Source organism: Streptosporangium lutulentum (genome assembly GCF_030811455.1).
Taxonomy (GTDB): Bacteria; Actinomycetota; Actinomycetes; order Streptosporangiales; family Streptosporangiaceae; genus Streptosporangium; species Streptosporangium lutulentum.
On the sequence record NZ_JAUSQU010000001.1, the window covers coordinates 9,500,318 to 9,613,097 of the forward strand.

The 112,780-nt window shown below is 69.5% G+C and carries 109 protein-coding genes and 2 tRNA genes (2 of these 111 cut by a window edge); 60 read left to right on the forward strand and 51 right to left on the reverse strand.

Going from position 1 to position 112,780, the window contains the following annotated elements; translation table 11 throughout:
- The 4 genes from smc to ftsY all read left to right on the forward strand — a co-directional run.
- Positions 1–2,526 carry the 3' portion of a chromosome segregation protein SMC gene (gene smc / locus J2853_RS42815; RefSeq protein WP_307567390.1) on the forward strand. It extends 1,158 nt beyond the left edge of the window, so the window shows 2,526 of its 3,684 coding nt (coding positions 1,159–3,684); its start codon lies off the left edge, out of view; its stop codon occupies positions 2,524–2,526.
- A 121-nt stretch (positions 2,527–2,647) separates the two neighbouring features.
- Positions 2,648–3,925: an AAA family ATPase gene (locus J2853_RS42820; RefSeq protein ID WP_307567391.1), complete on the forward strand. Its 1,278-nt coding sequence runs from the start codon at positions 2,648–2,650 to the stop codon at positions 3,923–3,925.
- Positions 3,926–4,011: 86 nt separating this feature from the next.
- Positions 4,012–4,647: an RloB family protein gene (locus J2853_RS42825; protein WP_307567393.1), complete on the forward strand. Its 636-nt coding sequence runs from the start codon at positions 4,012–4,014 to the stop codon at positions 4,645–4,647.
- 128 nt (positions 4,648–4,775) lie between these two features.
- Entirely contained in the window at positions 4,776–5,951 is a 1,176-nt protein-coding gene (gene ftsY / locus J2853_RS42830; protein WP_307567395.1) for a signal recognition particle-docking protein FtsY, read from the forward strand.
- Positions 5,952–6,237: 286 nt separating this feature from the next.
- On the opposite strand, the gene J2853_RS42835 is transcribed toward ftsY, so the two are convergent.
- Genes J2853_RS42835 through J2853_RS42845 form a run of 3 tightly spaced genes read right to left on the reverse strand, consistent with a single transcriptional unit; the run spans position 6,238 to position 9,154 of the window.
- Positions 6,238–7,032 carry an ABC transporter ATP-binding protein gene (locus tag J2853_RS42835; RefSeq protein WP_307567397.1) on the reverse strand — a complete coding sequence of 265 codons (795 nt, stop codon included), beginning with the start codon at positions 7,030–7,032 and terminating at the stop codon, positions 6,238–6,240.
- Entirely contained in the window at positions 7,029–8,105 is a 1,077-nt protein-coding gene (locus tag J2853_RS42840; RefSeq protein WP_307567400.1) for a FecCD family ABC transporter permease, read from the reverse strand. Before J2853_RS42840 ends, J2853_RS42835 begins: the two co-directional genes overlap by 4 nt.
- Positions 8,102–9,154, reverse strand: a complete 1,053-nt coding sequence (locus J2853_RS42845; protein ID WP_307567402.1) for a FecCD family ABC transporter permease — start codon at positions 9,152–9,154, stop codon at positions 8,102–8,104. Before J2853_RS42845 ends, J2853_RS42840 begins: the two co-directional genes overlap by 4 nt.
- A 96-nt stretch (positions 9,155–9,250) precedes the next feature.
- Here J2853_RS42845 and J2853_RS42850 point away from each other — a divergent pair, with 96 nt between their 5' ends.
- Entirely contained in the window at positions 9,251–10,270 is a 1,020-nt protein-coding gene (locus J2853_RS42850; RefSeq protein ID WP_307567404.1) for an ABC transporter substrate-binding protein, read from the forward strand.
- A gap of 799 nt (positions 10,271–11,069) precedes the next feature.
- Here J2853_RS42850 and J2853_RS42855 read toward each other — a convergent pair.
- Positions 11,070–12,146: a PLP-dependent cysteine synthase family protein gene (locus J2853_RS42855; RefSeq protein WP_307567406.1), complete on the reverse strand. Its 1,077-nt coding sequence runs from the start codon at positions 12,144–12,146 to the stop codon at positions 11,070–11,072.
- A gap of 266 nt (positions 12,147–12,412) precedes the next feature.
- On the opposite strand from J2853_RS42855, the gene J2853_RS42860 reads away from it, so the two are divergent.
- A complete protein-coding gene (locus J2853_RS42860; RefSeq protein ID WP_307567408.1) occupies positions 12,413–13,009 on the forward strand; it encodes a sigma-70 family RNA polymerase sigma factor in 597 nt (198 codons plus the stop codon).
- Between the two features lie 216 nt (positions 13,010–13,225).
- On the opposite strand, the gene J2853_RS42865 is transcribed toward J2853_RS42860, so the two are convergent.
- Complete coding sequence (locus tag J2853_RS42865; protein ID WP_307567410.1) at positions 13,226–14,065, reverse strand: DMT family transporter; 840 nt, start codon at positions 14,063–14,065, stop codon at positions 13,226–13,228.
- A 94-nt stretch (positions 14,066–14,159) separates the two neighbouring features.
- Between J2853_RS42865 and J2853_RS42870 the strand changes: the two genes are divergently transcribed.
- Positions 14,160–14,735 (forward strand): helix-turn-helix domain-containing protein, encoded by a 576-nt coding sequence (locus J2853_RS42870; RefSeq protein ID WP_307567412.1) that lies wholly within the window; start codon positions 14,160–14,162, stop codon positions 14,733–14,735.
- Positions 14,736–14,920: 185 nt separating this feature from the next.
- Complete coding sequence (locus J2853_RS42875) at positions 14,921–15,901, forward strand: polysaccharide deacetylase family protein (RefSeq protein WP_307567414.1); 981 nt, start codon at positions 14,921–14,923, stop codon at positions 15,899–15,901.
- Between the two features lie 54 nt (positions 15,902–15,955).
- Here the strand turns inward: J2853_RS42875 and J2853_RS42880 are convergent, their stop codons facing one another.
- Positions 15,956–16,711, reverse strand: a complete 756-nt coding sequence (locus J2853_RS42880) for a class I SAM-dependent methyltransferase (RefSeq protein ID WP_307567416.1) — start codon at positions 16,709–16,711, stop codon at positions 15,956–15,958.
- Between the two features lie 72 nt (positions 16,712–16,783).
- Here J2853_RS42880 and J2853_RS42885 point away from each other — a divergent pair, with 72 nt between their 5' ends.
- The 3 genes from J2853_RS42885 (at position 16,784) to J2853_RS42895 (ending at position 18,412) form a co-directional block, all read left to right on the forward strand.
- Positions 16,784–17,353 carry a CGNR zinc finger domain-containing protein gene (locus J2853_RS42885; RefSeq protein ID WP_307567417.1) on the forward strand — a complete coding sequence of 190 codons (570 nt, stop codon included), beginning with the start codon at positions 16,784–16,786 and terminating at the stop codon, positions 17,351–17,353.
- Between the two features lie 88 nt (positions 17,354–17,441).
- Positions 17,442–17,963 (forward strand): RNA polymerase sigma factor, encoded by a 522-nt coding sequence (locus J2853_RS42890; RefSeq protein ID WP_307567419.1) that lies wholly within the window; start codon positions 17,442–17,444, stop codon positions 17,961–17,963.
- Entirely contained in the window at positions 17,960–18,412 is a 453-nt protein-coding gene (locus tag J2853_RS42895; RefSeq protein ID WP_307567420.1) for a hypothetical protein, read from the forward strand. Before J2853_RS42890 ends, J2853_RS42895 begins: the two co-directional genes overlap by 4 nt.
- A 12-nt stretch (positions 18,413–18,424) precedes the next feature.
- Here J2853_RS42895 and J2853_RS42900 read toward each other — a convergent pair whose 3' ends face one another.
- Positions 18,425–18,781, reverse strand: coding sequence for a winged helix-turn-helix transcriptional regulator (locus J2853_RS42900; RefSeq protein WP_307567422.1), 357 nt, complete (start codon positions 18,779–18,781; stop codon positions 18,425–18,427).
- Between the two features lie 92 nt (positions 18,782–18,873).
- Here J2853_RS42900 and J2853_RS42905 point away from each other — a divergent pair, with 92 nt between their 5' ends.
- Complete coding sequence (locus J2853_RS42905) at positions 18,874–20,001, forward strand: FAD-dependent oxidoreductase (RefSeq protein ID WP_307567424.1); 1,128 nt, start codon at positions 18,874–18,876, stop codon at positions 19,999–20,001.
- Positions 20,002–20,448: 447 nt separating this feature from the next.
- Here J2853_RS42905 and J2853_RS42910 read toward each other — a convergent pair whose 3' ends face one another.
- From J2853_RS42910 to typA, 3 genes are all read right to left on the reverse strand, one after another.
- A complete protein-coding gene (locus J2853_RS42910; protein WP_307567426.1) occupies positions 20,449–21,654 on the reverse strand; it encodes a WD40 repeat domain-containing protein in 1,206 nt (401 codons plus the stop codon).
- 454 nt (positions 21,655–22,108) lie between these two features.
- Positions 22,109–22,714 carry a superoxide dismutase family protein gene (locus J2853_RS42915; RefSeq protein ID WP_307567427.1) on the reverse strand — a complete coding sequence of 202 codons (606 nt, stop codon included), beginning with the start codon at positions 22,712–22,714 and terminating at the stop codon, positions 22,109–22,111.
- Positions 22,715–22,890: 176 nt separating this feature from the next.
- The gene (gene typA / locus J2853_RS42920) at positions 22,891–24,741 is read right to left on the reverse strand and encodes a translational GTPase TypA (RefSeq protein WP_307567429.1); all 1,851 of its coding nucleotides are present in this window, start codon (positions 24,739–24,741) and stop codon (positions 22,891–22,893) included.
- A gap of 297 nt (positions 24,742–25,038) precedes the next feature.
- Here typA and J2853_RS42925 point away from each other — a divergent pair, with 297 nt between their 5' ends.
- Together J2853_RS42925 and J2853_RS42930 are read left to right on the forward strand one after the other, a co-directional pair.
- Positions 25,039–25,791 (forward strand): alpha/beta hydrolase, encoded by a 753-nt coding sequence (locus J2853_RS42925; RefSeq protein WP_307567431.1) that lies wholly within the window; start codon positions 25,039–25,041, stop codon positions 25,789–25,791.
- Positions 25,770–26,978 carry an acetate/propionate family kinase gene (locus tag J2853_RS42930; RefSeq protein WP_307567433.1) on the forward strand — a complete coding sequence of 403 codons (1,209 nt, stop codon included), beginning with the start codon at positions 25,770–25,772 and terminating at the stop codon, positions 26,976–26,978. The genes J2853_RS42925 and J2853_RS42930 overlap by 22 nt, the downstream gene beginning before the upstream one ends.
- A 197-nt stretch (positions 26,979–27,175) precedes the next feature.
- Here J2853_RS42930 and J2853_RS42935 read toward each other — a convergent pair whose 3' ends face one another.
- Positions 27,176–28,609, reverse strand: coding sequence for an aldehyde dehydrogenase (locus J2853_RS42935; protein ID WP_307567435.1), 1,434 nt, complete (start codon positions 28,607–28,609; stop codon positions 27,176–27,178).
- Between the two features lie 373 nt (positions 28,610–28,982).
- On the opposite strand from J2853_RS42935, the gene J2853_RS42940 reads away from it, so the two are divergent.
- Positions 28,983–29,894, forward strand: a complete 912-nt coding sequence (locus J2853_RS42940) for a coiled-coil domain-containing protein (protein ID WP_307567437.1) — start codon at positions 28,983–28,985, stop codon at positions 29,892–29,894.
- Positions 29,895–29,938: 44 nt separating this feature from the next.
- On the opposite strand, the gene J2853_RS42945 is transcribed toward J2853_RS42940, so the two are convergent.
- From J2853_RS42945 to J2853_RS42955, 3 genes are all read right to left on the reverse strand, one after another.
- On the reverse strand, positions 29,939–30,094 hold the full coding sequence (locus tag J2853_RS42945) for a hypothetical protein (protein WP_307567439.1): 156 nt from the start codon (positions 30,092–30,094) through the stop codon (positions 29,939–29,941).
- 29 nt (positions 30,095–30,123) lie between these two features.
- On the reverse strand, positions 30,124–30,447 hold the full coding sequence (locus J2853_RS42950; RefSeq protein ID WP_307567441.1) for an integrase core domain-containing protein: 324 nt from the start codon (positions 30,445–30,447) through the stop codon (positions 30,124–30,126).
- Between the two features lie 482 nt (positions 30,448–30,929).
- Positions 30,930–31,820, reverse strand: a complete 891-nt coding sequence (locus J2853_RS42955; protein ID WP_307567442.1) for a LysR family transcriptional regulator — start codon at positions 31,818–31,820, stop codon at positions 30,930–30,932.
- Between the two features lie 132 nt (positions 31,821–31,952).
- Between J2853_RS42955 and J2853_RS42960 the strand changes: the two genes are divergently transcribed.
- The 6 genes from J2853_RS42960 to J2853_RS42985 all read left to right on the forward strand — a co-directional run bounded on the left by J2853_RS42960 (position 31,953) and on the right by J2853_RS42985 (position 35,469).
- The gene (locus tag J2853_RS42960; RefSeq protein ID WP_307567443.1) at positions 31,953–32,753 is read left to right on the forward strand and encodes a hemerythrin domain-containing protein; all 801 of its coding nucleotides are present in this window, start codon (positions 31,953–31,955) and stop codon (positions 32,751–32,753) included.
- 3 nt (positions 32,754–32,756) lie between these two features.
- Complete coding sequence (locus tag J2853_RS42965; protein WP_307567445.1) at positions 32,757–33,170, forward strand: VOC family protein; 414 nt, start codon at positions 32,757–32,759, stop codon at positions 33,168–33,170.
- A gap of 112 nt (positions 33,171–33,282) precedes the next feature.
- Positions 33,283–33,717, forward strand: coding sequence for a YdeI/OmpD-associated family protein (locus J2853_RS42970; protein ID WP_370879559.1), 435 nt, complete (start codon positions 33,283–33,285; stop codon positions 33,715–33,717).
- 370 nt (positions 33,718–34,087) lie between these two features.
- Entirely contained in the window at positions 34,088–34,531 is a 444-nt protein-coding gene (locus J2853_RS42975; RefSeq protein ID WP_307567447.1) for a pyridoxamine 5'-phosphate oxidase family protein, read from the forward strand.
- 94 nt (positions 34,532–34,625) lie between these two features.
- Positions 34,626–35,270 (forward strand): HAD family hydrolase, encoded by a 645-nt coding sequence (locus tag J2853_RS42980; RefSeq protein WP_307567448.1) that lies wholly within the window; start codon positions 34,626–34,628, stop codon positions 35,268–35,270.
- Positions 35,251–35,469 carry a hypothetical protein gene (locus tag J2853_RS42985; protein WP_307567450.1) on the forward strand — a complete coding sequence of 73 codons (219 nt, stop codon included), beginning with the start codon at positions 35,251–35,253 and terminating at the stop codon, positions 35,467–35,469. Before J2853_RS42980 ends, J2853_RS42985 begins: the two co-directional genes overlap by 20 nt.
- 181 nt (positions 35,470–35,650) lie before the next feature.
- Here J2853_RS42985 and J2853_RS42990 read toward each other — a convergent pair whose 3' ends face one another.
- The 3 genes from J2853_RS42990 to J2853_RS43000 form a co-directional block, all read right to left on the reverse strand.
- Positions 35,651–36,118 (reverse strand): hypothetical protein, encoded by a 468-nt coding sequence (locus J2853_RS42990; protein ID WP_307567452.1) that lies wholly within the window; start codon positions 36,116–36,118, stop codon positions 35,651–35,653.
- 444 nt (positions 36,119–36,562) lie between these two features.
- Positions 36,563–37,213, reverse strand: coding sequence for a cysteine hydrolase family protein (locus tag J2853_RS42995; RefSeq protein ID WP_307567454.1), 651 nt, complete (start codon positions 37,211–37,213; stop codon positions 36,563–36,565).
- Positions 37,214–37,552: 339 nt separating this feature from the next.
- Positions 37,553–39,027 (reverse strand): IS3 family transposase gene (locus tag J2853_RS43000; RefSeq protein WP_307567455.1). Its coding sequence is split into 2 segments (ribosomal slippage): positions 37,553–38,688 and positions 38,688–39,027, totalling 1,476 coding nucleotides; the frame shifts between segments, so codons are not numbered across the junction.
- A gap of 252 nt (positions 39,028–39,279) precedes the next feature.
- Here J2853_RS43000 and J2853_RS43005 point away from each other — a divergent pair.
- The 4 genes from J2853_RS43005 to J2853_RS43020 all read left to right on the forward strand — a co-directional run bounded on the left by J2853_RS43005 (position 39,280) and on the right by J2853_RS43020 (position 44,336).
- Positions 39,280–41,532, forward strand: a complete 2,253-nt coding sequence (locus tag J2853_RS43005; protein WP_307567457.1) for a helix-turn-helix domain-containing protein — start codon at positions 39,280–39,282, stop codon at positions 41,530–41,532.
- Positions 41,533–41,548: 16 nt separating this feature from the next.
- Positions 41,549–41,770 (forward strand): hypothetical protein, encoded by a 222-nt coding sequence (locus tag J2853_RS43010; RefSeq protein ID WP_307567459.1) that lies wholly within the window; start codon positions 41,549–41,551, stop codon positions 41,768–41,770.
- 513 nt (positions 41,771–42,283) lie between these two features.
- A complete protein-coding gene (locus J2853_RS43015; protein ID WP_307567461.1) occupies positions 42,284–42,586 on the forward strand; it encodes a hypothetical protein in 303 nt (100 codons plus the stop codon).
- Between the two features lie 547 nt (positions 42,587–43,133).
- Entirely contained in the window at positions 43,134–44,336 is a 1,203-nt protein-coding gene (locus J2853_RS43020) for a hypothetical protein (protein WP_307567463.1), read from the forward strand.
- Between the two features lie 144 nt (positions 44,337–44,480).
- On the opposite strand, the gene J2853_RS43025 is transcribed toward J2853_RS43020, so the two are convergent.
- Together J2853_RS43025 and J2853_RS48065 are read right to left on the reverse strand one after the other, a co-directional pair.
- Complete coding sequence (locus J2853_RS43025) at positions 44,481–45,065, reverse strand: hemerythrin domain-containing protein (protein ID WP_307567465.1); 585 nt, start codon at positions 45,063–45,065, stop codon at positions 44,481–44,483.
- Positions 45,062–45,259 (reverse strand): DUF2243 domain-containing protein, encoded by a 198-nt coding sequence (locus J2853_RS48065; RefSeq protein WP_370879495.1) that lies wholly within the window; start codon positions 45,257–45,259, stop codon positions 45,062–45,064. The genes J2853_RS43025 and J2853_RS48065 overlap by 4 nt, the downstream gene beginning before the upstream one ends.
- On the opposite strand from J2853_RS48065, the gene J2853_RS43030 reads away from it, so the two are divergent.
- From J2853_RS43030 to J2853_RS43050, 5 genes are all read left to right on the forward strand, one after another.
- Positions 45,197–45,322 (forward strand): hypothetical protein, encoded by a 126-nt coding sequence (locus J2853_RS43030; RefSeq protein ID WP_307567467.1) that lies wholly within the window; start codon positions 45,197–45,199, stop codon positions 45,320–45,322. The genes J2853_RS48065 and J2853_RS43030 overlap by 63 nt on opposite strands.
- 165 nt (positions 45,323–45,487) lie before the next feature.
- A complete protein-coding gene (locus tag J2853_RS43035; RefSeq protein ID WP_307567469.1) occupies positions 45,488–46,885 on the forward strand; it encodes a hypothetical protein in 1,398 nt (465 codons plus the stop codon).
- A 45-nt stretch (positions 46,886–46,930) separates the two neighbouring features.
- A tRNA-OTHER gene (locus tag J2853_RS43040) sits at positions 46,931–47,003 on the forward strand.
- A 20-nt stretch (positions 47,004–47,023) separates the two neighbouring features.
- Positions 47,024–47,095: transfer RNA gene (locus tag J2853_RS43045), tRNA-Pro, on the forward strand.
- Positions 47,096–47,327: 232 nt separating this feature from the next.
- Complete coding sequence (locus tag J2853_RS43050; RefSeq protein WP_307567471.1) at positions 47,328–47,483, forward strand: DUF6131 family protein; 156 nt, start codon at positions 47,328–47,330, stop codon at positions 47,481–47,483.
- Between the two features lie 171 nt (positions 47,484–47,654).
- Here J2853_RS43050 and J2853_RS43055 read toward each other — a convergent pair whose 3' ends face one another.
- Complete coding sequence (locus J2853_RS43055; RefSeq protein WP_307569013.1) at positions 47,655–47,975, reverse strand: alpha/beta hydrolase family protein; 321 nt, start codon at positions 47,973–47,975, stop codon at positions 47,655–47,657.
- On the opposite strand from J2853_RS43055, the gene J2853_RS43060 reads away from it, so the two are divergent.
- The 6 genes from J2853_RS43060 to J2853_RS43085 all read left to right on the forward strand — a co-directional run bounded on the left by J2853_RS43060 (position 47,884) and on the right by J2853_RS43085 (position 55,926).
- Entirely contained in the window at positions 47,884–48,111 is a 228-nt protein-coding gene (locus tag J2853_RS43060) for a hypothetical protein (RefSeq protein ID WP_307569063.1), read from the forward strand. The genes J2853_RS43055 and J2853_RS43060 overlap by 92 nt on opposite strands.
- 261 nt (positions 48,112–48,372) lie before the next feature.
- On the forward strand, positions 48,373–49,758 hold the full coding sequence (locus J2853_RS43065; RefSeq protein ID WP_307567473.1) for a hypothetical protein: 1,386 nt from the start codon (positions 48,373–48,375) through the stop codon (positions 49,756–49,758).
- 85 nt (positions 49,759–49,843) lie between these two features.
- On the forward strand, positions 49,844–51,115 hold the full coding sequence (locus J2853_RS43070) for an AAA family ATPase (protein ID WP_307567474.1): 1,272 nt from the start codon (positions 49,844–49,846) through the stop codon (positions 51,113–51,115).
- A complete protein-coding gene (locus J2853_RS43075; protein WP_307567476.1) occupies positions 51,112–52,353 on the forward strand; it encodes a vWA domain-containing protein in 1,242 nt (413 codons plus the stop codon). Before J2853_RS43070 ends, J2853_RS43075 begins: the two co-directional genes overlap by 4 nt.
- 191 nt (positions 52,354–52,544) lie before the next feature.
- A complete protein-coding gene (locus J2853_RS43080; protein ID WP_307567477.1) occupies positions 52,545–53,822 on the forward strand; it encodes an MFS transporter in 1,278 nt (425 codons plus the stop codon).
- An 88-nt stretch (positions 53,823–53,910) separates the two neighbouring features.
- Positions 53,911–55,926, forward strand: a complete 2,016-nt coding sequence (locus J2853_RS43085) for an SUKH-4 family immunity protein (RefSeq protein ID WP_307567478.1) — start codon at positions 53,911–53,913, stop codon at positions 55,924–55,926.
- A gap of 211 nt (positions 55,927–56,137) precedes the next feature.
- Here the strand turns inward: J2853_RS43085 and J2853_RS43090 are convergent, their stop codons facing one another.
- The 5 genes from J2853_RS43090 to J2853_RS43110 form a co-directional block, all read right to left on the reverse strand.
- Complete coding sequence (locus tag J2853_RS43090) at positions 56,138–56,614, reverse strand: lamin tail domain-containing protein (protein ID WP_307567480.1); 477 nt, start codon at positions 56,612–56,614, stop codon at positions 56,138–56,140.
- 269 nt (positions 56,615–56,883) lie between these two features.
- On the reverse strand, positions 56,884–57,246 hold the full coding sequence (locus tag J2853_RS43095; RefSeq protein ID WP_307567482.1) for a nuclear transport factor 2 family protein: 363 nt from the start codon (positions 57,244–57,246) through the stop codon (positions 56,884–56,886).
- A 225-nt stretch (positions 57,247–57,471) separates the two neighbouring features.
- Positions 57,472–58,149, reverse strand: a complete 678-nt coding sequence (locus J2853_RS43100) for a GNAT family N-acetyltransferase (RefSeq protein ID WP_307569015.1) — start codon at positions 58,147–58,149, stop codon at positions 57,472–57,474.
- Between the two features lie 125 nt (positions 58,150–58,274).
- A complete protein-coding gene (locus J2853_RS43105; RefSeq protein ID WP_307567483.1) occupies positions 58,275–59,207 on the reverse strand; it encodes a hypothetical protein in 933 nt (310 codons plus the stop codon).
- A gap of 87 nt (positions 59,208–59,294) precedes the next feature.
- Complete coding sequence (locus J2853_RS43110; RefSeq protein WP_307567485.1) at positions 59,295–60,449, reverse strand: methyltransferase; 1,155 nt, start codon at positions 60,447–60,449, stop codon at positions 59,295–59,297.
- Positions 60,450–60,730: 281 nt separating this feature from the next.
- On the opposite strand from J2853_RS43110, the gene J2853_RS43115 reads away from it, so the two are divergent.
- The gene (locus J2853_RS43115) at positions 60,731–61,921 is read left to right on the forward strand and encodes an RNA ligase RtcB family protein (protein WP_307567487.1); all 1,191 of its coding nucleotides are present in this window, start codon (positions 60,731–60,733) and stop codon (positions 61,919–61,921) included.
- 148 nt (positions 61,922–62,069) lie between these two features.
- Here the strand turns inward: J2853_RS43115 and J2853_RS43120 are convergent, their stop codons facing one another.
- The 3 genes from J2853_RS43120 to J2853_RS43130 all read right to left on the reverse strand — a co-directional run bounded on the left by J2853_RS43120 (position 62,070) and on the right by J2853_RS43130 (position 63,818).
- A complete protein-coding gene (locus tag J2853_RS43120; protein WP_307567489.1) occupies positions 62,070–62,225 on the reverse strand; it encodes a hypothetical protein in 156 nt (51 codons plus the stop codon).
- 70 nt (positions 62,226–62,295) lie between these two features.
- Entirely contained in the window at positions 62,296–63,108 is an 813-nt protein-coding gene (locus J2853_RS43125) for a hypothetical protein (RefSeq protein WP_307567490.1), read from the reverse strand.
- Positions 63,105–63,818 (reverse strand): ABC transporter ATP-binding protein, encoded by a 714-nt coding sequence (locus tag J2853_RS43130; protein WP_307567491.1) that lies wholly within the window; start codon positions 63,816–63,818, stop codon positions 63,105–63,107. The genes J2853_RS43125 and J2853_RS43130 overlap by 4 nt, the downstream gene beginning before the upstream one ends.
- 158 nt (positions 63,819–63,976) lie before the next feature.
- On the opposite strand from J2853_RS43130, the gene J2853_RS43135 reads away from it, so the two are divergent.
- From J2853_RS43135 to J2853_RS43165, 7 genes are all read left to right on the forward strand, one after another.
- Positions 63,977–65,101, forward strand: coding sequence for a sensor histidine kinase (locus tag J2853_RS43135; protein WP_307567493.1), 1,125 nt, complete (start codon positions 63,977–63,979; stop codon positions 65,099–65,101).
- A 4-nt stretch (positions 65,102–65,105) separates the two neighbouring features.
- A complete protein-coding gene (locus tag J2853_RS43140) occupies positions 65,106–65,753 on the forward strand; it encodes a response regulator (RefSeq protein ID WP_307567494.1) in 648 nt (215 codons plus the stop codon).
- A gap of 284 nt (positions 65,754–66,037) precedes the next feature.
- Entirely contained in the window at positions 66,038–67,072 is a 1,035-nt protein-coding gene (locus tag J2853_RS43145; protein WP_307567496.1) for a phage baseplate protein, read from the forward strand.
- A 356-nt stretch (positions 67,073–67,428) separates the two neighbouring features.
- Entirely contained in the window at positions 67,429–69,897 is a 2,469-nt protein-coding gene (locus J2853_RS43150; protein ID WP_307567498.1) for a 3-keto-alpha-glucoside-1,2-lyase-like domain-containing protein, read from the forward strand.
- 150 nt (positions 69,898–70,047) lie between these two features.
- Entirely contained in the window at positions 70,048–70,869 is an 822-nt protein-coding gene (locus J2853_RS43155; RefSeq protein ID WP_307567500.1) for an NmrA family NAD(P)-binding protein, read from the forward strand.
- Positions 70,870–71,085: 216 nt separating this feature from the next.
- Positions 71,086–72,270, forward strand: coding sequence for an acyltransferase family protein (locus tag J2853_RS43160; protein WP_307567501.1), 1,185 nt, complete (start codon positions 71,086–71,088; stop codon positions 72,268–72,270).
- A 45-nt stretch (positions 72,271–72,315) separates the two neighbouring features.
- Positions 72,316–73,062: an SDR family NAD(P)-dependent oxidoreductase gene (locus tag J2853_RS43165; RefSeq protein WP_307567502.1), complete on the forward strand. Its 747-nt coding sequence runs from the start codon at positions 72,316–72,318 to the stop codon at positions 73,060–73,062.
- Between the two features lie 48 nt (positions 73,063–73,110).
- Here the strand turns inward: J2853_RS43165 and J2853_RS43170 are convergent, their stop codons facing one another.
- The 8 genes from J2853_RS43170 to erm all read right to left on the reverse strand — a co-directional run bounded on the left by J2853_RS43170 (position 73,111) and on the right by erm (position 80,649).
- Positions 73,111–73,968: an Imm10 family immunity protein gene (locus J2853_RS43170; RefSeq protein ID WP_307567504.1), complete on the reverse strand. Its 858-nt coding sequence runs from the start codon at positions 73,966–73,968 to the stop codon at positions 73,111–73,113.
- Positions 73,969–73,971: 3 nt separating this feature from the next.
- Complete coding sequence (locus tag J2853_RS43175) at positions 73,972–76,590, reverse strand: DUF7824 domain-containing protein (RefSeq protein ID WP_307567506.1); 2,619 nt, start codon at positions 76,588–76,590, stop codon at positions 73,972–73,974.
- Between the two features lie 194 nt (positions 76,591–76,784).
- Positions 76,785–76,979, reverse strand: a complete 195-nt coding sequence (locus tag J2853_RS43180; protein WP_307567507.1) for a ferredoxin — start codon at positions 76,977–76,979, stop codon at positions 76,785–76,787.
- An 18-nt stretch (positions 76,980–76,997) separates the two neighbouring features.
- A complete protein-coding gene (locus tag J2853_RS43185) occupies positions 76,998–77,111 on the reverse strand; it encodes an SDR family oxidoreductase (protein WP_307569017.1) in 114 nt (37 codons plus the stop codon).
- 42 nt (positions 77,112–77,153) lie between these two features.
- The gene (locus J2853_RS43190; RefSeq protein ID WP_307567508.1) at positions 77,154–77,840 is read right to left on the reverse strand and encodes a TetR/AcrR family transcriptional regulator; all 687 of its coding nucleotides are present in this window, start codon (positions 77,838–77,840) and stop codon (positions 77,154–77,156) included.
- Positions 77,834–79,042 carry a cytochrome P450 gene (locus J2853_RS43195; RefSeq protein WP_307567510.1) on the reverse strand — a complete coding sequence of 403 codons (1,209 nt, stop codon included), beginning with the start codon at positions 79,040–79,042 and terminating at the stop codon, positions 77,834–77,836. The genes J2853_RS43190 and J2853_RS43195 overlap by 7 nt, the downstream gene beginning before the upstream one ends.
- Before the next feature lie 245 nt (positions 79,043–79,287).
- The gene (locus tag J2853_RS43200; protein WP_307567512.1) at positions 79,288–79,752 is read right to left on the reverse strand and encodes an SRPBCC family protein; all 465 of its coding nucleotides are present in this window, start codon (positions 79,750–79,752) and stop codon (positions 79,288–79,290) included.
- Between the two features lie 162 nt (positions 79,753–79,914).
- On the reverse strand, positions 79,915–80,649 hold the full coding sequence (gene erm, locus J2853_RS43205) for an ErmE/ErmH/ErmO/ErmR family 23S rRNA (adenine(2058)-N(6))-methyltransferase (protein WP_370879561.1): 735 nt from the start codon (positions 80,647–80,649) through the stop codon (positions 79,915–79,917).
- 484 nt (positions 80,650–81,133) lie between these two features.
- On the opposite strand from erm, the gene J2853_RS43210 reads away from it, so the two are divergent.
- Positions 81,134–81,946 carry an aldo/keto reductase gene (locus J2853_RS43210; RefSeq protein ID WP_307567516.1) on the forward strand — a complete coding sequence of 271 codons (813 nt, stop codon included), beginning with the start codon at positions 81,134–81,136 and terminating at the stop codon, positions 81,944–81,946.
- 127 nt (positions 81,947–82,073) lie between these two features.
- On the opposite strand, the gene J2853_RS43215 is transcribed toward J2853_RS43210, so the two are convergent.
- The gene (locus J2853_RS43215) at positions 82,074–83,375 is read right to left on the reverse strand and encodes a GH1 family beta-glucosidase (RefSeq protein ID WP_307567518.1); all 1,302 of its coding nucleotides are present in this window, start codon (positions 83,373–83,375) and stop codon (positions 82,074–82,076) included.
- Positions 83,376–83,445: 70 nt separating this feature from the next.
- Here J2853_RS43215 and J2853_RS43220 point away from each other — a divergent pair, with 70 nt between their 5' ends.
- The 3 genes from J2853_RS43220 to J2853_RS43230 all read left to right on the forward strand — a co-directional run bounded on the left by J2853_RS43220 (position 83,446) and on the right by J2853_RS43230 (position 86,146).
- Positions 83,446–84,102, forward strand: a complete 657-nt coding sequence (locus tag J2853_RS43220; RefSeq protein WP_307567520.1) for a TetR/AcrR family transcriptional regulator — start codon at positions 83,446–83,448, stop codon at positions 84,100–84,102.
- Positions 84,103–84,239: 137 nt separating this feature from the next.
- Entirely contained in the window at positions 84,240–84,602 is a 363-nt protein-coding gene (locus J2853_RS43225) for a MerR family transcriptional regulator (RefSeq protein WP_307567521.1), read from the forward strand.
- A gap of 77 nt (positions 84,603–84,679) precedes the next feature.
- A complete protein-coding gene (locus J2853_RS43230; RefSeq protein WP_307567523.1) occupies positions 84,680–86,146 on the forward strand; it encodes a peptidoglycan D,D-transpeptidase FtsI family protein in 1,467 nt (488 codons plus the stop codon).
- A 32-nt stretch (positions 86,147–86,178) separates the two neighbouring features.
- On the opposite strand, the gene J2853_RS43235 is transcribed toward J2853_RS43230, so the two are convergent.
- Positions 86,179–88,056 (reverse strand): ABC transporter ATP-binding protein, encoded by a 1,878-nt coding sequence (locus tag J2853_RS43235; RefSeq protein WP_307567525.1) that lies wholly within the window; start codon positions 88,054–88,056, stop codon positions 86,179–86,181.
- A 304-nt stretch (positions 88,057–88,360) separates the two neighbouring features.
- Here J2853_RS43235 and J2853_RS43240 point away from each other — a divergent pair, with 304 nt between their 5' ends.
- Both J2853_RS43240 and J2853_RS43245 read left to right on the forward strand, forming a co-directional pair.
- A complete protein-coding gene (locus tag J2853_RS43240; protein ID WP_307567527.1) occupies positions 88,361–90,835 on the forward strand; it encodes an ATP-binding protein in 2,475 nt (824 codons plus the stop codon).
- 723 nt (positions 90,836–91,558) lie between these two features.
- A complete protein-coding gene (locus J2853_RS43245) occupies positions 91,559–92,335 on the forward strand; it encodes an AMP-binding protein (protein WP_307567529.1) in 777 nt (258 codons plus the stop codon).
- 90 nt (positions 92,336–92,425) lie between these two features.
- On the opposite strand, the gene J2853_RS43250 is transcribed toward J2853_RS43245, so the two are convergent.
- On the reverse strand, positions 92,426–93,412 hold the full coding sequence (locus tag J2853_RS43250) for an ArsR/SmtB family transcription factor (RefSeq protein WP_307567531.1): 987 nt from the start codon (positions 93,410–93,412) through the stop codon (positions 92,426–92,428).
- 66 nt (positions 93,413–93,478) lie between these two features.
- On the opposite strand from J2853_RS43250, the gene J2853_RS43255 reads away from it, so the two are divergent.
- From J2853_RS43255 to J2853_RS43265, 3 genes are all read left to right on the forward strand, one after another.
- Positions 93,479–94,699: an MFS transporter gene (locus tag J2853_RS43255; protein ID WP_307567533.1), complete on the forward strand. Its 1,221-nt coding sequence runs from the start codon at positions 93,479–93,481 to the stop codon at positions 94,697–94,699.
- Positions 94,700–94,816: 117 nt separating this feature from the next.
- Positions 94,817–95,764, forward strand: a complete 948-nt coding sequence (locus J2853_RS43260; RefSeq protein WP_307567535.1) for a DUF4352 domain-containing protein — start codon at positions 94,817–94,819, stop codon at positions 95,762–95,764.
- The gene (locus J2853_RS43265; RefSeq protein WP_307567536.1) at positions 95,749–95,895 is read left to right on the forward strand and encodes a hypothetical protein; all 147 of its coding nucleotides are present in this window, start codon (positions 95,749–95,751) and stop codon (positions 95,893–95,895) included. The genes J2853_RS43260 and J2853_RS43265 overlap by 16 nt, the downstream gene beginning before the upstream one ends.
- On the opposite strand, the gene J2853_RS43270 is transcribed toward J2853_RS43265, so the two are convergent.
- The 11 genes from J2853_RS43270 to J2853_RS43320 all read right to left on the reverse strand — a co-directional run bounded on the left by J2853_RS43270 (position 95,882) and on the right by J2853_RS43320 (position 105,116).
- On the reverse strand, positions 95,882–96,490 hold the full coding sequence (locus J2853_RS43270; RefSeq protein WP_307567538.1) for an NADPH-dependent F420 reductase: 609 nt from the start codon (positions 96,488–96,490) through the stop codon (positions 95,882–95,884). The genes J2853_RS43265 and J2853_RS43270 overlap by 14 nt on opposite strands.
- A 141-nt stretch (positions 96,491–96,631) precedes the next feature.
- Complete coding sequence (locus tag J2853_RS43275; protein WP_307567540.1) at positions 96,632–97,309, reverse strand: methylated-DNA--[protein]-cysteine S-methyltransferase; 678 nt, start codon at positions 97,307–97,309, stop codon at positions 96,632–96,634.
- Complete coding sequence (locus J2853_RS43280) at positions 97,306–97,797, reverse strand: RNA polymerase sigma factor (protein WP_307567542.1); 492 nt, start codon at positions 97,795–97,797, stop codon at positions 97,306–97,308. The genes J2853_RS43275 and J2853_RS43280 overlap by 4 nt, the downstream gene beginning before the upstream one ends.
- Before the next feature lie 67 nt (positions 97,798–97,864).
- The gene (locus J2853_RS43285; RefSeq protein ID WP_307567544.1) at positions 97,865–98,365 is read right to left on the reverse strand and encodes a methylated-DNA--[protein]-cysteine S-methyltransferase; all 501 of its coding nucleotides are present in this window, start codon (positions 98,363–98,365) and stop codon (positions 97,865–97,867) included.
- Positions 98,366–98,466: 101 nt separating this feature from the next.
- Positions 98,467–99,468 carry a LacI family DNA-binding transcriptional regulator gene (locus J2853_RS43290; protein WP_370879496.1) on the reverse strand — a complete coding sequence of 334 codons (1,002 nt, stop codon included), beginning with the start codon at positions 99,466–99,468 and terminating at the stop codon, positions 98,467–98,469.
- Between the two features lie 55 nt (positions 99,469–99,523).
- Positions 99,524–100,330, reverse strand: coding sequence for an IclR family transcriptional regulator (locus tag J2853_RS43295; RefSeq protein ID WP_307567546.1), 807 nt, complete (start codon positions 100,328–100,330; stop codon positions 99,524–99,526).
- Entirely contained in the window at positions 100,314–100,712 is a 399-nt protein-coding gene (gene pcaC, locus J2853_RS43300) for a 4-carboxymuconolactone decarboxylase (protein WP_307567548.1), read from the reverse strand. Before pcaC ends, J2853_RS43295 begins: the two co-directional genes overlap by 17 nt.
- Positions 100,713–100,715: 3 nt before the next feature.
- A complete protein-coding gene (pcaB, locus tag J2853_RS43305; protein ID WP_307567549.1) occupies positions 100,716–102,050 on the reverse strand; it encodes a 3-carboxy-cis,cis-muconate cycloisomerase in 1,335 nt (444 codons plus the stop codon).
- A 246-nt stretch (positions 102,051–102,296) separates the two neighbouring features.
- The gene (locus J2853_RS43310) at positions 102,297–103,478 is read right to left on the reverse strand and encodes a thiolase family protein (RefSeq protein ID WP_307567550.1); all 1,182 of its coding nucleotides are present in this window, start codon (positions 103,476–103,478) and stop codon (positions 102,297–102,299) included.
- 73 nt (positions 103,479–103,551) lie between these two features.
- Entirely contained in the window at positions 103,552–104,280 is a 729-nt protein-coding gene (locus J2853_RS43315) for a CoA-transferase subunit beta (RefSeq protein ID WP_307569021.1), read from the reverse strand.
- Positions 104,281–104,315: 35 nt separating this feature from the next.
- Positions 104,316–105,116 carry a CoA transferase subunit A gene (locus J2853_RS43320; RefSeq protein ID WP_307567551.1) on the reverse strand — a complete coding sequence of 267 codons (801 nt, stop codon included), beginning with the start codon at positions 105,114–105,116 and terminating at the stop codon, positions 104,316–104,318.
- 146 nt (positions 105,117–105,262) lie between these two features.
- Between J2853_RS43320 and J2853_RS43325 the strand changes: the two genes are divergently transcribed.
- From J2853_RS43325 to J2853_RS43345, 5 genes are all read left to right on the forward strand, one after another.
- Positions 105,263–105,415 (forward strand): hypothetical protein, encoded by a 153-nt coding sequence (locus tag J2853_RS43325; protein ID WP_307567553.1) that lies wholly within the window; start codon positions 105,263–105,265, stop codon positions 105,413–105,415.
- Complete coding sequence (locus J2853_RS43330; protein ID WP_307567555.1) at positions 105,412–106,872, forward strand: benzaldehyde dehydrogenase; 1,461 nt, start codon at positions 105,412–105,414, stop codon at positions 106,870–106,872. Before J2853_RS43325 ends, J2853_RS43330 begins: the two co-directional genes overlap by 4 nt.
- A 52-nt stretch (positions 106,873–106,924) precedes the next feature.
- Positions 106,925–108,160, forward strand: coding sequence for a CynX/NimT family MFS transporter (locus J2853_RS43335; RefSeq protein ID WP_307567557.1), 1,236 nt, complete (start codon positions 106,925–106,927; stop codon positions 108,158–108,160).
- A gap of 161 nt (positions 108,161–108,321) precedes the next feature.
- Positions 108,322–108,597, forward strand: a complete 276-nt coding sequence (locus J2853_RS43340; protein ID WP_307567559.1) for a hypothetical protein — start codon at positions 108,322–108,324, stop codon at positions 108,595–108,597.
- A 420-nt stretch (positions 108,598–109,017) separates the two neighbouring features.
- On the forward strand, positions 109,018–110,115 hold the full coding sequence (locus tag J2853_RS43345; protein ID WP_307567561.1) for a glycerophosphodiester phosphodiesterase: 1,098 nt from the start codon (positions 109,018–109,020) through the stop codon (positions 110,113–110,115).
- 83 nt (positions 110,116–110,198) lie between these two features.
- On the opposite strand, the gene J2853_RS43350 is transcribed toward J2853_RS43345, so the two are convergent.
- On the reverse strand, positions 110,199–110,816 hold the full coding sequence (locus J2853_RS43350; protein WP_307567562.1) for a MerR family transcriptional regulator: 618 nt from the start codon (positions 110,814–110,816) through the stop codon (positions 110,199–110,201).
- 93 nt (positions 110,817–110,909) lie between these two features.
- On the opposite strand from J2853_RS43350, the gene J2853_RS43355 reads away from it, so the two are divergent.
- Both J2853_RS43355 and J2853_RS43360 read left to right on the forward strand, forming a co-directional pair.
- Complete coding sequence (locus tag J2853_RS43355) at positions 110,910–111,818, forward strand: hypothetical protein (protein ID WP_307567563.1); 909 nt, start codon at positions 110,910–110,912, stop codon at positions 111,816–111,818.
- 95 nt (positions 111,819–111,913) lie between these two features.
- A protein-coding gene (locus tag J2853_RS43360) for an IS982 family transposase (protein WP_307555729.1) crosses the window boundary here: on the forward strand, positions 111,914–112,780 show its 5' portion. It continues 27 nt past the right edge of the window; only the first 867 of its 894 coding nucleotides appear in the window; it begins with the start codon at positions 111,914–111,916; its stop codon lies beyond the right edge, outside the window.

Consider the following 112,780-nt stretch of genomic DNA (forward strand, 5'->3'; position numbering starts at 1 on the left):
GAGGGGCTGGCCAAGCTCAGGGGTCAGGTCGGCGCCGTGCGCAGCCGGGCGGGGGCTGCCGAGGAGGAGATCGGGCGGCTGCGGCGCTCGCTGGAGGAGGCCGAGCAGCGCGCCGAGCACGCCCAGGCCGAGCACGACGGACAGGAGCGGGCCGAGCCCGCCGCCGATCCCGCCCTCGCCGAGGAGCTGGAGATCGCCCTGGAGGTCGTGGAGCAGGCCAGGGAGTCCGTGGAACGGGCCAGAGCCGGGGTGGAGGAGGCCAAGGCGGCCGTCGCCGACCCGAACGCCGCCCTCGGAGCGGCCAAGGCCGCCCTCGGTGTGGCGCGCAAGGCCGACCAGGAGGCGCAGCGCCAGGTGGCCGCGCTGGAGGCGAGGTTCGAGGCCCTGGAGCTGGGTCTGGTCAGCGGTGCGGACGGCGGCGCGGTGCTGCTCGGCGCCGACCTGGCCGGCGTGCTCGGCCCGGTGGCGGCCATGCTGACGGTCAGGCCCGGCGCCGAGGTGGCCATCGCCACCGTGCTGGGCGCGGCGGCCGAGGCCGTGGCCGTGGAGTCCCTGCAGAGCGCGGCCGACGCCATCGAGTTCCTCAGGAGCGAGAACGGCGGTCAGGCGGCCCTGGTCATCGCCGCCGGCGGAGCGGAGATCCAGACGGGTTCCGTGCCGGTGGCCGGCGCCGAGTGGGCGATCGACCTGGTCACGGTCCCGGCCGAGCTGCGGGCCGCCGCCGCGCACCTGCTGGCGGGCGTGCTGGTCGTCGACGATCTGGTGATCGCCAGGAAGGCGGTCGAGCAGCGCCCCGAGTTGCGGGCCGTCACCCGTTCCGGCGACCTCCTGGGCGCCTACGCCGCCAGGGGCGGCTCGGCCGGAGGCACCTCCGCGCTTCAGGTGCGGGCCGCGCTGGACGAGGCGGGCGTCGACCTGGCCGCGGCCAGGGTCGCCGCCGAACAGGCCGGGACGGCGATGGAGGAGGCCGCCGAGGCCGAGGGCGAGGCGCAGTTCGCGGTCGAGACCGCCCAGGCGCGGGTGACCGAGACGCAGACGAGCGTGCAGACCGCTCAGGCCGGGGTCAACGCGGCGCAGGTCGCGCTGGACCAGGTCCGGGCCAGGCAGCGCGACGCCGACCAGCGCGTCGCCGCGGCGGCCAGGCGTCTGGCCCAGCTGGACGCCGCGGCCAGGGCCGCCCGCGGCGAGTGCGAGCGGCTGGCCGCGGGCGTGCGGGCGGCGCAGGAGGCCCGCGACCGGGAGGCGGCGGGCCTCACCGAGCTTGAGGAACGGCTCGCCGCCGCGAGCGAGGAGGGGGAGCTGGAGACGGAGCCCACCACCGAGATGCGCGACGAGCTCGCCGAGATCTGCGCTGTGGCCCGCCAGTCCGAGATGGAGGCCCGCCTCGCCGTACGGACGGCTGAGGAGCGCGCCAAGGGCATCGAGGGCAAGGCCGACGGGCTGATGCGCGCGGCGGAGCGGGAGCGCGAGGAGCGGGCCAGGGCCGCCGACCGGCGAGAGCGCCGGCGCAGGCAGGCGAGGGTGGCCGAGGCGGTCGTCCAGGGCATCGAGCGGGCGCTGCGGATGCTGGAGGCCTCGATCGCCGCCGCCACCGCGGAGCGCGACGAGGCCGAGCAGGCGCGCGGGCAGATCGACGCCTCGCTCAAGTCCGTCCGGCTCCGGGTCCGGGAGCTGTCGGGCGAGCTGGACAAGCTGGTCAACCGGGTCCACGGCAGCGAGGTGGCCAGGACCGAGCAGCGGATGCGCCTGGAGCAACTGGAGATGCGGGCGGTGGAGGAGTACGGCGTCGAGACCGACACCCTCATCGCCGAGTACGGCCCGGCCGAGCCGGTCCCCACGGCGGACGGCGACCCCGTGCCCTACGTCCGGGAGGAGCAGCAGAAGCGGGCCAGGGCGGCCGATCGCCAGATGGCCCAGCTCGGCAAGGTGAACCCGCTCGCGCTGGAGGAGTTCGCGGCGCTGGAGGAGCGGCACTCGTTCCTCACCTCGCAGCTGGAGGACCTGAAGAAGACCCGGCGTGACCTGCTGCTCGTGGTCAAGGAGGTCGACGAGCGGGTCGAGCAGGTGTTCAGCGCCGCCTTCGAGGACGTGGCCCGCGAGTTTGAGACGATCTTCACGAGGGTGTTCCCCGGGGGCGAGGGCAGGCTGCTGCTCACCGATCCCACCGACATGCTGACCACCGGTGTCGAGGTCGAGGCCCGGCCGCCCGGCAAGAAGGTCAAGCGGCTGTCGCTGCTGTCCGGCGGCGAGCGGTCGCTGACCGCGGTGGCCTTCCTCGTCTCGATCTTCAAGGCGCGGCCCTCGCCGTTCTACGTGATGGACGAGGTCGAGGCCGCGCTGGACGACACCAACACCCAGCGCCTGCTGACCCTGTTCGAGGAGCTCCGGCAGACCTCGCAGATCATCATCATCACCCACCAGAAGCGCACCATGGAGATCGCCGACGCGCTGTACGGCGTTTCGATGAGGGGCGACGGTGTGACCCAGGTCATCAGCCAGCGCCTGAGGGAGCACGAGTCCGCTTAATCTCCGCAACGTTGTTTCGGGAGTGGTAACCGGATTCGCTTGAGGATTATCATCGTTGTGATGCGGGATTCTCGCATGGGAGCCCGGAAGACGACCCTCCGGCAACGGTGAAGGAGACAGCATGCTCCTCAGGTTTCGGGTGGCCAATCATCGGTCCCTGCGGGAGGAAGCAGAGCTCTCCCTCGTCGCCACCGAGTTCAACGAGGGCACGGCCCGTTCGACCGGGGTGAAGTCGGAGGGGCGAGAGATCAGCGTTGTCCCACTGATCGGCATCTTCGGAGCCAATGGGTCGGGTAAGAGCAACACCCTGGCGGCGATCAGGGCGATGCGCTCGGCGGTCCGTGGGTCCGTCCTCGAATGGGCGCGAGAGACCGGCGTCCCCCGTGAGCCTTTCGCACTTGATCCGCGCGCTCGCGACGAGACCACACTCTTCGAAGTCGACCTGATCCTCGGCGAGAGTCCGGTCCGCTATACCTATGGCTTCGAGCTCTCCGATGAGCGGGTCGAAGCGGAGTGGTTGCACGCCTACCCTCACGGGCGCAAGCAGGTGTGGTTCGACAGGGAGGCGGATCGTGCCCCCGAGGAAGGCGGCGAGTTCAGGTTTCCCGGTGACGGGCTCAAGGGGGGCAAAGAACAGCTCACCGAGTTCACCCGGGCGAACGCGCTGTTCCTCACCGCCGCCGGGACGTTCAATCATCCTCAGCTCAGCGTTGTGTACCGATGGTTTCTCGACAACTTCTGGCTCGTCACGTCCGGAGACGACATCGTCGAACGGGGTTCTCACACTTGGGGGCTGCTGACGGACGAGAAGAGCGGTCCCAGATTCAGAGAGTGGGTCACAAAGCTGCTGCGAGCCGTGGACCTGGGGGTCACGGGGATGCTGATCGACGCCTCCCTGCCGAGGGATCAGCAGGTCAGGCTTCTCCACCGAGGGGTGGGAAGCACGTCGGTTCCGCTGGATTTCATTACGCAGGAGTCGCTCGGCACCCATGCCTGGTTCGCTTTCCTTGGCCCGGTCTTCGAAGGTCTCGAACGAGGATCGGTGCTGCTCGCCGACGAGCTGGATTCGAGCCTCCACCCCATGCTCGTGGCCGAGGTGATCCGCCTCTTCCAAGATCCTCTGTCCAACCCCCGTGGTGCTCAGCTGATCTTTACCACCCATGCCACGGCGATGCTCGGTACCACGTTGGTCGGCCGTCCCGTCGATCGTGATCAGGTATGGATCACCACCAAACGTAAGACCGGTGAAACGGAGCTTTATCCGTTGATCGACGCCAGGCCGAGAAAGGAAGAGAACCTCGAACGCGGGTATCTCCACGGCCGATACGGCGGGGTGCCCAGAGTGGCACCGGGCGAGGTGGCCCGTGAGGTAGCCCACATCCGGACGGGGACGGAGTGAGCGGACGGCGACGCAAGGGATCCGAGATCGGGCGGCCTCTTCACCGTGGCCCAAGCCCTGTTCGGCGAGGTAACCGGGTCTTCTATGTGGCTGTCGAGGGAGAGGTCACAGAACCCGACTACCTGGCGTACCTCAACAAGGAATTCGGTGAGGATCACGATTTCTTCATCCACACGCTTTCGGTGGGTAACGGGTTGAAGCCGCTGCCCTGCGTCGAGAAGGTGCTGGAGTACGAGAGTGAGGTGCGTGACCATGAGATCCGTTATCCCGAAGACGATGCCAGGAAACCACAGCTCTGGGCGGTTTTCGATCGTGATCAGCACCATGGCATTCCGGAGGCGATGAAGAGGGCTCGGAAGAGCGATGTGCGGATCGCCTTCTCACATCCCTCTTTTGATCTCTGGCTTCTCCTCCATTTTCAGGACTTTTCCGGGGCCCAGAATGGTTCCAGCGCCATCGTTCACGAGAAGCTTCGGTCCCAGCCTGCTTTCCGGCGCTTCGCCGCGACCAACGCGGCCGAGGACAAGGCGATCAAGGATGACCGAGTGGAGGCTCTGAAGGAGAGACATGGCGCCGCCAGGAGCCGAGCCAGGAAGATGGCAGACGACTGTTCCGCCTCATCCTGTTCCACGGCGACAGGTCATGCCCAACACTGTGATCCTCTTAATCGCGACCCGTCCACCGACGTGTGGAAGCTTCTCGCCGAACTTGGGATCTTGTAAACGGGCACTGTGAGTGCGGCCGGCGTATTCGTACGACCCGGGATCGACTGCCTCTCCGGTATGTTCACCGCTGGTTGATGAGGTATCGGGGTCGGAGCATTCCGGGGCGTCTGGAAAACTGTGGTCTTGTGGAAGCCTATCTCGGCATAATCGCGATCATCGTCGCCGTCGCCCTGCTCGCGGTGGGCGGCGTGTTCCTGCTGTTCAGATCGGGAGGCAGGCAGGCCCCGCCGGTCGAGCCTCCCAAGGCGCCGCCGCTCCCCGGGGAGCAGAGGCCGGCCGGGACCGTCACCAAGGATGACGACGCGGCGACGACCACCGTCCCGCCGCCGGCGAAGCCGGTCGAGCCCGTGGTCGTCACTCCCCAGATCGAGGTTCCGCCGCCGTCCGCAGGCCGGATGGTACGGCTCCGCACCCGGCTGGCCCGGTCACAGAGCACCCTCGGCAAGGGACTCCTGGAACTCCTGTCCCGCGACCGTCTCGACGACGACGCCTGGGACGAGATCGAGGAGACCTTGATCACCGCCGACGTCGGCGTCGCGCCCACCCGGACGATGGTCGAGGAGCTGCGGACACGCGTGAAGATCCTGGGCAGCCGGACGCCCGCGGAGGCGCGCGCCCTGCTCAAGGAGCAGTTGCTCGTCCAGATCGGCGCGGACATGGACCGCACCCTGCACGTCACGCCGCACGGTGAGCGTCCGGCCGTGGTCCTCGTGGTCGGCGTCAACGGCACGGGCAAGACCACCACCACCGGCAAGCTGGCCAGATCCCTCATCGGCGACGGCAACACGGTCGTGCTCGGCGCGGCCGACACCTTCCGCGCCGCCGCCGCCGACCAGCTCCAGACCTGGGGAGACCGGGTCGGCGCACAGGTCGTGCGCGGTCCGGAGGGAGGCGACCCCGCCTCGGTCGCCTTCGACGCCGTGGCCAAGGGAGTCCAGGACAAGGTCGACGTGGTGATCGTCGACACCGCCGGCCGGCTGCACACCAAGACCGGTCTGATGGACGAGCTCGGCAAGGTCAAGCGCGTCATCGAGAAGAAGGCCGCGGTCGACGAGGTCCTGCTCGTTCTCGACGCCACCACGGGCCAGAACGGCATGCGCCAGGCCCAGGTGTTCGCCGAGGTCGTCAACATCACCGGCATCGCCCTGACCAAGCTCGACGGCACCGCCAAGGGCGGCATCATCATCTCCGTCCAGCGCGAGCTGGGCGTTCCGGTCAAGCTCGTCGGCCTCGGAGAAGGGCCCGACGACCTGGCCCCGTTCGATCCCGAGGTCTTCGTCGAGGCCCTCCTCGGAGACTGAGCTCCGGGCCTCCGCGACGCCGTGGGGGCGGCGCGGGGGAACGGGGGAGCGGCCGTGAGGCGACGGCCGGACCGGCGGGGGCCTGAGACGGCTCGCGACCCGGTCCGGCGCCGGCTGGGGCCGGGTGGGGCCGTGGTTCGGTCCCGTGCGGAAACCGGCCGTGGCCCGGCATAAAAACGGGTCGTGGCCCGGTCTGAGACGGGTCGTGGTCCGGTCCGGCATGAGACGGGGCCCGGTACGAGACGGGTCGTAGCCCGGCCCGGCATGAGACGGGCCGTGGTCCAGGTCAGGGCCGGGGGTGGGCCAGGGTGCCGATGGGGATGACCAGCGGGGTGCCCGCCACCGGATCTTCGATGACCTTGGCGTTCAGCTCGAAGACCTCCGCCAGCAGTCCCTCGGTAAGGACGTCGGACGGGGTTCCCGAGGCGACGACCCTGCCGTCGCGCATGGCGACCAGGCGGTCGGCGTAGCGGGCGGCGAGGTTCAGGTCGTGCAGGACCATCACCACGGTCCGGCCGAGCTCGTGGTGGAGTCTGCGGACCAGCTCCAGGACCTCGATCTGATGGGCCAGGTCGAGGAAGGTCGTCGGCTCGTCGAGCAGCAGCAGGTCGGTGCCCTGGGCGAGGGCCATCGAGATCCACGCGCGCTGCCGCTGCCCGCCCGACAGCTCGTCCAGCGGCCTTTCGCCCAGGTCCAGCAGACCTGTCATGGACAGGGCCTCGCTGACCGCCGACTCGTCGTCGGACGACCACTGCCGGTACCAGGTCTGGTGCGGATGACGTCCCCTGGCCACGAGGTCGGCCACGGTCAGCCCCTCCGGTGCCGTCGGTGCCTGGGGCAGCACGCCCAGGATCCTGGCGACCTCCTTGGTGGGCATTCTGTCGATGCGCTTGCCGTCCAGCAGCACCTCGCCGCCCGACGGCTTGAGCAGCCGTCCCAGGGCGCGGAGCAGCGTGGACTTGCCGCATCCGTTCGGTCCGATGATCGTTGTCACCGTTCCGGCCTCGATGCCGAGGTCGAGGCCGTCGACGATGATCCGGTCGCCGTACCCGAGCTTGAGGTCAACGGCCTGCAGTCTCAAGATCGTGCCTCTCTGCGCACACGGATGAGGAGATAGATCAGATAGGGGGCGCCGAGGACCGCGGTGACCACGCCCACCGGCAGCTCGACGGGACTGAACAGGGTTCGCGAGACCAGGTCGGCGGCGGTGGTCAGGGTGGCTCCGACCAGGGCCGAGACGACCAGCGGGGGTTGTGCCACCCCCGCCAGGCGTAGCGCGATCTGCGGGGCGGCCAGGGCCACGAACGCGATGGGCCCGGCCGAGGCGGTCGCCGTCGCCGCGAGCAGGACGGCCGCGAGGATCATCAGGCCCCTGGCGAGGTTCATCCGCACGCCCAGACCGGTCACGGTGTCGTCGCCGAAGCGCAGCGCGCCGAGCGAGCGGGTGCCGAGCAGGGTCAGCGGGATGAGGACGGCGAGCGCCAGCGTGACCGGGACCACGTGTTCCCAGCCCCGGCCGTTCAGCGAGCCGGTGATCCAGACCATGGCCTTGCCGGTGTCGGTGACGTCCCCGACGGTCAGCAGCCAGTACTTGACGTTGGTGCAGACGGCGGAGACGCCGATGCCCACCAGCACCAGGCGGTAGCCGTCCATGCCCCGGCGCCAGGCCAGCAGGTAGACGGTCAGCGCCCCGATCAGCCCGCCGAGCAGGGCCGCCAGAGGTACGCCCACCCCGGCCAGGGCGCCGCTGACCCCGCCCCCGGTGCTTCCCGCCATCACGGTGATCGCGACCACGGTCACGCTGGCACCGGTGGTGACGCCGAGGATGTCGGGGCTGGCCAGCGGGTTGCGGGCGATGGCCTGGGTGATCGCTCCTGCCAGGGCGAGCGCCGCGCCGACGAGGGCGCCGGTCAGCGCGCGGGGAAGGCGGAGCTCCATGACGACGAAGTGGTTGGAGCCGCCACCGGTGATCGCCTGGAACACCTCGGGGACGCTCATCGGGATGTCGCCGATGCGCATGGTGAGCGCCATCAGCAGCACCACGGAGGCCAGCAGGATCAGGGCCACGACGGCGGAGCGCAGGCGGAGCAGCCAGGAGGCGGGGCCGATCCGCAGCGACCGCCCGTACACGAGCCTTTCCGGGGAGGACGTCACAGTCGGACCGGCTTTCTCCGTCGGACCAGGGTGATGAAGAACGGCGCGCCGACGAGGGCGAGCACGACGCCGACCTCAAGCTCGCCCGGGCGCGCCACCACCCGGCCGATCACGTCCGTGAGGAGGAGGGCGGCGGCGCCGATCAGGCCGGAGTACGGCAGCAGCCAGCGGTGGTCGGGGCCGGACAGCGGGCGGGCCAGGTGCGGGACGATCAGCCCGAGAAAGGACAGCGCGCCGCAGGCCGCCACGGAGGCCCCGCTGAGCAGCGTGATGGCGGCGATGCCGGTGACGCGGGTCAGGGTGACGTTCTGGCCGAGGGCGCGGGCGACGTCCTCGCCGAGGGAGAGCGCGTTGAGGCCGGGCGCGTTGATCAGAGCCAGGAGCAGGCCGGCGGCGATGAACGGAAGCACCTGCCAGGCGACGTCGGCGCCCCTGGTCGCGATCGAGCCCGACTGCCAGAACCGGAAGACGTCCATGGCCTGCTCGTCCATGAGGATCATGGCCGAGGTGAGCGCGTAGAGGAAGGCGCTGACCGCGGTGCCCGCGAGGGCCAGGGTCACCGGCGTGGGGCTGCTCCGGCCACCGGCCATGCCGAGGGCGAAGACCCCCGCGCTGGCGAGGAGGGCTCCGGCCATGCCGAACCAGATGTAGCCGTAAAGGCTGGTGACACCGAGCACCATGATGCTGAGGACCATCGCGAACCCCGCGCCCTGGGTGACGCCGAGCAGTCCCGGGTCCGCCAGCGGGTTGCGGGTGTGGCCCTGCATGAGGGCTCCCGCGACGCCGAGCGCGACTCCGGCCAGGACGCCGATGGCGGTCCTGGGGATGCGCAGCGACCGGACGATGATGTCGTTCTCGGTGCCGGTCGGGGTGGTCAGTGCGTGCCAGACCTCGGCCGGGGGGACGGATTTCGCGCCTATCGCGATGCTGAGCGCGACTGTCACGACGAGGGCCGCGAGCAGTCCCGACAGCACGAGCAGGCGATGCCGGCGAACCGCCCGGACGGCCCTGCCGGAAAACGACGTCCGCGTGGTTACCGCGGTACTCACCCGCGCTCCTCTCGGTTGCCGGATTCGGCATGAGTATGCCAGTTTAGGTATAGCTAAGCTAAATTAGGTTTGCCTAACATGGTGAGAGGTTGTCAGATGAGAGTGTTGCGTGCCCTGGCTGTCGGCATGGCGGGAGCCGTACTCTCCCTTGGCCTTACCGCCTGTTCCTCCAGCACCTCCGGCACGACCGCGGAGGTTTCCGGCCCGTCCGGGGCGTCCTCGGCTCCGGCGGCGAGCGACGCGGCGGCGTTTCCTCGCACGGTGAAGCATGCCATGGGGGAGACGGTGATCCCCACACGCCCCATGCGGGTCGTGGCTCTTGACCAGAGCTTCGTCGACGGGGTGCTGACGCTGGAGACGGACGTCGTCGGTTACACCACCTACCGGTCGATCGAGGAGAAGCTTCCCGACTATCTGAGCGCGGTCATCGACCACGCCAAGGACGCGAAATCGGTCGGGACCCTGGAGCAGCCGAGTCTGGAGCAGATCGTCGCGCTCAAGCCCGATCTGATCGTCTCCGCGAAGGTCCGTCACGAGGCGCTGTACGACAAGCTGTCGCAGATCGCGCCGACGGTGTTCAGCGAGACCACGGGCGCCATCTGGAAGGAGAACCTCAGACTCATGGGCCAGGCCCTGGGCAAGGAGGATCTCGCCGAGCAGAAGATCAAGGCCTATCAGGATCGGGCCGCCGCGATCGGCGCGTCCATCAAGGCCAAGGACGGCAAGATGCCCACGGTCTCCATCGTCCGCTTCGCCGGTGAGCCGACCGTCCGCCTCTACGTGGAGAACTCCTACTCCGGCCTGGTGCTGAAGGACGTCGGTTTCCCGCGTCCGGAGGACCAGCCGACCGTCACCGACTCCATCCTGGTGGAGGTCAGCCAGGAGAACATCTCCCAGCTCGACGCCGAGCACATCTTCGTCGCGGCCTACGACGATCCGACGGTCGGGCCGATCAAGGAGAAGTTCGAGGCCAACCCGCTCTGGGGCAAGCTCAAGGGCGTCAAGCACGACGTCTCCGACGTCACCTGGATGACCGCCGTCGGCATCCAGGGCGCTCACTCCATCCTCGACGACCTCGCCAAGACGTTCGAGGTCGACCCGGCGAAGGCCGTCTGACGGACGACGTGGACGGCGGGCCCGGTGTTCTCACGAGGACGCCGGGCTTTTTGCCGCACCGGATTCCTTTCCGGCGACCCGGGTATCGGCGCCGACCGGCACCGATACCAAACCGAGTTTTCGGCTTCTGATGGAGAATCGGTCATAGCGGACTAAAGTCAGGGGCATGGTGACTCACCGCTCAGCGGTTCTGCCGACAGACCCGGAAGCCCCTGGTACGTGCCTGTGCGGGCATCCGGCTGATTTCATTATTCAGACCTCGTGGTTCTCCGGCCGACGCTCCCTCGACCCCGTTTGCGAACCCCATGTCTCCGCGGTGGTGGACGCCATCGCCAAGAAGAACGCGCAGAGGGACGGCCGGTCCTGAGGGGCCGGGGGCGCCTGCCGTACCGACCGAATCGCCGTCACCCGCCACCTCGGCCGAGTGGTCGCCGCTCGCCGTCCTGACCGGACCGCCTTCACCTGCCCGCGTCGTCACCCTTGGCCGCTTCCGGGAAGACCTCCCGTCGCGGCCGGGTCGCGGGCCGAGGCCGCCCTTCGGGCGAAACACGCGCCACCCGCGGATCACGCACGGTCCGCCGCGAAACCGTCCGCACCGATACGCGTTTTTAGTGATATGTCCTAATTTGCGTCGAACGCGATATTAATCGGTCGCTTCACATCCCGCTTAATATGGTCCGCATTCGGCCCTGGCGGCGCGGTCGACTATTTTGACCGACGGTGGACGTTTTGTCGTAAAAACGGCTCGCCGACCGACCGTCGTCTGCCCGATCGCGGAGGCCGCGATCGGGCGCGGACCTCAGTTGTGAGCGAGGAACGACCTCAGCTCTCGCAGGTGCGGGGCGATGTCGATCTCACGGTTCGCCAGCCAGGCGTCGTCGCCGTAGGTGCCGCGGTATCGCTCGCCGCCGTCGCAGATCAGGGTGACGACACTGCCCTGCTCGCCCGCCTCTCGCATCTCCCGCAGGATCTGTACGGCCGCCGCCACGTTGGTGCCGGTGGATCCGCCGACGTCGAGACCGGTGACCTCGCGGACCCAGCGCATGGCGGCGATGGACCGGGCGTCGGGGACCTGGATCATGCGGTCGATCACCGAGGGCATGAAGGACGGCTCGACGCGGGGGCGTCCGATGCCCTCGATGCCCGAGCCCGGGGCGGTGACGGTGTCGTCGCCGGAGCACCAGGAGGGGTAGAAGGCGGAGCCCTCGGGGTCGACCACGGCCAGGCGGGTGTCGTAACGGCGGTAGCGGATGTAGCGGCCGATGGTGGAGGAGGTGCCGCCGGTGCCGGCGCCGACCACGATCCAGGTGGGCTCGGGGTGGAGCTCCATCTCCATCTGGCTGAAGATGCTCTCGGCGATGTTGTTGTTGCCGCGCCAGTCGGTGGCCCGCTCGGCGTAGGTGAACTGGTCCATGAAGTGGCCGCCGGTCTCGTCGGCCAACCGGCGGGACTCCTCGTAGATCGCGCCGGGATCATCCACGAGGTGACATTTGCCACCGTAGAACTCGATCAGCGAGATCTTCTCGGGCGAGGTCGATGCGGGCATCACCGCGATGAACGGCAGGTCGAGCAGGCGTGCGAAGTAGGCCTCGCTCACCGCGGTGGAGCCGCTGGAGGCCTCCACGACCGTGGTGGTGGGGCCGATCCAGCCGTTGGCGAGGCCGTACAGGAAAAGAGAACGCGCGAGCCGGTGTTTGAGTGAACCGGTGGGATGGACTGACTCGTCTTTCAAGTAGAGGTTTACCCCCCAGCGCATGGGAAGCGGGAAGACGTGAAGATGGGTGTCGCAGCTCCGGTGGGCATCGGCTTCGACTCGGCGGATGGCCTCTGCCACCCAGAGACGGGTCTTGGGGTCGTGTCGGTCCACGTAGTCCATGACCTTAAAGGTATCTCCAAGCGGGGTTATGTGATAATAGACACATGTTCGTCCGAATTGCCAGGGCGATGTTACGATACTGAGACTTGTCCGGCTGTAGGGCGTGTCGCACCCGCTATCAGCGCAGCCACCGACGGATCCCCTGATCAGGCAGAGCTCTTAACGGCCCCTTTACCAGGTGCCTGCGAGCATGAGACCCGCCATCAGCAGGGGTACGTCGTACCTGTGTCGGACGGCAATGGGGGGAACAGCGCGAGGGGGATGACATGATCACGATGACCAAAGAGCAACGCCAGGATTGGTTCGAGCGTGACGTCGTGCCGGTCACCAACCAGCTCTATGCGTCCGCGATGCGTTTGACCCGTAACTCCGCCGATGCCGAGGACCTTGTCCAGGAGACCGTGGCCAAGGCGTTCACGTCCTACCACCAGTTCCGTGAGGGCACCAACCTCAAGGCGTGGCTGCACCGGATCCTCACCAACAACTTCATCAACGACTACCGCAAGAAACAGCGGTCGCCCAAGCTCTCGGCCACCGAGGAGATCGAGGACTGGCAGCTCGCCGCCGCCGAGTCCCACATGTCCACCGGCCTCAAGTCCGCGGAGACCGAGGCGCTTGAGCAACTGCCCGACAGCGCGGTGATGGACGCCCTGCGTGCCCTGCCGGAGGATTTCCGGGTGGCCGTCTACCTGGCCGACGTCGAGGGCTTCGCCTACAAGGAGATCGCCGAGCGGATGGGCACCCCCATCGGCACCGTCATGTCCCGCCTGCACCGGGGCCGCCGCCAGCTCCGGGGCATGCTGGAGAGCTACGCCCTGGAAGAGGGCGGGCTCCGTCTTACTCCCCAGCACCAGGCCGCCTGACCCTTTCCTTGGACAGGGCCGATCCCCAACCCCTTCTCCCCGTCATCTGATCTTCCAGACGGCTCGTGCCTGCCACAGGCACGGGCCGTCTGATCACGTGACCTCACGGAACCCGCGGGGCCGTGCTCGGCTGTGCGGGCCGGGGTCCGCCGTACGGAGCCGGGCCTGTCGCGCGGAGCCATGGGAGCCGGGCATCGGCTCGCGGCCGCCGGATCCTCAGCTCGCGGCTATCAGCGCGACCGCGGCGAGGGTGAAGCCGATGCCCACCACCTGGACCGTGTTGAGCCGTTCTCCGAGCACGTAACGGGCCAGCAGCAGGGTGCTCGCCGGATAGAGCGAGACCAGGACGGCGACGAGACTCAGCAGGCCGCGCTGCTGGGCGAACACGAAGAGCACATTGGCGATCATGTCGAGGGCTCCGGCCACGACGATGATGTGGCAGGCGCCGGGTCCCGGACGCAGGGTGCGGCCGGTGAACAGGGCCAGCAGGGCGATGAGGGTGATCGAGGCCAGGCGCGCGCCGAACAGCGGCCATATGCCACCGCCCTCGGGGGCCTGCGAGATCAGGATGAAGAAGCCGCCGAAACCGGCGCCCGCGGCGAGCGAGGTCAGGACCGAGCCGTAGCTCCGCCCGGCCGTCGCCGCGGGGGAGGAGCCGCGGCTCACCAGCAGCACCGCGAGCAGTGCGAGCACCACGCCGCCCAGCGCGACCGGCTCCGGCCGCTCCCCGGTGGCCAGTCCGAACAGCACCGGCAGAATGGCCGAGGCGGTCGCGGTGAGAGGGGCGACGACCGACATGACGCCGGTGGCGAGCGCCCGGTAGAACAGCACCAGCGCCACGGAGCCGGACACCCCCGCGGCCATGCCCCAGGCCAGGGTCTTGATCGTGGGGGTTCCGGGCAGGAACGGCAGCAGCGCGACGACCATGACCAGGCCGGCCGTCTGGGAGAGCACCACCACCGCGAGCACTCGTGATCGGCGGGTGGCCAGGCCTCCGAAGAAGTCGGCCGTGCCGTACACCACCGCGCATACCGTTGCCAGCACCACAGCCGTCATCGTTGCCTCGGTTCAATGAGTTGTACTTTCAGTGCAACCTATTACTACACAGAGAGTGCAATGCAATGCAAATCAAGTTCACTACACTGAACTCATGGACCCAGAGACGATCACCGCCGCGGTCGCCAACAACGTGCGGGCTCAGCGGGCGCACCGGCAGATGACGCTCGATGAGCTCGCCGCGCGTTCCGGGGTGAGCAGGGGCATGCTCGTCCAGGTCGAGCAGGGAAGGACCAATCCGAGCATCAACACGCTCACCCGCATCGCCGACGCGCTCGGGGTGACGGTCGCGCGGATGGTCGAGGTCTCCGACACCCCCGTGGTCCGGGTGGTCCACTCCACCGATGTGGTCGTCTTCCCGCACGGCAAGGCGAGCACGGCCCGGCTGCTGGTCGGCACGGACGCGCCCGCGATCCTGGAACTGTGGGACTGGCGGCTGGCCCCGGGCGATCACCACGACGGCGACGCCCACCCCCCGGGCACCCGCGAGATGCTGACCGTGCTGGAGGGGCGGCTCACCCTCTCGGTGTACGGCGGCAGCCACGTCCTGGAGGTGGACGACGCCGTCGTGTTCAGCGCGGACCGCCCGCACAAGTACGCCAATCACGGGGACGTCCCGCTGCGGTTCACGATGGTCGTGACCGAACCCCGGGAGACGCCCGACCGGTAGCGCCCCGCGCCGATCCGGCGAGGCCGGGAGGCATCGTCCTCCGGATGCGGATTTCATCGAATGCGCCGTTCGAATGGCGCGTCGGCACGCCCGTCCGCTGACCGATGTCCCATCCTGTTGGAATGCCAGGCCAAGATCTTGTGGGGGCAGGCGGCCGAGGACCGTCCCCCGCATCGCTTCCGGGGATGAGCGTGCGGCTGTGGATCGCCGCGGTGTCGCTGCTGTTCGCGGCCGGAGGATGCGCCCCTCCGGCCGGCCTGGTGACGAACACGGGCGGGCCGGCGGGCGCCGCCCCGACCGGGATCGTGCACGTCGCGACCGAGTCGGATGCGGACGGCTCCACCGCGCCCCGGCATGGGGCCGGGTCCGTCACGAGGGGGTCCACGGCGATCGACCCCGCCGAGCCCGGACCCGTCCCGCCCGCGGCGGGTGCTCCCCGGCCTGCCACGCCGGACGGGGGCCTGCCTGTCCCGTTCCCGCTGCGCCCGCTGGACTGCAGGCGGATCAGATGTGTGGCGCTGACCTTCGACGACGGGCCGGGCCCGTACACCGGGACGTTGCTCGACGTCCTCGCCAGATACCAGGCCAGGGCGACCTTCTTCGTGCTCGGCCGGATGGTGACGAAGGACCACGAGGGCAGCCTTCGCCGGATGGTGGCGGAGGGACACGAACTGGGCAACCACACCTGGGACCACCGCGATCTCGTCGGGCTGCCGGAAGCCGAGGTCAGCCGTCAGCTACGCCGTACCCAGGAGGTCGTCCGCCACGTGACCGGGGTCGAGATGACCCTCATGCGCCCGCCGTACGGTTCCACCGACACCCGGGTGACCGCCGTGAGCCGCCACGAGGGGCTCGCCCAGGTGCTGTGGAACGTCGACACCGCCGACTGGCGCGACCGCAAGGCCTCGATCGTCACGGAACGCGCGGTGGACATCGAACCGGGTTCCATCGTGCTCATGCATGACATCTACCCCTCGACGATCCTGGCCGTTCCCCGGCTGCTGAACGAGCTCGTCGCCAAGGGCTACACGTTCGTGACGCTCTCGGAGCTGTACGGCGGGCCGCTGACCGGGGGGCCGGTGAGAAGCCTGGACATCCCCGGCGAGGCGATGGCCCGGCTGAAGGCGCTCGACTCTCCGGCTCACGGCCATCGGGGGCACTCATGAGCCCGGGATCGCCGTCCGTGCGGAGCCCCGCTCCGTGACCGGTCGCGGGGCGGATCAGTGGCGGACGGCACAGAGGAGACGGTTGTCGCCGCGCTGCCAGAGAGTGCCGACCTCGGTGAAGCCGGCGGCGCGCAGGGCGTCGACGTGCGCGGAGAGCAGGGGAGACTCCGAGCCGTGGTGGTCGGCGCCCGCGGTGGTGCGCGCGGCGTGGAGTTCGGTGAAGGCGGGGTCGGCGGCGACGGCGTCCCACCACTGACGCCAGTTCTCGGGGCGGTCGCCGGCGAACGCGCGCTCGGTCTCCCGGTCGTGGACGGCGCGTTCGAGGTGGGCGATGGCCGGCGTGGTGTCGTCGGTCTCCATGTGGTCGCCGTTGAGCAGGAGCCCGCCCGGCCGCAGCACGGTCGCCAGCTCGGCGTACACCCGCTGAAGATCCGGTCCGGAGATCCAGTGCAGCGCGGTGGTGCTCACCGCGACGTCGGCCGGCCTGTCCAGCCCCAGGGACTCGGTCCATCCGGGGGTGCGCAGATCGAGCGGGACGAACCTGAGGTGAGGGTAGGCGGCCACGCCGAGGCCGAGCAGCAGCGGATCCGCGTCGACCGAGATCACCGTCGCCTTGGGCAGCCGCTCCAGGAGGCGGGCGGACAGCGAGCCCGGCCCGCAGCCGAGGTCGACGACCAGCGGATCGGGACGGCCCGACGCCTCGACGGCGTCGATCAACGCGGTGAAGCGCTCCTCGCGGTCGGGCAGGTAGCCCTCCTGCTGGCGGTCCCAGCGCGTGATCCACTCAAGTGCGGCATCGTGGGTGAGCACAATCGTCTCCTTGTAACTGTCGTTTAAGCTTGTGACGGTCACAAACTAAAACACGAGGATGTAACTGGTCAAGTGGATTTCAACAGTCACGCTGATGTGATCGTCCGGGTGGCGATGGGGTTGGTCAACGAACTGACCCCCGGAGAGAGGCGGGGCAAGGACTTCCCGCCGCCGCGCGATCTCACCGCCGCCGCCACGGAGGGGCTGCGTACCGGTTACCCGAATCACCGCGAGGTCACCGAGGCGGAGGCCGGGGAACTCAACGAGATCGCGGAGCGGCTGCGCGTGGTCTTCGCCGCCGTCGCGGCGGGAGACGTCGACGCCGCCGCCCAGCAGGTCAACGCCCTCCTTGAGGAGACCCGCGCCCGGCCGCTGCTCGACCGGCACGACGGAGAGCCGTGGCACCTGCACTTCCACGGCCCCGGCGGCACCATGGCCGGCGACTGGGCGGCGAGCTGCGCCACCGGGCTCGCGATCGTGCTGGGGAGCGAGTTCCACGATCGTCTCGGCGTGTGTACGGCGCCGCACTGCGATCGGGTCTACGTGGACGTCTCCCGCAACGGCACCCGCCGGTTCTGCGGCACCGCCTGCCAGAACCGCGTCAAGACCGCGGCCTTCCGCGCCAGGGGCAAGGCCGGGTGAGGGCCCGGAACGGGCGGCCGATGACCTGAATGGCTGAGGCCGTGAACCTTCCAGCCCTGTTCTCCGACTGTTCCGGTGAGGAGGCAGGGTGACTGACGAATTGCTGGTGGTCCGCTGCCAGCTCGGTGAGCGTGAGGCGTTCGCCGAGCTGGTGGGAGTCTGGAACGACCCGGTATGGGCCTACGTGCGGCGAATGATTGGACCCTCGCAGGCCGATGACGTGGCCCAGGAGGTGTGGCTGGCCGTGGTCCGCGGGCTGCCCCGGCTGAGGGAACCGGGCAGGTTCGCCCCGTGGCTGTTCACGATCGCCCGGCGCGCGGTGGCCAACCGGCTGCGTGAGGAGTACGGCAGGCCCGAGGTCCTGGTGGAGGAGGAGCGGGCGAGCGCCGATCCGGCCGACGGCCTCGTGGACCGCGCCGAACTGCTCACCGGGCTGTCGGAGTTGCCGGTCCGCGAGCGGGAGATCCTCGTGCTGTTCCACCTGGAGGATCTCTCCCTGGAGGACTGCGCGGAGGTCTGCGCCATCCCGGTCGGCACGGTCAAGTCACGCCTCTCCCGCGCACGGCGCATGCTGCGCGACCACCTCACCGAGAAGGGACACCCGAGATGAACCCCGACGACCTGATCGGCAAGCTGTCCGGGCCGCTGTCGCTGCGCAGCCGGATCGGCAACGTCGTGGCGCTGCTCGGAGGACTGGGGGGAGCGCTGTTCATCGGCCTGCTGTGGGCCACCGAACCCGCGCTGCCGGGCCGTACGCACCTGGCCTTCGGCGTGCTCGTCGCGCTCGGCCTGGCCTGGGCGGGTTACGGCGTCTGGGCGCTGACCCGCAGGACGCCGCTGTTCGCCCTCGACCGGGTGATCGCCGCCTGGCTGGCGGTGGTCGCGACGGGCCTGCTCACGGCCGGGACGATCGCGGTCGCGGTCGCCCGGGGAACCTGGGTGAGCACGGCGGGCGTCCTCGTCGCCGTGACACTGGCCGTCCTGGCCGTGGTGATCCTCATCAGGGCCCGCGCCGCCCGTGCCGCGCTGCTGCGCCGTAAAGGGGAACTCGGAGGCTGACGCCGGCGGGCTCTAGCTCGATTCCGGCGGCAGGTGCTCCTGTGCCCAGCGGGAGATCTGCTCAAGCGCCGGCATGAGAGCCCGGCCGCTCGCGGTGAGCTCGTAGGAGACCGACACCGGAGGCCCCTCGTCGACGGTGCGGGCGATGAGCCCCGCCTTGGTCAGTTCGGACAGGCGGTCCGAGAGGACCGAGTCGCTGACTCCTCCGGTCGCGCGTGCGAGCTCGCGGAACCCGGCCGGGCCGTTCCCGAGGTTTCCGAGCACGACGCCGCTCCACCGCTTGCCGAGGACGACGAAGGCTCGGGTCAGCGCGGCGTCGCCACGCGCGCAGTCACCCGCGTCGGTGTGCTGGGGGGGCTTCGGGGTCACGACAACGATGCTAGCAGAACCACTGTTGCTTTGATTTTCGAAGTGCCTAGTATTATCGTCGCGACAAGTAGATTGCGAGCGAAGGAAAACCAATGATCGAGAATTCCGGCACGCGCAAGAGCGTCGTGGTCCTGGGTGGCGGATACGGCGGATTCAAGGTCGCCAGAGCGCTCGACGACGTCGCCGACGTGACGCTCGTCGACCCCTCCGACGCGTTCATGCACAACGTCGCGGCATGGCGTGCCCTGGTCGATCCGGAGTGGCTGGACCGGATCTTCATGCCCTACGACCGTCTCCTGACCCACGGACGTTTCCTGCAGGATCGAGCCGTGGAGGTCGACGGCCTGAGGGTCACGCTCGCCTCGGGCCGGCGGCTTGAGCCCGACTACCTGATCCTGGCGACGGGCTCGTCGTATCCGTTCCCCGCCAAGGTCGACGAGCCCGGTGCCGAGACCGCGCGGGCCAGGTTCCGGGAGGCGCACAAGGATCTGCTCGACGCCCGGCGGGTGCTCCTGGTCGGCGCCGGCCCGTCGGGTCTCGAACTCGCCGGCGAGATCAAGGCGTTCTTCCCCGACAAGCACGTGACCATCGCCGACGCCGCGACCGACATCCTGCCCGGCCCGTTCGACCAGGCGCTGCGCGACGAGCTCCGCGGCCAGCTCGACAAGCTCGGCGTCGAACTCAAGCTTGGCAGCCCCCTGAGCGAACTGCCGAGCGCGGCTCCCGCCACCGCCGCCTCGATCGCGATCACCACCGAGGCGGGCGACAAGCTGACCGCCGACATCTGGTACCGCTGCTTCGGCGTCGGGCTCCAGACCGGCTACCTGCGCGGCGCACTCGCCGAGGCCCTCGACGACCGGGGTCACGTCCGCGTCGACGAGTACCTGCGTGTCAGCGGTCAGGACCGTGTCTTCGCGATCGGCGACATCTCCGACGCCGACAGGAACATGGCGGGCATGGCAGGTGCGCAGGCCCAGCTCCTCGCCGCGAACCTCGGCGTGCTGATCGGTGGCGAGGGCGAGCTCACCGGTTACAAGCGGTGGCCGACCGCCATCGTCGTGCCCCTCGGTCCCGAGGGCGGCGCCGGCCAGCTTCCCGGCCACGACGGCATCGTCGGCCCCGAGACGGCCGCCGAGCTCAAGGGCCGCGCCATGCTGGTCGACGCCCAAGCCGCGCTGTTCGACGCCCCCGCCCCCGTGGAGACCGAGACGACCCCGTGACTCCCGTCCTGGCCCGGTTGTCGACGCCCCCGCCCCCGCGGAGACCGATCACATGAGTCCTTCCGCGTAAGGAGAGAGCCCGGAACGAGCTTTTTAATGTCGATTCCAGAAAAGAGCGGCTTGAGGTGGACGAATCGCGGGAGTGTCCTCGTACGGCGCTTCGGGGGAATCATCGCATGGCTCACCGGCGACAACCGAACCATCAAGGCCGCGGCGGACACCAACGGATCACTCGGGTTCATCGAAGCCACCGTCTCACCCGGCGGCGGACCCGTCGCACACGCACGGTAATGAGGACGAGGCGTTCTATCTCCACTCAGAGGAGTTCGAATTCATCAACGGCGATGAAATGATGTGAAGCCTGATTCGGGCGATATGCCCGCGTCGGGGGAATCCGCTTTCACATGGTGAAACGCTTTGAGGGCCGACCAGGCCAGGTGCCGCCGGCTATTCGGACCGGAGGGTCTTGCCCAGGGAGACCCGCTCGCCGGGATTCAGGCCAAGGTCCCGAATGCGGTGTGTTTTTCCCGTTCGGATGTTGACCGCGTAGTAACCGAAAGATTCGAAGGTGTCCGTGGTCTCGGCCTTGACGATGTATTCGTCGTCGTCGAGCCAACCGTAGCCGATGATATGGCTGTCCTCGGACAGGGGTTTCAGGAGGCGCTTGCCGAGCACGCGGCCCGTCCGGGCGTCGTAGGTGACGAGCTGCTCGTCGACATTCTCCTCGCCGTAAGTGTCGGGCACATTCGCCAGCGTCTTCCCGTCCGGAGAAAGATCGCCCTCGCCTCCTGGCCAGGTGGCGAGGGTCTGGCCCCGGTGGTTCACGATCGTCACGATCTTGTCGCGGTCGGGTTCGTCACCTATGGGGTCGGGGCATGCCGACCTCAGCGCGATGGCCTCGGTGTCCTCGCTCAGGCCGAGGACACCGCAGAAGCCTGGCAGCTCCAGCGTCCTTCCGGTGGAGAAGTCGGTGAGGAGCACGCGTGGGCGGTCACCTGTGAACGCCACGGAGAAGAAACGGCCTCGGGGGGAGACCGCGACCCCGTTGAGGTCGTGGAGCCCTTTGACATCCAGCGCCGGAGAGATCTCGAGTATTTTCGCCGAGGGAAGGTCCCACCCGACGAACGCCATGCGCCCCTTGTCGAAATAGGCGACGCGGTGCCCGTCGAGACTTACCTGGAATGGAACGCCACGCTGTTCTCCCTCACCCGTTCTGGTCCTGCTCGCCGCAGCGGTGATGGTTATGTTGTTGGAGCAGTTCGCATTGATTCCACTGTCATCGCAGCTTTCGTATTCAAGGAGCCCGAGCTCCTGCCGGTCTTTTCCCTTCTTGTATTCGACGCGCATCGTCCAGTCGCTACATGTGACGATGCTGGAATCGAGCTCTTCCTGCCTGGGAGGGTTCTCGCAGCCGGATTCGTCGGATAAAAACGCGTACTGGACGGGTGGATCAAGCCGTTCTGGTTTCCACGCCGACGCCCGCTCCGGTTCACTGCCGCGAGTCGCATAGGCGTTGACGGCGAGCAGCGCGACGAGGAGAGCGGTGGCGGCGCCGATATACCGGACGAGGCTTCTCCTGGGTGAAGAACGGCGACTCCTTAAAGAGCGGATCGGTGAGAGAGGATCGTTCGGAGGCGTGTCGTTTGCCTCCACGGATTCAGCCAAGATCGCCCCGTCTCATGCGACTGGATGTCGATGATCACTGTAAACACAGGCGATCGCTTTTGTGCAACGAATTCCCTTATGCATTTCCGGGGGTTTCGGTGGAGCGTTCCGGGCGCCCCCCTCATTGAGGTCCCTGCTTCCGGTGCGCCTGGGGAAGGCTTCCCGGCCCTGATGCCTCGGCCGCGCGTGCGTCGTGGAGGCGATGAGAAACGCACCGGCCCGGGGCGGCCACGTGGCGCGATCGCCGCCTTCGTGTTCCGGCACCCCGATCACCCGGGGCACGACCGTCGGGACATCCGGCGGCGGAAGCGGCTGCCGGCCGAGGCGTTCAGCGGCCGGTCATGGCGGATACCCGAGCTTCTCGCACGGTGAAGGCCGCTCCTGGCCTCTCCTTCGGCTCGGTGAGCCAGATCAGGATGCCCCGGTGGTCGCAGGGACGTCCCTAGCGCTTAATGATCACGCCGCAGGCGATGCGGCCGCCGGAGTCACCGGTCTTGAGGGTGGTGGCGTCGGGGCCCTCGGCGCCCTGGTGGCTGTAGTGGTCGGGGATGTTGGCCTGGTTGTCCGGCAGGGCGTGGGCGATGACGGCGCTGCCGTCCTTGTCCAGGAGCTGGTCCACCGAGAAGCGGTCGGTCACCATGAAGGTGCTGCCCGTGCCGTCCTGGCCGACGAGGAGGTCGGGCAGGTCGCCGGAGTGGTCGGGGTGATCGCCCGGCTGGAGGGTGAAGTGGCTGCCCGCGCTGAAGAACGGGCTGCCGGTGGCCGGATCCTTCGACGCCGGGTCGCAGACGCCCACGGCGTGGACGTGGAAGCCGTGGTAACCGGGCGGCAGGCCCTTGGCCATGACGGCGAGCTTGGTCTTGCCCCCGCCCGCGTCGGCCACGACCATCACACCGACGTTCTTGCCGTTGACGTCCTTGATGTCGGCGTGAGCCGCCGGGACGGGCGCGCCGGACGGGCTCGGCGACGACGCCGCGGAGACCGGGCCCGCTGTGACCATCCCCATACCGAGTGCGGAGACCAGTGCCAGTTGGATCTTGTGATGCATGAGAACCCCCGAACGACAGTCGAGCTCCTCTGCGGTCTGGAGAAGCCCGTCCAGGTCTTCTACCTCAGAAGATACCGGGCGGCCCCGTAGCCACGCCGTGGCGACCACCACCGAACCGGACGACAGAAGGCGCCGGACCCTCGCGGGGTCCGGCGCCTTCTCGTACGGCGGGCGGGTTACGCGCGCTTGGCGCGGGCGGCGGAACGGCCGCGGGCGTTGGCGTCCAGGACGACCTTGCGGATGCGCACGGTCTCCGGGGTGATCTCCACGCACTCGTCCTCGCGGATGAACTCCAGAGCCTGCTCCAGCGAGAGCTGACGCGGCGGGATCAGGGTCTCCGTCGTGTCGCTGGTGGAGGAGCGCATGTTGGTGAGCTTCTTCTCCTTGGTGATGTTCACGTCCATGTCGTCGGCGCGTGAGTTCTCACCGATGATCATGCCCTCGTAGACCTCGGTCGTCGGAGTGACGAACAGGACGCCGCGCTCCTGCAGGTTCAGCATGGCGAACGCGGTCACCGGGCCGGACCGGTCGGCCACCAGTGAGCCGTTGTTGCGGGTGCGCAGCTCGCCGAACCACGGCTCGTAGCCCTCGAACACGTGGTTCACGATGCCGGTGCCGCGGGTCTCGGTGAGGAACTCGGTCCGGAAGCCGATCAGACCGCGGGCCGGGACCACGAACTCCATCCGGATCCAGCCGGTACCGTGGTTGGTCATGTGCTCCATGCGGCCCTTGCGGACCGCCAGGAGCTGGGTGATCGCCCCGAGGTACTCCTCCGGGCAGTCGATGGTCACGCGCTCGACCGGCTCGTGGAGCTTGCCGTCGACGGTCTTGGTGACCACCTGCGGCTTGCCGACGGTCAGCTCGTAGCCCTCGCGGCGCATCTGCTCGACCAGGATGGCCAGCGCCAGCTCACCACGACCCTGCACCTCCCAGGCGTCGGGACGCTCGGTCGGCAGGACGCGCAGCGACACGTTGCCGATGAGCTCCTTGTCGAGGCGATCCTTGACCATGCGGGCGGTGACCTTGGAACCCTTGACCCGGCCGACCATCGGCGAGGTGTTGGTGCCGATGGTCATGGAGATCGCGGGCTCGTCGACCGTGATCAGCGGCAGCGGGCGCGGGTCGTCGGGGTCGGCCAGCGTCTCACCGATCATGATGTCCGGGATGCCGGCGATCGCGATGATGTCGCCGGGGCCCGCCTCCTCGGCGGGCTTGCGCTCCAGCGCGTCGGTCATCAGCAGCTCGGTGATCTTCACCTTCTGGATGGTGCCGTCGGTGCGGCACCAGGCGACCTGCTGGCCCTTCTTGATGGTGCCCTGGTGGACGCGGCAGAGCGCGATCCGGCCCAGGTAGGACGAGGCGTCCAGGTTGGTGACGTGCGCCTGCAGCGGGGCGGTGGGGTCGTAGGTCGGGGCCGGGATCGTGTTCTTGATGACCTCGAACAGCGGCTCGAGGTCCTCGGAGTCCGGCATGCCGGCGTCCTCGGGACGGTTCAGCGAGGCGCGACCGGCCTTGGCCGAGGCGTAGACGATCGGGAAGTCGATCTGCTCCTCGGTGGCGTCGAGATCCATGAAGAGCTCGTAGACCTCGTCCACGACCTCCTTGATCCGGGAGTCGGGGCGGTCGACCTTGTTGATGCACAGGATGACCGGCATCTTCGCGGCGAACGCCTTGCGCAGCACGAACCGGGTCTGCGGCAGCGGACCCTCGGAGGCGTCCACCAGCAGCACGACGCCGTCCACCATCGACAGACCCCGCTCGACCTCGCCGCCGAAGTCGGCGTGACCGGGCGTGTCGATGATGTTGAGGGTCATACCGCCGTGTTTGACGGCCGTGTTCTTCGCGAGAATGGTGATGCCCTTCTCGCGCTCAAGGTCGTTGGAGTCCATGACGCGGTCGTCCACGTCCTGGTTGACGCGGAAGGCACCGGACTGCCAGAGCATGGCATCCACGAGAGTGGTCTTGCCGTGGTCGACGTGCGCGATGATCGCGATGTTCCGCAGGTCGTCGCGGCTGTTCAAAGGCATGATGGAGTCTCACTCTGTGATCGTGGAGGCTGGCCGCGGACCGTGCGGCCTTCCCATTTTAGTTGATCCGGCCAATCACTCTCACGTCTCTGCCATATGGAGTGCGCTAATTCACCCTTTGGACACCCTTTCGCCGTACGGATCGGAGCAGTTCTCCTGTAGGCGGAACTGGCATGATCCGCCTACTTGATCCGGTACGAGAATCTCCGTGAACTCCCGCCCAGGTCGCGTTCGCGATCTCCGTGACGGGCATGTCCGGTCGTGCCCGGACGTGGGGCGTTCCCTAAGCTCGAAACCATGCCTCTCGCGCCATCGTTCTCCGTGATGTTCAGGACCCGGGACAACGTGCGGATCGACGCCGCGCACACCCCGTCGCGCGGAGCGGATGACCTCGGGATCGTTCTGGCCCACGGTTTCACCGGATCGCTCAGGGAACGCTCCACGCGAAGGATCGCCCACGTGCTCAGCGGATTCGGCGGGGTGATCTCGTTCGACTTCCGGGGGCACGGCCGTTCCGGCGGCGAGTCGACCGTGGGAGACCTGGAGATCCTCGACATGGACGCGGCGGTACGGCACGCGCGGACGATCGGTTACGCCAGGGTCGCGGTCGTCGGGTTCTCGATGGGCGGGGCGGTGGCCGTACGGCACGCGGGGGTGCTGGGCGGGGTGGACGCGGTGACGGCGGTGAGCGCGCCCGCGCGGTGGTACTACCGGGGGACCCGGCCGATGAGGCAGGTGCACTGGGCGATCGAGCGGCCGCTGGGGCGGTGGGCCGCGAGGGTGGGGAAGCGGACGAGGATCATGAAGGGCGTGTGGGATCCGTTGCCGCTGGCCCCGTACGAAGCCGCCGCGAAGATCTCGCCGACGCCGCTGCTGGTCGTGCACGGTGACGCGGACGCCTTCTTCCCCCTCGATCACCCCCACCAGATCTACGAGGCCGCCCGGGAACCCAAGGAACTGTGGATCGAACCCGGGTACGGCCACGCGGAGTCGGCCGCCACGCCCGAGTTGATCCGCAGGATCGGGGAATGGACCAGCACCAGGTCCTGATCTTTCGAGGCGGGGACGAATCCGGTGCGGCACCGGGCAAGGGGGACATCGTGGGTCGCGTACTGGTGCTCAACGCCGGGTCCTCCTCGGTGAAATACCAGATTCGGTCCGGTGCCGAACGGCTGGCGTCGGGGACGGTGGAGCGGATCGGCGAGCCCGGATCGCCGGCGGCCGACCACGAGGCGGCCCTGGGGATCGTCGCGGGCGAGCTCGCGGAGCGGGACCTGGGGTTCGACTCCCCGGAGCTCACCGCGATCGGGCACCGGGTGGTGCACGGCGGCACGGTCTTCACCGAGCCGACACCGATCACCGACGAGGTGGTCAGGGGGATCGAGGCGCTCATCCCGCTCGCCCCCCTGCACAACCCGGCCAACCTGGCGTGCATCGAGGTCACCCGGAGGCTCCGTCCCGATCTGCCGCAGGTCGCCGTCTTCGACACCGCCTTCCACGCCACGATCCCCCCTGCCGCCTCGACCTACGCGATCGACCGTGAGACCGCCGTACGGCTGGGCATCCGCCGCTACGGCTTCCACGGCACCTCACACGCCTACGTCTCCCGCAAGGCGGCCCTCCTCGCCGCCGGGTCCCCGGCCAACGTGATCGTGCTGCACCTCGGCAACGGGGCCAGTGCCTCGGCGGTGTCGGCCGGGCGCTGCGTGGACACCTCGATGGGCATGACACCGCTGGAAGGTCTCGTCATGGGGACCCGCAGCGGCGACCTGGACCCAGAGGTGATCTTCCACCTGAGCCGGCGGGAAGGACTGTCCATCGACGAGATCGACAGGCTGCTCAACCGGCGCAGCGGCATGCTCGGCCTCTGCGGGGACAACGACATGCGCGCGGTGCAGGAGCGGGTGGCCGACGGAGATCCGGACGCGGAGCTGGCCCTGTCGGTCTACTGCCACCGGCTGCGCAAGTACATCGGCGCCTATTACGCCGTGCTCGGCGCGGTGGACGTCATCGCCTTCACCGGGGGCGTGGGGGAGAACTCGGCGCCGGTCAGGGAGAGGGCGCTGACCGGCCTGAGCGCGCTCGGCATCGCCGTGGACCCCGTACGCAACGGGCGCGGCGAGTCGCTGATCTCGCCCGACGGCGCGCTCGTGAAGGTCGCGGTGATCCCCACGGACGAGGAGTTCGAGATCGCCGAGCAAACTCTTGGCGTCGTGGAGCGAACCAATCTCGAATAAAGCACGTCTACTTACAGCGGATGGATGAAATCCGCCAGGAGAAGTCCGTGGGACACGAATTACTACTTAGTGGTGGTCGTGGGACATACTTCATGTAGTTGAGCGGTAGCCCAGCGTCGCGGGGGCGTGCTGGGCCGTCCATCGGCAGGTGTGCTTGTACGGCTCACACGTGTGAGCCGTACAAGCACACTCAGGTCTCAGCCCAGGCGGGCGATCGACTTGTACTCCAGGTAGGCCGAGAGTCCCTCGGGGCCGAGCTCGCGGCCGAGGCCGCTGCTCTTGAACCCGCCGAAGGGCGAGCTGGTCTCGATCATGAAGAGGTTGACGCCGTAGGTGCCGGCGCGCACCTGGCGGGCCACGTCCATGCCGTGCTCGGTGTCGGCGGTCCACACCGTGCCGGCCAGGCCGTAGTCGCTGTCGTTGGCGATCCTGATCGCGTCGGCCTCGTCCGTGTAGGGGATCACGGTCAGGACCGGACCGAAGATCTCCTCGCGGGCGATGCGCATCTCGTTGGTGGCTCCGGCGAAGACGGTCGGGGCCACGTACCAGCCGCGCTTGTGGGGACGGTCCAGGCCGCCGACGACCGGCTTGGCGCCCTCGTCGATGCCGATCCTGATGTAGTCCTCGACCCGTTGCTGCTGCCGCTGGGCGACCAGCGGGCCGATGCCGGTGGCGGGGTCGGAGGGGTCGCCGACCGGCATGGCGCTGACCATCGCGGAGACCGCGTCGACGACCTCGTCGTAGCGGTTGCGCGAAGCCAGGATGCGGGTCTGGGCGATACAGGCCTGACCGTTGTTCATCATCGAGGCGACCGACAGGAATCCCATCGCGGAGGGCAGGTCGCAGTCGTCCAGGATGATCGCGGCGGACTTGCCGCCGAGTTCCAGGGTGCACCGCTTGAGCTGCTCGCCGCAGATGGCGGCGATGCGGCGGCCGGCCGCGGTGGAGCCGGTGAAGGCGACCTTGTCCACGCCGGGGTGGGAGACGAGGTGCTCGCCGGCCTCGCGCCCGGCGGCGACGATGTTGACGACGCCGTCGGGGATGCCCGCCTCCTTGACCATCTCGGCCAGCAGGTAGGAGTCGAGCGGGGTCTCGGGCGCGGGCTTCACGACGATCGTGCAGCCCGCGACGAGGGCGGGGGCCAGTTTGATCATGATGACGAACTGCGGGACGTTCCACGGGACCACGGCGGCGACCACGCCGACCGGCTCGCGGCGGACGACCACCGGCCCGAAGATGCCGGGGCGCTCCTCCTCGACGGGGAACGTCTTGCCGAGTTCGGCGTAGTACTGCAACATGCCGAGCGGCTGCGGGGCCTGTGCCATCTGGGAGAAAGTGATCGGGGAGCCCATCTCCAGCGTGATGAGCTCGGCCATCTCCACCTGGCGGCTCGCGTAGATCTCGGCGAGCCTGCCGACGACGGCGGCGCGCTCGGCCATCGTCATCCGGGGCCACGGGCCGTGGTCGAACGCCTGGCGGGCGGCGGCCACCGCGCGATCCATGTCAGCGGGGGTCCCGTCGGGAACGCGGCCGATGACTTCCTCGGTGTGGGGTGAGATGACGTCGATGGTCCCGGTGCCCGCGGGAGCCACCCAGTCGCCCCCGATGAACAGCGTGTCGTGCTGGAGCATGATGTGTTGCCTCCTGGTGGGCGGGCCAGAGTCAAACTTGAGCGAATGCTTGCTTGGACAAGTGTCATCCGCGAGGAAGGGCGCCACAAGCCCCGCCGTTGGTTGAGACCGAATCATGTTCTGTCATCGATGGCAAGGGCCGGGGCGCCGGGCGGACGTGTGCTCCCCGGTGCTCAGGTGACCCGAGGGGTCGGTGTGCAAAGATTGCCTCTGGTTGCCCCGGTGACATGCCAGGCTGTATCTATTTAAACCACCCCAAAGTGGTAAATAGTTCGTCAATAGTGCATGAGTTCCACCATTCCGGTGGCAAGCCTCAAGATCGTCTTCTATAGTTTCGCTCCGTTCGTGAGGGGGCTCTGGAGGTGAGCGAAGCGTGAGATCGAGTCGCTCAGCCACGCTGGGTGCCGTGCTCGCCCTGCTGCTTCTGACCCCGGTCATGGCCGGGGCCACCGCGCAGCGCGTCGCCAAACCCAACCCCGAGGCCGAGCTCAAGAAGCTGACCGGCGAGGCCGCCCAGCTCAACAAGGACTACCGGGGTCAGGTGCAGAGCCTGGAGGAGACCCGGGTCCAGGCGGGCAAGGCCACCGCCAGCGCGAAGAGCCTCAAGAGAGCCCTGGCGAGCGCCGAGGCCGACATCGCGCGCTTCGCCCAGACCACCTACATGGGCGGCGTGCTGGACGACGGCAGCCTGATGAGCTTCGACGGCGACGCCAACCTCGTCCTCGGCCAGGCGGCCACCATGTCCTACCTCGCCAGCCAGCGCGCCACCCAGCTCAACCGGATCAAGGAACTGATCAAGGATGCCAAGGCCGCCGAGAAGGCGGCCGACTCCAAGATCGCAAAGCTCAAGAAAGACATCACCGATCTCAAGAACCAGCGGGTCAGGATCGAGAGGCTCCTGGCCAAGTACGGCTTCCAGACCCCCTCGGGCAGCGACGGCCTGACCGCCCGAACGGTCACCATGCGCAACACGGTGCTCCAGAACTTCCCGATGCCCTACGGCTACGGCTGCCTGCGCCCGGGCGACCCCGGCGACCACGGCACCGGCCGGGCCTGCGACTTCATGATGAGCAGCGGCGGCAGCCTCCCGACCCAGGACGCCTTGGAGCGCGGGAACCGCCTGGCCCAGTGGGCGATCACCAACGGCAACCGCTTCGGGGTCATGTACATCATCTGGCAGCAGAAGTACTACGACGTCCGTACCGGCGCGGGGTGGAAGCTGATGTCCAACCGGGGCGGCAACACCGCCAACCACATGGACCACGTCCACATCTCGATGTTCTGAGCTGCCGGGCTTCTGACCTGCGGTGATTTCGTTTGGTGGGGCCCTCAGGGCACATCCGGGGCATGTTGGCCCTTCGCCCGCGCGTCCTCGACGACCTGTCTCATGCGGTCCTCTCTGGAGGGCATCAGGTGCGTGTAGGTCCGCAGGGTGAACCCGGGGTCCGCGTGCCCGAGGAAGTCGGCCACGGCCTTGATGGACACTGCGGGTGCCGATTAATCATCCGGGCAGTTCAAGCCGCATGTTGGTACTCCCGGAGGACGCCGCTGAGTCGATCATGTTGGCGGATGTCGAGGCGGGTGTTCCCGGCTGGGACGGTGCTGGGATCGGGAAGCGATCGGAGCGGAGCGGCCTGTCCGAGAGTTCGGTGTGGCCGGTGTTCGTCGTAGGACGTCTCGAACTCGCGCAGCGCGTGTAGAAGGTGGTGCTGGTTCCAGATCAGGGTGCGGTCCAACAGCTCGCGTCGACAGGTCTGGATCCAACGTTCCATGATCGAGTTCATCCGGGGTATTCGGATACCGGTCTTGATGGCCTGTATGTCGGCATCGGCCAGCACGGCGTCGAAGGCCGCGGTGAACGTGGAGTCGCGGTCGCGGATGAGGAACCTGGCCTGGCTGCCTGCCGCCGGAGCTTGTCCATTGGCAGATGGTGGAGCAGCCCTGAGAGTAGAAACCGGTCATCGGGCGTGAACACGGGCTTGGTCACCTGCCGCTGCAAGACCATCAACTGATGCCGTAGCGCCAGGAGCTCAAGCTCCTTGTCACGCTCGCTCAACGGCAGCAGCCGCATGAATGAGAACGTGTTCGTCACAGCGAGGTAGGCCAAACGTAGCAGCGCGATAGATCATCATGCCGTTCTGGCGCAACCCTCGCGACTCCCACGACGGAGCACGTGATCACCTGTGGGCACTACGACCTGCACGGATGAATTTTCGGCACCCGCAGGGTTGTTCAGCCAAGTCGGCGACGTCAGCCATGTTGGGTGTGGTGCCGCAGGCGCGTTCTCGCGGGCAATTGACGATTTGTGCCGGGCCGTTGCTCAGCCGTGGGCGGGGCCGAGGTCGTGGATCGTCTGGGCGAGTGCTCGGATCAGGTCGGTTTCGGCCTCGGTCTGCCATATCAGGGCGTAGGTCAGGCGTGGCATGTCCGGCATGGGTAGCCACTGCAGGTGCGCCATCGCCCAATATCGGGTGACGTGGGCGGGGAAGTTGTGGACGATCTCGCCGGTGCTGACCAGGTTGATCAGCTCGTCGGGGTTGGTGATGGGTTCGATCCGTTCGATGGTCTGGCCACGCGGGGTGTGGAAGGGGAGGTAGCTGTTCTCCCAGTAGTCCGGCATGTGGGGGACGGCGGCGTGTGGAAAGCCGCCGAGCGCTTCCAGGGGTACGGAGGACCGGCCGGCCAATTCGTGCTCGGCGGAGACGGCGAGGACTCGTGGGTCGGTGAACAGGATCGGGCCCACGGTGAGATCGGGTTCTTCCACGGGTAGCCAGGCGATCAGTACGTCCATGTCGCCGTTGCGGAGCCCGGCGAACGGGTCGATGAAGGGGGTGCGGCGCAACTGCAGTTCCCATTGCGGGTGCCGGTCGCGGAATGCCCGCCAGTAGGGATGCAGGTCGTGGACGTTGAAGGGCAGCATGCCCACCCGCAGCCGCGCGTTGATGCCGCGGGATGCCATCCGGGCGCGTTCGAGGCTTTCGTGTAGGCCCGCGTAAACCGGGAGCAGGTCGTCGCGCAACTGTCGGCCGACCGGGGTCAGGCGGACCTGGCGGCGGTTGGAGCGGTCGAACAGCGAGGTCCCGATGCGGCGTTCCTGCTGGCTGATCGCCTGGCTGACCCGCGCCTGGGACACGTGGAGCCGGGCGGCCGTTCGGCCGAAGTGCAGCTCCTCGGCCAGGGTCAGAAAGATCTCGATGTCCCTAAGTTCCATGTTCTTCCTAGTCGCGTTATAAGCGCCAAGTTATCGGATCGCTCGGAATCTCACGTTGATGCTGGCACGCCGCCACTCCACAGTGGGAGACGTCCAAAACCGCAAGTGGTGGTCCCGTCGAAGGAGTTGGCCGTGAGCGACACGCTCGACACGACGGCGATGTATGCGATGCATGACGCGCTGCGCCGGGAAGCCGAGCACCTGGCCAGAGTCACCACCCGGGTCGGTGCCGACCCGGGCGCCGTCCTGCGCACAGCCGTCGGCTGGGAGCTGTTCAAGACCTCCCTGCACATCCACCACGCCGCCGAGGACGACGTGCTGTGGCCCATGCTGCGCCAGATCCTGTCCGACCGGCCAGCCGACCTGACGCTGCTGGAGGCGATGGAGGCAGAACACGCCGCCATCGACCGGGTCATCGAGGCGATCGATGAGGTACTGGCCGCGTCCGAGGACGGGTTGGACCGGCTCGGGGATCTCACCGATTCCCTGGTCACCGGCCTCACCGGACACCTCAGGCACGAGGAGGACCAGGCGCTTCCGCTGATTCAGGCGGCCGTCACCCAGGAGCAGTGGAATCGCTTCGGGCGGATCCACGCCCAGCGGATCGGTCCCGCCGTACCCAGAATCCTGCCGTGGCTCCTGGACGGCGCGGGCGACCAGACCGTCGCCGCGATGCTGGCGCAACTCACCGAACCGGCGCGCCAGGCCTACCAGCACCAGTGGCGACCCGCCTATGCGGCCCTCGACCGCTGGCATCAACGAAAGGAACGATCATCGCCGGCGGCATCGGTCAGGTTTGAAGAAGCATCGGTCGGGCCGCCGCTTCTACCGTTAAGTGACACACGCGCCGGGGTGGCGCCCGGGCCCTGCCTGGATGCCCGGCCGGGCACACGACCACCCATGCACCACATAACCATCTCTGTAAAGGAATAAGACATGAAGGCACACGTCAGCTCGATCCTTCTGGGCGTCCGGGACATGGATCGGGCCAAGCAGTTCTACACCGATGGGCTCGGCTGGAAGATCCAGAGCGACTTCGGTATCTCGGTGTTCTTCGAATCGGACGGCGCCTCGCCCGTCGGCTTCTACAGCCGTGAAGGCCTGGCCGCTCAGGTGGGTACGGACCAGGAGGGCAGCGGCTTCAGCGGACTGGTCCTGACCTACGTCGTCCGCAGCGAGACGCGGGTCGACGAGGTCATGGCGGAGGCTGAGAAGGCCGGCGCCACGATCCTCAAGCCCGCCGGCGCTCTGCCGTGGGGCGGGTACGGCGGCACCTTCGCCGACCCGGACGGCTACATCTGGAGCCTCGGCTACAGCCCCAAGGGCACCGACCAGCCCTACGCGGAGTAGCCGCGAACTTTGTCACACAGCCGTCCGGGATGGCGGGGCGCGCTGTCGCCGCCGTCCCGGACGGCTGTGACCCCGAGTGCCGGTGAACCGGCAGGACGAACAGGAGAAGATCATGAAGTTTCGGGCCCACGTTGAGCCACCTGAGCCCATGCGGGGCCTAGAAGTTCCGTCCGAGGTGATAGCAGCGCTCGGCGGGGGCCCGCGGCCGCCCGTGACGATCACAGTCAACGGGCACTCCTGGAAGAGCCGGGTCGCCCTCCTGCGCGGCCGCCACCTGCTCGGTCTCAGCAATGCCAACCGGCAGGCCGCAGGTGTTGCGATCGGCGACGAGGCCGAGGTCGAATTGGAGCTCGACACCGAGCCGCGCGTCGTCGTCGAGCCAGAGGACTTCGCACAGGCTCTGGACGCCGACCCCGTCACCCGCGCCGCGTACGACGATCTCGCGTACAGCCACAAACGTGAGCATGTACGCGCCATCGAGAGCGCGAAGAAGCCCGAGACGCGCCGGCGGCGTATCGAGAAGGCCATCACCACCCTGCGGGGCTGACTCCCGAAGGTAGGACTCCGGCGGCAACGCAATCACCGTGCGGAGGCATCACCCTGCCCGACTCTCCCCGAAACAACAGATATGTCGAAACGCCTTCCGGCCGGTCTGTACTTGTTTCTTGCCTTTGAGTTCGCGTTGGGCGCCGTGACCAAGTACTGGGCCGCGCCGACCTACCTCGTCATCATGGGCATCCTCGCGCCGGCCAACCGGCCCGCCGACTGGCGCGACCTCCTGCGGGCTCCTGCCGGCGAGGAGCGGATCCCCGTGCTGGTCAAGCAGGCAGCAAACTGGGTTCCGTGGCCCGACGGTGTCACCGCGAGCCACGGCCTCCAACCTTCCTCACCCGTATCCGGAACAGGAGACCCGACGCATGAAGGCCTCGCCTCGATCGCTCGCGCAGCGCATACAGGACACCCGGCGCCGCCTCGACGAAGACGTCGACGCCTGGGTGGCCACCGCCGACCGAGCGGGTACGCCGTATCTGGTGCCGCTGTCGTTCCTCTGGGACGGCGAGACGCTGTTGATCTCGACGGCGGCGGGCAATCCCACGGCCCGCAATCTCCGTGCCGGCAGCCGGGGCCGGCTCACGATCGGGCCGACCCGCGACGTGGTCCTGATCGAAGGATCCGCGGTCGTCGCCGACGGGATCACCGACGAGGTCGCCGACGCGTTCGCGGCCAAGACCGGGTTCGACCCCCGCCGGCAGCGCGACTACCCGTACTTCCACATCCTGCCGGAACTGATCCAGGCCTGGCGCGAGGTCAACGAGATCGCAGGACGGGATCTGATGGTCAACGGCACGTGGCAGACCTAGCGCGAGCCTGGGGTGGATGGGTCTTCTGGGAACCAGTCGTGGCCGTATGCACCACCAGCCCCTTCTTGCCGCCTGTCCAGTCCCACCAGCTCACATGTCCGTCGAGGCCATCGATTCTCCAGCCTCGGAGCCGGTCGACCTGGACAACACCCTCATCAACCTGGACGAGGCGTTCCAGGCGTGGGCGGGGGAGTTCGCCGACAAGCATGGCCTGGGGCGTGAGGCGGTTAAGTGGCTGATCGCTCTTGACCGTGCCGGCTACCCGCATCGTGAGGTCTTCTTCACCAAGGCGCGCGATCACTTCGCTTTGGCCGAGCCGGTCGACGAGCTGTGGAGTCGCTACCGCCGGCGCATGCCGCACCTCGTTCACTGCCGACCCCAGGTGATGGACGGCCTGTCTCGGCTACGCGCGTCGGGCCGGCGGGTGGCGATCGTCACCAACGGGACGGCGGACAACCAGCTTGGCAAGATCCAGCGCACGGGACTGGCCGAGGCCGTAGACGCCTACGCGCTGTCCGGAGTCGAGGGCATCCGCAAACCCGATGTCGGTCTGTTCGAGATCGCCGCCAAGCGCTGCGGTGCGACTCTCGCAGACGGAGGATGGATGATCGGCGGTCACCTCGTTGCGGACATCGGCGGAGGACGCGCAGCCGGTCTGCGGACGATCTGGATCGACCGAGGCACATGGCTGGGTGGTCCTCGCCGGTCTGACCGCCTCGGTGGTCGACGGTCCCGGTGAGTCCGGGATCTTCGTCGAATGCATCGTCCGTCCCGAGGAGGCCGAGGAGCGCTTCGCATGGCTGGAGGCCGTGGACCGTGCCGGTGGTGCGGTCGTGCTAGTCATCGACTCGCGCAGTGCGGTGGATGACTGGGTTGTCATGGCCGAAGGCGGGAAGGCCCTGGGCGGCTTCGTGTCCGCGGCTCAGCGGGACGGGTGACCGCCGGGAGGCAGAACCAGCAGCCGTCTCGGGACAGCCGAGGTCTGGTCGATCGTGCTAACGCTGTTGCTAACAACGTCCCTGGACGTCGGTGTACGCCTGTGGAACCCGATCAAGCTGGAAAGCTCGTTGAGCGGGCGCTTCTGACAGCGGTGGACGACTGTGGACGATCTCCAACTGGCTACGGATCAGAAGGCGCCTGGTTGGTGCCCGGCTTGTCTCGGCTCCAAATCTGAGTACATCGAGGGAGGTCTCTGATGCCGCTACCTTCCGGGATCATGCCCCAGAGAAAGGGGATCAGATACTGAGGCGGTTCGCCCAGGAGGGCGACCAGTTCGTCCTCGGAGACGGTGAGGGTGAATGCCGAGCCCGGTTTCCGCGAGTTCCATCCTTGTTCGACGGCCCGTCGGATGCATCTGCCGGCGAGGATGGGACGGAGCGCGATCGTTCGCTCTCCTCGCCAGTTGTCCGGCCGGGCACAGGGGAGTGACACCACAAGAACGCCTCCCGGCTCCTCGGCTCGCTCGACGGCGAAGCTGAGCGGGCTCCAACTGTTGCCCTGGTTGTAGGTCGGCTTGTGGCGGACACGCCAGCGGTAGACGATGCCATCGACGGTGATGAGCCGCGTGCCCTTCTTCGGCATTGCCACAATTGCCTCCAGCTCTGCTGTTGTTCCGTGGGAGCACCGGAATCAGCGAGAAGTGATGCAAGACGCTCGCAAGCGTAATCGCTACTCATCAGGGTGATCGAAAAGTTTTCGCTGATGCCCAGTTCGCAGGTCGGAGATCACCCAGATCTACGAGGGCAGGGCACACCCAGGGCACATGGGCACGAGAAGCAGCGCGAAACGATGAGAATCAGCGAACGCCAAAAGTGCGGCTCCCTCGCTGGAGGGCGTCAGGCGCGTACAGGTCGGCGTGTCCGAACTCGTGATCATCAAGGGAGGGGCGGCCTGTCCTGGCACGGAGAACGTCGGAAGGCCTGCCCGACCGTCCCGCTCCGCCTCGCCGGCGGCCGCCGAGCGATCCGCCGCCGGGATGGACCTGGCGTCCGGATCGTGCCGCCTGGCGTACTCCCCGAAGACGAGGAGGACTCACCGGAGCATTCGATCGACGACTTCCTTGGTCGAGGGCACCGCGTGAGCGAGGAATCGGTAATTGACGATCGCCGCTTCGTAGCCGTCGCCCCGGTCCGGATGCCGCGGTCCAGCGGTCGCGTCCCTGACAACCGCCACCTCGAAGCCCTGCTCGAGAAATTCGCGCAGATGGGATTCGACGCACATGTTTGCGATCATGCCGCCGAGAACAATCCTGTTGATTCCCCGCTTGCGCAGCTGCAGGACCAGATCGTTGGTCTGCGGCCCGAACACCTTGTGCGGACTGACAACGATCGTCCTGCCGTCTTCGATGTAGGGCTTGAAACGATCCAGCCAGTCCGCGCCGGAGTCGCGGAAACCGGTCAGATCCAGCGGACCGCTTCGCGCGAAGGTGCCGGTCCGCAGCTCATCGGCCTCCAGCGGCCCATTGAACGTCCAGCCGCTGTCGGCGGGATAGAAGTAGTGGGGCGATATGAAGACGTCATAGCCCCGCTCCTCGGCGGCCCTGAAGATACGCTCCATGTTCTCGACCGTGCCGTTTTCGGTGACACTCGCCCCGACCGCCGCCCAGCTCGTTCCGTTTTCGCTCAGTACGTCGTTCTGCGGGTCGATGAACACCACCGCGGTGTCGGACTGTTGGATTTCCATTGTCCCGGCCCCTTTGCCGTTCCTGATTCGCCCGGCTCGCCGTCAGCAAGACCGGCCCCATCCGGACGGCTAGACTGCGGGGCATACCCCTTCCGGTCGGCCGGCAATCGTCGTGTGCCCGCCGCGGCCGAGGTCGGTTGCCGGATTTGGGCAGCTCAGAGGGGTGGCCGAGGCCTGGTTCGCCGCCCTCGACGCCAGCCGACGCGGGCCGTTCCCGGCGAGCACGGACCGTTTGCCCGCGCGCTCCAGGCATTGAGCCCTCTCCGTGCACGGCTCCTCGTTCGGATCGATGGCCACGGTGGCGGAACCTGTCAATTTGATCAAGGCAGTTGAGCTGGGCTAATTCTGTGTCGGCTTCTCTGGTGTGTCCTTCTGCTCGTCCGTCTGGTCCTGTTTGGGTTTGTTGATCCACGTCGGGCCGGGCAGGTTGGGAGGGGTGGGGGCGCCGCCGCTGGCGAAGCGTTCGGGGTGGGCGGCTTGGGCGGTGGCCAGGACGTGGGCGCGGCGGTCTCGGACGGCGGCAGCGCGACCGTAATGCGCGTCAGCCGGGTGGTGGTAGCCGATCCCGGAGTGGTAATGCTCCTGGTTGTACCAGGTGTAAAAGTCCTGGCAGAAGGCGCGGGCGTCCTCGATCGAGCCGAACCGGCCTGGGAAGGCCGGACAGTACTTGAGCGTTTTGAAGCTCGCCTCGATGTGCGGGTTGTCGTTGGATGTCTTGGGGCGACTATGCGACTTGGCCACGCCCAGGTCGATGAGCAACTCGGCGACGGTCTTGGACTTCATCGAGCTGCCGCGGTCGGCATGCAGGGTCAGGGCGTCACGGTTGACCTTCTGCTTGATGATGGTCTGAGCGATCAGCCGCTTGGCCAGCGCGGCCGACTCGCGGGAGGCGACCATCCAGCCGACCACGCAACGGCTGTAGATGTCGATGATCGTGTACAAGTGGTACCAGATGCCCTTGTGCGGGCCGCGTAGCTTGGTGATATCCCAGGCCCACACCCGGTTCGGGGCGTCGGCGAATAGCTCGGGGATGGTCTTGGCCGGGTGGGTGGCCTGACGGCGCCGATCGCGGCCGACCTCGCCGTGTTCGCGCAGGATCCGGTACATGGTGGATTCGGATGCCAGGTAGGTGCCCTCGTCCAGCAGCGTGAAGTACGCCGTGGCCGGGGCCGCGTCAGCGAACCGCTCATTCAGCACGGTGCGGATGCGCTCGCGCTCACCGTGCGAGAGCGCGGCCGGGTGCGGCGTGCGCGGGATGCTCGGCCGGTCCGGGGCGGGGCTGGTGCGGTTCTTGCGATACCAGTTGGCCTGTGGCACTCCGGCCGCCGCGCACGCGTTGCGCCGCCCAAGCAACGGAGTCAGTTCCTCAATCGCCTCGGCTTGGGCGGTTTCGATGATCTCGGTCACTGCTCGCCCCGGCCCGTCGGTGCCTCGCTGCCGGTGGCGAACTGATCCAGCAGCGCGAAGAGCTTTCCCTGCACCTCGATCACTTGGCGGGTCTTGTCGAGTTCGGCGCGCAGCCGCTCAACCTCGCCCTCCAGCGTGTCGATCTTCTTATCGCGTGGATCGGCCTTGGGGCGGCCGACCGGCCGGGCCAGAGCCTCGCTCGCGCCATGGTCTCGGGCTGTCTTCCAACTGGAGATCAACGACGAGTACAGGCCTTCCCGGCGCATCAGCGCGCCCTTGCCGGCCTTGTCGAGCTGGTCGTACTCCGCCAGGATCCGGGCCTTGTAGGCCGCGGTGTATCGGCGGACCGCAGCCCGCTCACGCACCTGCGGGTCAGGGATTTGCGGATCCAGCTTGCTTGCTTCCACGAAGGGATGTCTCCTTCCCCGCCCTCGATACAGAGTTTTATGCCTACTTGCTACCTCTGTCCATTTTGGCAGGGAGGGTGGCGACCTGCCTGGCATGCCGGTGGTCGAGGATGACGATCTTCCGGGCGACCATAAGGTATGGGTGCTCGGTCGATTCACTCAGGCGCACGGGGCGGGTAAGGACTGAGCCGCCCGGTGGTCGGAGCGGACACAGTTTCGGGAGTGCGGATGGTCGGCTCATTCGGTGTGCGTTTGCGGAGTTTGCGGCAGGCGGCGCAGTTGACGATCGAGGAGCTGTCACACACCTCCGGCGTGAGTGTGCGGGCCATCGGGAACATGGAGCGCGGCGTCAGCCGCGGTCCGCAGCGGCGCACGGTGGAGGCGCTGGCCGAGGCGTTGCGGCTGGGTGAGGAGCAGCGGGCGGAGCTGGTGGAGGCCGCGCGGACGGGCCGACCGAGGCCGGCCGGGCCGGTGCCGGGTGCGTGTGAACTTCCGCGCGGGGCGGGTGACTTCACCGGCCGGGTGCGGGAACTGGAGCTGCTGCGCCGGCTCGCCGAGCAGGCCGAAGCGGGACAGGCCGCGGTGGTGGCCACGATCTCCGGCACCGGCGGGATCGGCAAGACAGCCTTGGCCGTGCACGCCGCCAGGCACCTGGCCGAGGCGTTCCCCGACGGCCGCTACTACGTGGACCTGCGCGGCATGGACAGCGTTCCGCTGGCCCCGGGAGCGGTGCTGTCGCGGCTGCTGAAGGCATTGGGCGTGAACGAGCAACGCATTCCGAGCGATGAGGAGGAACGGGCCGGGCTCTACCGGGCGCTGCTGGCTGATCGCGGCTGCTTGATCGTGCTGGACAACGCCATCGATGAGGCGCAGGTGCGTCCCCTCCTCCCGTCCGGCGGTCCGGGGATGACGATCGTCACCAGTCGGCGTTCGCTGGCCGGCCTGGAGGGAGTACGGCAGATCCCGCTGGACCAGCTCTCCAGCCGGGAGTCGGCAGGGCTGTTGCGAGCGATCGTCGGTGCGGACCGTACCGAGGCCGATCCGGACGGCGTGGCCGAGCTGGCCCGGCTGTGCGGGAATCTGCCGCTGGCGATGCGGATCGCCGGCAACCGGCTGCAGAGCCAACCAGGCTGGACGATCAGCCAGCTGGCGGGCCGCTTGAAGGATGAGGAGCGACGGCTGGAGGCGCTGGCAGTCGGAGACCTGGCGGTCGCCACCGCTTTCGCCTTGTCGTACCAGCAGCTGTCCGGGACGGCGCGGCTCGCTTTCCGGCGGCTGGCGCTGGCGGCCGCGCCGGACTTCGGGGTACCGGTGGCCGCCGTCCTTACCAAGGCGGACCTGTTCGAGACCGAGGACGCGCTGGAGACACTGGTCGAGCTGGGCCTGCTCACCTCGCCGTACACCGGCCGCTACGTCTTCCACGACCTGGTTCGACTGTTCGCACGCGCCCAACTCGAACAAGAAGAGTCGATCGAGGCGCAGCAGGAGGCGCGCCGGCGGATGGAGAGCTGGCTGCTGGAGGTCGCGGTGGTCGCCGGGCGTTGGTTCGACTCCGACTACGGAGCACCGCCGCCGGAGTGGCGTTCCCTGGTCACGCTCGACAGCGAACAGGAGGCGAGTGACTGGCTGCGGGCAGAGGAAACGGCGTGGCTGGAAGCACTACGCTCAGCGGCTCAGCGCGGAGAACACGCGGCGGTGGTCGAGGTGGCCGTGTCCCTGGGCTGGTTCGCCGACATCTGGAAGCGGTGGGAGCACTGGCGCGAGGTGTTCGAGCTGTCCTCCCATGCGGCGCGGGCCATGGGCGACCGGCTGCAGGAGGCGGTGCTTCTCAACCACCTGTCCGAGGTGCTGACCGTGTGCGAAGGTCGTAGGGAGGAAGGGGAGGCGACCGCGTTGCGGGCGCTGGAGCTGGCCTGTGAGGTCGGCGACCTACGCCAGCAAGGATGCGCGCTGCTGTATGCCAGCCGGGCCCTCGGGGGTGATCCGGCGAACATGGAGCGTGAGCTGGACTACGGACGGCGAGCCGCTGATCTCCTCCTGCAAGCCGGGGACCTGCAGAGATACCCCGCGGCCATGGCGCGCTACGTCGCCGCGCTGCGCGTGGCGGGCCGGTTCGAGGAGGCATTGAAGTGCAACCTTGCACTGGTGGCCACGCTGAGTGACCCGGCCTACGGCGCTTCCCCGGCCGTCATCAACTTGACTCTCGGAAGCGCCCTGGGACAACTCGGCACCACTTACCTCGCGCTCGAACGCTGGGAGGAGGCGATCGACGCTTACCAGCGGGCGCTGCCCCACCATGCTGCCTACGCCCTTACCTGGGCCTTGGGGCTTACCCAGCGCAGGCTGGGCACCGCGTTGCGGCGTCTGGACCGCATCGAGGAGGCCCGCCAGGCGTTGACGGAGGCGGCACGGCTGTACGAGGAAGACGGTGACACCGAGCAAGTCGCCGAGGTGGTCAAGGAACTCGAGGAGATCGCCGCACCCAGCGCAACAGCTGAACGTTGAGCGCGGAGGTGTCCTCGTGAACTGGAACACCCTGACACCCTTCGTGCTCGCAGGTTTCGGCTTCCTCACCCTCGTGCTCACTCAACTGAGGGAAGTCTTGGCCAAGCTCCCAGAGCTGATTCGGATGTTCCGCACAGTTCGCCGCGCGATCGACGAAAAGCGGAGTACAGCAGGTGAGTACCTGATTGTGCTGGTTTCTCCATGTTCTCGGAGGATCGTCGCGTCTGACGTTCCATAGTTCATTGGGGAGTGCCGCACGGCAGCGCCATACAGCAACACCGCCTCACACGATCACACGTCATCAACCCGCGTCTACCACCTGAGCAGGTCGAGATGTCGCTGACGAGGCGTCTGCCCTTGCCTACGGCATTGGCTCGCGGGCCGGCTCGACGGTGGTGAGCGGTCAGTGTTCCAAGGCGCCCTTGAAATTCGCCGCGGGCTGGCTGACGTTGCCCTCGACCTGGTCACCGCAGCTTTTGGCCCATAGACGCTGGTTGCCGTGGCGCGGCAGACGGGCTTCTTGGCGCGCCTTTCAGCCATTGATCAATGGCTAAAGGGCGCCGGGTTCGCACCCTTCCCCTAAATTAGAATCTTGCCCGCAAATGATGACAAATGTTCACCAAGGAATTTTTAAGCATTTGCGGCAGCTTAAATAGCGTGGGCGTTTTGACCGTCATGTGGAGGGTAGCGGAGTGCGAGGTGGGATAATTCTATTCTCGCTACCCCGAAAAGAGATAAGGCGAAAAATAATATGAATAACCCTCAGGCTGCAGCAAATCCCGGACTCGGCCGCTCGGCCGCGGTATCTCACGACAGGCAGAAGACAGAGACCCGGCCGGCCTTCAAAACAACCGAATTCATGGTCTACATCGCCGCAGTGGTCGCGGTTGTGATCACGGCTCTCGTGGTCGGTGACGACACGCGCGGTGCTGCCGGCGACCCCTTCGGTGCCGACCAGGCCATCCGATACATCGTCTTCCTGACCGTCGGTTACATGCTGGCTCGAGGCCTGGCGAAGGCCGGCAGCTGGGCGCGGCGCGACGACCACGGCTAAGGTTCATCGTCACGTCGGGGCCCGATAACACGATGATCGTGACGCATATCCAAGTCTCGCCACCGCGACGACGCCGACGAGGCCATCGTCGCCCTCTATCGAGCTGGTCTCACTTCGCATGATTTACCCGCATGAGGTAAAAGGCGGACTTCGGCTATTCGAAGTGGCGAGATGCTGTCGGTGATCACGATTGGGTGCCGCAGGGCAGGGCCGCCGTGAGCGCCATTCATCCGGTGTTCCTGCTCCGCTGTCCGCAAGCACGAGACATTCCACCAGTCTGAGCCGCGTCTGAACGGCCAATGGCGTGCACCAGTGATCAGATTCCCGACAGCACGGTGAATACCCATGGGAACGCGCCCAGGCTGCCTCTTGGTCTCGGTGCTGCCAGTGCCACGACGGGCATGCCGAACAATATGACTCAGCGAGATCCATCGGCAGTGGTGTAACCCGACCAAGGGTTTTGAGCGCGAAGATGGCGCCAGGTTGGATCGCATGGAAAGGGGTACGCGAGCCTATCCATGCAGGTCACAGCTTTGAGGAGAACGGTATGTCCTTCAACCCACTGCAGGAGCGGGGAATCCCGCTGGATCGGCAGCTGCGCAACTGGCGTGAGCTGAACGTCCTGCCGATCGATCCCGACCATGCCGATCCCTACACGCGGTGCCGGATCATCGCGATGAACGGCATCGAGGTCGAGGCGATCTTATTCAGCCATCAGTTCGCCCGGCACTGCCCGGACATGGAGGTCAAGCATCAGCTGGCCCAGGTCCGCTACATCGAGGCCCAGCAGCAAAAAGCGGTCAACTGGCTGCTGCCCGGTCTGGCGTCGGTGCTGGAGACCACCATCGCCTACGAGCAGGTCGCGGTCGACCTGACCGCCTGGGTGGCCCGGATGGAGCCCGACCCCTACCTCAAACAGGCCTACCACTTCGGGGTCCTGGAGGACTTCGATCACCTGTACCGCTACGCCAACCTGTACGAGATGATCGAGCACCGCAGGGCCGAGAAGATCGTCGACAATCTGACCGAGGTGATGCCGGGCCGGCCCACCTACCTGCACCACCGCCACCCGATCGACAACGTGCGCGAGCCCTACGACAAGAGTGTCGTCGATCCGATCTCCCGGCTGCACGCACTGACGATCATGGCGGCCGAGCAGCAGACCATGAACTTCTACATGAACGTCGGCCCGACCTACATGGAGCCGATCGCCCGCCAGCTGTACCAGGAGATCGGGCTGATCGAGGAAGAGCACGTCACGCACTACGAGTCGCTGGTCGACCCGGGCGAGACCTGGTGGGAGCAGCTGGTCACCCATGAATACAACGAGTGCTACCTGTACCACTCGTTCATGCAGACCGAGTCCGACCCGAAGGTCAAGGCGATCTGGGAACTGCACCTGAACATGGAGCTGGAGCATCTGCGCATCGCCGCCGATCTGATGCGCCGCCACGACGGCCGCGAGCCCGAGGAGGTCGTGGCCCCGCAGCTTCCGGCGCCGGTGACCTTCGAGCCGAACAAGGGCTACCTGCGAGAGCTGCTCGGCACCGAGATCGACGTCACCACGATCGGCACCGGCTACGTGAAGGACATGCACGAGCGGTTCCAGCAGTGGCAGGAGGCCATCCACGGCGGGGAGAAGGCGCCGAGCGAGCTGATCATCGATGAGAACCGCACCAAGTCCGGCGAGGAGTACCGGCTGGAGACCGAGGGTCCGCATCCGGTGCCGAGCCTGCGCGCCCACCGTTAGCCGAAAACACGCGGGCGCCGGTTGTCCGGAAGGTGCAGGCGACGGTGCCGCCGTCACGGGTGAACACCGACGCCGGGCGCTTCCAGGCGTGCGGCCCGCGCCGCCCGGCAGGGGCGCGGGCCGCAGGTGGGCAGGACCGGCCGGTCAACCGTTCTTGCCCATGGCCTGGCGGATCACGTCCCGAGCCCGGTCCATGATCGCCACGGGCGTGCCCATGAGCAGGTTCGCGGTCGCCGACTCCACTCCCGGATGCGGGTGGGTCGGCGCCATCGCCTCGGCCGCCTTCACTCCCACCGCCATGGCCCGGCGCTCGGCCTCGCTGGTGTGGGCACGCAGCTGGGTGAACTCGTAGCGCTCCTCGCTTCTGGCATGGGCCATCACCGCTGCCCGCAGCGCCGTCAGGTTCGTCAGGAATTGCGGATCACCGGCGCCGGCCTTGTCCATCTCCATGAGCAGTTGCTTGGCTTCGTGCTCCTCGGCCAGCCGATCGTCCACCACGTCCTTACCGCCGTCGATCTTGAGACGGGCGTAGGGATGGACGATCTCCTCTTCGGCCGTCTCATGTACGGCCAGCAGCCGCACCAGCCGCTGGAATGCCTCGGGCCGTTCCTGGGCCGAGGCCTTCTCCACCTCGTCGAACAGATCCCGAATCAGCGCGTGCTGCGCGATGAGCAGGTCCACGACATCGTCCTGTCTCATCAGCTCAGGTGCCGTTTGTCGATCACTCATGGTCTTCCCCCCTTGTTCTCGGCCTGCGTACCCCGTCGGGCGGAGGGAATTCGTGCCAGGACGAATCCAAACGCGATCAGTACCACACCGAGAGCTGGAAACCTCAGGTCGTAGAGAAGCCGACCGGGCCCGTGCCGGACATGGTGCACCCCGAGAACCTGGTGGTCGATCACTCCTTCGACCAGGTCGAACACCCCCAGTCGACGATCATCCAGACGATCTTCGTGGAACGCATGGTGGACGTCGTGCTGAGGTGATCCTCTGTCGCTCGGACGTTCACCCCTGATGGTCGCCTTTCGGGGTCAGCCGTCGTCTCCACCCCGGTTCTTTCTCGCGAGCCCTCATCCCGGTCTGGACGCTCTGCGGCCGGCGACCGGATAATCCAGTCGAAGTGGAGCATGGTCACCCGGAACGATGACCTTGTGAAGTTCCGCGATGACAGCATTCAACCGCCCCGCCGAGAGATCATGACCGAGTTGCACGCCTCGCTCGACCGCCGGTACCGGCCCGAGGACGTCGCCGATCTGGTGCTCCAGGTACTGGATGGGCGGTTGTCGCAGAGGGAACGTGTGGTGCTGGAGCGCGCGGCCAAGTACACCTTGCGCCGGCAGGGCGGGTTCTCCTCGATGTCCACCGACTACGCCCGTCCGGTCGGCGGAGCGCGGCAGGTCGCGGCGGCCACCCGGCTGTTCGAACGGTCGGTGGAGGTCGACCCCGACGATCCGGAATCGCTGCTGGAGTTCGCGGCGACCATGGGGCGCGAGATCGGCTGGACGCCCGAGCGCACCGACTTCCTGGCCGACCGGCTGAACCGGGACGCCCGGGAGGCGGCGGGTATGGACGTGTCCAAGCGGCAGTACAACCGCCGCTTCCGGCTGTTGCGCAGGCTCGCCGCCAAGGCGGACGTGCTCGGCGTCGAGCACGACAAGCGGCGCCTGCTCATGGTGGGCGTCACCGGATTCGGGGCGGACATCGCGCTGGAGCGGTTCGCCGCGGACGTCAACGCGGCGTGCTACACCGCGCGGCGCAAGCTGCGCAGGGAGTTCAGCCTGTCGGGACGGGAGAACCCGTTCGACGAGATCGCCTCCGTGCTGCTCGACCGGTGCACGGCTGACAGCGACTGGTGGATGATCGCGCAGGTGCGAACCACTTCCGACGTCCTGGAACGTCTGACCGAACAGGAACGGGGGCTGCTGCTGGGCCAGTGGTCGGCGGTCATGCGGCACAGCGCGGATCTGCTGCGCAGCCACTGGAACCCGAGCACCGAACGCACAACCATGATCGTCAGGCGTGGTGACGACTCCACCACCTGGAACAACCTGGCGGTCGCCTACAACGCGGCCCGCGCTGGCTGGCTGGCCTGCCTGGCCTCGCTGAACGCACTGGATCTGCTGGACGTCGCGTGCCCGGGTAAGGCGATGCGGCTGATGGCCGCCGACCTGGTCCGCTGGCACAGGGGCAGCGGCGGTGACGTCGATCCGAACACGGCGGTGTGGGCGGCGTTGCCGCTGCCGTGGGAGGTCCTGGACGGGAGCGCGGTCTGTGCTCGCGGCGATGTCGAGGCGGCGTGCCGTGCGGCGAAGCTGGACCCGGCGCGGTCGGGCTGGACCGTGCCCGCGCCCAGGCGCGAGGTGGCGGTGTTCCGGCCGACGCCCGAGCTGGTGCACGGAGTGAGCATCGCCGACCCGGTCTGGGCCGCCCTGCTCCGGCGGGCGGGGGCGTTCAGCGGCCAGCACGTCAAACGCGAGATGGTCGCCGATGTCCGCCACGGACTGGCCTCCGGGGTGGTCATCAGCGATCTGCCCATCCGGGATCATTAATTCTGTGGCGCTCACGGACGATGTCGAGGAGAATGAAGATCACGGCCTGTCGTAGTTCAGTGGTAGAACGCCTGGCTCTTTCTCCAGGTAGGCGCCGGTTCGAGCCCGGTCGGCAGTGCCGTACATCATGAGCGTGGCCTCGTTGTAGCTCAGTGGTAGAGCTCCCGGCTCGGGACCGGGTGGACGCCGGTTCGAGCCCGGTCGACGAGGCCGATGCTCGCCCCTCAGCGGCTCGCAGCCGGGACGGCGGCGCCGGTGCCGCGCGGTCGGCAGGAGCCGGCCGGGGCTTTTCTCTCGGCTCTCCCGGTGCCGATCCCCTGACGGTCTTGGGGCGGTAAGCGCCGTTTGCGTTCTTGACCTTCCCACGCTTGTTTATCGCGAGTACGCAGGGTAGGGCCAGGAGTACCCCCCTCTTCACCTTCTTCGAAAGCAGGCAGTCATCATGATTGTTATCGGAGCCATACTTCTGATCATCGGATTCCTGACCGGTATCTCCATCCTGTGGACCATCGGAATCATCGTTCTGGTCATCGGACTGGTGCTGATGCTGATGGGGCGCATGGGACGGCCCGTCGGAGGCCGCAGCCACTACTTCTGACCCGGCCACCGGCCATCCCCTGGAGAGGCGGCGAGAACGTCGCTGCCCCCAGGGAGTGTCCGGCCGTTCACCGGCACCGATGGCAGGTCACCAGCGCGCCCGGGGCGATCCGGCCGGTCCGCCACGGGCGCGTTCTGGACGCCTTCCGCTCCCCGGGGGGAGCCGGCCGGGTCAGATCCGGTTCTGATTTGATGCCGGGTCGCCGAGCCATCGGTCGAACCATGCGCGGGTACGCCGAAGTAGATCGATCCGGTGATTGCGTTCCCTGAACGAGTGTCCTTCTCGCGGGTAGACGACGAACTCGTGCTCGACGCCGAAGTGACGCAGCGCGCGGTGGAAGAACGTCGCCTGGCCGAGCGGCACGTTCGTGTCGTCCTCACCGTGCAGGATCAGCACCGGCGTGCGGATCTTCGAGGCGAACGAGATCGGGCTGAGCCGATCGTGGCGGTGGGGGCCGGGCACCTCCCAACCGGCGCTGCCGCCGAGCCCCACCTCCCAGGAGGACGGGCCACCCGCGGACGTCCGGATCTTGATGGGCCGCAAGCCCGGCATCGACAATGGGCTGTTCCAGGCAGATCTCGACGACCTCGCCCGCGACCAGGTGAAGCGGCTCGTTCCGCCGATCTGAAACCCGCTGAAGGCCGTGTTTCGAGCTTGCCGTACGCGAAACCGCTGCCGGTTCGTCGCGCGGTGGCCGGAGCGGGCACCCGGCCACCGCCCGCGGGGGTGAGGTCTGAGAAGGATCAGTCCGCGAAGGCTGAAGGCGGCAAACCAGCGGTGAAATCCGGCAGTTCGTGCATGGCGGATCCGGTGCGAGGAGTTATATGCTGATCACGATGAATACCTACTCCAGCAGATTGGGGGCCCCGTTCACGCAAGGTGAGTGCTGATGCGCTCCTGGACTGTGAACGAGGATTCCCGTCTTTCCCTCTGGCTGCGCGTGCGCAAGTTCGCCGTGCCGCCGTCCATGATCGAGTCTGCGACCGCCCGCCGCACCGCCGGAGACTGGGCAGGAGCGTGTGCCGCGGCACACGTCGACATCGATCTGAATCTGCGATCCGCTGCTCACTCCCACGGTCAAGAGCTCACGGCCCGCATCCGGGCCGATCTCCGTAATCTGGCTCCTGACCTGCTGCGCTGGCACATGCCGAGGATCGCACCGAACGGCCTGCTGCGCCCGGGCCTGACCGTCTCCCTGGCCCGATACCACCCGGCGTCGCATGGAGGCGGCAGCGCGGTGCACCTTGTGGCCCGGACTCCGCCGGCTTGGGCGGATGCAGGTCAGCGGATCAGCCTGGCTCTGTGGGCCGGGTCCCGGTCCGGGGCCGGTCCGCATCCGCATCCCCGTCCTCACCGGCGCTTCCGCCTCGACCTGCACCGTCACCTGTGGGACGTCCGCAGGGTCGACGAGCTGCGGGTCCGCTCCGGGGCGGACCGGCCACCCGCCGATGACCGTCCCGCTCCGACCCCGGATGTGCCGCTGGAGAGCGGCTGCGCCGTGGACCGGTGGGCGGACGAGGCGTGGATACTGCTCCGCGAGGAAGGGCGGGCCGGTGGTGCGGTCGCCGTCCGACTCGGGGGGCGGCGTCAACTGGTGCTGGAGCCGGCAGCGGACGAGGCCACCTCCGGACTTCCTGCGCTGCGGACGACGGCGGCCCCTCGCGGGGGTGGCGGGTCCGCGCTGCCGGTGCTGCCCGACGCGGCGACGTGGGTGCTACCCGACCTGGCGTTGCTTCGCACCGGGCTGATCGAGGCCGACCGGCTGCACCCGCTCGTCGCGTCGGCGCTTGTGCCGGGCCGTCTCCCGGCCGGCGTCCCGCGGATCCCTGAAGGCGGAGCCCGCCAACGCGTGGTCGAGTGCCGTGGCGCCCAGCACCGGATCGGTCTCGTGAATGATGTGCTCGTCCCGCTGGACCACGACCCGGCCGAGATCCGCCGCGAGAAGTTGCTGGCCGCGCTGACCGGCACGCCGCTGCCCTGCCTGCGGGTGATCGACGAGGCACACCGAGACCCGGAGTGCCTCGTCGACGTCCGCGCTCACCTGGACCACGGCGACGCCGCCGGTGCTCTGGTCGCCGTTGAAGATCTCCTCGGCCCCGGGGCGTCGCTGCCCAGGGGCGCCCTACGGGACGAACTGGAGATGGCGGCGCTGCGGCGAATCGCCCATGGGCTGTTCCGGGCCGGACTGACCGGGCTCGGACAGGGCCCGGCTACCCGGTCTGACCGCCGTCCGAGCGAGAATCGCGCGCATCCGCGCCACGTGATGTCCCGCTGATTTTCGGGCCTCATCCTCCTTGCCCTGCCTCATCGCGTTCCTGTCCCGGCCTGACCCGGCTCAACCAAACCTCAGAGGTGATCCAATGCCCGCATCCGTCCTGCCCGCATCTTCGTCCGCCTCCACCGCCACACCCTCCGGCCCGGCTCACTCCTCCCGGCTGGACGTCGCCGCCGACCTGCTCGCCCTGCTCCACGACACGGCCACGGAGCCACGCATCGATACGCAGTTGGAAGCGCTGACCCTGGCCGTGGCAGCAGACCTGCCGGTGCTGCTGTGGGGAGAGCCGGGGATCGGCAAGACCGCGGCCCTGGAGCAGCTCGCCGTAGCCCTTGACCTGCCGCTGACCACGGTGATCGCCAGCGTGCACGAACCGTCCGACTTCTCCGGCCTGCCCGTGGTCGGTGACGACCCCGCGGTGCAAGGCGTCCCGATGGCCCCGCCTGACTGGGCCGTACGCCTGGCTCGGGCGGGCCGAGGGCTGCTCTTCCTGGACGAGCTGTCCACGGCGCCGCCGGCCGTCCAGGCCGCTCTGCTCCGCCTCGTGCTGGAGCGGCGGGTCGGCGCCCTGCGACTACCCCCCGGAGTCCGGATCGTGGCGGCCGCCAATCCACGGTCCTCCGCGGCCGACGGCTGGGAGCTGAGCGCGCCCCTGGCCAACCGGTTCGTTCATCTGCAGTGGGTTCATGACCACGAGGTCGTGGTGCGGGGCCTCGGCGGGACCTGGCCGCGGGCGTCGCTGCCGCGGCTCGACCCGGATCGGTTGTCAGAGGCCGTGACGTTCGCCCGACGTGCGGTGTGCGGGCTCCTCGCCGCCCGCCCGGCCCTTGTGCATCGGCTGCCAGGCAACGACGTCCGCCGGGGCGGCCCATGGCCCTCACCCCGCAGCTGGGAGATGACACTGCGTCTGATCGCCTTCGCCACCGCGGCGAACACGTCCCGGGAGGTGCTGTCCATGCTGGTCCGGGGCACGGTGGGGGACGGTCCGGGGCTGGAACTGCTGGCCGGCCTGGACCGGATGGACCTCCCCGATCCGGAGGCGCTGCTGGCCGACCCGGCGGCGGCCGACCTGCCGGAGCGGGGCGACCTGCGCCAAGCCGTGCTCGACGGCGTGGTGGAGGCGGTCCGGAAGCGGCCGGAGAAGTCCCGTTGGGACGCGGCGTGGGCACTGCTGGTCCGGGCGTTGGAGACCGGAGCCCCGGACCTGGTGGCCGTACCCGCGACCACACTCGCCGCGCTGCGCCGCGCGGAGTGGGATGTTCCGGCGTCGATCGAGAAGCTCGCCGGGGTGGTGGCCCTGGGCAGGCAGGCGGACAAGGCCGCGGCGCGGGTCGCCGCCGGGGGGTCGAGCCGGTGACGCCCGGTGCGGCGGGGACCCTGGACCTCGAGAAGCTCTTCACCGCCCGGCTGCTCGCCGCACGGGCTCGGCCCTACCTGGCGACGGCGCTGTTCGCGCTGCACACGGTGGAGTCGCGACTCGTGCCGACGATGGCCGTGGACCGGAACTGGCGATGCTACGTTTCGCCGGCGTTCGTCGATCGGACCCCCGTGGAGGAGCTGGCAGGGGTGTGGGTGCACGAGGTCTCCCACCTGCTGCGCGACCATCACGGGCGTAGCGACCGGGTCGCCGTGGAGCGGGGACTGACCGGGCCGGGAGACCGGCTGCGGATGAACATCGCCGCGGACTGCGAAATCAACGACGACGTGTTCGGGGACGGGCTGGCCCGGCCCGAGGGCGCCGTCGAACCGGGGATCCTCGGGTTGCCCGAGGGGGAACTCATGGAGGACTACCTGCGCCAGTTCCGGCTTGGGCCGTACACGCAAAGTCTGGTCTGGCTGGACTGCGGCAGTGGCGCCGACGGGCTGGAACGGGAGTGGGACCTCGGACCGGACGGTGCGAACGGGCTCAGCCCACAGGAACGAGACGCGGTTCGGTTCCGGGTGGCGGAAGGCATCACCGCCCGCCCGGGGAACGTCCCGCATGGGTGGCGGCGGTGGGTGGAGGAGGCGTTTCACCCGCCACAGCCGTGGCGGGAACTGCTCGGCGCGGCGGTCCGCTCGGCGGCCTCCGGTCCGGGCGCGGGTGAGGACTACATCTACGGCCGGCCGTCACGGCGATCCGCAGGCCTCCCCGGCGTCGTCCTGCCGAGCCTGCGGCGCAGGCCGCCTCGGGTCTCCGTGGTCATAGACACCTCCGGGTCGGTCAGCGACGCCGAACTGGGTAGCGCGCTTCTCGAGGTCGCCGCGATCGTCCGCGTCCTGGGCGGTCGGCGCGACCTGGTCAGCGTGCTGTCGTGCGATGTGGCGGCCCGGGTCGTGCACCCGCTGTGCCGCGCCGAGGGAATCCCTCTGGTGGGCGGCGGTGGGACGGATCTCCGTACGGGCTTCGCCACGGCGCTGCGAGCAAGGCCGCGGCCAGACGTCATCGTGATGCTGACCGACGGTCAAACCCCCTGGCCGTCCGCGCGGCCACCGTGCCGGACGGTGGTGGGGCTGTTCCCTCGGGGGAGGGGACCCCGAACGTGGGACGAGGACGATCCCGATTACGTGCCGGACGCACCGCCCGAATGGGCACGGGTGGTCGTCATCGGCTAGCCGTTCCGGCCGGCCCCGTTCCGGCCGGCTGAAGAACGGCCGCTCTCCGGCGGGGCGGGATTCGTGCGATCGTCCGGACCGACGTGGCCGTCTCCGGGGCGGCGTCGTGCTCATCCGCCGGGAACCGGAGAAGCTCGGCGACGCCCGCCGACCGGGTTGCGGCTTTCGTTGATCATGTGAAGGATGCGGGGATGATCTCCCCCGGCCTGCGACGGCACCGCTTCCTGCTGTTTCTGACCGGAGGCGTGAGCCGGCAGGCCGGCATGCACGTCCAGGGCGCTGTGGTTCTACTGTCCGCTGTCACCTTGCTGGAGATGAGCTTCAACCAGATCGGCCTGGCGCAGATGGCCGGGACCATACTGGCATTGTCGCTGGCACTGCCACTGGGCGTGTTGATCGACCGGGCGCGGCGCAGGTCGGTGCTGGTGGCGACGGGTCTGCTGAGCGCCGGGCTGCTCGGCTCCGTCGCGCTCGCCGCCTGGCTGCAGGTGATCACCCTGCCGCACTTCGTGGTGATGGTGGTGGCTCTGACCGTCCTGCAGGCCGCAGGGGTGGGGGCACAGGAGGCATACCTGCCGGACGTCGTCGGACGGGACCGGCTGGTTCTGATGAACGCCGCGCTGGTCGGCGTGGCGTCGATCGGTTCTCTCGTCGTTCGGCTGCTGCTCGGCCGCTTTTCCGAAGAGGTGGTGTCGGTCGTCCTGTCCGTCGCGGCCGTGGCGTTCGCCGCCTCGGCGCTGTTGTTTCGCGGCATCGACGCACCCGAGGAGCCACCGGGACCACGGACGAGATGGTGGCGGGAGGCGGCCGAGGGGGTGCGCTTCACCCTGACCCACCCGGTGCTCAGGGCGATCACCGTGTATCTGACGGCATCGGTGCTGCTGGAGCCGATGATCGATGAGGCGACCGGAGTTCCGCTCCGTGAGGACGGATCCTACGACGGCCTCATCGAGCTGGTACAAACGGTGATCTACACGGCGCCCGTGGCCGGGGTGCTGGCGGCCGCACTGCTGTACCGGCGGCTCGGTACCTTCCGGTTGGCGTGGCTGGCCATCCTGGTGACCCAGCCGTTCACGCTCCTGCTCGCCCTGACCGACACGGCCTGGGGCCTGATCTGGTACCTGCTCGGCTCGTTCGTCCCCTGGGCCGGATGGGCGGCCACCGCGCTCGCCCTGCTCAGCCACCGCCAGGTGATCACGCCCGGCCGGTTGCTGGGCCGTACCGGCGGCACGCTGGCCCTGTTCGCCGGACTGGCGGGAGCCGCCGGAGGGGTTCTGGAACAGCTCCCCGCTTTCCTGACCGACCTCGGGCTCTTCGCCGAGGCCGGTTCCCTGGCCGTGCTGCCGGTCCTCGTGCTGGGCACGGCCGGTCTGCTCGCCGCGGCCGTACCGCTGCTGAGGGTCCGTCACCTCACCGAGCCCTCACATTCCCTGGCAGTAGCGCCGACGTCCGTTCCACGCGAGGACTGACCTCGATCGCCTGACTCCGTGGAACCGGCCACCCCCGGCGTCCGCCAAGATCGCATACCGATTGCCCTGCTATAGGCTCGTTGGCACTATGGAAACGCCCCGTGACCTCCCTTCCCCTCTCCGCGTCGCGTTCCAGACCGTCGGCCTGCCCTGGCCGGACACCCGGCTCGGCCACTTCGACGGGGTGCTGGCCGAATTCGGTGAGCGCTCCGGGGCGCAGGATTTGCGCGACCACGTCGGCCTGCTGCGGAAGATCCAGGACACGTTCTTCGAGCACCTGCGCGACCTCGCCGAAGAGCACGACGGCGACCCCATGTGCCTGATCCGGCACAAAGACCGGCCCTGCGTGACCGAGGTACGGGAGGAGTGGGCCGAGACCGCGGCGCGGATCCCCGAGTATCACGCGGCCACCGTGGCGTTCGCCCGGCAACTGCTCGGAGACCCGCCCGCGGTCCCCGGCTACCTGGCCGGCGTGCTGCCCGCCTGGGTGGAGGCGCGCCCCGAGCACGGTATCCGCGACGAGCCCACCGCCGGCCGCGCGCCCGCCGCGGATGCCCTGCTGCGCTGGAGGGAGGACCCCTACGGGCCGCGGATCTGCGTCGTCGCCGGCTCGCCCGCCTCGGGCAAGACCCGGCTGCTGGCCTGGTTCAGCGGCTCAAGCGTCTGGGGCTGGTCGGGCTACGGCCGCTCCGAGGCGGCCGTCTGGCTGCGGGGGATGGACGTCGAGGAGGCCGTGGGCGAGGTGGCCGAACAACTCAAGCTCGGCGGCGGCGACCTGGCCGCCCTCGACCGGCCCGTGCTCATCACGCTGGCCGACCTCCACACAAGTGCCGACCCCGGACGTATGCTCGCCGAGCTCGTCCTTCCCCTGGCCGCCGACCCGCACGTCCGGCTGCTCGTGGAGCGCCGTCACCCCACAGCCGTGGCCGACCTCGACGTGCCGGTGTTCGTCCTGGACCTGGACGATCCGCGTGCCACCGACCGCGACGCCTTCACCGCCTGGTACGCCGCCGAGCGGGTGGAGCGGTCCCCGTTCACCGCCGGCCAGGTCTACCCCTCGCCGGGTGTCGCCGCCCTCGCCGCCCGAGCGGAGGGCGCGGATCCGGGCCCGGATTCGCCGATGGACGTGCGGGTGGCGCGTGCCTGGCTGGACGGCCTGTCGCCGGACGCCCGCGCCGCCGCCGGCACGCTCGCCCTCACCTTCGCCCCGATCGGCCCGTACACCTGGCGGTTGCTGCACTGCGGCCGGCTCCGCGACGACCCGGAGGCCGCCGCCCGCGGTGTCGCGGAGGCCGCGGCCCGGCTGCCCCTGGCCGAGCCCGGCCTGCCCGCGTACGCCATCGGCCTGCCCTCCCTGGCCGAGGCCGTCGCCCTTCCCGCGGCGGCGCACGGCGAGCTGGCCGCCGTCATGCGCGGCTGGCCGGTCGCGGCCGAACTGTCCCCGCCCGGGTACGTCATCCGCCACCTGGCCCGCCACGAGCGCCTGGCCGGCGGCCATGAGGCGATCACCCCGCTCCCGCTCCGCCGCCCTCGGACCAGGGTCACGCGCGAGCTGCTGGAAGGCCTGTACGGTCCCGCCGGCGTCGTCCGGCCGCACGACGACGAGCTCCACCCCGCGCTCACGCACGGCCCCACCCGCCGTTTCCTGACCGAGGTGGGCCTGCCCGTGGACGGCGTGCACGTGGACGACTGGACCGGCGAGGACCGCCGCTTCGTCGTGTCCCTGGCCGAGTCGTCCGACGCCGTGGACGAGCTGCGTGCCTGCGAGGGTCTGCCCGGCCACCTCGACGCGCTGTTCAGGCTCGACTGGCTGCAGACCTGGCACCTTTTCCTCGACGGCCGGACCGGTCTGGTCTACGAGGTGGACGAAGGGCTGGAGACCGCCCGCGTCGCCCACCGCGGCGTCGAGTCGTACGCCTACTTCACGTACGTGATCCACCGGGAGCGCAGGCTGTGGTGCGACGACCAGGACGCGCACAGCGACGCGTCCTACTGGTGCGCCGAGGACCTCATCGTGGAGTTGCACACGTACGAGCCGGAGGCCATGGCGGGCCACGACGCCCTCTGGCCCACGACCCTGGAGGACTACACGCTCCTCACCTAGACAGGTCGCCGGCCCCGAGGCGGATCATCGTCCGCGGCGAGGTCACGCGGCGGACGAACCCGGCACGGCACTCCGGCCACGGGGTCCGGCGGTCGACCAGGGTGATCGGTCTGCCTGAGAAGCGGAGGGTCAGGGGTTCGGCCCTGACCCTGACCGCCGTCATCGACCGGCGGGAACGCCCCGAAGCGATCAGGGCGAATCCGAGGTACGGCTACGCGCAGTTGATCGACTCGACCCGGGAGCTGTTGTACGAGCAGGAGTCGATGAGCTTGCCGGACGCGTTCCTCACGTACGCCGTGTCCGAGGCCTGGTTCCAGATGTACGCGAAGGTCCCCCCGCTCCTGCCCCAGTAGCGGGTGGTGGCGGTGTCCTTGCCCTTGCCGGTCCGTACGGTGACCGTCTTCCCGGCCCCGAGGGTGAAGGCGCCGAAGGTGTAGACGTGGTCCGCGGCGCGGGTCTTGTCGCGGAGGGTCCAGCCCTTGAGACTGACCGCCTTCCGGGTGGTGTTCTTGATCTGCGCCCACTCGCCGTTCAGGCTGCCGTTCGCCCCGTTGTCCGGTGATCCGGGTGAGTTGTAGTAGATCTTCACGAGCTGGATCGCGGGGAGCGCGGCGGCCTGCGCCGGCGCAACGGGGACGAGCGCCACGGCCAACGCGGCAGCGGACAGGGCCAGGGGGAGAAAGCGCACCGGTGAATCCTTAGCATGTGTGACATATGGGGCGAATGTGAGACGGCTGGCCTGTGGTGCAGGTTGGCATGTGAATTCGGTTTTCTTGGTGCGCTTGGCCGTGATCGCGTCTCTCGTCGAGGAAGCCGTGAACCCGGGCTTCCTGGGCCGACCCGGGATCCCCGTATCGCCGGTTTCCACCTCGGCGGTGGCGGACGCTGACGGGCGGCTGTGCCTCCCGGATGAGAGAAGACAGGCGCCGTGCCCGTGGATGCGGTCTCGCCGGATCCCTAGACCAGGTAGACGGGTGCGAGGTCGACGAATATGCGGTAGTCCGAGATCAGGCCGTCGTCGCGGGTGCGCCAGATCGATACGGCCACGGCGCTGACATCCTTGCCGTCGAGCCGCCGGTAGGTCACCTCGGTCTCGGCGATGGTGTCGGCCTCCACCTGCCAGGTCCTGACGATCCGGTGCCGCAGGCCGCCGATGGTGGAGTAGAACGCCCGCAACCCGGCGGCGACGGCCTCACGTCCCGCCATCGGCTCGGCGTTGCCGAACACCAACGTGGCATCCTCGGCCAGCAGCCGCACGAACTCGTCGGGGTCGAACGAGTCGACCGTCTGGAAAACCCGTCGCGCCACCTCGTCGGCCATGCCGGTCCTTCCTTGCACGGTCGGGATCACTGGTGGGGACGCTACGGGACGAAAAACAATGCGCAACTATCGCAAAAGTAGGTATCTCGTGACCCGGCTGGACCCCTGCAAAACGGTGATCGCCGAGATGCCCCGGGCGGATCCGGACGCGTCCGGGAAGCGGCGGCGCGCCGCCAAACGGATCTTCAACGGGCTGATCCATGAGCACGCGGCGTTCCGCCCGCCTCAGGAACCGAAGCCGACGCCGATTCCGAGCACCGGCCGACACCCGGCCACGCCGATGAGCTCGATATCGTCACGGCGCGTCGCCGCCCAGCGCTCCCTGGTAAGCCTCCACCGATTCATGGCCGCGGCCTCACCTCGACGAGTATCCCAAGTGGCGCCGTTCGGCTCATAGCCCAGGGACTCCGAGACACGGTTCGAGGCGAGGTTGTCGTGGAACGCCTCACTGGAGGCCTCCCGTGCTTCGAAGCCCTCGAAGGCCAGGTGCAGCACGGCCTGGCGGATCTCCTTGCCCAGTCCGCGGCCACGCACCTCGGGATCCAGCCAGGAGAAGGTGCCCACCGTGCCGAACGTCGTGAATTTCAGGCCGATCAAATCCTGCATCCCGACGGGCTCCCCATCTACGACGACGACAAAGTACAGCCGCCAGAAGTCTTCGCTCACTCGTGCCCGACCGGCCCAGATCCCCCGCAGCCAAGCCCATTCTCGTTCGGGGCTCTCCCTGTAGAGGGACATCGGGTCGTCGAACGGCCAAGGCTCGGAGACGGCGACACCCTTGCGAACCACAGGGACAAGGCGTTCAAGCAGTTCGTCACTCGCCCCGGCCAACGTGAGGCGGGGAGTGTGAACCTGCAGGTTGAGCGGGGGATAGGAGGATGTGGCTGACGAAGGCACCGGCATGTCGCAGCACCCTAGACGGGAGCCTTGGGAGTACGCATCCGAATAAACCGGCCGCCAAGCCTCGTACCGGGATCCGGGAGATCCCGTCTCATGATCAAGAATCTGGTTCGGAAACGGACTGTCAGTCACAGAGGACGGACGCGTACATCCTTGAGCGCGCTCCGTACGAAGTCCTGGCTGCCCGACGCGGCCAGGTAGAAGCCGTCACGGCAACCGCTCCCCGAGATGGCGTGGCGCGGGTCGAGGACGACGCGCGCCACGCCCTGCCGTTCGCAGTCGGGGATCGGGGCCAGCACCAGCATCTGACGGCTCAGGCCGCCGAGCCATAGTTGCGGCCCGACGAGCACGCCCTCGCGGATCTCACCGGGTCGCGAGAGGCGCAGCGGGCCGTCGGCCGAAAAGGTGAGGAAACCGTCGGGGGTGAGCGTGCCGTGGAGGTTCTTCGCCCACGCCAGTCGCTGTTCGAAGGTCATCCGGGCATGCTCGTCCAGCAGGGAGATCCGCCAGTCGCCGAAGGTGAAGAGCAGGACCGAATCGGCGGTGTCCACCCCGAGCGGGCCGGGCCACAGCGTGACGTTGCCGGTGAGACGGCGAATCATCGGACGCCCGGCGGCGGTCTCGGCCTCGCCGTACAGCGGGGCGGTGAGGGAGCGGAACCCGTCCGCCTCCCCGTCGCCGGCGAGGGTGCCGCTCGCGTACGGCCGTGCCCCCAGCGAGGCCAGGTTCAGGTCGGCGGGGTAGGTGATCTCCGCCCGCGACCCGTCGGGGAACGTGACCCGCATCGCCTTGGTGCCGTCCGGCCCGTCCGCCGCCGGATAGACGGCGTTGGGCGTCACGCTGATCGTGTCGCGCGCGGGCGGTGGACGGACGGCGCCGGGTGTCCCGCCGATCGCGTCGCGCGTGGGCGCCGGGGTGGCGGCGGGGACGGGACTGCTCGTGTCCCGGATGGCGAGAATCCCGACGAGCGGCACGGCCACGAGAGCGACCAGCACGATCATTCCCACCCGGCGGGGCCCGCGTGGGCCCTGCTCGACGATATCGACACGGCCGGTGGCCATCGGCCTTCCTCCGTCATGCGGCTGTCGCGGCGAGTCCAGACTAATGGCCGCCGGCGCACGCACACACGGCCCCCTCGGGTGGGCGCCTCAGCGTTTGACGGCTCGCAGGACGACGAACTTCGGGTCGCTCGCGGCGACCTCGCAGTTGCCGAAGAGCCGGCGCAGCTTCGCGTGGTAGCCGAGGTGCCGGTTGCCGACCACCCACAGCTCGCCGCCGCGGCGCAGTGCGGCGCGGGAGCCGTTGAACATGCGCCAGGCCGTCACGTCGGTCGTCGCGCGGTGCGTGTGGAACGGGGGGTTGTTCAGGACCAGGTCCACCGTCCCCGCCGGTACGGCCGACATGCCGTCGGCCGCCACGAACTCCGCCGTGGCGCCCTCGTCCGTGTTCGCCCGGAACGTGGCCTCCGCCGAGGCCAGTGCCTGGTAGGACTCGTCGATGAACGTCACCTTGGCCTCGCCGTCGGAGAGCGCCGCGGCGAGCCCGACCACCCCGTTGCCGCAGCCCAGGTCCACGATGTGCTCGCGACCACGGCGCGGCGGCAGGTTCCGGAGGAAGAAGCGGGTGCCGACGTCGAGGCGGTCGGCGCAGAAGATGCCCGCGTGGTTGGTGACGGTCAGGCCCGAGACCGCTCCGACGCCGGTGGGCAGCGCGTAGCTTCGCGGCCACGGGCTGGCGCCCGGCGCGAGCCGAGGATCCGGTGAGCAGAGGATGAGCCGTGCCTTCTTCGCCGCCAGCGAGGTCCTGGTCGGCCCGAGGATCCGTTCGAACAGCTTCAGCGTCGAGGTGTGGATCTCGGTGACCATCCCCGCGCCGACGACCACGGTGCCCGCGTGCACGTGGGGTGCGAGGTGGTGAAGCTGATCCTCAAGGAGCGCGAGGCTCTTGGGCACCCGGATCAGCAGCACGTCGATCCGGTCCGGTGGTGTGTCCCTGGTCGTGCGGAGTCGCACCGCGTCCGCGGCGATCCCGTTGCGCCTCAGGTTCGTCCGGGTCGCCTCCTGGCCGAGGAAGGAGTCGGTGATCTGCACGGGGCCGTGATCGGCGATCGCGGTGACCAGAGCGCCCCACCGGTCGCCCAGCACGACCACGGTGCCCGACAGGTCGGCCGGTTCGCCGTCGATCCCGTCGAGGTGCCGCAGCAGGTATTCGTCGGCGGCGTCCCAGGCGCGAAGCGGGTCGCGGGGATCCTCGGGGAAGCGGGTGAGGTCGAACTCACCTCGTGACGTCGTCAAACGGTTCATCGCGTCTCAGCCTAGCGAGTCGTGCGACGCACCGGCCAAATCGCCGCCTCGCCGGGGCCGGCCGCGTGGGCCGGCGGCGCCTGCGCGGCCGGGGTCATGAGCGAACGTCAGAGGCATGCGGGCCCGCGCGGCCGAAAATCGGTTGCCTCGCGTGGCGGGCTCGGGGAACGTGGTGTCCATGATGATCTGACGGACAGCACCCCGCCACTCCGAGATGCCACGGCGCCGACTCGCGCCGTGATGCGGTCAGCCCCACACCCCTTTGAGGGAAGAGAACCTCTTTGTCTCAGCACCACTCCCGGCAGGAGTCCCCGCTGCCGTCCACCTCGGCCACGGGTTCGGCCACCGTCACCGTGTTCGCCTCCCCGACAAGCTGGATCGAGTCCGACGCCCTCGCGCAGTGTCACCAGGTGGCCGCCCTCGACGGCATGACGCACGTCGCCGCCATGCCGGACCTGCACCCCGGCAAGGGCGCCCCCATCGGCGCCGCCATGGCGTCGACCGTGCTGTACCCGTTCCTGGTGGGCTCCGACATCGGGTGCGGCATCGCCGTGTTCCCCATGAAGCTCAAGCGCGCCGTACCCGCGAAGCTGGCCGCCCGGTTCCCCGACCTCGATCGCGCGCTGGATCCCGAGCGGGACGCCGACGACCCGGCCTGGGCCGTGGTGAAGGGCGACATTCCCGCCGGTCACGCCGAGGGGCTCGGGACGGTCGGCCGGGGCAATCACTTCGTCGAGCTGGCGCGGATCGGGACCGTCTTCGAGCCGGACCACGCGAGCCGTCTCGGACTCGCCGCCGACGACCTGGTGCTCATCGTCCACAGCGGTTCCCGGGGGCTGGGCGAACAGATCCTGCGGGCGCACACCGCGGTCCACGGTGCGGGCCCCGCCCCCGATCCCGGCGCCTACCTGGCGATGCACGACGACGCCGTACGCTGGGGGTCGCTCAACCGGCGGCTGATGGCCGCCCGGGTCGCCCACGCGCTGGGGGCCGAGCCCACCGAGCCGATCGTCGACCAGTGCCACAACCTGGTCGAGGTCCGTGACGGGATCTACCTGCACCGCAAGGGAGCGGCGCCGGGTGACGGCCGCGACGTGCTCATCGCCGGTACGCGAGGCACCCCTTCCTATCTCGTGGCCGCCCACGCCGGGCCGGACGCCGGCCATTCCGTCGCGCACGGCGCGGGCCGCAAGATGTCGCGTGCGGACGCCCTGCGCCGGGGCCGGGTCAAGCACACGGTCGAGGAGCTGCGCCGTACGCCGGTGGGGTCGCTGGTGGTGTGCGGCGACCGCCAGCTCCTCTTCGAGGAGGCGCCGACGGCCTACAAGCGCATCGAGCAGGTGATCGCCGATCTCGTCGACCATGACCTGGCCACGCCCGTGGCCACCACGATCCCCCTGGTCACCTACAAGACGCCCGACCTCGGGTCCGCGCCCCAACGGGACCGGCGTCGCAGGCGAGGCCGGTCGTGAGCGTCCACCTGCTCCTGTCGGCCGGGCGCGGCCCGCAGGAGTGCGCCTGGGCGCTGGCCCGGCTGCTGCGCCGCCTGGAGGCCGACGCCACCCGGCAGAACCTGGAGATCCGCCGGGCCGAGACCGTTCCCGGTGAGCGGCCCGGCACCTATCGATCGGTCCTGATCCAGATCTCGGGGGCCGGCGCCGAGGCGTTCGCCGCCTCGTGGACCGGAACCCTGTGCTGGCAGGCCCCCAGCCCGTACCGGGCCGGCACGAGCCGGAAGAACTGGTACGTCATCGCCCAGCGGTGCCAGGTCGACATCCCGCGCACGACGTTCGCGGAGGCGGACGTGGACGTCGTCGCCTGCCGTACCGGCGGTCCACCCGGCAGGTCAGTTCACCTCCTTGCGGATCACGCGCACCGCGCCGGCCGTCATCGGGACGACGATCCAGACGATCGCCGAGACGGCCAGCCGGGCGGCGTCGCCACCGGTCATGTCGCCGGCCATCAGGGGGTTGGCGGTGGTGTTCAGGTCGAGCCACCCGGCCAGGGCCTTGCCGGTGGCACCGAGCCCGCTGACGGCGCTCCACACGACGGGGGTCACCAGGAGGATCACGATCGCGGCCGGCGCGTTCAGGAGCAGCATGCCCAGGGCGAGTCCCTCCGCGACCACGAGCACGCCCGTCGCGATCCAGCCCAGCAGGGCGAGAGGCTCGACCTCCCACGTGGCCGGGACATCCTGGACACCGGAGACGACGGCCGTCACCGGTATCGCGACCAGTATCGCGAACAGGCAGGCGGCCACGGTCGTGATCAACAGTGACAGGCACTTGGCCGCCGGCACCCGCAGTCGCCGGGGTTCGAGCGCGAACGTGGTCAGGGCGGTGCGGTGGCTCCATTCGCCGGTCACCGTGAGGATGCCGAGCACGGGGAGCAGGGTCCCGAATCCGATTCCCGCGGTGCCGATCAAAGTGTGCAGATGCGGACCGGAGGCGACGCCGCGGCCGATGACGGACGCGAGGGTCAGGACGATCATGATCGCGAAAATGATCTTTCCGTTGCGCGTGTCGAAGAGCTTGCGGGCCTCGACCGCCAGGAGCCGGCGGAACGGGATCGGTGTCCGGGGCCGGTGGATGTCCGTGGCCTTCGAGCCGAGGTCCCCGGTGTCGTTCACGGTGTTCCCGGTCGTGGGGGTGGTGGTCATGCCGCACTCCGATCGGCGTTCGCGGTCAGTTCGAGGAAGGTCTGTTCGAGGCTCCGGCCCCGGCTGAGCTCGTCGACGGTGCCCCGGGCGAGGACGCGGCCACGGCCGATCATCACGATGTGGTCGGCGACCTGCTCCACCTCGTGCAGCAGGTGCGAGCTGAGCAGCACCGCGCACCCCGAGCCGGCGAGGTCACGGAGCAGCCCGCGCATCCACCGGATGCCCTGGGGATCCAGGCCGTTGGCGGGCTCGTCCAGGACGAGCGCCCTGGGCCGGCCGAGGAGCGCGTGACCGATGCCGAGCCGCTGCCTCATCCCGAGCGAGTAGCCGCCGAAGGTCCGCTTGGCCTCCCGGCCGGTCAGCCCGACCAGATCGAGGACCTCGTCGACCCGCGATCTCGGCAGACCGAGCGTCATCGCGCCCAGGATCAGGATCTCCCGCCCGGTGCGGCCGGGATGCTGGGCGCCGGCGTCGAGCAGGGTGCCGACCTGGGAGCCGGGGCAGTCCAGTTCGGCGTACGGCCGGCCCAGTACGGTGGCCGAACCGGAGGTGGCGCGGGAGAGCCCGGTCAGGATGCGCAGAGCCGTCGACTTTCCGGCGCCGTTGGGTCCGAGGAACCCCGTGACGCTTCCCGCCTCGACGGTGAAGGACACGTCGTCGAGCGCTCTCACACCCCTGTAGACCTTGCTGACGTGACTGAATTCGATCATGTATCCAGTCCACCGGATGTGAGGCCGCCGGGCATCGGACCCGGGTCGAGGGCCACCGGCCGCAGGTCTGGGTTCGTCGCCCCGGTTCTGGACTCGCGGCCACCCGGATGTAGACCTGGGTCGCTAGGCATCGGCCCCGTGGTCTCTAGGCTGTGGATGTGCACGACCCCGCTGAGAACCAGCCGCCCCTGGACCGGGCGGGCATCGCGCTGCGTTATTTGTTCGCCATGCTGCCGATGTTGTTCTACGGCGTCGTCCTGGTCGCGGCCGTCCCCGGGGACTACCGTGACGCGTTCGCACTGGTCGATGTGGGGCTCGGTGCGGTCGGGCTGGTCCTGATGCGATGGCGGCGTCACCGGCCGTGGCCGATCGCACTGGCGACCGCCCTGCTGACCGTCTTCTCCGGCACGGCGGCCGGCCCCGCCTACGTCGCGTACGTGTCCCTGTGCACGCATCGCCGGTGGCCTCAGATGATCTCGGGAGCGGTCGTGCTCTGGCTGGGTCAGGCGGCATTCGCCGTCTGGCGCAGCCCCGGCCAGACGGCCGTCGTCTCCGTGGTGGCCGGAACCGTCTTCCTCGGAGGGCTGACCGTCTTCGGGCTGTACGTCCGCTCCCGCCGTGATCTGGCCGCCTCCCGGCGAGCGGCGGCACTGACCGCGGTCGAGCAGGCGAAGCTGTCGGAACGGGTCAAGATCGCCCATGAGATGCACGACGTCCTGGCTCACCGGATCTCCCTGCTGTCGATGCTCGCCGGCGGCCTGGCCTATCGCACCGACCTCACCGCCGAGGAGACCCGCGAGATCGCGCTGGCGATCCAGGAGAACGCGCACCAGTCGCTGAACGAACTGCGCACCGTGCTCGGCGCGCTCCGGCGCGACGGCGCCCCGGAGGCCCCTCAGCCGACCCTGGCCCACGTGGACGCCCTGTTCGACGAGGTGCGCGCCGCGGGTCAGCGGGTCGAGGTGGACGACACCATCGACGACAGGGAACTGCTGCCCGCGCAGACCGGCCGGCACGCGTACCGGATCGTGCAGGAGGCGCTGACCAACGCGCGCAAGCACGCGCCGGGCAGCCGGGTGACGGCCGAGCTCGATGGGCGGCCGGGTGACGGCCTGCGCATCCGGGTGAGCAACCCGGCGCCGCCTGGGACGTCCGCGGGCCCCGGCGGGAGGTTCGGCCTGGTCGGCCTGGCCGAACGAACCCGGATGATCGGCGGCACCATCAGCCACGTCGTCCAGGATGGATACTTCATCCTCGACGCCCGATTGCCGTGGGAGGCCTGACATCGTGACTCGACTGGTGATCGTGGACGACGACCCGATGGTGCGGACCGGGCTGCGTCTCATCCTCGGCGGCGAGCCCGACCTGGACATCGTCGGCGAGGCCGAGGACGGACGGCGGGCCATGACGGTGATCCGCGACCTGCGGCCCGATGTCGTGCTGATGGACATCCGGATGCCCAACCAGGACGGGCTGACCACCACCGAGCTGCTGCTGGCCCAGCCGGACCCGCCCCGGATCCTCGTGCTCACCACCTTCGACGCCGACGACATGGTGCTGCGGGCCCTGCAGCTCGGCGCCGGAGGCTTCCTGCTGAAGGACACCCCGCCGCCGAAGATGATCGAGGCGGTCCGCGCCGTGGCGAGGGGCGAGCCGGTGCTGTCGCCGAGCGTCACCCTGCAGGTGATCGCCGCGGCCACCGACGGACGTGAGCCGCGGCACCCGGAGGCACGGCGGGAGCTGGACAGGCTCACCGAACGCGAGCGCGAGGTCGCGATCGAGGTGGCCCGGGGCAGCTCGAACGCCGAGATCGCCGAACGTCTCTACATGAGCGTCGCGACCGTGAAGGCGAACATCACCCGGATCTTCTCCAAGCTGGAGACCGACAACCGCGTCCACGTCGCCATGAAGGTGCGTGACGCGGGCCTCCTCTGAACCCGCCGAATGACAAGGGCGGCGAACCCGCCGGAGCGCCCCGGCGCCGCTGCTCGGGTGACCCCGCCGGCGACTCTCCGGCAGGTCGCCGAGGGCAGCAGGCCGACGCCTCCGCGAACGATCCGGAACCTCGCCCGAGAGGCCGTCCGCCTCCTGTCCGTTCTCGGAACCACAGGATCGGAACAAACCAGATGACCTTGAGATATGGACCGGCCCGGAATTAAAAGGTAAAAGAAGATCTACGGTTGGATATACCTTTTTTTGCTTCATGGCCAGGAGGTCCCGTGCCATCGGGTGATCAGGAGGACCGATCCCTCAGCCGTCGACGACTGTTCCGGGCGGGTGGTCGCGTCGCCGCCGCGGCGGCCGTCGGTTCGCTCCCGTTCGCCGGCGCGGGCGTCGCGCACGCCGACGTGCCCCCCAGCCCGCGGTTCGCCTTCGCGGGGTCCGGAGGCGATCCGATCATCAGGAAGTCGCTGCACGCCAACTGGGTGATGCAGTCGTTCGCGTACGACAACGTCAACCGGCATGTCTATTTCGTGCAGCACAACTCGCAGAACACCGATCCCGCGAACGCGGGCGACATGTGGGTCACCAAGACGGACCTCGCCGGCAACCGGCTGGGTTCCATGGCTCTGCACAACTTCGGGCACGGCGTGCAGATCGGTGTGGAGCCCCACGACGGGGCCGTCTACCTGTGGACGGAATGGCAGGACCGGAACCCGCCCACCGACTTCGGCAACAAGATCGGGCGCTTCAGGTTCGTGAACGGCGCGGTCCTCGAGAGGGACAGCGGCGCGATTCAGGACCGGACCCCCACCCTTGGGAACATGCACCCGGAGTCGGCCAACCCGCAGCCCGCGATCGACCCGAGCACCGACCGGCTGGTGGTGCGGTTCAGGGACGCCGACAAGAACATGCGCATCGTGCTGTTCCGCATGAGCGACGCCCGGGCCGGCCGGCTCGGCAGGGAGCACCGGCTGGCCGAGCGGGCACTGCCGACGAGAGACGCGGCCTGGGCCAGGGCGAATCCCTTCCAGGGGTTCACGGCCTACGGCCAGTACGCCTACCTGATCGAAGGCGGAGTGGGCGCCACCTCCTACCTCACCGCCGTCGACCTGAACGATGTGGGGCAGAGCGTCGCGCAGGACAGGTGGCCGACGACCGCGGGCGAGTCCCTGCACGGCCGCGAGCCGCAGGGAATGGCGATCTGGCTCGCCGGCAACGGGGTGGTCCAACCCCGGCTGGCCTTCGGCTTCCACTCGAACACCGACGGTGTCCGCCAGGCCAGCGTCTTCTACAAGGACACGTTCCTGTGAACCGCGCGGCCGCGTAGGCGGAGAGGCCGCACGAGGGCGATCCGGCGGTGGGTCCGTCCGCGTGGATGTGCCGCCGTGCGCGCGCGCCGACCAGATCGGCGCGTCCGGGACGGCCCTGGTGGGTTCGTCCGCGTGGGTGTGCCGCCGTGCGCGCGGTCGCCGAGGTGTACGGCCTCATCGTGACCGGACCGGCTTTCCATGCCCCTTTATCGGCCTTTTCGGCGATGCGTTGCCGTGGCGACGGCTCGTGTTCAGCGGGCGAGGACACCCTGAGGCAGGCGGATGATCACCCGCCCGCGGCCACGGCGGCCGGACGCCCGGGCCATGGCTCGGGCGACACTGCGAAGGAGTGACACGTGCGCGGTAACACGACGGCACGCAGACTTGGGAGAGGGGCGTTGTCGGCGATGTCGATCGTCGTCGCCTTGACGGCGGGGTTCGGCGTCGTCCCGGCCATGGCGGCCGGCGGCGACCCCGCCGACACGGTGGTCCTCAGCGAGGACTTCTCCTCGGGAAAGCTCCCCGAGGGATGGACCGGCCATCTCGGCACCTGGCAGGTCAAGGACGGCCGTCTTGAGGGCACCTCGGTGAACGGCCAGCGTGCCCGCATCACGTTCGGCACGAGTTACGAGAACTACAGGTTCGAGGCCGAAGCGAACTTCCTGCAGGTGGCGGACGAGTCTCGCTGGCTCAACCTGGCCGCGGACTTCCACGGCGCCGAGGACTACGGTTCGGTGTTCGTGGTGCGCAGTAACACCAAGCTGCGCAACGGTCTCGAGTACGCGGTGAAGAAGACCGCCGGCGGGGCGTACACGTCGCCCACCGTCGCCGCCGCGGGCGCCGCCCTCAACACCGGCGAGACACACGCGCTCTCGCTTGAGGTGCGCGGTACCCGTGCCGTCCTCTCGGTCGACGGCGTCGAGTCCCTGTCGACGAACGATCTCTTCCGCACCGACGGGACCCTCGGCCTCGTCATCAACAACGCCACGGTCGCCTTCGACGACATCAAGGTCACCCGGCTCGCCCCCGAGGCGACCGCGCCGGGCGCGCCGACGGGACTGCGCGTCTCGCAGAAGGACACCCAGGCCACACTGGCGTGGTCCGCGCCCGCCGACGCGGGTGAGACCTCCGGCGGGGAGGCCGCGACCGTCACCGGCTACGAGGTCGCGATCGGCGCCGCCGGAGCCGGGGCCGATGGTCTGACCTGGTCTCCCGAGGCCGGGACCTCGCACACCTTCACGAACCTCGCGCCCGGCGCCTACACGATGTGGGTGCGCGCCCTCAACGACGCGGGCAAGACGGGGGAGCCCGCCCGCGCGAACGCGTCGCCGGGCGTGCCCACGATCAAGGGCTTCGCCAGGACGCTCAACGGCGGGGCCTGGAGCACCAGCCACGTGCAGGGCATCGCCGTCGACCAGGCGAAGGGCTACATCTACTACTCGTTCACCACCCTGCTCGTGAAGACCGATCTCCAGGGCAACATCGTCGGAACCCTGGGCGGGTTCACGGGACACCTCGGCGACCTCGACGTCAACAAGGCCGACGGACGCGTCTACGGCTCGCTCGAGTACAAGGCGCAGAAGGCGTTCTACATCGCGATCATCGATGTCGACGCGATCGACAGGGTGGGGATGCAGGCGCAGAACTCCGACGTCATGCGGACCGTCTACCTCAACGAGGTGGTCGCCGACTTCACGGCCGACATGGACGGCAACGGCGTCTTCGACGGCGACACGGCCAACACCCCCGACCACCGCTACGGCAGCAGCGGTATCGACGGTGTCAGCTTCGGACCGAAGTTCGGCAGGACCGGCGGCACGCAGTATCTGACGGTGGCCTACGGCGTCTACTCGAACGTCGGCCGCACCGACAACGACCACCAGGTGCTGTTGCAGTACGACACGAGCGACTGGGCCGGCTACGAGAAGCCGCTCGTCGAGACGGCTCCTCACCACAGCGGTCCGGAGCGTGTTTCGGGCAAGTACTTCGTCTACACCGGCAACACCACGTACGGCGTGCAGAACCTGGAGTACGACGACTTCCTGCGGCGCTGGTTCATGGGCGTGTACGTGGGCGTCAAGCCGGCCTTCCCGAACTACGGGCTCTTCGCGGTGGACGCCGCGACCCAGCCCGTACTCGGCGAGCTCGCCGGCACCGGCGGAGACCGGGGCCTTCTGATCGCACTGGCCAAGGACGGGCGCACGGACGAGGCCACAGGCATCCGCGGCTGGGTCCAGAAGGCCGACGTGGGTATCGAGTCGCTCGGCGACGGGCTGTTCTACCTCTCCCGCGACAGCTCCCAGAACGGGCTGCAGACCTCCGACATCACGCTCCACCGATGGGTCGGCGGCACCGGCACGCCGTTCGCGCCGGTGACCAGCGAGAGCGAGCTGCACCGCGCACCGGTCATGACCTCGCCGGCTCCGGCCGAGGGCAAGGCCGGTCGGTCCTACTCCCACACCTTCACGGCGTCGGCGTTCCCCAAGGCGAGGTTCACGGTCACCGGGGGCAAGCCGCCCCGGGGGCTCAAGCTCGACGGCGAGTCCGGCGTGCTCTCGGGCGTGCCGCTGAAGGCGGAGCGCGTCACGTTCACCGTCACCGCCGCGAACGGGGTCAACCCGGCCGCCAGGCAGGAGGTCGTCATCAAGATCTCACCCGCCAAGGGCGACGGCGACGACCACGGCCACGGGAACGGCGGCCACGGGAACGACAACGACCACGGTCACGACAACGACCACGGGAACGGCCACGGCCATGGGAACGACCACGGCCACGGCCATGGGAACGGCCACGGTGACGGGAAGGGTTCCAGCCACGACCGGTGAGTGACGGTCTCCGCCGCCGACGAACGCCGGTTCAGGGGTCCCGCGAAACGCCGAGCGTTCGCGGGACCCCGCCGTTCAATCGAGGACCGTAGCTGGCCGCTTCGCTTTGTAGCGTCTTCCCCAGAGGCCAACCAAGCTGAGGAGACTTCCATGACGATTCTGGTGACCGGAGCGACCGGAACCGTCGGCCGCCACGTGGTCGGCGAACTCGTCCAGGCCGGTCGGCGGGTGCGTGCCCTGACCCGCAACCCGGTCAGGGCGGACCTGCCCGCCGGGGTGGAGGTCGTGGCGGGCGATCTCACCGTGACCGACAGTCTCGTGCCCGCGTTGGACGGCGTCACCGCGGTCCACCTGATCACCTTCGGGGGAGACGACTACGGCTCGCTGCGGAACGGCCAGGAGATCGTCGAGCTGGCCGTCAAGGCCGGGGTGCGCAAGGTCACGGTCCTGGGCGGCTGGGATGAGGGGACGCTGGAGCCCGCCGTGAGAACCTGTGACCTGGACTGGACCTTCCTCCAGATGACGGAGTTCATGGCCAACGCGCTGCAGTGGGCCGAGGCCGTCCGCACCGAGGGGACGGTGCGGGAGCCCTTCGCCGACGCCACCACCGCCATGGTCCACGAGGCCGACATCGCGGCCGTGGCGGCCAGGGCGCTGGTGGAGGAGGGACACGCGGGCAAGACCTACGGGCTGACCGGCCCCGAGAGGCTGAGCACCCGCGACAAGGTTCGCCTCATCGGTGAGGCGATCGGCAGGGAGATCCGCTTCGTCGAGCTGACCGAGGAGCAGGCCCGGGAGAAGATGGCGGCCGAAGGGCAGCCGGAAGAGATGATCGAGTTTCTCGTCAACGTCTTCGGCAACGTGCCGGAGGAGCCCAACATCGTCAATTCCACCGTCGAGACGGTCACCGGCCGCCCGGCGCGCACGTTCGCCCAGTGGGCCGCCGAGCACGCCGGCGCCTTCCGCGCCTGACCTGGATCGGCACCGACGGGGCGGGCCGGCGCCGGATCGTGACGCCCGGCCACTCGGGGCGGATCGTGACGCCCGGTCGCCCAGGGGGCGGCGGCGCCGCCGTCCCCCGCCGCCACGGCAGCCGGTTCCGAGAATCGCCCCGCAGGTGCCCGCCGCCGGTCGGCGGACGGCGAAAGTGAGCACTCGCACCTGGACTCATCGCCTAAAGTCGGGCGAATGGCCTCCAATCCCTCTCGGCTGGCCTGGCTGGACGCCCTGCGCGGACCCGCCGCGCTGGCCGTCGCGCTGCACCACTCCGCCTGGACCTTCATCCCGGGTGTCTGGGCCGTGGTGGACCGCCGAATCGACGTCGGCACCTGGGGCGTCTTCGTGTTCTTCATGGTCAGCGGCTACATCATCCCCGCCTCCCTGGAACGGGGCGGTGACGTGCGAGCCTTCTGGGTCGGCCGGGCGTTCCGCCTCCTGCCCCTGCTGCTCGCCGCGCTCGGCCTGGCGCTCCTCCTCGCGTACGGCGGCGCGTTCGCCCTCCACCCGGGGCTGAGCTCGCGGCCCCTGCCCCTGGTGGTCCTCGGGAACGTGACGATGCTGCAGGAACTGCTCGGCGTGCCCGCCGTCGTCAACGTGATGTGGACGCTCTCCTACGAGGTGGCGTTCTACCTGCTGGTGGCCGGGCTGTTCACCCTGCGGCAGGCGCACCGGTCGTCCACGATCGCGACCGTCCTGGCGCTGCTGGCCGTACTCCTCGGATTCCTGATCCCGGGTCCGGTCATCAACGGCCGCGCCGACCTGGTCGCCGCGCTCCTCGGCGTCGCGGTCGTCGTGGCCGTCGTCGTGTCGGCCTGGGGGCGCGGGGGGACGCGTACGGCCGCCGCGGTGACGGGGGGTCTCCTCGGCCTGGCGCTGGTGATCCTGGGCAGCCGCATCGGCCCGTGGCAGGGCCTGATCATCCTGGCCATGATGTTCGCCGGCACGGCCGTGTACCGCGCCGAGCAGGGGGCGATCCGGTGGCGTACCGCCGTCGCCACCGTGCTGGCGGTCCTGGCCTGCGGGATCTTCGCCAAGGACGATCCCGGCTGGGCGCCGGCGATCCTGCTGGCCGCCGGCTTCTTCGCGGGCGCGTTCGCGTTGCGGCACAGGCCGTTCCCCCGGTGGCTCACCCACCTCGGAGTGATCAGCTTCTCCCTCTACCTGCTCCATCCGCTCCTGCTGCAGGTGAGCCCGAACCTTCCCGTGTTCTTCCTCATCCTGGTGGCGCTCGGTTACCTGACCCACCGCCTGATCGAGGTTCCCGCCCAGCGTCTCGGCAGACGGCTGGCCCGGCGTTCCCCGAGGGAATCCGCCCTGGGAGGCCCGCCGGACGGGGCGCCGCGGACGCCGGTCGCGGGAGCGCGGAACGCGTGACACCCGGAGGGAGAGGCCGTACGACGCCCTGCTAGTGTCCCGCGAATGAGCGGACGAGCAGTACTGGTCACCGGGGCATCACGAGGAATCGGACGGGCGATCGCGACGGCCTTCGCGGCCGACGGCGACCGGGTCGCGATCCACCATCGCGATTCGGCGGACCTGGCCGAAGCGCTCCGCGCCGAACTGCCGGGAGAGGGTCACACGACCGTCCAGGCCGACATCGCCGACCCCGCCGAGGTGCGGCGCATGGTCGACGAGGCGGCGAAGGCACTCGGCGGGATCGACGTTCTGGTCAACAACGCGGGGGTCTTCTTCCACCACCCGATCACCGAGGTCTCCTACGAGGACTGGCAGGCCGCGTGGCGCAGGACGCTTGACACCAACCTCGTGGGCGCGGCCAACGCCACCTGGTGCGCCGTACGGCACATGAAGCGTGGCGGCAGGATCGTCAACGTCTCGTCGCGCGGCGCCTTCCGCGGCGAGCCGGACGGTCCCGCCTACGGGGCGAGCAAGGCGGGGATGAACGCCCTGGGCCAGTCGCTCGCCATCGCCCTGGCTCCGCACGGCATCACCGTGGGCACGGTCGCACCCGGCTTCGTCGAGACCGACATGACGAACGAGCACCTCAAGGCGCCGCGGGGTGACGCGATCCGGGCTCAGAGCCCCTTCGGGAGAGTGGCCATGCCCGAGGAGATCGCGGCCGCGGCGCTGTATCTCGCGTCACCGGCGGCCGAGTGGGCCAGCGGCACCATCATCGACCTGAACGGCGCCTCCTACCTGCGGAGCTAGACGGTTCTCCTCGCTCTCCCCGGGCCGGCGGTGTCCGCGCCCGGGCGGTCAGACGAAGATGATCTTTTTGAGAGCGGCCTGCAGCTCCTCCGTCTCGGCGGGCTTCAGGTTCAGGTCGAGGGTGAGAACGGTCTCGGTCTCCAGCTCGTCCGCCGCCTCGGGAGTGAGGTGCAGGACGAGCCGTCGATCGTCCAGTACGTAGGACGTGATGCCGCCGCCGGTGCTTCGCGTGTCTCCACGGGTCACCCAGTAGGGCGAGCCGGTCATCGATTGCCTGTTCATGAAGCAGAGACGTTCGCCGTCGCCCGTGGTCTTCTCATCCAGGACGACGGCGAACACCCGGCGATTCTCGCCGTGCCCGAATCCGTGGACGGGCAGATGCCCGAGCGGCGTGTAGACCAGCTCCCCGGAGAAGACCGGCGCGGGTTCCGGCGCCGAGCGATCGGGCCTTTCCCACAGGCTGTCGCCGGGCTTTCGGAGGCTGAACGGGACCGCCGTCGGGAGCGCGTCCAGGAGCCAGCGGGGAACGGTCTCGCGGGGAAACGTCGTCAGCTCCTCCAGCGGTGCGAGCCCGGGGATGTCCGTACCTGCGGGAAAGGGGAACGCGTCGGCGTCCACGTGCCCGTGGTGGGACCTGCTCTCCGGGGTGAAGCGCACCTCACAGGAGAACCACGTTCCCCGGCCGTCGGCGTAGGACAGCTCGCGGAGCCGCCGGAACGGCTCGTCCAGCTCCCGGACCTCGATCTCCACCCCGTCGCAGGTGACGGAGGTGCGGGAGAACCCGCCGACCTGGGCGCGGCGAACCGCGATCCCGGTCCAGCCGGGAGGCGCGGCGGCGCGGGCCAGGTCTCCGATCGCGAGCCGCAGGCGGCGCGCCTCCTGATGTTTCGAGCGGTGCGAGCGCATGGGTCAGCCTTCCTCTGCCGTCAACAGGCCGTGCAGGCGGCGCGCCTCACGGAGCACGCCGCTGGATCCCTTGCGTGCCGCCATGGCTTCGAGCTCGGGGATCACTCCGCGAGCGCGGCACCAGGTCGCGGTCGTGGTCCCCAGCGCCACGAACGCGGCGAGCCCGTGGAGCGGCTGCCGGCCGGATCGGGGAACGAGCACCGGCAACGCCGCGGAGATCGCCGTCCACACCTCCCTGTGCGCGCCCCGCGAGGCCGCGGACTCCAGCGCCGCCGTCAGGCGCACGAGCTTTATCTGATCGCGTTTGGCCAGCAGGGCCGCCTGCCGCCCGAGTTCGGCGGCGTTCAGATCACCGCGGCCCGCCATCGCCGGCAGGAGGTCGACGGCCTCGGGCAGGTCGGGATCTCCCAGCATGCGGCCGAGGATGAGTGACACGGCGGCTCCCGGAGGTCCGTCGGCGCGGGAGAGCTGGAGAAGATGGCTCGGCCGCACCGCCGATCGATGCCACTGATGACGGAGGAGATGGGGCAGCAGGTGGGTGGCGGCCACCTCCCGGTGCGAAGGGAACATCGCCGCCCACCACGTCAGATGAATGCCCACGCTACTGCTCGGAGGATCGCGGAACACCAGGTCGATGAGCGGGAACCCGGTGGCCGGCGCGTGCAGCGACGGCAGGAACCTCACCTCGTGAGGGTTGTCCGTCTCACCGTCGTCGAGCCAGCGCTCGACCTTGCCGTCGGAGGAGGACCAGCGGATTTCGACCGCGGGGTCCGCGAGGGGATCCCCGGCCAGCCATCGGGCGACCAGGCGACCGGCCGGCGAGGAGAGACGGCCCGCGCGTTCGGCCGTTCGCGGGTCCTGGTCCCTCCGTAGCCGGAGGAGGGCCTGCTGCAGGTCCGCGGCGAGCGGCTTCGCCCCGGCGGCCTCGATGATCTCAAGCCTCGTCACCAGCTCCGAGGCGTCCACGTGCCCGGTCGTGAGGGTGGGGGTGGCGAGCAGCAGCGGCGGGACGACGTCCTCCTCGACGGCCATCTGGATCTCGGCGGCTCGGTGCAGGAGGAGCAGGCAGGGCGTGGAGAGACCGCTGACGTCGGGGAGTTTGTGCTTCCAGGCGTCAGGCGCCGACGCGGTGCCGGTCAGGGAACGCATCGCTCCGACCAGCCACTGGTCGACGTAGTTCCAGTGAGGGGGTTGGCCCCCGTAGCGGACCTGGTACCGGTTGCTGTCCTGGTAGAAATGGTCGTATTTCCCGTCCAAGGCCGGCTTGAGCGCGGCGGCCGCGCCCTCGCGATCCCGGTACACGAGAGCGACGAAGCCGGCCAGCAGCCGCTCCCACGCCATCCATTCGCTGGGGCCGGTGATGACGGACAGCATCCCCTCCACCGAATCGATGGGATCGGCCATCCGCTGCGGGGCGTCAGGCCGGGGGAGCGCGGGCGGTATGAACTCGTCCTCCGGGTCGGGTTCGGCCGGCTCCTCCCCGCCGAAGACCGCGAAGGCGCGCAACCTGAGGTCGTACGGGAGAACGTCGAGCGCGTCGCGGACGGTGGCGCGCCCCTCGTCGTCCATGCCGCTCGCGTGCTTGATCGCGAGCGTCACCGCCTTTTCCCGCAGTTCGACGGAGTCGGCGGCGAACGCCGTCCCCAGCGGCCCGGCGACCTGGCTCGCCAGGGAAGGCGAGAGCCGTACCGACTGGTCCAGCCAGGTGAGTCCGGCGCGCACGAGTTTGCGCTCGGACCGGAAGAGCACCGATTCCAGTCCCTCCACCAGGTCGAGGGGGTCGAGCCCGTTCAGCGTGCGCAGGTGCCGCAGGGCCAGCTCCGCGATCGGTCCCGGCGCGGTGGGCAGCAGCCGCAGGTAGTCACGGGCGTACGGCTCGATCTCGTGCGGTGCGGGGTCGAGAGCCTCGTGCAGGCGGACGAAGAACCGCAGTTCCGTCAGCGAGCCGCCCCGCAGGAACCGGTTCACGCACCCCCGCAGCAGGGTCAGCCGTTTCGCCCCGTCCTCGGCGGCCAGAGCGCGCAGGGAGCTCATCAGCACCCCGGTGGGCTCCTCCCACTGCAGGGCGCGTCCCACCCCCTGGGCGTCGAAGACGCGGGGAAGCATCACGTCGAAGAGCGGATCCTCGCGGGGAACGGGCAGCCTGCCGGTGACGCTCACCCATCCGACGACCAGCGGATCGTGAACCGGGACCTCGACCCCGGTCGCGCGGAGCAGGGCGAGCGTCAGAGCGAGGTTGCGGTCCTCCGCCGTCCGGACCTTGAGGGCGAGCCGCCGGGCGAGATCGGCGCGCCACTCCGCCGGCCTGGTCGCGAGGACCGTCATGAGGCGGTCGGTGTCCCTGTACAGCCCGCCCCGCCGGGGGGTGAAGTCGCGGCGGCTCAACCAGGACGTCACGGCGGCCGCTCCGGGAAGGACCCCGGCCCCGGCGGCGCGGAGCACCTCGGCGTAGTCGTCGAGGCTCTCCCAGGGTTCATGCCGGGCGCGCAGGGTCTTCAGGTATTCGGGAAGGCGTTCGGCGACCTCCTTGCGCGCCTCCTCGTCCAGCTCGACGATCCGGGCCGCGACGACGTCGGCGTTCTTGCGGTCGATGAACATCCGGAGCTTGTCCCACGGATTCATGCGCCGGGTCCTTCGCGGTGCCGGAGAATCCGGGGGAATCCTCCGGCGAGGAGGCCGCCGGACGTGGGGGGCTCCACCCCGTCAGGTGGCGGAACGGGGTGTTGGCGCTGTTCGCTGGACATGCCAGGAACAGTAGTGATCAACTCCGACAAATCCGTCGGGTTCCGATGGCAAGGAATCGCCGGAGGCCGGGGCTACATGCCCGCCTTGATCGCGGAGGTCGGGCACACGCCGACGGCCTCGCGCACGGCGGCGTGTAGCTCCTCTGCGGGCGAGGCGTCCAGCAGGATCACGAGGCCGTCGTCGTCTCCCTGGTCGAACACGTCGGGAACGAGCAGCACGCACTGCCCCGCGCCACAGCATTTGTCCTGGTCAACGGTGACCTTCATGATCTTCTTTGATTCCTCTCAGTCGTGCAGGGAGCCGCCGCCGTCGATGGACCACGTCTGACCGTTGACCCACTCGGCGTCGCCGGACAGCAGGAACGCCGCCGCCGCGGCCAGGTCGGACGGCCTGCCCAGGCGGGTGCTGCGGCCAGTCCGCGCATGATGGGTACGCTCTCGTTATCGAGGGATGGTGACGGGCGCCGGCCACAGGCCGACCAGCGCGTCGATGAGGCCGACGGCGGTGTCCTCCCAGGTGGTCCGCGTCGTGGGATCGCCCTCGTGCAGGGCGCGTTCGCGTTCGGCCAGGGCGTACACGGTGAGCATTCGGCTCATGCCGGCGCGTTCCTGGCGCACCTCCTCCGGCAGGCCGGGCAGCAGCCGGAACATGCCGTCGAGGTTGCGCCGCATGGACGGCGTGGCGACGGCCTCCTCGATGACGATCTGGCGCAGGGCGGGCTCGGTGTTGGCCTGCGCCATGAAGCGGGCCCGCCAGCTCGGCACGCCCAGCGCGTCGAGGTGGCCGGTGGCGGGCAGTACCAGGCAGGAGATCCATTCGCGCAGGTCGGAGGAGTCGGTGAGCTCGGCCAGCATCCGCAGGCGCCGCTGCTCCATCTCCGCGTTGTAACGGCGCACGATCGCGCGCACCAGGTCGGCCTTGGTGCCGAAGTGGTAGCCGACCGCGAAGTTGTTGCCCTGCCCGGCCGCCTCGCAGATCTGGCGGTTGGACACCTCCCCGACCCCGTGCTCGGCGAACAGGCGTTCGGCGGCGTCGAGGATGGCCTCGCGCGTCTCCCGCGCCCGCCCGGTCCTGCCCGCCCGCTCGGGTTTGCTCGCCCGCTCGGTTTTGCCCGCCACCGTCACCACCGCACCGGCACCTCCTCCAGGCCGCCGACCACGAGCCCTTCGCGGCGCTTGAGCTCCTCGGCGGGGACGGCCAGCTCCAGCGTCGGCAGGCGCTCAAGCAACACCTTGAGCACGGTCTGCAGCTCGGTGCGGGCCAGCGCCTGGCCCAGGCAGGAGTGCGGGCCGGCGCCGAAGGCCACGTGCGGGTTGGGCGAGCGGTCCAGCCGCATCTCGCCTGCCTGCTCGAACTGCCTTTCGTCCCGGTTGGCCGAGGCCATGCTGCACACCACGGTGGTGCCCGCGGGCAGCGTCTCGCCGGCCACCTCGACCTGCTCGCTGAGGTAGCGGGGCATGCCGAAGCCGGGGTTGGCGTCGAAGCGCAGGGCCTCCTCCACCGCCGAGCGGATCAGCGTACGGTCGGCCAGCAGCGCCTGCCAGCGGCCGCGGTCGGCCAGCAGCATCGCCACCATCTTGCCGATCATGTTGGCGGTGGTCTCGTGCCCGGCCACCAGCAGGCCCTTGGCCGTCCTCAGCAGCAACTGCTCGGTCAGGCGCCCGTCGAGCCCCTCGACGATCGAGATCAGCTCGCTGATCAGGTCGTCGCCCGGTTCGGCGCGCTTGGTCTCGACGTGGGCGACGAGGTAGGCGGTGAACTCCTCCTGGGCCGCGTCGATCTCCTCCTGGGTGAACCTCGTCATGCTGAGCATCGTGTCGGACCAGTGCGCGAACCGGTCGCGATCGGAGTCGGGGACGCCGAGCAGGTCGCAGATGGCCCACACCGGCAGCGGGAAACCGACGCCGCCCACCAGGTCGGCCGGGGCTCCCCGGCCGACCATCTGCTCGACCAGACGCCCGGCCATCGCCTCGATCCTGGGCTGCATGGCGATGACCCGCTTGGCGGTGAACGCCCTGCCGACCAGTTGCCGCCACGCCCGGTGCTCGTCGCCGCTCACGCCCATGCCGCTGCCGCCGAACACGCCGCCGGACTCGTTGGCGGTGACCCGGGCGGCGTCGGCGGCGTCGAGCTGGCGGGTGAAGCGGGGGTCGGACAGGACCTGCTTGACGTCGTCGTAGCGGGTCAGCAGCAGCGCCTCGTCCCCGCTGGCCAGCCGGATCGACGCCACCGGGCACTTCTGCCGCAGGTCGGCCCACTCCTGCGGCGGCGCCAGCGCGCTGGGATTGCGGAAGGGGTAGTCAGGTGCCTGGGTACCGGTGGTGCTCACGATCACTCTCCCCGGGGTGCGATTGGCGGCCAATCTAAGTCACCTCGCTTAATTAAGTCAAGCGACTCAAAAGGGTGCCGCGGGCGGGAGAAGCCGGGCGGAAGGCCCGTCGGCAAGGGGCCCCACAGGGCGAAACCGCCGCCACCGGGGCACCTATCCGGGTCGGTGCTCAGCCCGTCCGGGGTGAGGGCGGGGAGGCGTTCGGCGGTTCCGGCCGGCCGGCGGTCGGATCCCGAAGACGCTCTTCAGGCGATCCTCGACTCAACGAGCTCGGCGAGGTTCGCCAGCGCCATCCGCGTGCCCGTCTCGTTGTCGGCGGCGGGCACGCTGTCGGGGATCCCGTCGTGCACGACGAGGACGTCGGTGCCGCCGTCGGCGTCGGCGAGACGGGTCGTCATCGTCATCGTTCCGCGAAGCGCGGGATCCGCGGTCTCGAACTCGAACACCTCGACCACCTGCTCGTCCGGCACGAGCTTCGCGAAGTGGCCGTGGTAGGTGTCGGTGTGCGACGCCGACTTGCCGGTCCGGCTCGGGTCGTCGTAGGTGAGCGAGACCCGGAACGCGCCGCCCTCGCGGGCGTCGAATTCGTGGACGTGGCCGCGCATGCCGGCCGGTACCCGCCATCTCGCGATCGCGTCCGCGTCCAGCAGCGCTCGATAGACGGCCGAACGCGGTGCGTTCACGTGCCAGGAGACCTGTGTCGAATACATGGGGCCGACTTTACGGAACACCGCCCTCACCGGGGCCCCTTCCCGGAGGCGGGCTCGCCGGGCGCCACCGGCGAGCCCGTCGAACACCCCGGCGACCGTTGCCGCCCGCGTCGTCGGCGGGAAAGGGCCCGGGTCCGGCGGAGGCCGGACCCGGGCGGTGGGTCAGTGGAGCAGCTCGAAAAGCGTCAGCCACCGTTCCGGGTGGACGAACGCCACCACCGTGCCGCGATCCACGCGTGCGTCCGCGAACGCGGCGTCGACCTGGCGGGCCGGATACCGCATCCGCAGTGAGGCGTGCAGCGAGCCGCCCAGGCCGGTGAAGCCGTACTCGACGAACTCGCGCCAGGCGGTGTCCCACTCCGCAGGCAGCAGCGGGACGGGCCGGGACTCGATGCGCAGGATCGCCGAATCGACCGCCGGCACCGGCCGGAAGCTCTCGCGGCCGATGCGGCCGACCAGCTCCCAGGAGTGGCCGGGCCACGTCAGCACGGTCAGCTTGCTCCAGCGGCCGAAGTCGCCGGAGCGCTTGCGTGCGTACTCCAGTTGGGTGACCAGCGTCGCCGAGGTGAGCGCGGGCGCGCGCAGGCACCAGTCGACGATCCTGGACGTGATCGAGTAGGGGATGTTCCCGGCGACCGCGAACGGCTCGCGCGGAGCCCGCGCGGTCAGGAAGTCACCCCTGACCACCTCGATCCGGTCGTCGCCGCGGGTGCGGGCGTTGAGCCTGCCCGCCGGAAGCGGGTCGATCTCGTAGGCCACGACCCTGGTGCAGCTCTCCGCGAGAGCGAGGGTGAGGACCCCCTCTCCCGCGCCCGGTTCCAGGACCAGCCCGTGCGATCCGGCCGCCTTGGCCACCTGGTGGACGGCGTACGGATCGACGAGGAAGTTCTGGGACAGGACGCGCCTGGCCCGGTCGCGGTCACTGAGACCGCCCCTGTTCTTGACCTGCTTCTGGGTATGTGAATGGTTTCCGTGTGCGAATGAGTGCGCCACAGCTGTAGCCCTTTCGGGTCCGAGAGGAATGAGGTCTCGGAGGCCCTGGGCACGCGTGTCGGGAACGCAGGGAAAAGCGAGAGAAGGGTGATGCGTCCCTAGCGGGCCAGAGCCTGGCTGCCGCGGGGACGGATCACGTAGCCCACCATCGAGGGGGCGAAGCACATACACATGGTCCCCAACCGTAGGGCCCGCCCCGTCGCCGTGCAACGGGTTTTTCACGCGCGCTCCCACCCCGACACGCGTCTCGCGTTTTGGTATTACCGGTGTTCACGTGTTGGAATTACGGAAGTCCGAAAATAATGCGAACCCGCAGTCGGCGCGCACCGCTCACGGTTGATTCGGGCCGTTCGAGGCAGTTCGTGGCCGCTCAGGGAGGGGACCACAGATGACCACTCTGAACAACGGGGTTGCCATGCCGCAGGTGGGCTTCGGCGTGTTCCAGGTGCCCCCGGCGGAGACCGCCCAGGCGGTGGGGAGGGCGCTCGAAGCGGGATACCGGAGCATCGACACCGCCAGGGCGTACGGCAACGAGAAAGGTGTGGGTGAGGCGCTGGCCGCCTCCGGCCTGCCCCGCGACGAGGTGTTCGTCACCACCAAGTTGTGGAACACCGACCAGGGCTACGACGCGACCCTCGCGGCCTTCGACGCGAGCATGAAGGATCTGGGCCTGGAGCGGCTCGACCTGTATCTCATCCACTGGCCCGTACCGGCCAAGAACCTGTACGCCGAGAGCTGGAAGGCGATGCAGAAGCTGTACACCGACGGTCGCGTCCGCGCCATCGGCGTGTCCAACTTCCAGGTCGCCCACCTGACGCGCCTGATCGACGACGGGGGCATCGTCCCGGCGGTCAACCAGATCGAGCTTCACCCGGCCCTGCCGCAGGCCGAGCTGCGCGAGTTCCACGCCGACCACGGGATCGCCACCGAGGCGTGGAGCCCGCTGGCCCAGGGGGCCGTGCTCAGGAACCCGGTGATCGTCGCCATCGCCGAGAAGTACGGCAAGACCGCCGCCCAGGTCGTCCTGCGCTGGCACCTCGATCTGGGGAACATCGTGATCCCCAAGTCCGTCACCCCATCGCGGATCAGGGAGAACATCGACATCTCCGATTTCGCCCTCACCGAGGGGGACCTCGCGGAGATCGCCCGTCTGGACAGCGGCACCCGCACCGGACCGGACCCCGACACCTTCGGCGGCTGAGCGCGGCCCGGCCGCACCGACCGGAGAGCGGTGATCGTCCTGGCCGCCGCCGGTGCGGTGATCGGCGGACGGCCGCTCTCGGCGCAGGGGGTGCCGAGGCCGGCCGTGCGTTCCGCGGGGTCCGTTCTCAGCCTCGCGCGATCCGCTGCCCGAGCCAGTGATAGGACGCCTTCGGGGTGCGCGTCCCGGTGGCGAAGTCGACGTGCACCAGGCCGAAGCGCTGGCTGTAGCCCTCGGCCCACTCGAAGTTGTCCAGAAGGGACCAGACGTAGTAGCCGCGCACGTCGACGCCCTCGGCCGCGGCCTGCTCCACGGCCGTGATGTGGCCGTCGAGGTAGGCGATCCTGGCCTGGTCGTCGACCGTTTCGCCGGGGCCGGCGTCGTCGGGCTGGGAGCAGCCGTTCTCGGTGATGTAGACCGGTGGGAGGGCGTCGCCGTAGCGCGCCTTGAGGCCGGTCAGGAGCTCGCGCAGGCCGTCGGGGACGACGGGCCAGCCGAAGGCGGTGACGGGGTAACCGGTGACGCCGGCGTCGGAGAAGGGAAGGCCCTCGTCGGTGGGGGCGGCGATCCGGGTGGGGTTGTAGTAGTTGACGCCGAGGCCGTCCAGGGGGGCGCCGATCAGGTCGAGGTCGCCGTTCCTGACGCAGTCGAGGCTCACCCCATAAGCCGATAAATCGGGATATTTACCAAGAAGTACCGGGTCGTTGAACAGGCGATTGTGGAGCGTGTCGTAGGCGTCGGCGGCGGCCAGGTCGGCGGGGTCCGCGGAGGCGGGCCAGACCGGGGTGCAGTTGTTGGTGATCAGCACCTTCCCCGCGCCCCGCGCCCTGAGCTCCCGTACGGCGAGGCCGTGCCCGAGCAACTGGTGGTGGGCCGCCGGGAGCGCGTCCAGGACCAGAGTCCTGCCGGGGGCGTGGCTGCCCAGCGCGTAGCCGTACACCATGTGGATGAAGGGCTCGTTCAGCGTGATCCACATCGGGATCCGGTCGGCGAGCCGGTCCGCCACGACGGCGGCGTACTCGGCGAACCGGTAGGAGGTGTCGCGGTTCAGCCAGCCGCCCTCGTCCTCCAGGGCCTGGGGCAGGTCCCAGTGGAACAGCGTGGCCGCGGCGGCGATGCCCTTCTCGCAGAGCGCGTCCGTCAGCCGGTCGTAGAAGTCCAGGCCCGCCGGGTTGGCCTCGCCCCTGCCGTCGGGCTGGATCCGCGGCCAGGCGATGGAGAAGCGGTAGGAGTTCACCCCGAGATCGCTCATCAACGCGAGGTCCTCGGGCCAGCGGTGGTAGTGGTCACAGGCCACGTCCCCGGTGTCCCCGTCGCGCACGCGCCCGGGTTCGCGAGTGAAGGTGTCCCAGATCGAGACGCCCCGGCCGTCCTCGGCGACGGCACCCTCGATCTGGTAGGAAGCGGTCGCCGTACCCCACAGGAACATCCTGGCCTCCGAAATGCATGAGTTGGGCTCATGTTAACTCGGGTTGACTCGCATGGTGGATGATGGATTGATGACAAACGTTTCCGGAGGAACGCTGCGCCGTCGCCCCGCTCAGCGCCGCAGCCTGGAACGGGTCGAGCGCATGCTGGACGAATGCGCCCGGCTGCTGGACGAGGTGGGCTACGAGGCGCTGACCACCAAGGAGGTCGCGCGCCGCGCGGAGGTGCCCATCGGCACCTTCTACCAGTTCTTCTCCGACAAGCACGGGCTGGTGCGCGCGCTGGCGTTACGCAACCTGGAGGCGTTCCTCAACCGGATCACCGGCAAGCTGGCGACCGCGCGGCTGTCCGACTGGACCGAGATGGTGGATCTCTCGATCGACGAGTTCGTCGCGATGAAGCGGTCGACGCCGGGATTCGCCGTCGTCGACTTCGGAGAGGTGCTCGTCGCGCCCGGCGGTCCGGCGATCAAGGGAACCGAGCGGATGCTCGACGCCGCGCTGGAGAACAACGTCATCGTGGCCGACCGGCTCCGTGGGATCACCGTGGAACTGCTCGGCGTCCCGATCGGGCCGGACCTCGACCGGGCGCTGTTCGTCGCGGTCGAGGCCGCCGACGCGGTGCTCAAGCTCGCCTTCCGTTCGCGCTCCGACGGCGATCCCGAACTGATCGCCGAGTGCAAACACCTGGTCCGCCGCTACCTGTCCGCGCATCTGTCCCGGAACTGACGCCGGGTGTCCCGCGACCGGCATCGGCGGATGCGACGAATGCCGCACTGACGCCGGGTGTCCCGCGACCGGCATCGGGGGATGCGACGAATGCCGCGACTTGACCTGGAGCGGACTCCAGGTGGGATGCTGCCGGGGTGAGTGTGTACACGCCAGGACAGGTAGTGGAGGAGACGGGTTTCAGCCTCGACACGCTGCGCTACTACGAGCGGATCGGGTTGCTGGAGTCCATAGGCCGCAACGCGGCCGGACAACGCCGGTTCACCCAGGAGGACGTCGGCTGGCTCGGCATGGTCCGCTGCCTGCGCGACACCGGGATGCCCATCGCGGAGATGATCCGTTTCGCGGAGCTGACCCGGGCGGGCGAACACACGATACGCGAGCGGGTCGCGTTGCTCGAGGCCCATGACCGGCGGGTTCAGGCCCAGGTCGACAACCTGCTCGAGAAACAGGCGGCCATCCGCAACAAGATCGGTTACTACCGTTCGGTGGTCGGCTAGAAGCCGTACGGCTGCTTTGCCCGTGGGCGATGGCCCCTTTTCGGTCCGGCTGTTAAACCGGTATCGGGAGAGGGGCCATGGTTGCACCACGCGCACGCCGGATCAACATTCCTCTGCGGCACGTCGCCCTGATGTGCGGAGGGATGTTGTTCGTGCTGCTCGCCCAGACGACCTACCTCCAGGCGATCGACCCCCAGCGGCTCAACGAGGATTCGCGCAACCTGCGGACGATGATCGCGCGCTTCGAGAGCCCCAGGGGCAAGATCCTGCTCCGCGACGGCACGGTCGTCGCGACCAGCCGGGAGACCCGGGGCGGCAAGTACAGGTACCGGCGGTTCTATCCCAACGGCCCGCTCTACGCGGCGGTGACCGGATACGTCTCGCTCCACAGCGCGGGCGGCATCGAGCAGGCGGAGAACACCGTGCTGTCCGGGAACGATCCCCGGGTGAAGGTGCGAGGGCTGATGGACGGCACCCGGGCCGGCGCCACGCTCAGGCTCACCGTCGACAGGCGGGCGCAGCGGGCCGCCTACGAGGGACTGCGCGCCACGGGACTGCCCGGCGCCGCCGTCGCGATCGACCCGGCCACCGGCGCCGTCCTGGCCATGGTCTCCCTTCCCTCCTACGATCCGAACGCCTACACGACCTTCAACGGCGCCACACTCGACAGGGTGGACAGGCGGTTGCGGGGTGATCCCGGCAACCCGCTGCTGAACCGGGTGATCCAGCAGAAGTACCCGCCCGGGTCCGTCTTCAAGATCGTCACCGCCGCGACGGCGCTCAGCTCGGGAAAGTACGATCCGAGCACCCGCGTCAGCGCGCCCACGGCCTTCCGCCTCCCCGGCACGAACACCTACCTGCGCAACTTCGCGGGTGCCTCCTGCGGTGACGGCGACCCGCCGCTGCTGTACGCGTTCAAGCTCTCGTGCAACACGCCGTTCGCGAAGATCGGCGCCGCTCTCGGCCAGGACGCGCTGCGCGAGCAGGCCGAGGCGTTCGGGTTCGGAACGGACGACCTGACCGTCCCCATGCCGGTCGCCAGAAGCGTGTATCCGTCCGGGATGGACGGGGCGCAGACCGCGCTGTCGGCACTGGGCCGGTTCGACGACCGGGCCACCCCGCTCATGATCGCGATGATCGCGGCGGCGGTCGCCAACGACGGCGTGCTGATGCGTCCCCACCTCGTGCGGGAGGTCCGGCTCGACGACGGCAGGGTGATCGACGACACCGAGCCGTCGCGGTATCGCCAGGTGCTCAACGCCGACGTGGCCGAGCGGCTCACCCAGATGATGGTCGCGGTCACCGAGCCCGGCGGCACCGGAACGGCCGCCGCCATCTCGGGCGTCACGGTCGCGGGGAAGAGCGGCACCGCCGAGAACGTCGCCTCCCAGCAGGACCACGCGATCTTCGCCGGTTTCGCCCCGGCGTCCTCCCCCCGGGTGGCGGTGGGGGTCCTGGTGGAACGCGGAGGGCCGGGCGGCCAGGTGGCGGCTCCCATCGCGAAGGCCATCATGCAGGCCGTGCTGAACGATCAGGCGGAGTAGACGCGGGCCCGCGTGCGGGCCGTACCGGACGATCAGGCGGAGTAGGCGCGGGCCTGCAGGCTGTAGAGGTCGGCGTAGAGGCCGTTGAGTTTCATGAGCTGGTCGTGGGTGCCGTGCTCGGTGACCTTGCCGTGGTCCAGGACGTAGATCCGGTCGGCGTAGCGGACGCTGGCCAGCCGGTGGGTGATCAACAGGACGGTGCGGCCGTCGGCGTGCTGCCGGATGCGGGTGAAGAGGGCGTCCTCGGCCCGGGCGTCGAGGGCGGCCGTGGGCTCGTCGCAGATCAGCAGGGGGGCGTCGCGGTGGAAGCCGCGAGCGACCGCGATCCGCTGCCACTGCCCGCCGGACAGCTCGTGGCCGTCCTTGAACCGCCGGTCGAGCAGGGTGCTGTAGCCGTTGGGCAGCTCGGCGACGACCTGGTCGGCTCCCGCGACCTCGGCCGCCGAGACCAGGGCGGCCTCGCCCTTGTCGGTGCCCATGCTGATGTTGTGCCTGGCGGTCAGCGGCCAGCGCGTGTGGTCCTGGGCGATGACCGCGATGTGAAGGCGGAGCTCGTCGGGGTCGACGTCGGCCAGATCGGTCTCGTCCCAGCGGACCCGCCCGCTGTCCGGCTCGTAGAGCCCGGACAGGATCTTGGCCAGTGTGGTCTTGCCCGAGCCGTTCTCTCCGACGAGGGCGATCACCTCGCCCCGGTCGATGGTGATCGACACTCCCTGGAGCGCCGGGGCGCCGGAGCCCGGATAGGTGAAGACGACGTCCTCGGTGGTGATCCGTTCGAAGGTCGCGGGGGCCGGCTCCGGGCGCCTGGCGCCCAGCCGGCTCTCCGCGTCGGCGCAGAAGTCGAGGAAGTCGGTGAAATAGAGGCCCTCCTCGTAGAGGCGGTTGGTGGCGTACATCAGGTTGGCCAGGTAGGTCTGGCCCGAACGGATGGCCAGCACGGCGGTGCCCGCCACGGCCAGCGGCACCGCGCCCACGGCCAGCAGCACGCCCAGGGCGACGTAGACGACGGCCGTGCCGATCCCGCCGAGCGCCTCGCCGACGATTTTCACGAACGTCTGCCGCCGCGCCAGGCCCAGCAGGACGGACTGCTCCGCCGTGGCCACCGCGTCGTACATCCGCATCAGGAACCCCCGCATGGTGAACGAGCGCACCTCGGCGGCCGGCTCGCGCTCCGCCAGCAGCTCCGCGATGATCCACTTGCGCCGGGCGGCGGGGATCAGCGCGTACATGGTGGTGTAGCGCATCCGCGCCGAGCGGATCGCGGCCCAGGCGTCGGGCAGCACGGCCAGCACCAGCAGCGGCAACAGGATGGGATGGAGCACCCCGAGCACGCCCGCCGCCGCGGCGATCCCGATGATCGCGGTCAGCACGTTGATGGTCGTGGCGACCACCACGTCCGCCATGGACACCCCTCGTGACCTGGCCCGCTGGAGCGAGTCGTGAAAGTCGGGGTCGTCGAAGGCCGCCAGGCCGACCTGGCTGGTGAGCCCGTACAGCCGCTCCTCGGCGATCCGGCTGACCTGGGGATCCAGCCGGGACTGCGCCCAGCCCGCTCCCGCCTGGGTCAGCGCGCGCAGGGTGGCGGCCACGCCCACCAGGATCAGGCTGGGCAGGGCGTCCATGACCCGCTCCGGGGTCGGCCCCGCCGAGAACAGGGCCGAGAGCACCCCGGTGGTGGCGAGCAGCCCGAACGCGGTGAACACCCCGGAGAGCAGGCTCAGGCCGATCGTGATGACGGTGTCACGGGGGTCGGCCAGCCAGGCCAGCCGTACGGCCTGCGACACCAGGGCGGGCAGACGCCGGGCGATGGTCAGGAAGCTGACGCCCGTCATCTTGCCGACGTGGGCGTGCCAGTCGGAGAGGCTGAGCTCGCCGAGCTCGGGAGCGGGTTCCGGGGGAGTGTCGGGCATAGCTGCAGTGTGAGTCGCCCCACCGACAATCCGCCATCGGATGGCCGGGGGCGGACAGAGGGCCGGGGACGGCGGGACCGGATTCCGCGCGGATTGTCACGGGGACGGTGGGAACCGGCCTTCATCGGCGTTTCCCGTAAGGGCGGAGAAGATCGGGATCGGTTCGCGTGCGGATTGTCCCGCGGGCATACCCGGAGACCGAGCTGATCTGACCGATTAAAAAATAGAGCTAAGCCTGGGCATTGTTCGGTAATCGATGTCACACTTTCTGTGACGGTTCTACCCGCGACCTATTTAAGAGCCGATGACCCAGGACACCACACCCGCCTCCGTTGCCCTCGGCAACCTCCCCCTCGAACCCAATGTCTTCGTGGGGCGGGAGGCCGATGTGGAAGAGCTGACCGAGCTGCTGGGCGTGGCCCGGGTGGTGACCCTGTGCGGGGCGGGCGGCATCGGCAAGAGCAGGCTGGCGGTCCGGGTGGCCGCCCAGGTTGCGGAGGAGTTTCCCGGGGGCGTCTGGCTGGTGGAGCTGGCGGAGGCGGTGCGCGGCGACCTGATCGCGCCCAGGGTGGCCGCCGTGCTCGGGGTGAAGCCCGAGCCGTCGCGTGCGCTGTCCGACACGCTGATCGACGCGCTCGGCGACCGGCGCCTGCTGCTGGTCATCGACAACTGCGAGTCCCTCATCGAGGAGTCCGCCCTGTTCTGCCGGACGCTGCTCACCGTCTGCCCGCAGGTGCGCGTGCTCACGACCAGCAGGGAGCCGCTGCGGGTGGCGGGCGAGACCGTGTGGCGGGTTCCGCCGCTCACCCTGCCCAGGACCGGCGGCCAGGACCTCGGCACCAGCGAGGCGGTGCGGCTCTTCGTCGACCGCGCCACCGCCGCCTCGCGGGGCTTCGTCGTCACCGAGCAGAACGCCGGCGACATCGTCGGCCTGTGCGAGGCGCTCGACGGCATGCCGCTCGCCATCGAGCTCGCCGCCGCGCTGTGCAGGGTGCTGACCGTGGAGCAGATCAACGCCCGCATCAGAGACCGGTTCCGGCTGCTGTCGGCGGGCGACAGGACCGCCCCGGCCCGGCAGCAGACGCTCAGGGCGACCGTCGACTGGAGTTACCAGCAGCTCAAGGAGCCCGAGCGGATCCTGCTGCGGCGGCTGGCGGTGTTCACCGGAGGGTGGACGCTCGACATGGCCGAGCAGGTCTGCGCGGGCAACGGCCTGTGGGCCGAAGACGTCCTGGGGGTGCTCTGCGACCTGGTCGACAAGTCCCTGGTCCTGGCCGACGCGGAGGTGGCGGGCGAGACGCGTTACCGGATGCTGGAGACGATCCGCGAATACGCCGCCGAGCAGCTCGACGTCTCCGGTGAGGAGCCCGAGTTCCGGCGACGGCACCGGGATCACATGATCGACGTCGCCGCCCGGCTCCACCAGATGATCGTCCGGCGGCCCCGCCCGACCTGGGCGGAGATCTGCCCGATGCTGGTCCTGCTGGACGAGCTGCAGTCCAACGTCTGGGCGGCGGTGCGCTGGTCGGCCGAGGCGGCCGACCCGGAGAGCGCGCTGCGCCTGCTCGTCCTGCTGCGCTGGCCGATCATCGCCGGGGGCAGGTTCACCCCGGCCGACGAGTGGCTGGACCGTCTGCTCGACGTGGAGCCGACGGAGCTGACCCCGCGGGTGCGCGGCGACGCCCTCGCGCTGCGCGGGCAGGTGGCGTTCGGACAGGGTGACCCCGACACCGCGCAGGTCGCCTGCACGTCCGCCGTCGAGCTGTGCCGCAAGGCGGGACTGAACGGACCGCTGAGCGGGGCGCTGGCCATCCTGGCCTGGGTGGCCATCTACCAGCGGCGGCCGGAGAGGGCCAGGTCCCTTCTGGACGAGGCGCTTGAGGCCGTGCGCACGGTCGACGACCCGTGGCACGAGACGGTGATCCGCTCCATGGAGGGGACGTTCGCGCTGTCGGAGGGGCGGGCCAAGGAGTCCCAGCGCTCCTTCGAGGCCGCGCTGGCCATCGCCCACGAGCTCGACAACCACTGGGCCGCGCCGGTCGCGCTCATCGGCCTGGCCCAGGTCGCCTGGCTGCGGGGCGACCTCGTGGAGGCGCGCGCCCACTACGAGCGGGCCCTGGACCTGCTCCAGGACATCACGGCCCACTGGCAGGCCATCACGTGCCTGTCGGGGCTGGGGAGGATCGCCCTGGTCCAGGGTGATCTCGCCACCGCCCGCGTCAGGCTGATCGAAAGCCTGAGGCTCTGCCTGGGCACGGGCCAGCGACTCGGCGTGGCCCGGCGGATCGAGACACTCGCGCAGCTCGCGCTGGCCGAGGAGGACGACCGCCGGGCGGTGCGCCTGGCGGGGGCCTCCGCGGCGATCCGGAGCGCGATGAGCGGTGCCGTGCTGCCACCCGGGTTCGGCGCGCGGATGGAGGAGCTGCTCCAGCCCGCCCGCGTACGGCTCGGCGAGGCGCTGGTCGCCCAGCTGTGGGCACACGGACAGGAGATGTCCCAGGACCAGGCGGTCCGTTACGCGCTGCAGTTCGACGAGCCGTCCGAGGCGCCCCTGCTGCTCGGCAGACATCCGGTCGTCGCCCCGCTCACCACGCTGACCTGCCGGGAGTGGGAGATCGCGGAGCTGATCGCCAGAGGCATGAGCAACAAGGCCATCGCCGACGAGCTGGTGATCAGTCCCGCGACCGCGGCCCGGCACGTGGCCAACATCCTCGCCAAGCTCGGTTTCTCCTCCCGCACCCAGGTCGCCACCTGGGTCATCGAGCAGAACCGCTCGTGAGACGTCCCGGCCACCCCGCTCACCTCTCGCGGGCCGTACGGCCCGCCGGCGAGACGACCCGGACGGCCGTCGTCGCGGTGGGCGGCGCGTCTCCGGGGGAGAAACCCGTCCGCAGGACGGAGCGCCTACACATCGGATCTACACATCGGGGGTCACGCGGATACACCTCGGGATACTCACTCCGGAGCATGTGCCGGGTCATCCGCCCGCCGTACATTTCTTCTCGTGTTCGACCGATGACGTCCAGCCTTCCGCGGGTCGCCGACCATGAGGGCGGTCCCTACGAAGGCTCATACCATCCCGGGTGTCTGGGTCGGGCATGTGGGAGCGTCGCGTGTCCCTCCCGACGGCCGAGGTCTCCTCGGAGGGGTGGGGACTTGAGGCCACGGGCCACGCGACAGCGGGCTCGAGTCGCGCAGGGCTCGAGCCCGCCCATCCTGGGCGCCGTTTTCCGAAGTCGGTATTTCGCCCGGGACTCCTCGTCCTTGAGCCCCTTCCCGCCTGGAGCTCGCGTTGTCTGAAACCCACCCCTTGAATGATTTCAAACCCTGTTTCCTTGAAGACCTCTGCCTGGAATCCCATTCTCCTCGAAACGCGATCTCCTCTCGAAACCCATCTCTCCCAGGAAAGGTCACGCCACCTGGAGACACGTCCTTGAATACACAGTCATCTACATACATTTGTCGATGCCCGCGCGAAGAGGCTGACTCTACTGTCGGTGAAATGAGACCGACCCCTCAGCCCACCACGTGCACTGTGACCGAGGCGGTGTTCGGTCGCGCGCATGGGCGAGGCGATCGGCCCGCGCTGATCGATCTCGGTGCCGGAGTGGTGTACGGCTACCGCCGGCTGGCGGGGGAGGTGACGCGGGGAGCCTCGGGTCTGGTGAGGCGGGGGGCGAGGCGGCGCCAGGTGGCGGGAATCCACGTGGACAACGCCGCCGCCCAGACCCTGGCGGTGCACACCGTCATCGCGGCCGGCGGGGTGGCGGCGCCCATCGTCCCCGGGAGCGAGGAGATGGCCGAGCTGCTGGTCGAGTGGGAGGCGCGGCTGCTCATCACCACCCCTCCCCTCGCGGAGTCGTCGCTACAGGCCGCCGAAGACTCCCGGGTCCGGCAGGTGATCGCGTTCGGGCAGGCCCGTGACACCGTCGACTTCGCCGACCTGCTGCTCCTCGAACCGATCCCGCTGCCCTTTCTCGATCCGGCCGTCCAGCCCGCGCTGTTGATCGAGGACGGCGGTGTGCTCACCCACCAGGACCTGCTCATGCGGATGCACGCCCTCGACAGGCTCGCCGCGATCGAGAAGTCGGACGTCCTCCTGGTGACCTGGCCCCTGGTGTGCAGCCTCGCCATGACGACCCTGATCGGGCTGGCGCTGATGCACGGCGCGCTGGTCGTCGTGGCCCCCGGTCTCTCGTCCACCGAGCTGTCGGCGACCATCCATGACTTCGGCGTCACCGTCATGGCCCTGTCCGACGGCTCCATCCAGCGCGTATAAGCCGGGCCGCGGGCCTGTAGGCCGGGCCGCGGGACTGTAGGGCGAGCCGCGGGCCGCCTTCGCCCGGCGGCGAAGGCGAGGTGAGCGGTCTCACGGCCGGAGTCCCGGAGGGCTGACCAGGGAGTCGCCCAGCGCGGTGCGGTGATACAGGACACCGCGGCCGACGCGGCTCCCGGTGACCAGGCCCGCCCGGCGCAGGGCGGCGATGTGGCCCCCCACGGTCCCGAGACCCAGCTCAAGGAGGGTGACGAGCTGGGTGGTGGTCGCCGGGGTCGCCAACTCCAGCAGGACGAGGGTCCTGGTCCTGCCGATCAGTTCGGCCAGGCCGTCCGGCGCCTCGTGCGGAATCCCGGTGCCCCGGGCCGGGTAGCCGATCGCATACGGCCAGCGGTCCTCCAGGTAGGAACTCACCCCCACGGGGAACACGGTCGGCACGAAGAGCAGCCCGCGCCCGTCGAGCCGGTGGGTCTCGCCCGGACTGTGCGCCTGCACCTCGATGACACCGTCGGGGTGCCACCGGATCCTCGGATTGAGGTCGTCGAGCGCCGCCGCCCAGCCGTAGGTGGCCAGGCGGCCCGCCCGGTGGACCACGTCCCGCTCCAGGATGGCGTGGAAACGCGGCCACACGGGAGCGACGATCTCCTCCCACGCCGCCCTGAGCGCCTCGGCGAACAGCCGCACGACGTCGGGGGAGAACAGCACGTCCCTGACAGCCCCTGAGGGGCGCGGCATCCCCTCCAGGTTCCTGGCGATCTCGTGGTGCGCCTGGGCCACCGGGGTCGCGCGCACCACCGCGAGCTCCGTCTCGAACGAGCTGTTCACCCCGGTCGGCGGCGGCGCGGGGAAGTCGGCGTTGTAGTACCTCTCGCGGAACAGCGTCACCATGGCGCCCAGCCCCGGGTGCGTGAGCAGCAGCCGCTGGTACGGCTCCCGCATCCGGCCCGCCCACGTCTGCCACTCCCCGGACTCCTTCTTCCCCGAGAGGACCCAGAGCGCGTTCTTCGTCACCATGAGGGGGGAGATGCCGAACCTGCTGGCCATGATGTCCTGCGAAGTGACCTCGACGCGGTAGACCATTGGATGACCTTTCGGGTATGTCCGAAAGCTTAGCCAGTCGTCCCGGTCGCCTCCACCATCGTGCTCATGACCACACAAGAGCGCGGTGCGACCTACCTGGAGGTCTTCGCGAACCGGGAGTTCCGGGTCCTGTTCGGAAGCTTCGCCCTCCTCGTGGGCGGGGACCAGGTCAAGATGCTGGCGCTGTCCGCGCTGGTCTACGCGCGAACCGGCTCGCCGGGACTGTCGGCGGCGACATACATGCTGGGCTTCCTGCCCTACATCGTCGGCGGGACGTTCCTGCTCTCGCTGGCCGACCGGATCCGGCCGCGCAGGCTGATGATCGTCGGAGAGCTGCTCAGGGTGGTGACCTGCCTGCTGCTGGCCTTCGCCGGGTTGCCCGTCTGGGCGATGCTCGCGCTGGTCCTGGTCACCGGGTTGTTCTCACCGGTCTTCGGAGCGGCGCGCAGCGCACTCCTTCCCGATCTGCTGCCGGGCGACGCGTTCGTGCTGGCACGGTCCATGCTGTCCCTGACGGCCGCCGGGGCGCAGATCGGCGGGCTGGCCGTGGGCGGCGGCATCCTCGCCGCCGCCGGCCCCGACGGGGCGCTGGCCGTCACCGCCGGGCTGTCCGCTGTGGCCGTCGTGGTGCTGCGCTTCGGCCTGCCCGACTTCCCCGCCCCGAGTGCGAAGGGCGATCTTCCCGCCGGAGGTCCCGCGGGGGGCGTGAGGGGCGGCGCCGTACGGGAGACCCTGAGGGTCAACCGGACCCTGCTGGTGGACGCGCGGGTACGCGGCCTGCTTCTCGCGCAGTGGTTGCCCATATCCTTCGTGACGGGCGCCGAGGCGATGCTGGTCCCCTACCTGGGGAGCACCGCCGGGATCGCGCTCGCCGCCGCGTCCGTGGGGCTGGCGGTCGGGAACCTCGCCGTCGGCCGGCTGGTCCCGCCCTCGGGCAGGGAGCGGCTGGCGTTGCCGCTCGCGGTGGCGGCGGGCGTTCCCCTGCTGGTGTTCGTCGTCCAACCGGCGTTCTGGGGGGCCGCGCTGCTCGTGCTGCTCGCGACGGCGGGGGGTTCCTACGAGCTCGGGTTGCAGCGGAGGTTCGTGGAGGCGGTGGCCGAGCCGATCCGAGGACAGGCCTTCGGTCTGGCCTCGGCGGGGATGATGACGGGCCAGGCGCTGGGCGCGGCCCTGGTGGGCGGGGCCGCCGAGCTGACCTCCCCGCACATGGCGATCGTTCTCGCAGGTGTCGCGACGGTCCTCTGCTCCCTCGCCCTGCACCGGTCTCTGCGGCCGGGGCCCCTTTGACGGGCGCCTTCCGGGCTCCGTGGCCGGGGTTCCTCCTGATGGCCGAATCCGGCCACCAGGTAACCCCTGGGGAAGGGCGGCGCGTCTCTCACGCATCGCTATAAGTACGGAGTAGTCGTGACGTATCCCCCGCAGGGCTCACAGCCGCCGCACGGCCGGCGCCCCGGGCAGCCCCTCTGGCAGCAGCCCCAGCCCCATGGCCGCACGGGGCAACCGCCGCCGGGGTATCGTCCGCAGCGGTACGGTCCGTGGCGACCGCAGGGGTATCGCCCGCAGTACGGTCCGTGGCAACCGCCGCGGGGATACCTGCCGCCGCCGGGGTATCGCCCGCAGCCCTGTCCGTACCAGGGCCACCACCCCGGGTACGATCACCTTCCACCCCCGCCGCCGAACAACACCGGCGCGATCGTCGCCCTGGTCGCCGGGCTGTCCCTCGTCCTCGTGACCGGCGTCATCCTCACCATCATGGCCTTCGGCGGCGGCACGGCCGTGGCCGGCGACGAGCGGCTCCGCTTCCTCCCGGACAGGACGCAGCCCGCCGACACCACGGCGTCCACCGACGCCACGGCGCCCTCGGAAACCGGTCAGCCCCTGGTCGTACAGCCCCCCGAGGCGAATCAGCCCGCGCAGGACCAGCAGCCTCCTTCCGGACAGGTCGCGAAGGTCGGCGAGACCGTCACCGTCGCCGGGCTCAAGCCCGAGGTCCAGGTCGCCGCCACCCTCAACCGGGTCATCGACAACGCGACCCCCGACAACCGGTTCCTGAGGCCGAAGGACGGCAACCGGTTCGTCGCGGTCGAGCTCTCCCTGAAGAACGTCGGCCAGGAGGTCTACACCGACTCGCCGATCATCGGAGCCCTGCTCATCGACGCCGAAGGCCGGCAGCACAACGCCGCTCTGGCCGGGGTCGCCGAGGGGGTATCCTTCGGCGGAGCCGTCTCCGTCGCGGTCGGCGACTCCCGCAAAGGGGTCGTCGTGTTCGAGGTCCCGGCCGGGGCGAGGCCCGCGAAGCTTCAGTTCGGGGTGATGTTCGGACAGCAGAAGGGCGAGTGGCAGCTCGGCTAGCGGGCCTCCCGGCACCGCCTGCGCGGGTCTCCGGGTACGGCCTGCGCGGGGTCTCCCGGCACGGCCTGCGCGGGGTCTCCGAGTACGGCCTGCGCGAGGTGGTCCCCGACCGGGCGGTCAGCCCTGCTTGAGCAGGTGCAGGCCCGACAGGGAACCGCCCACCTGCATCAGGCGTCCGCCGGTGCGCAGGTCGCCGACGTTGACCGGGGCGAACCCCAGCCCGTCCGCCCATTCCGCGAAGACGGCCGCGGGGGCGGCGTCGCCGGCCAGGAACAGCACCCGGCGGCCGGCGTCCTGCCGGGGGTCGGCCGCGATGTGCCGGCCGTGGAGCGTGTTGAACGCCTTGATCACGTGGGCGCCGGGGGCCAGGCCGGCCACGACCTCGCTGCCGGTCCGCTCATCCAGGTCGGCGGCCTCGGACTCGGGCGACCCGGTGGGAAACCGGTTGGTGGCGTCGATGAGGATGCGGCCGTCCCACGGGGGCAGGCCGGACAGAGCCTGCGGGACGCGCGTCCACGGCACGGCGAGGAGCACGGCGTCGGCCCGGGCCGCCTCGGCGGTGGTGCCGGCGGACGCGCCGGGGCCGAGTTCCTCGACGAGCGATTCGAGCGTCTCAGGTCCGCGGCTGTTGCTGAGGGTGACCTTGTGGCCGACGTTGAGCGCATGCCGGGCGATGGCCTGGGCGATGGTTCCGGCGCCGATGATTCCGAGGGTTTCGATGCGCATGAAGAGGTCCTCTCGTTGGTGTGGGCGACGCCGGATCCGGGTGTGCGACTTTCGTCTCCCGTAGGACTCTCCAAAAAACGATCATCTACTCGTCCCTGCGGCCATCGGCCTGAGCAGCCTCCCGGCGTCGTGCCGGGGGCGTCACGCCGCCGTCTCCAGGGCGAGAAGGACGAGCTTGGCGTCGGGGCCGCCGGCGTAGCCGCCGGCGCCGCCGTCGGAGCGCACCACCCGGTGGCAGGGCACCACCAGGGGCAGCGGGTTGGTGGCGCAGGCGGTGCCCACCGCGCGGACCGCCCGGGGGCTGCCCGCGGCGGCCGCGACCTGGGCGTAGCTCTCGGTGTGGCCGTAGCCGATCTCCCGCAGGTGTGTCAGCACCTCGCGCCGGAAGCCCTTCGACAGCCGCCAGTCCAGCGGCAGGTCGAACCGGGTCCGCTCGCCGGCGAAGTACTCCTGGAGCTGCCGGCTCGTCTCGTCCAGGCGGCGCGGGGCGTTCAGGATCCGGGGACTGACGCGCTCGGCGAGCTGCCGCAGCACGGCGTCATGGTCCTGGACGGCGAAGGCGATCTTCACCAGGCCCTGGGCGGTGGCGGCCAGCAGGAGCGTGCCGACCGGGGAGTCCAGCGTGCGGTAGGCGACGTCGAGGATCCCCTCGCGCTGTGCCCGGTCGATGAGCCGCTCGTGCAGCCGGGCCATCGCGGGGGCATCCTGGACGGGGAGCGCCGCGAACAGGCGTCCGGTCCGGGAGTCGGACGCGGATGTGATCGAGTCGCTCTCCTCCGCGAGCGGGCGGTCGGCCGTGGGGTCGGATGCGGTGCTCATCGGGCCACTTCCCTGTGATCGACGGGTTCCGGGTAGGTGGTGCGCAGGGTCTTGATGCCGTCGGCCGCGGCCCTGCGCGCGGCGTCGGTGCTGCCACCGTGCAGGGCGGCGATCTCCTTGTACGGCAGCCCGGCCAGATAGTGGTAGGCCACCGCCTGGCGCTGCCGGTCGGGCAGCGCCTTGAGCGCCCGCCACAGGTCGCCGTCCCAGTCCTCCTGCCGGCCGATCCGGCTGGGGCGCTCGGGGAGCGTCTCCACCGGGGTGGGCCTGCGGGCGGCGGCGCGGGTGACGTCGATGGCCTTGCGGTGGGCGATCGTCACCAGCCACGCCTCGACGTTCGCCCCGGCCGGCAGGTCCGGGTACGCCTTCAGCGCCGCCAGGAAGGTCTCCGACCAGGCGTCCTCGGCCTCCTGAGGCCCGAGGACCGCCCGGCACACGCGCAGCACCACGGGGCCGTACTCGGTCACGATCTGCTCGAAGGGCTTCATGGTCGTACCTTGTCGTTGAGTGGTCGCACCTTGTGGATGCCCGGCTCGCCGAACACGGGACCGTCGCTCAGAACAGCCGCGCCGCCTTCCGCTCGGCCGGCTCCTCCAGCTCCAGCAGGAACCGCTTGCGGTCCAGACCTCCGGCGTAGCCGGTCAGGTTGCCGTCCGCGCCCACCACCCGGTGACACGGCACGATCACCGACAGAGGATTGCGGGCGTTCGCGGCGCCGACCGCCTGTGCCAGCGCCACGTCCCCCAGCTGCCGTGCGAGGTCCCCGTACGAGCGGGTCTCGCCGAAGGGGATCTCCGTCAGCAGCCGCCACACCTGCTGCTGGAACGCATTCCCCTGGGGCGCCAGGGCAATCTCGAAGTGGGTCCGCTTCCCGGCGAAGTACTCGTCGAGCTGGCGGCGGACCTCCTCGAAGTCCGACTCGTCGTAGGTGCCCCATTCTTCCGGCTTGGGGCCGCGGAGGTGTCGTTCGAAGTACAGTCCGCTCAGCACACCGTCGTCGGCGATCGCGAGCAGGTCGCCCAGCGGCGACGCGATGACGGTATGGGTCCTGGCCATGTCGCCTCGTCCTTTCCGATGCCGTGAGACCGCCGGTGCGGCACTCCCACACCCTGTAGACGGCCGGCGGCCGGAAAACGTGAGTCCGTCCGTTCACAGCACTAAAAGGCCGCCGGTGGCCGGAGCTCTCCGGACCCCCGGGGGATGAGGCGGGTCGGCAGCTCGATCCGCTCGGGGGCTCCCAGTTCGCCGGCGATGCGGCGGAAGAGCAGCTCCGCCGCGGTGCCGCCGAGCCTCACCGGATCCTGGGCCACCACGGTCACACCGGGCACGAGCAGGTCGGCCAGCTCGAAGTCGTCGAATCCGACCATGGCCAGGCGGTGTCCCGTGCGCAGCACGGTCACGGTGATCCGGCTGTTGCCGGTGAACACCGCCGTGGGCGGGTCGCCCAAGGAGAGCATCTCGGTCAGCGCGGCTCCGGCACGTTTCGCGGGACCCGTGCCGACCAGGGACTCGTCGTAGGGGAGCCCCGCGTCCTTCAGGGCGCGGCGGTAGCCGTACAGGCGCTCGGTGGCGGTGAAGATGGACGCGCTGTCGCCGATGAAGGCGATGCGGCGGTGGCCGTGCCGGATCAGGTGGGTCACCCCCGTGCGCGCGCCGCCGGAGTTGTCCGACAGTACGGTGTCCACGTCCAGGCCGCCGGGCCGATCGGCGAAGACGGCGGCGATGCCCGCGTCGAGTTCGGGCAGCAGGTAGCCGTGGTCGGACCAGGTCGGCACGATGATCAGACCGTCCACCCGGCGGGAGCAGAAGGTGAGGACCAGCCCCCGCTCGCGCTCGGGCTCCTGCCCGGAGGAGCCGCTGAGCACCAGAGAGCCGTGCCGGAGCGCCACGTCCTCGACCGCGCGGCTGACCCCGGAGTAGAACGGGTCGGCCACGTCCTCGATCACCAGGCCGATGCTCGCCGTCCGGCCCCTGCGGAGCACCCGGGCGCTCTCGTTGCGCCGGTAGCCGAGCCGTTCGATGGCCGCCACGACCCGTTCGGCCGTGGCGGGGTTGACCCCCGGCTCCTCGTTGACGACCCGGGAGACGGTCTTGAGTGCCACCCCGGCGGCCGTCGCGACGTCCTTCATGGTGGGACGTCCGCGCGCACTCTCTGTCACCGTCCGATCATCGCCCAGGTTCGGCGCGTCGACAACGTTGTCATCGCGACGGGGGTCAGCGGTGGGACAGGACGCCGCTCCTGGCCCCCGTCGCGTGCAGGTCGGCCTCCACCCGCGCCGCGGTGGCGAGCAGCGGCGGGAGCAGGTCGCGGCGGGCGGATTCGGCGGTGGTCCGGCTCGCGTGGGAGGAGATGTTGATCGCGGCGGTCACCCGGCCCGAGCGCTCCCTGACGGGCACGGCGATCGAGCGCAGGCCCTCCTCCAGCTCCTGGTCGACCATCGCCCAGCCCTGGGAGCGGATCCTGTCGAGCTCGGCGCGGAGGGCGGTGGGAGAGGTGATCGTCTTGGGGGCGAGCCTGCGGAGCTCGACGTGCCCGAGGTAGGCGTCGAGGTCGTCCGGCGGCAGCCAGGCCAGCAGCACCCTGCCCATCGAGGTGCAGTGGGCCGGGAAACGAGTCCCGATGTTGATGGTCACCCGCATGATCCGGCCGGTGGCCACCCGGGCCACGTAGACGACGTCCTCGCCGTCGAGCACGGCCACCGACGCCGACTCGTGAACCTCGGCGACGAGCCGTTCGAGGTGCGGCTCGGCCACCTCGGGCAGGGAGAGGCTCGACAGGTAGGCGTAGCCCAGCTCCAGCACCCGCGGGGAGAGCGCGAACAATCGCCCGTCGGTCCTGACGTAACCGAGGTCGACGAGCGTCAGCAGGAACCGCCGGGCCGCCGCCCGGGTCAGGTCGGTCGCACGGGCGACCTCGCTGAGCGTGAGCTCGGGGCTGGTCGCGCTGAACGCCTTGATCACGGAGAGCCCCCGGGCCAGGGACTGCACGTGGTCGGAACCACGGTCAACCGGTTCGACCATGCTGGGCCTCCTCGCTCCGGTCGGACTCCAGCGCCGCCCGCGCCACCGCGAACGCCCGGTTGGCCGCCGGCACACCCGCGTAGATCGCGGTCTGCAGCAGCACTTCCTTGATCTCGTCCTCGGTGAGGCCGATGCGCCGCGCCGCCCGCACGTGCATGGCCAGCTCGTGCTCGTGCCCCAGCGTGGCCAGCATGGCGAGGGTGATGCAGCTGCGGGTCCGCCGGTCCAGGCCGGGGCGGGTCCAGATCTCCCCCCAGGCGTACTTGGTGATGAACTCCTGGAAGTCCGCGGTGAACGGCGTGGCGCCCGCGGCGGCGCGGTCCACGTGCTCATCGCCCAGTACGGCCCGGCGTGTCGCGTCTCCGGCCTTCCACACATCCATCTTTCAGCTCCTTGGGGTGTTCGGGTGAACGTCGAGCGCTCGATCGACGAAGGTCAGGGCGGAGCCGAGGTAGGAGGCCGGGTCCAGAGCGGCGTCGATCTCCTCCGGGGTCAGGTCCACGCCGGGGTCCGCGAGCAGCACCTCCCGCAGCGTCAGTCTCCCGTCGGCGGCGCGGGCGCAGGCGGCGTCCACCAGCTTCCGGGCCTGCGGCGTGCCGCCGAGGCGGGTCACGACGTGCTCGGCCATCATCAGCCCTCGCGTCGCGTCGAGGTTGGCCCGCATCCGCGCGGCGTCCACGGTCAGGCCCTCCAGCACCTCGCGGAGCCAGGAGGCGGCGCTGCCGGTGAGCCGGAGCAGCTCGCCCAGCGTCTCCCACTCGGCCTGCCAGGGCCCGGTCGCGCGCTCGTGCTCCTGGAGCATGCCGCCGAGCACCGAGGCCACCAGCCCGGGGACGCGCTGGACGCAGGCGAGCACGGACATCGCGCCCACCGGATTGCGCTTGTGCGGCATCGCGCTGGAGTTGCCGCGGCCGGGCGCGGTGGGCTCGGCCACCTCTCCCACCTCGGTCTGGGCCAGCAGCTTCACATCGGTCGCGATCTTGCCGAGCGTCCCGGAGGCCGTGCCGAGGGCGCAGGCCAGCTCGGCCACCGGCGTCCTGTCGGTGTGCCAGGGGATGACCGGCTCGGACAGTTCGAGCCTCGACGCGAGGAGAGGCGTCACCTCGTGACCACGGTCGCCCAGGACGGACAGGGTGCCCGCCGCTCCGCCGTACTGGACGGGCAGGCGCACCTCCGACAGGCCGGCTCGCGAGCGGTCCAGCGCGCTCATCCAGCCCGCGGCCTTGAGCCCGAAGGTGACCGGCACGGCGTGCTGCAGGACCGTGCGCCCGGCCATGACGGTGCCGCGGTGCTCGCCGGCCAGTCGCGCGCACGCGTCGGCGCAGGCGGACAGGTCGGCCAGGATCGGCACCAGGGCTCGGCGGGCGATGAGCATCGAGGCCGTGTCGTTGATGTCCTGGCTGGTGGCGCCGTAGTGCACGAATCGCCGGAGCTCGGGCGTGACCCGTTCGCGCAGGGCGGCGACGAGGGGGATCACCGGGTTTCCCGACCGCGCCGCCCCGTGGCCCAGCTCCGCGATGTCGAAGAGCTCGGGCCGGCAGGCGTCCTCCAGCGCGGGGGCCACCTCGGCGGGGACCAGGCCGATCGCCGCCTGGGCGGCGGCCAGCGCGGCCTCGACGTCCAGCATCGCGGCCAGCCAGGCCGCGTCCGACACCTCGGGCGTGGCCCCGCCCCTGGCGAACATCCCGGAGAACAGCCCACCGGTCGCCGAAGAGGTCATGCTCGCCTCCGAATACGTTGAATAACCCGTACTTGCATGACGCCCGAGACGTCCATGGCATCCGAGACATCCGGGACGCCCGAGACCTTCAGGAGGTCCGAGACGCCTGAGACGGTCTGAGGTGAGCAAAGCCCCGAAGCCGTCCGAGCCGTCCAAGGCACCCGGGACATCCGGGACGCCCGAAACACCCGAGGTGCCTTGGACACCGAAGCCATCCGGATGCCTTGACGACAGACTGTCACGGGGTCAGGACCCGGTTCCCTCAAGGACGACGGCGAGTCCCTGGCCCACTCCGATGCAGATGGCGGCCAGGCCGTACCCGCCGCCTCTGCGGTGCAGCTCGTGGGCGAGGGTGCCCAGGATGCGCGCGCCCGAGGACCCGAGCGGATGGCCGAGGGCGATGGCGCCGCCGTTGACGTTGACGATCTCGGGGTCGAGGTCGGGCCACTCGGCCAGGCACGCCAGGGACTGGGCGGCGAAGGCCTCGTTGAGCTCGACCGCGCTCAGGTCGGACCAGGTGAGGCCCGCGCGCTTGAGCGCCGTGCGGGCGGCCTCGACCGGTCCGATGCCGAACAGCTGCGGCTCGATGCCGACCACCGCGCGGGCCACGATCCTGGCCAGCGGAGTGCGGCCGGATCGGGCGGCGCCCGCCTCGTCGCCGATGAGCAGGGCGCCGGCGCCGTCGTTGAGCGGGGAGGAGTTGCCCGCCGTGACGGTTCCGCCGGAACGGAAGACCGGCTTCAGCCTGGCCAGGGACTCCAAGCTGGAGTCGGCCCTGACGGACTCGTCGTGGTCGAGGGTGCCGAGCGCGACCACCTCGTCGTCGAAGACGCCGCGCTCCCAGGCCGCCGCCGCGAGCCGATGGCTGCGCAGCGCGAACCGGTCCTGGGTCTCGCGGTCGATCTCGTAGCGCTCGGCCAGGATCTCCGCGCACTCGCCCAGGGGGATCGTCCACTCGGCGGGCATCAGCGGGTTGACCATGCGCCAGCCGAGGGAGGTGTCGTGCAGGGTCTGCGGTCCCCGGTCGAAGCCGCGCGCCGGTTTGGGCATCACCCAGGGCGCCCGGCTCATCGACTCCGAGCCGCCGGCGATCACCAGGGACGCGTCTCCCACGGCCACGGCGCGGGAGGCGGCGATCGCCGCCTCCAGGCCGGAGCCGCACAGCCGGTTGACGGTCGTGCCCGGCACCGTCACCGGCAGCCCGGCGAGCAGGACGGCCATCCGCGCGACGTCGCGGTTGTCCTCGCCCGCCCCGTTGGCCGCGCCGAAGAACACGTCCTCGATCGCGGCGGGGTCGAGGTCGGGGGAGCGGTCCGCCAGCGCGCGGACCACGTGCGCGGCCAGGTCGTCGGGGCGGACGCCCGACAGCGCCCCGCCGTACCGGCCGATGGGCGTGCGGACCGCGTCGAGGACGAAGACGTCGTTCATGGTCTGGAACTCCTGTCCGACGGGCGCCGGTGTCGCGCGAACCTGGTGGCCGCGAGAAGGACGGGACGCCGCTTCACGGTTTTCTTCCGGTGAGCTCGCGGAGGGCGGCGAGCTCGTCGGGGGTGGGGGGCTCGGTCTCGCGCAGGCCGGGGGCGGCGGCCAGCTCCCAGCCGGTGGCCGCGCGGGCCTGGTCGAGGGTGACGCCGGGGTGCAGGTGGGTGACGACCAGCTCGCAGCCGACCGGATCCGGCTCCAGGATCCCCAGGTCGGTGATGACGGTGCGGGGACCGCTGCCCCGCAGGCCGAGACGTTCCCGATCACCGGGGCCGGAACCGAAGCCGACCGAGGTGACGAAGTCCACGCGGTCGACGAACGCGCGGCGGCTCTGCCGCACGATGACCGTCACCTCGCGGCAGGACGCGGCGATCTCGGGAGCCCCGCCCGCGCCGGGCAGGCGGACCTTCGGGTCGTCGTAGGGGCCGATCACGGTCGTGTTGATGTTGCCGAACCGGTCGATCTGGGCGGCGCCGAGGAAGCCGACGTCGATGCGGCCGGGCTGGAGCCAGTAGTTGAAGATCTCCGGCACGCTGATGACCGCGTCGGCGGTCTCGGCCAGCACGCCGTCCCCGATCGACAGGGGCGGCAGGTCGGGCTTGGCGCCGATGGTCCCGGACTCGTAGATGAGGACGAGGCCGGGGGCGCTCGTCCGGCGGGCGAGGTTGGCCGCCGTGCTGGGCAGGCCGATGCCGACGAAGCACGACTGGCCGTCGCGCAGCCGCCGGGCGGCCGCCACCGTCATCATCTCGTCGGAGGTGTAGCCGGTGCCGATGTCGGTCGTCACAGCACGTGCTCCTTCATCCAGGCCACGAAGGTCTCGCGGTCGCGGCTGATCTCGTCCCAGGCGAGGTAGAAGTCGTTGTCGCGCGTGGAGTAACCGGCGCTGTAGGAGGGGTGGGATCCTCCGGGGGCCTCGGACACGTGGGTGATCGCCCAGCCGGGCAGCACGATCGCGCCGGGGCGGGGCTCCAGCTCCTCGACCACCTCCTCCACGGTCACCAGCGAGCGCCGGGCCGCCAGGACGGCCTCCTTCTGCACGCCGGTGATCCCCCAGAGCTGCACGTTGCCCCGCCGGTCGGCGCGCTGCGCGTGCACGACGGCGACGTCGGGGTTGATCGCGGGGACGGCGGTGAGCTCCTCGCCGGTGAACGGGCAGGTGATCGGCTTGATGTTGGCGGTGTGCGCGGGCAGGTCGGTGCCCCGGTAGCCGCGCAGCACCGCGAAGGGCAGTCCCGAGGCTCCGGCGACATAGGCGTTGGCGAGGCCCGCGTGGCTGTGTTCCTCGATCTCCAGCGGAGCGGGCCAGCGGTTCTGCACCGCGTCGCGGAACCGGTGCAGCGAGCCCACCCCGGGGTTGCCGCCCCAGGAGAAGATCATCCGTCGCGCGCAGCCCATTCCGATCATCTGGTCGTAGAGCAGATCGGGGGTCATCCTGATCAAGGTGAGGTCGCGGCGACCCTGCCGGATGATCTCGTGCCCGGCCGCGTACGGGATCAGGTGGGTGAAACCCTCCATCGCCACGCTGTCACCGTCATGCACAAGCTCGGCCACCGCCTCGGCGAGTGGAACCACCGTGGCCATCGAGCCCCCTTCGCATGTGTTCGTTATGCGTACGAATGTTCTTTCAGTGAACATACTGACTCGGTGTTCGGGCGGTCAACGGTCGATTGCCATTCCTTGACATACCCGACATTCGCGGCGTAATTTCCGCGTTACATGCTGTCGCGGTGGGAGCCCCGGTGTATCGCCAGTACCTCTACGAGCCGGGCCCGCCGGTCGCTCGTGGCACCGCCGTGTCCCTCGTCACCGACGACCCGGCCGAGGTCCACCGCGGCCCCGCCGACCTGGCCTTCCTTTTTTCCGATGAGGAGACGTTATGACGCTTATGGACGCCAAGGCCTGGACCGGACAGATCTTCAGCGACGGCTGGACCACCTCGCGGACGGGGGACGCGGCCGTCGTCGAGCCCGCCACCGGCGCGGAGCTCGGCCGGATCGGCATCGCCGGGCCCGAGGACGTGGCGTCGGCGGCGGTGCGGGCCGTGCGGGCACAGCGGGAGTGGGCGGCGGCCTCGTTCGAGGACCGGGCCGCCGTGCTGCGGCGGGCGGGGAGGTTGTTCGAGGAACACGCGGCGGAGATCGATGACTGGGTCGTTCGTGAGACCGGAGCGGTCCGTCCCAAGGCGGAGCTCGAGACTCATATAGCCGCACAGGAGTGCTACGAGGCCGCGGCGCTGGTCTCCCAGCCGCTGGGAGAGATCCTGCCGACCGTCAAGAAGCGGCTCAGCATGGCCCGTCGTGTTCCCGCGGGGGTCGTGGGAGTGATCTCGCCGTTCAACTTCCCGCTGATCCTCTCCATCCGCTCGGTCGCCCCGGCGCTCGCGCTGGGCAACGCGGTGATCCTCAAGCCCGACCCGCGCACCGCCGTCTCCGGCGGCGTCTCGATCGCCCGTGTCTTCGAGGAGGCGGGGCTGCCTCCGGGCCTGCTGCACGTGCTCCCCGGCGGAGCCGAGACCGGGCAGGCACTGGTCGGCGACCCGCTGGTGCGGGTGATCTCCTTCACCGGCTCGACCGCCGCCGGCCGGGCGGTGGGGGAGGCGTGCGGTCGTCTGCTCAAGCGGGCGCACCTGGAGCTCGGCGGCAACAGCGCGCTGATCGTGCTGGACGACGTCGACCTGGATCTCGCGGTCTCGGCGGGAGCCTGGGGCTCGTTCCTGCACCAGGGGCAGATCTGCATGACGACGGGCCGGCACCTGGTGCACGCCTCGATCATGGAGGAGTATGTCGCCCGGCTCGCGGAGAAGGCCGACCACCTGCCGGTCGGCGACCCGATGGGCGGGCAGGTCGCGCTCGGCCCCCTGATCGACGCCGGTCAGCGGGACAAGGTCCACGGCCTCGTCACCGCGAGTGTCGAAGCCGGGGCGCGGCTCGCCGCGGGTGGCACCTACGAGGGGTTGTTCTACCGGCCCACGGTGCTGGCCGACCTTCCCGCGGGCGCTCCCGCCTACACCCAGGAGGTGTTCGGCCCGGTGGCCCCGGTCATGCCGTTCTCCACGGTCGAGGAGGCCGCCGCGCTGGCGTCCGACAGCGAGTACGGACTGTCCCTGGGCGTACTCACCCGTGACGTGATGAAGGGTCTCGCGCTGTCCGACCTCATCCCCACCGGGATCGTCCACATCAACGACCAAACCGTGGACGACGAGGCGACAGCTCCGTTCGGCGGGGTGGGAGCGTCGGGCACCGGATCTCGCTTCGGCGGGGGCCAGGCCAACATCGAGGCCTTCACCGAGACCCGGTGGGTGACGATGCAGGGAGACATCGCGAGATATCCCTTCTGATCCCCGCCCGGGGAGGGCGGGAGGGGCTGAGGGGGCGTGAGAAGGTTGGGCAATGTCTGAGCGAAAAGTCAGGATGTCGTGGGCCCTGCTGATCGTGGGGCTCGTGATCGCATCGCTCAACCTGAGACCGGCTCTGGCCGGGGTGTCCCCGGTGCTCGACGAGATCATGGGAGATCTCGGGCTGAGCGCGGCGGGCGGCGGGGCGATCACCACGGTCATGGTGATCTGCCTGGGCGTGCTGGGTCCTCTCGCCCCGCTCCTTGCCCGCAGGTTCGGCCTGGATCGCACGCTCATGGCCGGGCTGCTGATCCTGGCCGCCGGGGTGGTCCTGCGCAGCGCGGGCAGCGTCCCCGCGCTCTACGTGGGCGCGGCGGTCAGCGGTACGGCGATCGGCATCATGAACGTGGCGATGCCCGGCGTCGTCAAGCAGCACTTCCCCTCCCGGATCGGCCTGTTCACCTCTGTTTACGTCTCCGGCCTCGTGCTCGGCGCCGCCGCCATGTCCGGGCTGGCGGTGCCGTTGGAGCGTGCCACCGGCTACGGCTGGCGCGAGGTGACCGCGATGGCCGCGATCCCGGCCGTCCTGGCGGCCGTGCTCTGGCTGCCGCAGGCGCTGCGGCGCCCCGTGGCGCGGAGCGTGGCGCCCAGGCCGTTCCGCGTACTGCTGCGCAGCCGGGTGACCTGGTTCGTCACCTCCTACATGGGCCTGCAGTCGCTGACCTTCTACATCATGCTGGCCTGGGTGCCGACGATCTTCCAGGACGCCGGGCTCCCCGCCGACCAGGCGGGATACATGCTCGGGCTGACGCACCTGGCGCAGGTGGCCGCCACGCTCACGGTCCCGGTCCTCGCGGGAAGGGCGCGGTCGCAGGTGCCGCACGTGACGGTCGCGACCCTGCTCACCATCGCCGGATACGTGGGCCTCCTGCTCGCCCCGGCCGCCGCCCCCTGGCTGTGGATGGTCATTCTGGGCCTGGGCCAGGGCGCCGCGATCGCGCTGGCCCTGCTGATCATCACGCTCCGGGCGCCCGATCCCACCTCGGTCACCGCGCTGTCGGCCGTCGCCCAGTCCGTCGGATACACGCTGGCTGCGCTGGGCCCGCTCCTGATCGGGGTGCTCTACCAGAGCTCGGGCGGCTGGACGCTGCCGCTGCTGGTCGGGCTGGGCGTGTGCGTGCTCCAGCTGCCCGCCGGGTATCTGGCCGGCCGTCCGATGCCCCCCGTGGAGGAGGAAAAGGCCGGTCCCGTGGGACAGCGCATGGATGAGACCCCTGCCCGGCACCTCTGAGAACGGATACGCGCCGCTACTCGGCGGACGTGGCCCGCTGCGGGTCTCTCCCGGCGTAGGCTACGGTCACGGCGTGATCGATCTTTGTTCACCGCGGCCGGCCGGGGAGGACCCGTGGCGCACAACAGCACGTTCCCGTCCTCGATCTTCGGTTTCGCGCCATGAGCGAGAAGAAGGAGAGAGACGACCCCAGCGACTTCGGGGGGATCGGTTTCGTCGGCATGGCCTTCACCCTGGCCGTCGTGGCGCTGGGACGCCCCTGGGAGACGCTCAAGGAACTCTTCGGGCTGGTTCGTCGCCTGGGTCGCCGGGTGCTCAGACTCGTACTGGTCCCCTTCCGGCTGGCCGCCTTGATCGTGTGGTCGCGACGGTCGGACCGGCGCCCCAGCTTCGAGGACTACCTGCACGGCGGCGGCGAGGACAGGGATCCCTCGTGACCGGACGGTGCCTCACCGGGTGCCGCCGGGTACGGCCTGCCGTCAACGAGGCGGCCACCAAGCGCACGCGATCACCTCGCGCACGGTCAGGGGTTTCTCGCCGCTGACCGAACGGACACGACGGAACCGGCGTGGGAGACCGGCGCCATCCGGTTCCAGCCCCGGCGTCCAGGCCGGATCCGCTTCCCGCGGCCGTCCTGCGCATCGGGAGAATCGATCACGACGGCCGAGATGAAATGTCGGTATTTAGTGGTATTTGATAACTTTTAGTAGCTAAGGGTGCTTTGTGGAGATAAACGTCTCTTTGGTAGTGCTGGAATAGCGCCTTTTTCTGGAATGACGTTTCCGGACACCTGGGCGTGCGATGCCCGTCGCGTACCGGGCACCTGACGGTCACCTGAGGCTCCTACGGTCCCTGACATGATCCGTAAGTTTCTGAGTGTGGCGGTGGCCGTCCTCGCGACCGGCACCGTCGCCGTTGTGCTGCAACAGCCCGAAGCCGCGACGGCCGAGCGCCGGGCCTCCGAGCCCATCGTGGTCGGTCACCGGGGCGCCAGCGCCCACCGGCCCGAGCACACGCTGCTCTCCTACGAGGCGGCGATCGCGCTCGGCGCCGACTACATCGAGCCCGACCTGGTCTCGACCAAGGACCACATCCTGGTCGCCAGGCACGAGAACGAGATCTCCGGTACCACCGACGTCGAGAACCACACCGAGTTCGCGGCCCGCCGTACCACCAAGACCATCGACGGGCTCGCGATCACCGGCTGGTTCACCGAGGACTTCACCCTCGCCGAGCTGAGGACGCTCAGGGCCGAGGAGCGCATCCCGGATCTGCGCCCGGACAACGCCGTCTTCAACGGCCTCGCCCAGATCCCGACCTTCGAGGAGGTCGTCCAGCTCGCCCGGCGGAGCGGCGTCGGGGTCTACCCCGAGACCAAGCACCCGAGCTACTTCGACTCCATCGGGCTCTCTCTGGAGGAGCCCCTGCTGGAGGTGCTCCGCAAGAACGGCTGGAGCAAGCCGAACGACCCGGTCTTCATCCAGTCGTTCGAGAGCGGCAACCTGCGCGCGCTCAGCAAGAAGACCCGCCTGCCGCTGATGCAGCTGATCAACGCCACCGGCGCGCCGTACGACTGGGCGGCGGCCGGGGACCCCCGCACCTACGACACCATGGTCACCCGCGACGGGCTGCGCGACGTGGCGAGCTACGCGTACGGCATCGGCGTCGACACCAAGCGGCTCGTGCCCGTCGGCCCCGACGGCCGCACCCTGGCGCCCACCACGCTCGTCAAGGACGCACACCGGGCCGGTCTGAAGGTCCACACCTGGACCGTCAGGAACGAGAACTCCCAGCTCCCGGTGGACTTCCGGCTCGGCAACCCGGCCAATCCCGCCTTCGCCCGTGCCACGGGCAACGTGATGGGCTGGCTGGAGAAGCTCTACGGGCTCGGCCTGGACGGCGTCTTCGCCGACGACCCGGGCATGGCCAATGCGGTCAGGGAGCGGGTCTTCTAGGTTTCCGCCGACGGCTCAGGACCCTGGGAGGGGCGTCCCGGGGTCCTGAGCCGTTGTCCGGGCGGCGCCGAGGCCGGCCGCCGCTAGGTGTAGAGCCGCTCGCCGACGGTGGCCTGTGCCAGCCGGCGCAGCGCGGCGATCAGGGTGTCGCCCACCGAGGTGCCGATGACCACGATCTCCACCGCGCGCTCGCGGTCGTTCACGTCGCCGATCAGGCCCACGTCGATCCGGGCGATCCGCTCGGCGGCCTCGGCGTAGTCGTCCAGGACGTCGAGCACGTCCTGGCGGCCGACCTCGTCCAGAGTGGCCAGCACGCCGACGGCGGTGCGGTAGGCGGGGTCGCCGGTTCTGATCCGCCAGCCCCGCTCGGTGAGCAGGTCGTGCAGGCGGCGTTCGGCGCCGTCCTTGTACGGCCCCGGCCGTGGTTCCTTCACCTGGGTCACGGTCTTCTGCGCCGCGGCGAGCAGGTCGAACGCCTCAAGGTCGGGATCGTCGACCTGCGCGATCAGGTCGCGGATGACCGCGATGGACAGCCCGCCGTACTCGACCAGGGCCCGCACGAGCCTGAGCCTGCGCACGTGCTCCCCGGTGTAGTCGGCCTGGTTCCGGCCGGTCGGCTGGCCGGGCGCGACGAGGCCCTCCCGTATGTAGTACTTGATCGTCGGGACCGGGACGCCCGTCGTCTCGCTCAACTCCGCCATTCGCACGCTTCAGATCCCCTCTTGTCCTGTGCGGATAGTTTAGCTATAGATATTGGTAAGTAGCACTATCCGCTATCCGCGCCGGAGGCCCCCATGCTGCGATGGCACCGCCCCCTCCTGTTCCTCTCCGCCGTCATGGCGGCGCTCGCCCTCGTCTTCCTGATCCTCGTCTTCGTGGACGGCCGCACGCTCGACGGCCTCCCGATCTGGATCAAGCCCATGAAGTTCGCGATCTCCTTCGCCCTCTACTCGTTCACCTGGGCCTGGTTGCTCTCGCTCCGCCGCCGGGCCGGGCGGGTGAGCCGGTGGGCGGGGGCCGCCCTGGTCGTGGCCGCGTTCGTCGAGGTGGCCCTCATCACCTTCCAGGCCGCCAGGGGCCGCCACAGCCACTTCAACGAGGTGACCTCCCTCGACGGGTCGATCTGGACCGCCATGGGCGTCACGATCGGGGTGCTCATGCTCGCCAACCTGGTCGCCGCGGTCTTCGTGATCGTCGACCGCCGGGCCGACCGCGTGAGCGCCTGGGCGGTACGGCTCGGCATCGTCATCTCCACGCTCGGCATCGCCTCCGGAGGCCTGATGGTGACCGGGGTGCCCGGGCAGACCTGGGCCGAGGACTTCGCCGGCGCCCACAGCGTGGGCGTGGCCGACGGCGGCCCGGGGCTGCCCGTGGTGGGCTGGAGCACCGTCGGCGGCGACCTGCGCGTACCGCACTTCGTGGGCATGCACGCCCTGCAGTCGCTGCCCCTGCTCGCGCTGCTGCTCGCGGCCCTGTCCGTGCGTTTCGCGGTCCTGCGCCACGAGGAGGTGCGGCTGCGCCTCATGCTGATCGCCGGCGGCGCCTACGGCTGCCTGTTCCTCCTGCTGCTGTGGCAGGCCCTGCGCGGCCAGCCGCTGGTCCGTCCCGACGTCGCGACCCTGGCCGTGCTGGGCGTCCTGGCCGTCACCGTGATCGGCGCGGCCGCCGCCGCGCTCCTGCCGAGAAGAGAGCCCGCCTCATGACCTCGTTCCCGGTCGAGCCGGGCTTTCCTAGACGAGTAAGTCCGATGTCTGGGGCCGGTGACCGGGCATGAAGAGAGGGCGTTCAAGATCATGTTGTGACGCAAGACCTGAACACCCTCTTGACCGCACTATATGTGAAGATCGACGACAAGATCGGAGGAAGCCGATCGATGGGCAGGCCGCCGCTGCTCAGCGACTCCGAGCTCGTCTGCCTAGCGGTGGCCCAGGCGCTGCTCGGTCACCACTCCGAGGCCCGCTGGCTGCGCTTCGCCCGCACGCACCTGTCCGGCATGTTCCCGTACCTGCCGCAGCAGTCGGGCTACAACAAACGCCTGCGCGCGGCATTGCCCCTGGTCAAGCAGATGATCCGGGAGCTGGCCACCGACAGCGACTTTTGGTTCGACAACCACTGGATCGTTGACTCCACACCGGTGCCGTGCGGGATGTCGCGCCCAACCGTGCAGCGCTCGAACCTGGCCGGCTGGGCCGGCTATGGCTACTGCGCCTCACACTCCCGGTTCTTCTGGGGCCTGCGGCTGTATCTGGTGTGCACCCCGACCGGCATGCCGATCTTATGGGCGCTGGCCAACCCGAAGATCGGCGAGCGGGAGGTGCTGGCCGCGATGCTCGAGGTCGATGCCGGCCTGATCGCCGAACGCGAGGGCATTCTGCTCATCTGCGACAAGGGTTTCGCCTCCAAGCCTTTTGAGAAGGAACTCGCCGCCCACGGCATCGACCTGCTGCGTCCCTCCCGCAAGCGGGAGAAACAGCGGCACGGCGAGCCAATGCTCAAGAAGGTCCGCCAGCTCATCGAGTCGGTCAACGACACTCTCAAAGGCCAACTCGACCTGGAACAACACGGCGGACGGACCTTCGAGGGCGTCGCCGTCCGCGTCGCCCAGCGCATCCTGGCGATGGCCGCGGCAATCTGGCACAACAACAAGACCGGAGCCCCGGTCACC

What these genes read in the sequence shown, in the direction of transcription:
- J2853_RS42935 (WP_307567435.1), bottom strand. Translation starts at nt 28,609, where the DNA reads ATGCTCCAGCACGACACGCTGTTCATCGGGGGCGACTGGGTGGCTCCC.
- J2853_RS43105 (WP_307567483.1), bottom strand. Translation starts at nt 59,207, where the DNA reads ATGGCCACCGGCCGTGTCGATATCGTCGAGCAGGGCCCACGCGGGCCC.
- J2853_RS43245 (WP_307567529.1), top strand. Translation starts at nt 91,559, where the DNA reads ATGAGACCGACCCCTCAGCCCACCACGTGCACTGTGACCGAGGCGGTG.
- J2853_RS42955 (WP_307567442.1), bottom strand. Translation starts at nt 31,820, where the DNA reads ATGGAACTTAGGGACATCGAGATCTTTCTGACCCTGGCCGAGGAGCTG.
- J2853_RS43310 (WP_307567550.1), bottom strand. Translation starts at nt 103,478, where the DNA reads ATGAACGACGTCTTCGTCCTCGACGCGGTCCGCACGCCCATCGGCCGG.
- J2853_RS43200 (WP_307567512.1), bottom strand. Translation starts at nt 79,752, where the DNA reads ATGTATTCGACACAGGTCTCCTGGCACGTGAACGCACCGCGTTCGGCC.
- J2853_RS43175 (WP_307567506.1), bottom strand. Translation starts at nt 76,590, where the DNA reads ATGAATCCGTGGGACAAGCTCCGGATGTTCATCGACCGCAAGAACGCC.
- J2853_RS42925 (WP_307567431.1), top strand. Translation starts at nt 25,039, where the DNA reads ATGCCTCTCGCGCCATCGTTCTCCGTGATGTTCAGGACCCGGGACAAC.
- J2853_RS43070 (WP_307567474.1), top strand. Translation starts at nt 49,844, where the DNA reads ATGCCCGCATCCGTCCTGCCCGCATCTTCGTCCGCCTCCACCGCCACA.
- J2853_RS42850 (WP_307567404.1), top strand. Translation starts at nt 9,251, where the DNA reads ATGAGAGTGTTGCGTGCCCTGGCTGTCGGCATGGCGGGAGCCGTACTC.
- J2853_RS42995 (WP_307567454.1), bottom strand. Translation starts at nt 37,213, where the DNA reads ATGGAAATCCAACAGTCCGACACCGCGGTGGTGTTCATCGACCCGCAG.
- J2853_RS43015 (WP_307567461.1), top strand. Translation starts at nt 42,284, where the DNA reads ATGAATAACCCTCAGGCTGCAGCAAATCCCGGACTCGGCCGCTCGGCC.
- J2853_RS43345 (WP_307567561.1), top strand. Translation starts at nt 109,018, where the DNA reads ATGATCCGTAAGTTTCTGAGTGTGGCGGTGGCCGTCCTCGCGACCGGC.
- J2853_RS43120 (WP_307567489.1), bottom strand. Translation starts at nt 62,225, where the DNA reads ATGTCGACCTGGCACCGCTGGGCGATGACGTACCAGTTCTTCCGGCTC.
- J2853_RS43170 (WP_307567504.1), bottom strand. Translation starts at nt 73,968, where the DNA reads ATGCGCTCGCACCGCTCGAAACATCAGGAGGCGCGCCGCCTGCGGCTC.
- J2853_RS42975 (WP_307567447.1), top strand. Translation starts at nt 34,088, where the DNA reads ATGAAGGCCTCGCCTCGATCGCTCGCGCAGCGCATACAGGACACCCGG.
- J2853_RS43280 (WP_307567542.1), bottom strand. Translation starts at nt 97,797, where the DNA reads ATGAAGCCCTTCGAGCAGATCGTGACCGAGTACGGCCCCGTGGTGCTG.
- J2853_RS43130 (WP_307567491.1), bottom strand. Translation starts at nt 63,818, where the DNA reads ATGATCGAATTCAGTCACGTCAGCAAGGTCTACAGGGGTGTGAGAGCG.
- J2853_RS43250 (WP_307567531.1), bottom strand. Translation starts at nt 93,412, where the DNA reads ATGGTCTACCGCGTCGAGGTCACTTCGCAGGACATCATGGCCAGCAGG.
- J2853_RS42895 (WP_307567420.1), top strand. Translation starts at nt 17,960, where the DNA reads ATGAACCCCGACGACCTGATCGGCAAGCTGTCCGGGCCGCTGTCGCTG.
- J2853_RS43100 (WP_307569015.1), bottom strand. Translation starts at nt 58,149, where the DNA reads ATGCCGGTGCCTTCGTCAGCCACATCCTCCTATCCCCCGCTCAACCTG.
- J2853_RS43285 (WP_307567544.1), bottom strand. Translation starts at nt 98,365, where the DNA reads ATGGCCAGGACCCATACCGTCATCGCGTCGCCGCTGGGCGACCTGCTC.
- J2853_RS42930 (WP_307567433.1), top strand. Translation starts at nt 25,770, where the DNA reads ATGGACCAGCACCAGGTCCTGATCTTTCGAGGCGGGGACGAATCCGGT.
- pcaC (WP_307567548.1), bottom strand. Translation starts at nt 100,712, where the DNA reads ATGGATGTGTGGAAGGCCGGAGACGCGACACGCCGGGCCGTACTGGGC.
- J2853_RS42855 (WP_307567406.1), bottom strand. Translation starts at nt 12,146, where the DNA reads ATGGACTACGTGGACCGACACGACCCCAAGACCCGTCTCTGGGTGGCA.
- J2853_RS43295 (WP_307567546.1), bottom strand. Translation starts at nt 100,330, where the DNA reads ATGGTCGAACCGGTTGACCGTGGTTCCGACCACGTGCAGTCCCTGGCC.
- J2853_RS43230 (WP_307567523.1), top strand. Translation starts at nt 84,680, where the DNA reads ATGGTTGCACCACGCGCACGCCGGATCAACATTCCTCTGCGGCACGTC.
- J2853_RS43215 (WP_307567518.1), bottom strand. Translation starts at nt 83,375, where the DNA reads ATGTTCCTGTGGGGTACGGCGACCGCTTCCTACCAGATCGAGGGTGCC.
- J2853_RS42875 (WP_307567414.1), top strand. Translation starts at nt 14,921, where the DNA reads ATGAGCGTGCGGCTGTGGATCGCCGCGGTGTCGCTGCTGTTCGCGGCC.
- J2853_RS42905 (WP_307567424.1), top strand. Translation starts at nt 18,874, where the DNA reads ATGATCGAGAATTCCGGCACGCGCAAGAGCGTCGTGGTCCTGGGTGGC.
- J2853_RS43340 (WP_307567559.1), top strand. Translation starts at nt 108,322, where the DNA reads ATGAGCGAGAAGAAGGAGAGAGACGACCCCAGCGACTTCGGGGGGATC.
- J2853_RS43235 (WP_307567525.1), bottom strand. Translation starts at nt 88,056, where the DNA reads ATGCCCGACACTCCCCCGGAACCCGCTCCCGAGCTCGGCGAGCTCAGC.
- J2853_RS42870 (WP_307567412.1), top strand. Translation starts at nt 14,160, where the DNA reads ATGGACCCAGAGACGATCACCGCCGCGGTCGCCAACAACGTGCGGGCT.
- J2853_RS43065 (WP_307567473.1), top strand. Translation starts at nt 48,373, where the DNA reads ATGCGCTCCTGGACTGTGAACGAGGATTCCCGTCTTTCCCTCTGGCTG.
- J2853_RS43315 (WP_307569021.1), bottom strand. Translation starts at nt 104,280, where the DNA reads ATGATGACGGTGGCGGCCGCCCGGCGGCTGCGCGACGGCCAGTCGTGC.
- J2853_RS43020 (WP_307567463.1), top strand. Translation starts at nt 43,134, where the DNA reads ATGTCCTTCAACCCACTGCAGGAGCGGGGAATCCCGCTGGATCGGCAG.
- J2853_RS43165 (WP_307567502.1), top strand. Translation starts at nt 72,316, where the DNA reads ATGAGCGGACGAGCAGTACTGGTCACCGGGGCATCACGAGGAATCGGA.
- J2853_RS43335 (WP_307567557.1), top strand. Translation starts at nt 106,925, where the DNA reads ATGTCTGAGCGAAAAGTCAGGATGTCGTGGGCCCTGCTGATCGTGGGG.
- J2853_RS42865 (WP_307567410.1), bottom strand. Translation starts at nt 14,065, where the DNA reads ATGACGGCTGTGGTGCTGGCAACGGTATGCGCGGTGGTGTACGGCACG.
- J2853_RS42860 (WP_307567408.1), top strand. Translation starts at nt 12,413, where the DNA reads ATGATCACGATGACCAAAGAGCAACGCCAGGATTGGTTCGAGCGTGAC.
- J2853_RS43125 (WP_307567490.1), bottom strand. Translation starts at nt 63,108, where the DNA reads ATGACCACCACCCCCACGACCGGGAACACCGTGAACGACACCGGGGAC.
- J2853_RS43330 (WP_307567555.1), top strand. Translation starts at nt 105,412, where the DNA reads ATGACGCTTATGGACGCCAAGGCCTGGACCGGACAGATCTTCAGCGAC.
- J2853_RS42970 (WP_370879559.1), top strand. Translation starts at nt 33,283, where the DNA reads ATGAAGTTTCGGGCCCACGTTGAGCCACCTGAGCCCATGCGGGGCCTA.
- J2853_RS43025 (WP_307567465.1), bottom strand. Translation starts at nt 45,065, where the DNA reads ATGAGTGATCGACAAACGGCACCTGAGCTGATGAGACAGGACGATGTC.
- J2853_RS43275 (WP_307567540.1), bottom strand. Translation starts at nt 97,309, where the DNA reads ATGAGCACCGCATCCGACCCCACGGCCGACCGCCCGCTCGCGGAGGAG.
- J2853_RS43210 (WP_307567516.1), top strand. Translation starts at nt 81,134, where the DNA reads ATGACCACTCTGAACAACGGGGTTGCCATGCCGCAGGTGGGCTTCGGC.
- J2853_RS43270 (WP_307567538.1), bottom strand. Translation starts at nt 96,490, where the DNA reads ATGCGCATCGAAACCCTCGGAATCATCGGCGCCGGAACCATCGCCCAG.
- J2853_RS43050 (WP_307567471.1), top strand. Translation starts at nt 47,328, where the DNA reads ATGATTGTTATCGGAGCCATACTTCTGATCATCGGATTCCTGACCGGT.
- J2853_RS43160 (WP_307567501.1), top strand. Translation starts at nt 71,086, where the DNA reads ATGGCCTCCAATCCCTCTCGGCTGGCCTGGCTGGACGCCCTGCGCGGA.
- J2853_RS43095 (WP_307567482.1), bottom strand. Translation starts at nt 57,246, where the DNA reads ATGGCCGACGAGGTGGCGCGACGGGTTTTCCAGACGGTCGACTCGTTC.
- J2853_RS43355 (WP_307567563.1), top strand. Translation starts at nt 110,910, where the DNA reads ATGCTGCGATGGCACCGCCCCCTCCTGTTCCTCTCCGCCGTCATGGCG.
- J2853_RS43240 (WP_307567527.1), top strand. Translation starts at nt 88,361, where the DNA reads ATGACCCAGGACACCACACCCGCCTCCGTTGCCCTCGGCAACCTCCCC.
- J2853_RS42820 (WP_307567391.1), top strand. Translation starts at nt 2,648, where the DNA reads ATGCTCCTCAGGTTTCGGGTGGCCAATCATCGGTCCCTGCGGGAGGAA.
- J2853_RS42965 (WP_307567445.1), top strand. Translation starts at nt 32,757, where the DNA reads ATGAAGGCACACGTCAGCTCGATCCTTCTGGGCGTCCGGGACATGGAT.
- J2853_RS43255 (WP_307567533.1), top strand. Translation starts at nt 93,479, where the DNA reads ATGACCACACAAGAGCGCGGTGCGACCTACCTGGAGGTCTTCGCGAAC.
- typA (WP_307567429.1), bottom strand. Translation starts at nt 24,741, where the DNA reads ATGCCTTTGAACAGCCGCGACGACCTGCGGAACATCGCGATCATCGCG.
- J2853_RS42915 (WP_307567427.1), bottom strand. Translation starts at nt 22,714, where the DNA reads ATGCATCACAAGATCCAACTGGCACTGGTCTCCGCACTCGGTATGGGG.
- J2853_RS43155 (WP_307567500.1), top strand. Translation starts at nt 70,048, where the DNA reads ATGACGATTCTGGTGACCGGAGCGACCGGAACCGTCGGCCGCCACGTG.
- J2853_RS43350 (WP_307567562.1), bottom strand. Translation starts at nt 110,816, where the DNA reads ATGGCGGAGTTGAGCGAGACGACGGGCGTCCCGGTCCCGACGATCAAG.
- J2853_RS43180 (WP_307567507.1), bottom strand. Translation starts at nt 76,979, where the DNA reads ATGAAGGTCACCGTTGACCAGGACAAATGCTGTGGCGCGGGGCAGTGC.
- J2853_RS43080 (WP_307567477.1), top strand. Translation starts at nt 52,545, where the DNA reads ATGATCTCCCCCGGCCTGCGACGGCACCGCTTCCTGCTGTTTCTGACC.
- pcaB (WP_307567549.1), bottom strand. Translation starts at nt 102,050, where the DNA reads ATGACCTCTTCGGCGACCGGTGGGCTGTTCTCCGGGATGTTCGCCAGG.
- J2853_RS43320 (WP_307567551.1), bottom strand. Translation starts at nt 105,116, where the DNA reads ATGGCCACGGTGGTTCCACTCGCCGAGGCGGTGGCCGAGCTTGTGCAT.
- J2853_RS43085 (WP_307567478.1), top strand. Translation starts at nt 53,911, where the DNA reads ATGGAAACGCCCCGTGACCTCCCTTCCCCTCTCCGCGTCGCGTTCCAG.
- J2853_RS42980 (WP_307567448.1), top strand. Translation starts at nt 34,626, where the DNA reads ATGTCCGTCGAGGCCATCGATTCTCCAGCCTCGGAGCCGGTCGACCTG.
- J2853_RS43220 (WP_307567520.1), top strand. Translation starts at nt 83,446, where the DNA reads ATGACAAACGTTTCCGGAGGAACGCTGCGCCGTCGCCCCGCTCAGCGC.
- J2853_RS43110 (WP_307567485.1), bottom strand. Translation starts at nt 60,449, where the DNA reads ATGAACCGTTTGACGACGTCACGAGGTGAGTTCGACCTCACCCGCTTC.